General features: G+C 27.5%; 98 protein-coding genes, 4 tRNA genes and 1 pseudogene (2 of these 103 running past the window's edge). 44 read left to right on the top strand and 59 right to left on the bottom strand.

The features are described from left to right. Together BFL38_RS04340 and BFL38_RS04335 are read right to left on the bottom strand one after the other, a co-directional pair. Window positions 1–633, bottom strand: partial view of an FGGY-family carbohydrate kinase gene (locus tag BFL38_RS04340; RefSeq protein ID WP_069725894.1) — the 5' end (the start) only. Its footprint begins 951 nt before the window's first position; only the first 633 of its 1584 coding nucleotides appear in the window; it begins with the start codon at window positions 631–633; its stop codon lies beyond the left edge, outside the window. Window positions 634–642: 9 nt separating this feature from the next. After that, window positions 643–1626, bottom strand: coding sequence for a LacI family DNA-binding transcriptional regulator (locus BFL38_RS04335; RefSeq protein WP_069725893.1), 984 nt, complete (start codon window positions 1624–1626; stop codon window positions 643–645). A 304-nt stretch (window positions 1627–1930) separates the two neighbouring features. On the opposite strand from BFL38_RS04335, the gene BFL38_RS15750 reads away from it, so the two are divergent. Further along, on the top strand, window positions 1931–5734 hold the full coding sequence (locus BFL38_RS15750; protein WP_083249375.1) for a BspA family leucine-rich repeat surface protein: 3804 nt from the start codon (window positions 1931–1933) through the stop codon (window positions 5732–5734). Window positions 5735–5756: 22 nt separating this feature from the next. Next, a complete protein-coding gene (locus BFL38_RS04320) occupies window positions 5757–7442 on the top strand; it encodes a restriction endonuclease (protein WP_069725892.1) in 1686 nt (561 codons plus the stop codon). Window positions 7443–7500: 58 nt separating this feature from the next. On the opposite strand, the gene BFL38_RS04315 is transcribed toward BFL38_RS04320, so the two are convergent. After that, window positions 7501–7833 (bottom strand): cell division protein ZapA, encoded by a 333-nt coding sequence (locus BFL38_RS04315; protein WP_069725891.1) that lies wholly within the window; start codon window positions 7831–7833, stop codon window positions 7501–7503. A 13-nt stretch (window positions 7834–7846) separates the two neighbouring features. Continuing rightward, window positions 7847–8914 (bottom strand): hypothetical protein, encoded by a 1068-nt coding sequence (locus tag BFL38_RS04310; protein ID WP_069725890.1) that lies wholly within the window; start codon window positions 8912–8914, stop codon window positions 7847–7849. Window positions 8915–9030: 116 nt separating this feature from the next. On the opposite strand from BFL38_RS04310, the gene BFL38_RS04305 reads away from it, so the two are divergent. From BFL38_RS04305 to thiL, 10 genes are all read left to right on the top strand, one after another. Next, entirely contained in the window at window positions 9031–10203 is a 1173-nt protein-coding gene (locus BFL38_RS04305) for a hypothetical protein (protein ID WP_069725889.1), read from the top strand. Between the two features lie 456 nt (window positions 10204–10659). Continuing rightward, window positions 10660–11307, top strand: coding sequence for a tRNA (guanosine(46)-N7)-methyltransferase TrmB (trmB, locus tag BFL38_RS04300; protein ID WP_069725888.1), 648 nt, complete (start codon window positions 10660–10662; stop codon window positions 11305–11307). 10 nt (window positions 11308–11317) lie between these two features. Beyond that, window positions 11318–12307: an ABC transporter substrate-binding protein gene (locus BFL38_RS04295; RefSeq protein WP_069726057.1), complete on the top strand. Its 990-nt coding sequence runs from the start codon at window positions 11318–11320 to the stop codon at window positions 12305–12307. Between the two features lie 134 nt (window positions 12308–12441). After that, window positions 12442–12636 carry a 50S ribosomal protein L32 gene (gene rpmF / locus BFL38_RS04290; RefSeq protein WP_008721874.1) on the top strand — a complete coding sequence of 65 codons (195 nt, stop codon included), beginning with the start codon at window positions 12442–12444 and terminating at the stop codon, window positions 12634–12636. Window positions 12637–12657: 21 nt separating this feature from the next. Continuing rightward, window positions 12658–13677, top strand: coding sequence for a phosphate acyltransferase PlsX (plsX, locus tag BFL38_RS04285; RefSeq protein ID WP_069725887.1), 1020 nt, complete (start codon window positions 12658–12660; stop codon window positions 13675–13677). A gap of 12 nt (window positions 13678–13689) precedes the next feature. Then, window positions 13690–14544: a 3-oxoacyl-ACP synthase III family protein gene (locus tag BFL38_RS04280; protein WP_069725886.1), complete on the top strand. Its 855-nt coding sequence runs from the start codon at window positions 13690–13692 to the stop codon at window positions 14542–14544. A gap of 51 nt (window positions 14545–14595) precedes the next feature. Further along, window positions 14596–15903 carry an electron transport complex subunit RsxC gene (gene rsxC, locus BFL38_RS04275; protein ID WP_069725885.1) on the top strand — a complete coding sequence of 436 codons (1308 nt, stop codon included), beginning with the start codon at window positions 14596–14598 and terminating at the stop codon, window positions 15901–15903. 15 nt (window positions 15904–15918) lie between these two features. Beyond that, window positions 15919–17016, top strand: coding sequence for an RnfABCDGE type electron transport complex subunit D (locus BFL38_RS04270; protein WP_069725884.1), 1098 nt, complete (start codon window positions 15919–15921; stop codon window positions 17014–17016). Between the two features lie 2 nt (window positions 17017–17018). Next, window positions 17019–17591 carry an RnfABCDGE type electron transport complex subunit G gene (locus BFL38_RS04265; RefSeq protein WP_069725883.1) on the top strand — a complete coding sequence of 191 codons (573 nt, stop codon included), beginning with the start codon at window positions 17019–17021 and terminating at the stop codon, window positions 17589–17591. Window positions 17592–17851: 260 nt separating this feature from the next. Next, the gene (gene thiL, locus BFL38_RS04260) at window positions 17852–18796 is read left to right on the top strand and encodes a thiamine-phosphate kinase (protein ID WP_069725882.1); all 945 of its coding nucleotides are present in this window, start codon (window positions 17852–17854) and stop codon (window positions 18794–18796) included. Window positions 18797–19020: 224 nt separating this feature from the next. Here thiL and BFL38_RS04255 read toward each other — a convergent pair whose 3' ends face one another. The 4 genes from BFL38_RS04255 to BFL38_RS04240 all read right to left on the bottom strand — a co-directional run bounded on the left by BFL38_RS04255 (window position 19021) and on the right by BFL38_RS04240 (window position 22215). Beyond that, window positions 19021–19419 carry a hypothetical protein gene (locus BFL38_RS04255; RefSeq protein WP_069725881.1) on the bottom strand — a complete coding sequence of 133 codons (399 nt, stop codon included), beginning with the start codon at window positions 19417–19419 and terminating at the stop codon, window positions 19021–19023. A gap of 104 nt (window positions 19420–19523) precedes the next feature. Continuing rightward, a complete protein-coding gene (plsY, locus tag BFL38_RS04250; RefSeq protein WP_069725880.1) occupies window positions 19524–20171 on the bottom strand; it encodes a glycerol-3-phosphate 1-O-acyltransferase PlsY in 648 nt (215 codons plus the stop codon). 4 nt (window positions 20172–20175) lie between these two features. Continuing rightward, window positions 20176–21675 carry a ribosome biogenesis GTPase Der gene (gene der, locus BFL38_RS04245; protein ID WP_069725879.1) on the bottom strand — a complete coding sequence of 500 codons (1500 nt, stop codon included), beginning with the start codon at window positions 21673–21675 and terminating at the stop codon, window positions 20176–20178. A 138-nt stretch (window positions 21676–21813) separates the two neighbouring features. Beyond that, the gene (locus tag BFL38_RS04240; protein WP_069725878.1) at window positions 21814–22215 is read right to left on the bottom strand and encodes a hypothetical protein; all 402 of its coding nucleotides are present in this window, start codon (window positions 22213–22215) and stop codon (window positions 21814–21816) included. 906 nt (window positions 22216–23121) lie between these two features. Between BFL38_RS04240 and murA the strand changes: the two genes are divergently transcribed. From murA to BFL38_RS04215, 5 genes are all read left to right on the top strand, one after another. Further along, window positions 23122–24399 (top strand): UDP-N-acetylglucosamine 1-carboxyvinyltransferase, encoded by a 1278-nt coding sequence (gene murA / locus BFL38_RS04235; protein ID WP_069725877.1) that lies wholly within the window; start codon window positions 23122–23124, stop codon window positions 24397–24399. 21 nt (window positions 24400–24420) lie between these two features. Continuing rightward, window positions 24421–25269 (top strand): flagellar basal-body rod protein FlgF, encoded by an 849-nt coding sequence (gene flgF / locus BFL38_RS04230; RefSeq protein ID WP_069725876.1) that lies wholly within the window; start codon window positions 24421–24423, stop codon window positions 25267–25269. Between the two features lie 100 nt (window positions 25270–25369). Next, entirely contained in the window at window positions 25370–28246 is a 2877-nt protein-coding gene (locus BFL38_RS04225; RefSeq protein WP_069725875.1) for a methyl-accepting chemotaxis protein, read from the top strand. 137 nt (window positions 28247–28383) lie between these two features. After that, the gene (gene alr, locus BFL38_RS04220; RefSeq protein ID WP_069725874.1) at window positions 28384–29487 is read left to right on the top strand and encodes an alanine racemase; all 1104 of its coding nucleotides are present in this window, start codon (window positions 28384–28386) and stop codon (window positions 29485–29487) included. Window positions 29488–29523: 36 nt separating this feature from the next. Then, the gene (locus BFL38_RS04215; protein WP_069725873.1) at window positions 29524–30897 is read left to right on the top strand and encodes an alanine/glycine:cation symporter family protein; all 1374 of its coding nucleotides are present in this window, start codon (window positions 29524–29526) and stop codon (window positions 30895–30897) included. 639 nt (window positions 30898–31536) lie between these two features. Here the strand turns inward: BFL38_RS04215 and BFL38_RS04210 are convergent. Genes BFL38_RS04210 through ruvB form a run of 3 tightly spaced genes read right to left on the bottom strand, consistent with a single transcriptional unit; the run spans window position 31537 to window position 35409 of the window. Further along, complete coding sequence (locus BFL38_RS04210) at window positions 31537–33153, bottom strand: hypothetical protein (protein ID WP_069725872.1); 1617 nt, start codon at window positions 33151–33153, stop codon at window positions 31537–31539. Between the two features lie 35 nt (window positions 33154–33188). Beyond that, window positions 33189–34379, bottom strand: coding sequence for a M23 family metallopeptidase (locus BFL38_RS04205; RefSeq protein ID WP_069725871.1), 1191 nt, complete (start codon window positions 34377–34379; stop codon window positions 33189–33191). Then, window positions 34369–35409, bottom strand: coding sequence for a Holliday junction branch migration DNA helicase RuvB (gene ruvB, locus BFL38_RS04200; RefSeq protein WP_008728307.1), 1041 nt, complete (start codon window positions 35407–35409; stop codon window positions 34369–34371). Before ruvB ends, BFL38_RS04205 begins: the two co-directional genes overlap by 11 nt. A gap of 575 nt (window positions 35410–35984) precedes the next feature. Between ruvB and BFL38_RS04195 the strand changes: the two genes are divergently transcribed. The 4 genes from BFL38_RS04195 to BFL38_RS15390 all read left to right on the top strand — a co-directional run bounded on the left by BFL38_RS04195 (window position 35985) and on the right by BFL38_RS15390 (window position 42011). Beyond that, window positions 35985–37934, top strand: coding sequence for a methyl-accepting chemotaxis protein (locus BFL38_RS04195; protein ID WP_069725870.1), 1950 nt, complete (start codon window positions 35985–35987; stop codon window positions 37932–37934). A 328-nt stretch (window positions 37935–38262) separates the two neighbouring features. Beyond that, entirely contained in the window at window positions 38263–40782 is a 2520-nt protein-coding gene (lon, locus tag BFL38_RS04190) for an endopeptidase La (RefSeq protein ID WP_069725869.1), read from the top strand. Between the two features lie 129 nt (window positions 40783–40911). After that, the gene (locus BFL38_RS15395; protein ID WP_256097196.1) at window positions 40912–41262 is read left to right on the top strand and encodes a TRM11 family methyltransferase; all 351 of its coding nucleotides are present in this window, start codon (window positions 40912–40914) and stop codon (window positions 41260–41262) included. A 110-nt stretch (window positions 41263–41372) separates the two neighbouring features. Beyond that, entirely contained in the window at window positions 41373–42011 is a 639-nt protein-coding gene (locus BFL38_RS15390; protein WP_256097195.1) for a hypothetical protein, read from the top strand. A gap of 577 nt (window positions 42012–42588) precedes the next feature. Here BFL38_RS15390 and BFL38_RS04180 read toward each other — a convergent pair. Beyond that, entirely contained in the window at window positions 42589–43728 is a 1140-nt protein-coding gene (locus BFL38_RS04180) for a VWA domain-containing protein (protein ID WP_069725868.1), read from the bottom strand. Window positions 43729–43936: 208 nt separating this feature from the next. On the opposite strand from BFL38_RS04180, the gene BFL38_RS04175 reads away from it, so the two are divergent. Beyond that, window positions 43937–45151, top strand: a complete 1215-nt coding sequence (locus BFL38_RS04175) for an AAA family ATPase (RefSeq protein WP_069725867.1) — start codon at window positions 43937–43939, stop codon at window positions 45149–45151. Here BFL38_RS04175 and BFL38_RS04170 read toward each other — a convergent pair. The 10 genes from BFL38_RS04170 to BFL38_RS04125 all read right to left on the bottom strand — a co-directional run bounded on the left by BFL38_RS04170 (window position 45148) and on the right by BFL38_RS04125 (window position 51117). Then, the gene (locus tag BFL38_RS04170) at window positions 45148–46323 is read right to left on the bottom strand and encodes a tetratricopeptide repeat protein (protein ID WP_083249374.1); all 1176 of its coding nucleotides are present in this window, start codon (window positions 46321–46323) and stop codon (window positions 45148–45150) included. The two genes, BFL38_RS04175 and BFL38_RS04170, sit on opposite strands and share 4 nt — an antisense overlap. A 68-nt stretch (window positions 46324–46391) precedes the next feature. Further along, window positions 46392–46465: transfer RNA gene (locus BFL38_RS04165), tRNA-Arg, on the bottom strand. An 81-nt stretch (window positions 46466–46546) separates the two neighbouring features. Continuing rightward, window positions 46547–47302, bottom strand: a complete 756-nt coding sequence (locus BFL38_RS04160; RefSeq protein WP_069725866.1) for a hypothetical protein — start codon at window positions 47300–47302, stop codon at window positions 46547–46549. Between the two features lie 21 nt (window positions 47303–47323). After that, window positions 47324–48079 (bottom strand): DUF2715 domain-containing protein, encoded by a 756-nt coding sequence (locus tag BFL38_RS04155; protein WP_069725865.1) that lies wholly within the window; start codon window positions 48077–48079, stop codon window positions 47324–47326. Window positions 48080–48146: 67 nt separating this feature from the next. Beyond that, window positions 48147–48869: a hypothetical protein gene (locus BFL38_RS04150; RefSeq protein WP_069725864.1), complete on the bottom strand. Its 723-nt coding sequence runs from the start codon at window positions 48867–48869 to the stop codon at window positions 48147–48149. A 122-nt stretch (window positions 48870–48991) separates the two neighbouring features. After that, entirely contained in the window at window positions 48992–49726 is a 735-nt protein-coding gene (locus BFL38_RS04145; RefSeq protein WP_069725863.1) for a hypothetical protein, read from the bottom strand. A gap of 140 nt (window positions 49727–49866) precedes the next feature. After that, window positions 49867–50532, bottom strand: coding sequence for a hypothetical protein (locus BFL38_RS04140; RefSeq protein WP_069725862.1), 666 nt, complete (start codon window positions 50530–50532; stop codon window positions 49867–49869). A gap of 279 nt (window positions 50533–50811) precedes the next feature. After that, window positions 50812–50887, bottom strand: a tRNA-His gene (locus tag BFL38_RS04135). An 80-nt stretch (window positions 50888–50967) separates the two neighbouring features. Continuing rightward, window positions 50968–51041, bottom strand: a tRNA-Arg gene (locus BFL38_RS04130). 2 nt (window positions 51042–51043) lie between these two features. Further along, window positions 51044–51117: transfer RNA gene (locus BFL38_RS04125), tRNA-Pro, on the bottom strand. A 146-nt stretch (window positions 51118–51263) separates the two neighbouring features. On the opposite strand from BFL38_RS04125, the gene BFL38_RS04120 reads away from it, so the two are divergent. Then, the gene (locus BFL38_RS04120; RefSeq protein WP_069725861.1) at window positions 51264–53207 is read left to right on the top strand and encodes a fructose-bisphosphatase class III; all 1944 of its coding nucleotides are present in this window, start codon (window positions 51264–51266) and stop codon (window positions 53205–53207) included. 331 nt (window positions 53208–53538) lie between these two features. On the opposite strand, the gene BFL38_RS04115 is transcribed toward BFL38_RS04120, so the two are convergent. Further along, window positions 53539–53994: a DIP1984 family protein gene (locus BFL38_RS04115; protein ID WP_069725860.1), complete on the bottom strand. Its 456-nt coding sequence runs from the start codon at window positions 53992–53994 to the stop codon at window positions 53539–53541. A gap of 68 nt (window positions 53995–54062) precedes the next feature. Between BFL38_RS04115 and BFL38_RS04110 the strand changes: the two genes are divergently transcribed. After that, window positions 54063–54488 (top strand): hypothetical protein, encoded by a 426-nt coding sequence (locus BFL38_RS04110; RefSeq protein ID WP_069725859.1) that lies wholly within the window; start codon window positions 54063–54065, stop codon window positions 54486–54488. A gap of 228 nt (window positions 54489–54716) precedes the next feature. Here the strand turns inward: BFL38_RS04110 and BFL38_RS04105 are convergent, their stop codons facing one another. Together BFL38_RS04105 and BFL38_RS15100 are read right to left on the bottom strand one after the other, a co-directional pair. Next, a complete protein-coding gene (locus BFL38_RS04105) occupies window positions 54717–55400 on the bottom strand; it encodes an HAD family hydrolase (protein ID WP_069725858.1) in 684 nt (227 codons plus the stop codon). Window positions 55401–55590: 190 nt separating this feature from the next. Continuing rightward, the gene (locus BFL38_RS15100) at window positions 55591–55740 is read right to left on the bottom strand and encodes a hypothetical protein (protein ID WP_176720540.1); all 150 of its coding nucleotides are present in this window, start codon (window positions 55738–55740) and stop codon (window positions 55591–55593) included. A 374-nt stretch (window positions 55741–56114) separates the two neighbouring features. On the opposite strand from BFL38_RS15100, the gene BFL38_RS04095 reads away from it, so the two are divergent. The 7 genes from BFL38_RS04095 (at window position 56115) to BFL38_RS04075 (ending at window position 59350) form a co-directional block, all read left to right on the top strand. After that, window positions 56115–56351 carry a hypothetical protein gene (locus BFL38_RS04095; protein WP_069725856.1) on the top strand — a complete coding sequence of 79 codons (237 nt, stop codon included), beginning with the start codon at window positions 56115–56117 and terminating at the stop codon, window positions 56349–56351. Between the two features lie 99 nt (window positions 56352–56450). Next, window positions 56451–56663, top strand: a complete 213-nt coding sequence (locus BFL38_RS04090; protein WP_069725855.1) for a hypothetical protein — start codon at window positions 56451–56453, stop codon at window positions 56661–56663. A 78-nt stretch (window positions 56664–56741) separates the two neighbouring features. Continuing rightward, window positions 56742–57665: a hypothetical protein gene (locus tag BFL38_RS04085; protein ID WP_069725854.1), complete on the top strand. Its 924-nt coding sequence runs from the start codon at window positions 56742–56744 to the stop codon at window positions 57663–57665. Beyond that, window positions 57637–57765, top strand: coding sequence for a hypothetical protein (locus BFL38_RS15385; RefSeq protein ID WP_256097194.1), 129 nt, complete (start codon window positions 57637–57639; stop codon window positions 57763–57765). The genes BFL38_RS04085 and BFL38_RS15385 overlap by 29 nt, the downstream gene beginning before the upstream one ends. Continuing rightward, window positions 57762–57902: a hypothetical protein gene (locus BFL38_RS15095; protein ID WP_176720542.1), complete on the top strand. Its 141-nt coding sequence runs from the start codon at window positions 57762–57764 to the stop codon at window positions 57900–57902. The genes BFL38_RS15385 and BFL38_RS15095 overlap by 4 nt, the downstream gene beginning before the upstream one ends. 41 nt (window positions 57903–57943) lie before the next feature. Further along, complete coding sequence (locus tag BFL38_RS04080) at window positions 57944–58330, top strand: hypothetical protein (protein WP_069725853.1); 387 nt, start codon at window positions 57944–57946, stop codon at window positions 58328–58330. 9 nt (window positions 58331–58339) lie between these two features. After that, window positions 58340–59350, top strand: coding sequence for a patatin-like phospholipase family protein (locus tag BFL38_RS04075; RefSeq protein ID WP_069725852.1), 1011 nt, complete (start codon window positions 58340–58342; stop codon window positions 59348–59350). Between the two features lie 305 nt (window positions 59351–59655). On the opposite strand, the gene aspS is transcribed toward BFL38_RS04075, so the two are convergent. After that, the gene (gene aspS / locus BFL38_RS04070; protein WP_069725851.1) at window positions 59656–61416 is read right to left on the bottom strand and encodes an aspartate--tRNA ligase; all 1761 of its coding nucleotides are present in this window, start codon (window positions 61414–61416) and stop codon (window positions 59656–59658) included. Between the two features lie 366 nt (window positions 61417–61782). On the opposite strand from aspS, the gene BFL38_RS04065 reads away from it, so the two are divergent. Both BFL38_RS04065 and BFL38_RS15915 read left to right on the top strand, forming a co-directional pair. Then, entirely contained in the window at window positions 61783–62064 is a 282-nt protein-coding gene (locus BFL38_RS04065) for a hypothetical protein (RefSeq protein WP_069725850.1), read from the top strand. 179 nt (window positions 62065–62243) lie between these two features. Then, a complete protein-coding gene (locus BFL38_RS15915) occupies window positions 62244–62393 on the top strand; it encodes a hypothetical protein (protein WP_497462931.1) in 150 nt (49 codons plus the stop codon). A 203-nt stretch (window positions 62394–62596) separates the two neighbouring features. On the opposite strand, the gene BFL38_RS04060 is transcribed toward BFL38_RS15915, so the two are convergent. Both BFL38_RS04060 and BFL38_RS04055 read right to left on the bottom strand, forming a co-directional pair. Further along, a complete protein-coding gene (locus tag BFL38_RS04060; RefSeq protein WP_069725849.1) occupies window positions 62597–63139 on the bottom strand; it encodes a phosphoribosyltransferase in 543 nt (180 codons plus the stop codon). Then, window positions 63132–63632: a hypothetical protein gene (locus BFL38_RS04055; protein WP_069725848.1), complete on the bottom strand. Its 501-nt coding sequence runs from the start codon at window positions 63630–63632 to the stop codon at window positions 63132–63134. Before BFL38_RS04055 ends, BFL38_RS04060 begins: the two co-directional genes overlap by 8 nt. 501 nt (window positions 63633–64133) lie before the next feature. Here BFL38_RS04055 and selD point away from each other — a divergent pair. Continuing rightward, window positions 64134–65210, top strand: a complete 1077-nt coding sequence (selD, locus tag BFL38_RS04050) for a selenide, water dikinase SelD (protein ID WP_069725847.1) — start codon at window positions 64134–64136, stop codon at window positions 65208–65210. Between the two features lie 177 nt (window positions 65211–65387). On the opposite strand, the gene ppdK is transcribed toward selD, so the two are convergent. Continuing rightward, complete coding sequence (gene ppdK / locus BFL38_RS04045) at window positions 65388–68369, bottom strand: pyruvate, phosphate dikinase (RefSeq protein WP_069725846.1); 2982 nt, start codon at window positions 68367–68369, stop codon at window positions 65388–65390. Window positions 68370–68630: 261 nt separating this feature from the next. Between ppdK and BFL38_RS04040 the strand changes: the two genes are divergently transcribed. Continuing rightward, window positions 68631–69194, top strand: a complete 564-nt coding sequence (locus BFL38_RS04040; protein WP_069725845.1) for an OmpA family protein — start codon at window positions 68631–68633, stop codon at window positions 69192–69194. A gap of 38 nt (window positions 69195–69232) precedes the next feature. Further along, on the top strand, window positions 69233–70621 hold the full coding sequence (locus tag BFL38_RS04035; protein ID WP_069725844.1) for a sodium-dependent transporter: 1389 nt from the start codon (window positions 69233–69235) through the stop codon (window positions 70619–70621). Window positions 70622–70818: 197 nt separating this feature from the next. Here the strand turns inward: BFL38_RS04035 and BFL38_RS04030 are convergent, their stop codons facing one another. The 5 genes from BFL38_RS04030 to BFL38_RS04010 all read right to left on the bottom strand — a co-directional run bounded on the left by BFL38_RS04030 (window position 70819) and on the right by BFL38_RS04010 (window position 78014). Then, on the bottom strand, window positions 70819–72099 hold the full coding sequence (locus BFL38_RS04030) for a toxic anion resistance protein (protein ID WP_069725843.1): 1281 nt from the start codon (window positions 72097–72099) through the stop codon (window positions 70819–70821). 38 nt (window positions 72100–72137) lie between these two features. Further along, window positions 72138–72692, bottom strand: coding sequence for a 5-bromo-4-chloroindolyl phosphate hydrolysis family protein (locus BFL38_RS04025; protein WP_069725842.1), 555 nt, complete (start codon window positions 72690–72692; stop codon window positions 72138–72140). A 118-nt stretch (window positions 72693–72810) separates the two neighbouring features. Next, complete coding sequence (locus BFL38_RS04020) at window positions 72811–73869, bottom strand: DNA adenine methylase (protein WP_069725841.1); 1059 nt, start codon at window positions 73867–73869, stop codon at window positions 72811–72813. 515 nt (window positions 73870–74384) lie between these two features. Next, the gene (locus BFL38_RS04015) at window positions 74385–77510 is read right to left on the bottom strand and encodes an efflux RND transporter permease subunit (RefSeq protein WP_069725840.1); all 3126 of its coding nucleotides are present in this window, start codon (window positions 77508–77510) and stop codon (window positions 74385–74387) included. A gap of 240 nt (window positions 77511–77750) precedes the next feature. Next, complete coding sequence (locus tag BFL38_RS04010; RefSeq protein ID WP_069725839.1) at window positions 77751–78014, bottom strand: hypothetical protein; 264 nt, start codon at window positions 78012–78014, stop codon at window positions 77751–77753. A 116-nt stretch (window positions 78015–78130) separates the two neighbouring features. Here BFL38_RS04010 and BFL38_RS04005 point away from each other — a divergent pair, with 116 nt between their 5' ends. Further along, a complete protein-coding gene (locus BFL38_RS04005) occupies window positions 78131–78748 on the top strand; it encodes an HD domain-containing protein (RefSeq protein ID WP_069725838.1) in 618 nt (205 codons plus the stop codon). 569 nt (window positions 78749–79317) lie between these two features. On the opposite strand, the gene BFL38_RS04000 is transcribed toward BFL38_RS04005, so the two are convergent. The 3 genes from BFL38_RS04000 to BFL38_RS03990 all read right to left on the bottom strand — a co-directional run bounded on the left by BFL38_RS04000 (window position 79318) and on the right by BFL38_RS03990 (window position 84124). Beyond that, the gene (locus BFL38_RS04000) at window positions 79318–80274 is read right to left on the bottom strand and encodes a hypothetical protein (protein WP_069725837.1); all 957 of its coding nucleotides are present in this window, start codon (window positions 80272–80274) and stop codon (window positions 79318–79320) included. Between the two features lie 143 nt (window positions 80275–80417). Then, on the bottom strand, window positions 80418–81248 hold the full coding sequence (locus BFL38_RS03995) for an RES family NAD+ phosphorylase (protein WP_083249373.1): 831 nt from the start codon (window positions 81246–81248) through the stop codon (window positions 80418–80420). Window positions 81249–81256: 8 nt separating this feature from the next. Then, on the bottom strand, window positions 81257–84124 hold the full coding sequence (locus tag BFL38_RS03990; RefSeq protein ID WP_256097193.1) for an Eco57I restriction-modification methylase domain-containing protein: 2868 nt from the start codon (window positions 84122–84124) through the stop codon (window positions 81257–81259). Window positions 84125–84380: 256 nt separating this feature from the next. Between BFL38_RS03990 and BFL38_RS03985 the strand changes: the two genes are divergently transcribed. Next, window positions 84381–86261, top strand: coding sequence for an ATP-dependent nuclease (locus tag BFL38_RS03985; RefSeq protein ID WP_069725836.1), 1881 nt, complete (start codon window positions 84381–84383; stop codon window positions 86259–86261). After that, window positions 86251–87825, top strand: coding sequence for a UvrD-helicase domain-containing protein (locus BFL38_RS03980; protein ID WP_069725835.1), 1575 nt, complete (start codon window positions 86251–86253; stop codon window positions 87823–87825). Before BFL38_RS03985 ends, BFL38_RS03980 begins: the two co-directional genes overlap by 11 nt. Window positions 87826–87883: 58 nt before the next feature. On the opposite strand, the gene ileS is transcribed toward BFL38_RS03980, so the two are convergent. Beyond that, window positions 87884–90655, bottom strand: coding sequence for an isoleucine--tRNA ligase (ileS, locus tag BFL38_RS03975; RefSeq protein ID WP_069725834.1), 2772 nt, complete (start codon window positions 90653–90655; stop codon window positions 87884–87886). A 1234-nt stretch (window positions 90656–91889) separates the two neighbouring features. On the opposite strand from ileS, the gene BFL38_RS03970 reads away from it, so the two are divergent. Both BFL38_RS03970 and BFL38_RS03965 read left to right on the top strand, forming a co-directional pair. Further along, entirely contained in the window at window positions 91890–92579 is a 690-nt protein-coding gene (locus BFL38_RS03970) for a hypothetical protein (RefSeq protein WP_069725833.1), read from the top strand. Between the two features lie 169 nt (window positions 92580–92748). Then, window positions 92749–93003, top strand: a complete 255-nt coding sequence (locus tag BFL38_RS03965) for a hypothetical protein (RefSeq protein ID WP_008722815.1) — start codon at window positions 92749–92751, stop codon at window positions 93001–93003. A 111-nt stretch (window positions 93004–93114) separates the two neighbouring features. On the opposite strand, the gene BFL38_RS03960 is transcribed toward BFL38_RS03965, so the two are convergent. The 4 genes from BFL38_RS03960 to BFL38_RS03945 all read right to left on the bottom strand — a co-directional run bounded on the left by BFL38_RS03960 (window position 93115) and on the right by BFL38_RS03945 (window position 99794). Then, on the bottom strand, window positions 93115–94545 hold the full coding sequence (locus BFL38_RS03960) for a sodium:solute symporter family protein (RefSeq protein ID WP_069725832.1): 1431 nt from the start codon (window positions 94543–94545) through the stop codon (window positions 93115–93117). Window positions 94546–94693: 148 nt separating this feature from the next. Further along, window positions 94694–96055 (bottom strand): MATE family efflux transporter, encoded by a 1362-nt coding sequence (locus tag BFL38_RS03955; protein WP_008730925.1) that lies wholly within the window; start codon window positions 96053–96055, stop codon window positions 94694–94696. A gap of 387 nt (window positions 96056–96442) precedes the next feature. Beyond that, window positions 96443–97501 carry a tetratricopeptide repeat protein gene (locus BFL38_RS03950; RefSeq protein ID WP_069725831.1) on the bottom strand — a complete coding sequence of 353 codons (1059 nt, stop codon included), beginning with the start codon at window positions 97499–97501 and terminating at the stop codon, window positions 96443–96445. Between the two features lie 37 nt (window positions 97502–97538). Beyond that, a complete protein-coding gene (locus BFL38_RS03945; protein ID WP_069725830.1) occupies window positions 97539–99794 on the bottom strand; it encodes a tetratricopeptide repeat protein in 2256 nt (751 codons plus the stop codon). Window positions 99795–99986: 192 nt separating this feature from the next. Between BFL38_RS03945 and BFL38_RS03940 the strand changes: the two genes are divergently transcribed. After that, on the top strand, window positions 99987–101000 hold the full coding sequence (locus BFL38_RS03940) for an alpha-hydroxy-acid oxidizing protein (RefSeq protein WP_069725829.1): 1014 nt from the start codon (window positions 99987–99989) through the stop codon (window positions 100998–101000). 266 nt (window positions 101001–101266) lie between these two features. Here the strand turns inward: BFL38_RS03940 and BFL38_RS03935 are convergent, their stop codons facing one another. Together BFL38_RS03935 and BFL38_RS03930 are read right to left on the bottom strand one after the other, a co-directional pair. Then, a complete protein-coding gene (locus BFL38_RS03935; RefSeq protein WP_069725828.1) occupies window positions 101267–102271 on the bottom strand; it encodes a leucine-rich repeat domain-containing protein in 1005 nt (334 codons plus the stop codon). Between the two features lie 262 nt (window positions 102272–102533). Then, window positions 102534–102722, bottom strand: coding sequence for a hypothetical protein (locus BFL38_RS03930; RefSeq protein WP_256097192.1), 189 nt, complete (start codon window positions 102720–102722; stop codon window positions 102534–102536). A 50-nt stretch (window positions 102723–102772) separates the two neighbouring features. On the opposite strand from BFL38_RS03930, the pseudogene BFL38_RS15380 reads away from it, so the two are divergent. Then, window positions 102773–103018, top strand: a pseudogene (locus BFL38_RS15380) (hypothetical protein); the annotation flags it as partial. Here BFL38_RS15380 and BFL38_RS03925 read toward each other — a convergent pair. The 14 genes from BFL38_RS03925 to BFL38_RS03860 form a co-directional block, all read right to left on the bottom strand. Continuing rightward, window positions 102983–103255, bottom strand: coding sequence for an ankyrin repeat domain-containing protein (locus BFL38_RS03925; RefSeq protein ID WP_069725827.1), 273 nt, complete (start codon window positions 103253–103255; stop codon window positions 102983–102985). The pseudogene BFL38_RS15380 and the gene BFL38_RS03925 sit on opposite strands and share 36 nt — an antisense overlap. Before the next feature lie 111 nt (window positions 103256–103366). Continuing rightward, window positions 103367–105283: a molecular chaperone DnaK gene (gene dnaK, locus BFL38_RS03920; RefSeq protein WP_069725826.1), complete on the bottom strand. Its 1917-nt coding sequence runs from the start codon at window positions 105281–105283 to the stop codon at window positions 103367–103369. 72 nt (window positions 105284–105355) lie between these two features. Then, window positions 105356–105565: a hypothetical protein gene (locus BFL38_RS03915; RefSeq protein ID WP_008725868.1), complete on the bottom strand. Its 210-nt coding sequence runs from the start codon at window positions 105563–105565 to the stop codon at window positions 105356–105358. A gap of 20 nt (window positions 105566–105585) precedes the next feature. Continuing rightward, window positions 105586–106191, bottom strand: a complete 606-nt coding sequence (locus BFL38_RS03910) for a nucleotide exchange factor GrpE (protein WP_069725825.1) — start codon at window positions 106189–106191, stop codon at window positions 105586–105588. Between the two features lie 504 nt (window positions 106192–106695). Next, window positions 106696–108072 (bottom strand): chromosomal replication initiator protein DnaA, encoded by a 1377-nt coding sequence (gene dnaA, locus BFL38_RS03905; protein WP_069725824.1) that lies wholly within the window; start codon window positions 108070–108072, stop codon window positions 106696–106698. Between the two features lie 89 nt (window positions 108073–108161). Continuing rightward, window positions 108162–108518, bottom strand: a complete 357-nt coding sequence (locus BFL38_RS03900) for a YkvA family protein (RefSeq protein ID WP_069725823.1) — start codon at window positions 108516–108518, stop codon at window positions 108162–108164. A gap of 31 nt (window positions 108519–108549) precedes the next feature. Then, window positions 108550–108867 carry a hypothetical protein gene (locus BFL38_RS03895; protein WP_069725822.1) on the bottom strand — a complete coding sequence of 106 codons (318 nt, stop codon included), beginning with the start codon at window positions 108865–108867 and terminating at the stop codon, window positions 108550–108552. Next, the gene (locus BFL38_RS03890; RefSeq protein ID WP_069725821.1) at window positions 108864–109154 is read right to left on the bottom strand and encodes a hypothetical protein; all 291 of its coding nucleotides are present in this window, start codon (window positions 109152–109154) and stop codon (window positions 108864–108866) included. Before BFL38_RS03890 ends, BFL38_RS03895 begins: the two co-directional genes overlap by 4 nt. A gap of 122 nt (window positions 109155–109276) precedes the next feature. Then, on the bottom strand, window positions 109277–109804 hold the full coding sequence (locus BFL38_RS03885; protein WP_083249372.1) for a hypothetical protein: 528 nt from the start codon (window positions 109802–109804) through the stop codon (window positions 109277–109279). Continuing rightward, a complete protein-coding gene (locus BFL38_RS03880) occupies window positions 109801–111099 on the bottom strand; it encodes an AAA family ATPase (RefSeq protein ID WP_069725820.1) in 1299 nt (432 codons plus the stop codon). The genes BFL38_RS03885 and BFL38_RS03880 overlap by 4 nt, the downstream gene beginning before the upstream one ends. A 64-nt stretch (window positions 111100–111163) precedes the next feature. Then, on the bottom strand, window positions 111164–111718 hold the full coding sequence (locus tag BFL38_RS03875) for a GNAT family N-acetyltransferase (RefSeq protein WP_069725819.1): 555 nt from the start codon (window positions 111716–111718) through the stop codon (window positions 111164–111166). A 28-nt stretch (window positions 111719–111746) separates the two neighbouring features. Further along, window positions 111747–112280, bottom strand: a complete 534-nt coding sequence (locus BFL38_RS03870) for a methylated-DNA--[protein]-cysteine S-methyltransferase (RefSeq protein WP_069725818.1) — start codon at window positions 112278–112280, stop codon at window positions 111747–111749. Beyond that, window positions 112277–112918: an isochorismatase family protein gene (locus BFL38_RS03865; protein WP_069725817.1), complete on the bottom strand. Its 642-nt coding sequence runs from the start codon at window positions 112916–112918 to the stop codon at window positions 112277–112279. Before BFL38_RS03865 ends, BFL38_RS03870 begins: the two co-directional genes overlap by 4 nt. Before the next feature lie 25 nt (window positions 112919–112943). Next, window positions 112944–113516, bottom strand: a complete 573-nt coding sequence (locus BFL38_RS03860; RefSeq protein WP_069725816.1) for an HD domain-containing protein — start codon at window positions 113514–113516, stop codon at window positions 112944–112946. Between the two features lie 171 nt (window positions 113517–113687). On the opposite strand from BFL38_RS03860, the gene BFL38_RS03855 reads away from it, so the two are divergent. Further along, the gene (locus BFL38_RS03855; protein ID WP_069725815.1) at window positions 113688–114968 is read left to right on the top strand and encodes an ankyrin repeat domain-containing protein; all 1281 of its coding nucleotides are present in this window, start codon (window positions 113688–113690) and stop codon (window positions 114966–114968) included. A 2-nt stretch (window positions 114969–114970) separates the two neighbouring features. Here BFL38_RS03855 and BFL38_RS03850 read toward each other — a convergent pair whose 3' ends face one another. Beyond that, window positions 114971–115343, bottom strand: partial view of an ankyrin repeat domain-containing protein gene (locus BFL38_RS03850; RefSeq protein WP_069725814.1) — the 3' end only. 374 nt of this gene lie beyond the right edge of the window; 373 of the gene's 747 nt are visible here — the last part of the coding sequence; its start codon lies beyond the right edge, outside the window; the stop codon is at window positions 114971–114973.

Below are 115343 nucleotides of genomic sequence, written 5' to 3'. Positions count from 1 at the left end.
TTCTATAAGATCATATAAATCTAAGCTTTTAAAAAAAGCTTCATCCCATTTATTTTCATGAGCCAAATATGTCCATTTACATGCGGTAGTACAAGAACTTCTTATATTACTTCCGCAGGCTTTATATTGAAGGAAATCTGCCAAATCAAAAAATTGATTAATTCTTTTATAATTTTCAGGTAAATTTCTTTTAAGCCATAGAATTTTAGGTATTTCCATTTCAAGGCTTATTTTCCCTCCTACATATTTTAACACATCGAAATTTTGTGAATTAATCTCATCAGCTTCTTTTACAGCCCTATGATCCATCCACATTATTATATTCCAATCATCTTCGCAATCTTTATTGACGCTTACAGGTTTATTATCTTTATCCAAAGCTACAAGCGAACAAGTTGCATCAAATCCTATAGCTATAACATCATCAGAATTGATTTTAGATTTAGATATAACTTTTTTTACTGACTGACATACGCTGTTCCATATATCATTAGAAGATTGTTCAACGAAATTTTCATCTATTTTTCTTAATTTTATAGGTGTGCTTTCAAATCCAAAGCTATTTCCATCTAATGAGAAAATGCCTGCTCTTGAACTGCCTGAACCTACATCTATACCTATTATATATTTCATAGTTTACTCCTATTTTTTTTCACTTCCTTTTAGATGGAATTCAGCAGAATAATTAAAGATTTGTTTTTGAATATCAAATGTTTTCTGAGCTAATAACATAGATGTAGCATTACTTCCTATATCAAATGCCGGAAATACTACTTCAGATATATTATTATTTTCATAAGATGAATACAAATTTACAAGTTTATCAAAAGTGATTATAGATACATCATCTGGTATTGATAATTTTAATTCATTTAAAGCTTTTAATATACCTATTGCTAGTATTTGATTAGCAGCCAAAATAGAGTCGAATTCAATTTTTTCTTTCACTAGTTTTTTTATAATATCGTATCCGCTTTCACTATCATTAAAATCTCCGTAATATACTCTATTTATGCCGTTATCCAATTTATGATTTTTTATGCTTTCCAAAAATCCATCTTTTCTTTCTTGAGCATTACTGAGATTTAAACTTCCTGTTATGATTATTGGATTTTTTGCTCCGCCTTCTATTAATAAATCTGTAGATTTTTTTGCAGCGTTAAAATTGTCTGATAAATTCTTTATATATATATTATCAAATGGTAAATTTCTATCTACTAATGATACTAGATTTGTGTTCTTATCATACGGCAATTTATCTCTTTTATTTGATGCAGGAATCCATATTACTCCTATATCCCTATTATTTTTTATTCTAGAAAAAATTTTTTCTTCTTCTGCTATGGATTCATTAGTAATGTATATTCCAAATGGTATATCATTTTTTTGAACTACAGATATTATACCATTAAATAAATCTAAATAAAATGTATTACTTAAATCAGGTATTATTAATATTATTCTTTTTATACATTTTGTATTAAAATATTTATCAATATCATTGTTTTTTAAAACATCATTAATTTTATTTCTAGTAGATTCTTTTACTGAATTTGGATCTTTAAGCATTCTTGAGATAGTTGCCGGCGATATCCCGCTTATTCTTGATAATTCTCTTATTTTCAATTTTATATTTCCTTAAATATTTTTTAATATAAATGTTAAAAATATATTACAATTATGTAAAAAAATCAATATTTTTTTTAATTTTATTAAAATTATAATAAAATTCATAAAGTATATCATTTTATTAATTTTTTATTAAAATCATATAATAAAAATTTATCAAATAAAATTAGCTTATGCTTTAATTTCATTCTCTTCAGAATAAAATGAAAAAATAAAATTATATTTTATATAGAAAATTTACACAATATATATTATACTACGAGTACAGCTAAAAATTATGTAAACTTATTAAGGAGAATATATGAAGAAATATAAACCTGAAACAAAACAAGAATTAGAAAAATTAGTATATACTGACGGAATAAAACTCTATGATGTAGATACAAGTCTTATTACGGATATGAGCGAACTTTTTTATAAAAGCAGCAGAAAAGATTTTGAAGGAATAGAAGATTGGGATGTTTCTAATGTTGAAGATATGTCATATATGTTTGCATATATGAGTTATGATAGTTTTGAAAGCCGTTCTAAAGCTAAGTTTAATCGTAATCTTAATAATTGGAATGTATCCAAAGTTAAGCATATGAGTTTCATGTTTTATTATTGTAATGATTTTAATCAGCCTTTAGACAAATGGGACGTTTCTAATGTTGAGGATATGTTTAGAATGTTTGATAATTGTAAAAAATTCAATCAGCCTTTAAATAGTTGGAATGTATCCAATGTAACAAATATGAGCGGTATGTTTCAGGTGGCGGAAAGTTTTAATCAGCCTTTAGATAAATGGGACGTTTCTAATGTTACAACTATGAGAGCTATGTTTAATTATGCTAAAGCGTTTAATCAAGATATAAGCAATTGGAATGTTAGTAAAGTTGAAGATATGGGTTATATGTTTAGTATATGTGTTAATTTTAATCAGCCTCTTAATGATTGGGACGTATCTAAAGTAAAAACTATGGAGGGTATGTTTAGAAGTGCTTTTAAATTCAATCAGCCTTTAGATAAATGGGATACTTCAAAGGTTGAAAATATGAATGAGATGTTTAGTCAATGTGACAGCTTTAATCAGCCTTTAAATAGCTGGAATGTATCCAATGTAAAAACTATGGAATCTATGTTTCGCAGTACTGAAGCTTTTAATCAGCCTCTTGATAAATGGGATACAAAAAAATTAAAAACGATATTTGGAATATTTGATTTTGCTAAAGGTTATAATTGTTTTGATTCATTAGCAAATTGGGATTTAAATAAAGTATCAGAAATGAGTAATTTATGCTTTGGAAAGTATGAAGAACTGCCTTTAAAAATTAAAGCGTATCTTCAGGCTTTTTATGGTTCTTATAAAGATTATTTAACTATTACAAAAGAGAATGTAAAAGAAGTATATGATTTAATATCAAAAGACACAAATAAAAAAATTTTGTCATTAAAGAAGAGATTAGAAAGCGAGTTTAGCGAAGAGCTTTCATCTGTTACAGATAATTATAATTTCAAAACTATAGAAGAAGCAGAAAAGTATGTGGAAAACAATTATAATAAAAAAGATGATAAAAAGGTGAGCTTTATAAATGATTATAAGGTTTTAATAAAAGATAAATCAAGAGAAGTTGAAAATAAAGTTTTAAAATATATATATTTAGAATATTTGCTTCTTAAAAGAGATGTTAAAAGATTAATGCAGGTTGACAATATCGTTAATTTACTTGATAAAGAATCTTTTGTAAATTTTGCTAAAAATATCTATGATGAAACTAATAAAGAAACAGCTGCTTTTATATATGCTATATACGGAGGAGATGAGGCCATAAAAAATATATATAAAAAAGAACATGACACAAAACTTTCACTTTTAATAATTAAATTAAATATGCAAAGTAAATATGCACTTAGATTATTATATGAAATATATTCAAATACAAAAAAATCTGAAGTTCGTTATGAGGCTTATAATTTAATTGAAGAAGTGATGAAAAAAATGGATATTAGCTATAATGAGTTCCAATTAAGATATTCATCTGATTTCGGATTTAATTCTAAAGGTGAAAAAGAGTTGAATAAAAATTATAAATTAATTTTGAATAGTGATTATTCTTTGAGTATTTTTGATATGAAAAATAATAAAGAATTAAAAAAGATTCCCCAAAACTTTGATGAGGATTTAAAAGAAGAAGTAACAAAATTAAGAAAAGAAATTCCTTCTTTTATGAAAGATACTTCTTATGCTTTAGCTATTTTATTAGCAAGCGGAGAGAAATACAGTTATGATGTATTCAAAGAGATTTTTATTAATAATGCTATGATGAATAGATTTGCTTCATCTTTAATATGGAATTTATATGACAAAGATTCTAATTTTATAACTACTTTCAGATATTCAGGCGACGGGAGTTATTCAAACTTTGAAGATGAAGAATTAAAAATTGATGATAATAGTTTTATAGGTTTGGCAAGCCCTGTAATATTCATCATTATATTAATATCTACAATTATAATAATTAAAAATTTTTTTTCAAAAAAAAAAAACAAGCCACAGAAAAACATACAAAAGATGATGAAAGAATTGCAGAAGAATATAGAAGAAAATGAAAATGATTTGGACTCTATTTATCAATTAGCTACGCTTGAAGAAAAATACGGCGACTTTAATAATGCATTAGATAAATATGAAAAACTTATAAAAGAGAGATATTTTGCAGATAATGATATTAATGAAATTGAAATATACAAAAAATTAGAGCCGGCATATTCTCAATTAGGAGATAAAGAAAAAAGTTTTAAATATTCTCTTTTAATCGAAAAAGCTGAACCTAATAATATTTATTATGCTATGAAATTAGGTACTATGCTCGGAAAAGAAGGTAAATATAAACTTGCCTGCGAATACTTTAATAAAGTGATAGTATCAAAAGAAAATATAGATATAGAAGAGGCAAAAACAGCTGCATTATCGTTTTTTATGATTAAAGATTATAGAAAGTCTATAATATTTTTGGAAGAATTATACAAAAAAATATTCAATGATAAAGAAATAGATGCATCAGAAATTGATAATCTTGAAATATTAATGATATCTATGTACATATCGGCTGATGAGCTTAATAGAGCAATTGCATTCATAGAACAAATATTATCAAATAAAAATATAAGCGAAGAGCATAAACTATATATTAATAAGATGTATATGTACACATTGTATAAATTATCTGATAATGAAAGATTTAGAGAAATGTATAATAATATAATTAGTTTATATAATTTAGAAGAGGCAGATTATAAATATGCGGGGCTTATATTTGATTTTGCATTTTATTCATATTTCTTGAAAGATATAAATGCTTCTATAAGATTCTTCACAAAATTGAATTCTTTTCATAAATTGGAATACAGTGTTTATTATTTAGATCAAATACTGCAGTATCTTAATGAAGTTAATAAAGCATCACTTCAATTGAGCAAATTAAGAAATGCTATGAAACTAAATGATGAAAAATATGTAAATGAAAGATATGATAAATATATTGATAGTGAATTAATAGCAATATGGGAAAAAGTATTGGGATTATGGGAAGTAAATTTCTATAATTTTGATTATATTAATTCATTGGTAGAAATTCAAAATACTATTGATGTTGATAAAATACTAAATGAATATAATATGGAGAAACAATTAAATGATGATAATAGGCAGAAAAGAATTACAAATATAGATACTATATATTCATTAAGTTTGAGTAATTTCAAAAAACTTTGCCAGAATATAATTCAAAATAAATTATCATATTCTATATTGCAGGAATATTCAGATAATATAATAAATTATGAGTATGGAGATGATGTTAATTATTTGGCATACCCTACTAATAAAAATAAAAAGGATTTAACCTTAATTTCAATAAAAAGATGGAAAAACACTGAGGTAGGAGAACTTATCATTAGAGATTTTTTGCTTATGGTCAATGAATCTGGGGCAAAAAGCGGTATACTAATTCTTCCTGTGAAATTGTCAAATAGTGCCAAAAGCTATGCAAAACATAATGAAAAAATTACCGTTTATACAAGAAGCCAATTTAATTCATTTTTAAAAAATAATTTTGTAAAATAATTACTAAATATAGGATAATATTATGCTTGACTCTTACACTTATATAATCATAGTTCCGGTATCTATAATAATAGTATTAGGAATCATTTTCTTCTTAAAAACTATAATAAGAGGAAACAATAAGACATATAAACCAAAAGACATAAAAAAGAAGATAGATGAACTCGAGAAAAAAATACAGATGAATCCTAAAGATTATAATGCAATATATGAATTAGCTGTAATAGAAGAACAGTACAATATGACAGAAAAAGCTATAGAAAAATATGAAAAACTTCTTAATATTAAATATTTTGAAGGAGAAGAATTGAATATATATAAAAAACTTGAAGAGTTATACAGCAAATTAGATAATAGAGAAGAAAGTTTAAAATATACTTTAAAAATAGCTCAGATAGATATTAATAATACATACTATTCTATAAAAGCAGCTACTGAACTTGGAAAAGAAGGTGCTTATAAATTAGCTTCAGAATATTTTAATAGAGTTTTAAATAATAAAAATGATTTTGAAATATATGAGCTTAAAATAGCTGCTATATCCTATTTTATAAATAAAGAGTATAAAAAAGTTATTTCTATGCTTGAAGAACTTCATAAGAGATTAAGCAGAAATATAAGCAATATTGAAGAAGACTATGATGAAATGATATTGATAGAGAAAATACTAATTTCACTATATATTATAAATGATGAAATTAACAGTGCAAGAAGTTTTGCCGAATCTATATTATCATCAAAAACAATTAAGAATGATTATAAATATAGATTCTTTATAAACAGAATATATTTGTATATATTATATAAATCAGATGATAATGAAGCTTTTATCAATTTATATAATCAATACTCTAAACAGTATAAAATAAATGAAATAAAAAAAGATGAAACTATTATTATTTTAGATTTTGGGTTTTATAATTATTTTATCAAAGATATTAATAGTGCTATAAGTTATTTTGAGCATATAAAATTATTCAATGATCCGGAATTCAGCATATATGATTTGGATAGTATATTTAATTATTTATCTGCTATTGCAAAAGCTGAAGTTCAATTAAAGAAATTAAGAGGAGATATGCTCTTAAATAACAATGATAAATATATAAAAGAAAATTATGAAAAATATGTTGATGCTAAGTATATAGAATCTTGGGAAAATGCTGTAAGTTTGTGGGAGGATTCTTTCAATAGTTTAGACAAAATATTAAATTTAATAGAAATAGAAAGAAGTGTAGATATTGAAAAAATATTATTAGAATGCAACATAAATGAAAATAATGCTACTATAGAAAATGTAAGCAGTAAGAAAGTAGATAAAATTTATGATATAAGTTTGTCATCTTTCAAAAGTATATGTCAGGATATAATACAAAAAAAACTTTTATATTCAGCTGTGCAGGAATATAATGAAAAATTAATAGATTATGATTACGGAGATGAAGTTAATTATTTGGCATTTGCCGCAAATAAAAGTAAAAAAGACTTGACTTTAATATCTTTCAAACGATGGAGAAATACTGAAGTTGGAGAACTTGTCATTAGAGATTTTATACTTCTTATTAATGAGGCAGGGGCAAAAAATGGAATATTAATTCTGCCTCTTGAGCTTACAAATAGTGCCAGAAGTTATGCTACTCATAATAATAAAATTAAGGTTTATACAAGAAATCAATTTAATTATATGCTTAGAGATAGTAAAATATAATAATAAAATGTAAGGCGATGTATTATCAGTCCTTTATTTATTAATACTAATTATAAATTTATTGTTTTTCCTTATTAATATCTTTAGTTTCGTCTATGAGTCTTATAAGTTCATTAGACCTGGAAGCTATGCTTTCTTTTAATGCTAATAATGTATCTTTTCCTGCTTTATTATTTGCTATTTCTCTTTTTAAGAGATCTGCTATATTAAGACATGCTAGTATGGCTATAGTATCTCTTGGATAATTAGGACCATAATGCTCTGCTATATCATTCATACTCTCATTAACAAATTCTGCAACTTCTTTTAAATATTCAGCATTACCCTCTTGAGATTTTATGCTTAGCATTCTTCCGTATATATTAACCTCTACAATAGTAATATCATCCATAATTATTTACCTATTATTTTGATTCATTATCAAAGAAAAATTCTTCCTCATCATCATCGCCAAACATATACTGATCATCTTCATTTATATCAAATTCATAATTATCTTCTTTGCCGTTTTTATCATCAATTTCTTCTATATTTTCTGCTGCTGCATCATTAGTTTTATTTTCTGCTGCCTCTTCATTTTTGATATCATTATCCCAACTAGCATCTGAAGCATTACTGAATGGATCTTCATCTTCTGTAACTTTCACATTTGAGACTTCTTTTATTTCTTTTACTTCATTTACTTCTTTTATATCGCTGCTTTTGTTAATCTGATTTTCAGACTTATACTCCTCATATTCATCAGATAATTGAGCATCACTTTTAAAAGGATTTTCTTCATCAGGCTCTTCTAAATTACTTGCAAACTCATTTTCAGCATTTTGCACTTCTTCTTTAATTTCTTTAGCAGTTTCTTTTAATTCTTTATTATTATTTTCTTCATTATTATGAACTGCATTTACATTATTAACCGATGCAGCATTGTTAACTAAATCAGTATGAGTGGTATTTTCTGCATTATGAATAATAGCTGAATGATGAGATTTCTTAGATTCAAAACTAGATTTCCTAACATTGTCTATTCTTTCTATCAGAATGCTTAATTTTTCTTTAAGATCATTGTTTTCTTTGCTTAGAGAATCTATAGCTCTTATTGCTTTTTCTAATTCTTTTTTAAGATTGTCATTTTCTTCTATTAAGGTTATAGAATCTTTTTCTATATTTTCCAAATTAGATTTAAGAGTATCTCTTTCTATTCTAGTAGCTTCTAATTGTTTTATTAAATTATCTTTATCTTCTTTTATAGAATTATAATTATCAGTAGCATTTCTCTTATCAGCTTCTAATATAGTTTTTTCTTCTTTTAAAAGATTGAAACTATCTTTGACATTTTTCAAACTGTTTATTAATTCTTCTTTTTCTGATTTCAGCTGTTCTATAACTTGGTATAATTCTTTATTATCAAATGAAATTAATTGGTATTCATCTAAAATATCTTTCAATTTTTCTTCTAAAATTGTAAATTCTTTCAAATTTTCCCCCCAAAAAAATATATATTAAAAATTATATCACATATAAATTCAATTGTCAATTTTTTATTTATATGATACAATATAATCTATACAACATAATATAAAAATAGGTTTTTATGAAGAATATATTAAAATTTATTGTTCTGCCATTAATATTGATATACACTCCAATAATATACGGACAATCTCCATATACCGAGAAAGAACAAAATCTATTGAAAGGTGCTGTAGATGTTTGGCCTTATATAGGTATAGAATATGAAAGACCTACAGAAAGTTATATGCCTTTTGACTATATACATGAAAGTCATAAAAGAGAAAATAGATTAAAAAATTCATTCCCATCAAGACTATTATATGAACTTTCTACTATAGAAATACACATGAATACTTTAATAGGCGTTAATTTACAAGACGGACATTTCAGTATGCCTGACATGTATTTATCTGTAGGTAAAAGTTTCCACTTTGATTGGATGTTCTCTGCAACTCCGTTTGTAACTATGACTTCTAAATTTGATGTATTTAATAAAGATTATGCCACAGGAAGTATAGGTTTATATGATGCTGGTATAGAAACTGTTACTTTAACTAGAATATTATTATCTTTTAGAATGAAGGCTGTTAATGATATTAATGGTTCTACATTTATGCTTTTGCCTTCTGTTATTGACAGTGAATCGGCAAATTTTGCTCCGCATTGGTATCTTCCTAGAGTTAATAATGAAATGGGTTTTAGGGCTGGATTTATAGGTTCTTATTATGAATTATCTTATTCGCAAGGTTTTTCTAAAGATTCAAATCCATTGGCCGCTGTTTTCAAAATTAACGGCGACTATTTCAGAGCTCAGTTTCTTTATCAATATAATAATAAAAATTCTCTTTCTCCTGACAATTTTAAAAGCAGATATAATACCCACCCAAATAATATTAACGATGAAAAGGAATATTATACTCATCATTTGGTGCAATTATCCGGTATGGGAAGAATTCCATTTCTTAATAAGGATTTATGGCTAAACTTATTGGGTGAATATACTTGGAGGGATAATGATGCCCATTATTTAAGGTTTGAACTTGGACTTGAATGGAAAATGATAAATATTGCTTTGAGACCTCTATTTTATATACCTGTTAACAATAATTATAATCATGGTTACAGATTTGATCCTAAAAAAGATTTATTCTGTTTAGAATATTCTGCTTATATAAAATTTGATCCTATTTCATTTGGATTTCAAGGATCTACTGACGGAAGATACTATATTGCTATGAAAGCTGTATTTTAATTAAAAATATTATTACGGTAAACTAAATTTTATAATTAATTACATTATTAATTTAGTTTAATCTATTATAAAAGAAATAGTAAATCGTGCGTTAAATAGATTTTAAAATTTAAATAAAATTTGGGCGGGCGTTAACATTTCTAAATAAGCAGTAAAATTAATTTAAATTAAAATATAAAAAATACGCTGTAAAGAATAAAGGGCGGGGTATGTAATTAAAGTTTTAAAATTTATTTTCATTTGCCCACCCTTTAGGCTTTTTAATTGATTTTTAATTTCTAATTTTTATTTCTTTTTTTATTTATATCACATTTATTAGCTGCCCACCCAGGATTTATTTAAATTTTCAGCGTAAACACCGCATGTATAAAATTATAATGCTTTAATATATTAAGTATTGACATAAAAATTAAGTAATATATCATTCAAGTAAAATATTAGTAATGAGGAATATAATTGAGAAATTTAAATCTTGATGAATCAATATTAAAAGAATATTTATTAGATGACTTTAATTCAGAAGATAGTTCTGCTATAGCAAAAGAACTGCAAAACAGATTATCAGGTTATGAAATAATAGAATTAGAAATAGGATGCGGCAACGGCAAATTTATAGTAGAGCTTGCTATGAATAATAAAGATAAATACTTTATAGGAATTGAATATTCGTATAAAGCTGCTAAAAAAGCAGTATCAAAAGCATATAAAAGAAATATAAAAAATCTAACTATTATATTCGGCGAGGCTAATAATGTAATAGATAAATATCTAAACGGCAAATATTATTTTGATAAAATATATTTAAACTTTCCCGATCCTTGGCCGAAGAAAAAACATGCTCATAGAAGAATATTTACTGAAGATTTTTTGGGTAAGATGAATATTTTACTTAAAGATGATGGTATATTCTATTCAGTTACAGATGATGATAATTATGCATTAGAAATAATGAATCCTATTTATAAAGAGTCATTAATATTTAAGAATGCTTTATCATCAGATTATACCAATAGATTAGAAGGCTACGGCATTACACTTTATGAGGAGAAAATGAGAGCAATAGGTCATAATATATACTTCTTTGCTCACTCTAAAAAGATATAAAAATAGATCTATGATAACTAATAACTTAAAAATTATATTATTGCTATTAATTCTTTTTTTAGTTTCATGCGGCAATGAAGAAACCTCACAAAAAACCACTATTATAAGTATAATAAAAGAAAAAAATTCCAGAAAATATAATTCTATAGAAAAAGGACTTTTAGATCAAATATCATCTGATAAAATGGATGTTCAAATTAACTTTTACGAATTGGATAATGATGAATTATCAATAATAAGAACTGCTAATAATGTAAGAGATGATAACTCTAGTATAGCAGTAATTATAGGAGAAAATGCTACTTTACTATCTATGAATATAATAGTCCCGCAGTCTATAGTATTTGCTGGTTCTTTTGATAATTTATCATTAAGTAATATAAGCAGAAATGAAATTCAAAATAATAATATTACAGGTGTTTATATAAATTTAGATATTACCAAATATATAAAAATCATTTCTGAAAACAATGTTAAAAGTATTGCCTATTTATACACTAAAAACTCAGTAATGTCAGCTAATATATCTAAACATATTAGCCAATATTGCAGCAATGAGAATATAATATATTATCCTTTGGAGACAGAAAAAGATTTTAATTCTCATGATATAGAAAATATTATCAAATTCAAAGATATAGACTATATGATTTTAGCAGATGAAGAATATATAAATAAAAATATATATTCTATAGCACATTTATGTGATAAATATTCTATCCCCTTGATAAATACTGATATTTCAGAAGCTGTAAATTCAGCAATATTATTCTCATTAGATTTCAATTATTATTACTTAGGCAGACAATTAGCATTGCTTCTTAATGATGTAATAAATAATAATGGTAAAACAGAAGGACTAAATTTTGTACAATTATCTGATTCATACAGGATTCTTATTAATGAAGATATCTCCAAAGAGTACAATCTAGAATTTACGGAAGAAATACTAGATAAAAGTTCTATAGTAATAAGAGATGGAAAAGTTATAAGAAAATAGATTATATATTATGTTAATTTTGCTTGACAAAATTGATTCTTCATAGTATTATAGTCTAAAATTTGTATCGTATAATAGCGATAATTATCTTAATTTTTGAATTTATTTGAACATTTAAATATAAGGAGAAAAAAATGGCGGTACCAAAGCATAGAAAATCGAAAGCAAAAAAAAGATCAAGACAAGCAGCCAACGATAAAAGATTCTTAGGCTCATTATCAATCTGTCCTCAATGCGGAGCAGAAAGAATGCCTCATAGAATCTGTCCGGAATGCGGTTTTTATAAAGATAGAGTAATCAAAGCTCCAAAAACTCAAAATGCCGGATAAAACGAATTTTAGGAAGTTGTTATGAATTTAGCCATAGATGTAGCCAGCGGAGAAAAGCCTCTTGAAGAACTAGTATTAGGTGCTGTTAGTGCCCTACAAGAAAATAAAGATATTAATTTAATTTTAGTAGGCAATGAAAAAAACATATCACAAACCTTATCTAAAACTAAATATGATCATAATCGTATAGATATAAGACATACAGATGAAATAATAGATATGAATGAAAGTCCTGCTAACGGCATAAAACATAAAAAGAATGCCTCCGTTTTATTGGCTGCTCGTTTGGTTAGAGAGAAAGAAGCAGATGGTTTCTTTTCACCGGGAAATACAGGTGCTACTTTAGCCGCAGCTCTTACTGAAATAGGACGCTTAAAAGGCGTTATGCGTCCGCCTCTTATATCTACACTTCCAAAATTAAATGGCGAGTTCTGTATGTTGGATATGGGAGCAAATGTTGACTGCACTACAGATTATATAGTTCAATTTGCCGTTATGGGCAGAGTATTTGCTAAAAGATATTTAAAGATAGATAATCCTAGAGTCGGACTCTTAAATATAGGTGAAGAAGACTCTAAAGGAAACGCTAATGCTAAAAAATCATTTGAGCGTCTTCAAAAAATGAAAAAAATTAATTTCATAGGTAATATAGAGCCTAATGATATGTTAAAATCTGATAGTGTCGATGTTGTTGTAACTGACGGATTCGATGGAAATATAGTATTAAAAACTATAGAAGGAACAGCTTCTTTTGTTGTTAATCTATTAAAAGAAGAAGTTAAGAAGAATCCTATTAGTGTTATGGGCGGGCTTATGATGAAACCTGTATTTAATAATTTGAAATCAAAAATGAGTTCCGATTCTTATGGTTCAGCTATATTATTAGGTTTAAATGGCGGAGCTTTTGTAGGACATGGCAAAACCAGCGGTGTAGGTATGAAAAATGCTGTACTAAATATGTATAGATTTTTAGATGCCAAAATAAATGAAAAAATAGCTAAAGAACTTTATGACTCAGGAGCTAAAAGAAGAATTTTTTAAAGGATTTTTTTAATGGTTTATATTAAATCTTGTAAAGGCACTTATAAAAACAATAAAACCAATATGGCAGCCTCAGATTTAGCCCTACTATCAATAAATGAAGTAATAAAAGACATAGACCCAAATAATATAGATGCTATTCTTTGTGCTACAGTTACTAAAGATTATATTTATCCTTCCACAGCCTGTATATTAGCAGGAAAAATTAAAGCAAAGAATGCTTTCTGTTTTGATATAGAAAGTGATTTTACAGGCTTTTTATCAGCATTAAGACTCGCTTATGCCTTTGTTAAAAGCGGAAGATATAAAAATATTTTAGTAGTTGCTTCAGAATCATTTTATATATGTGATGATGAAAATAGATTCGATGATGCAAGTGCTGCAGCCTTAGTAACAAATGAAAAATCAGATATTCAAATAGATTTTATAGATTCAGTAACAGACGGAAATGCTCTAGAAAATTGTTATATACCTATGGGCGGAACAGCTAAACCTTATACTAAAGAAGGCATTCTTAATAAAGAACATTTTATTTCTATAAAAGACAGCAGTATTTTTGAAGAAGAAGCTAAAAAAGCCGGTCTTTATGTTAAAGATGTATTATCATCTAATAATATAAATCCCGATTTATATATACCATCTTATTCAAGCCCAAATGCATACAATGCCTTTGTTGATGCTCTTTCAGTAAGCAAAGATATAGTATACTCTAAAATGGAAAATGCTCACTCATCTTTAAGTGCTTCATCTGGTGTGGCATTATCTATGGCTTTAGAAGATGGTTCTATAAAGAAAAACAGTAAGGTAGCTATATGCAGTTATGGAAGCGGTTATACCAAATCTGTAGCTGTTATTTCTATAAATTAACTTATAATTAAAAAATAGTATTTATTTTTAATTGAGTGAAGGATTGATAATATGAACTTAGGTAGATTTCGTTTTGGCGGAGTTCATCCGCATGACAGTAAGGATACAGCCGATATTGCTTCATCTGCTCTATCCAAGCCCCCTAAAACCGTCCTAATATCTATGGCACAGCATATTGGTGCTCCGGCTAAAATGTTAAAAAATAAAGGGGATAAAATTGAAAAAGGCGAACTTATAGGAGAAGCTGGAGGTTATGTATCAGGAAATGTTCATTCTTCTGTTACAGGTACTGCTGCATCTGTAGAAATTGCTGCTCCTCCTTTAGGACGCGGAGCTAATGCTTTACTTATCAATGTTGATAGTAATGCTGATAATTTAGCTTACTTTGAGAATTCTGATTATATGTCTATGCCTGTAGAAGAAATGTCTAAAAGAATACAGCAGGCTGGTATAGTTGGTATGGGAGGTGCTACTTTCCCTACTCATGTAAAAGTTGATGGAGCCGCTAAGGGAAATGCTGATACTTTAATTATTAACGGAGTTGAATGCGAACCTTATATCACTAGCGACTACAGACTTATGATTGAATATACTCAGCATCTTTTCAAAGGTATTGAAATTTTAAGAAAAATAATTCCTTCAGTAAAAAGAACGATTATCGGTATAGAAAATAATAAGCCTAAAGCAATAGAAGAAATGGCTAAAATGGGAAAAGAATATAATGTTGAGGTTATGGCTTTAAGACTTAGATATCCTCAAGGTGCTGAAAAAATGCTCATAGAAGCTACTACAGGAAGAATAGTACCTGTTAGTAAACTGCCTATGGATGTAGGTGTTATAGTTGTTAACATCGCTACTCTTTATGCTATATATGAAGCTGTAGCTAAAAATAAACCTCTTATAGAAAGACTTGTTACAGTATCAGGAGATGCCATAAAAGAACATAAAAATATATGGCTTCCTTTAGGTACGCCTATTTCTCATGTCGTTGAAGAATGCGGCGGAATCACTGCTGAAAATGTCCTTATACTTTCAGGCGGTCCTATGATGGGAGCAGCTATACCTAATCTTGAACAATGTGTTAATAAAGGTACTAACTCGCTTCTATTCTTAAATAAGGATAAATTACCGAAAGAAGTTGAATATCCTTGCATTAAATGCGGAAGATGCGGTAATGCTTGCCCGCTTAAATTATCTCCTACTGAAATTGCACATACTGCTAAAGCAAAAGTCAAAGATAAATTGAATGATTTAGATATAGCAACTTGTTTTGAATGCGGCTGCTGTTCTTATATATGTCCTTCAAAAATTCCTTTGGTGCAGTGGATTAGATTTGGAAAAGATTTATTAAGAAGATAATAAGGAGATAAGATAATGAAATTTTATACTGAATCATCTCCTCATATTAAAGATGGAGATACTACTAATAAGATTATGATGAGAGTTATTATAGCTCTCCTACCTGCAGTTATATATAGTATAGTGCTCTTTGGAGCTAGGGTTATTGCCTTATATTTAGCTTCAATTATCACTTGTATACTTGCTACTGTAATTGTCAAAAAAGCAAGAAAAAAACCATTAATTCCTGATTATGCTGTTGTTGTTACTGCTATACTTTTGGTTATGACTCTTCCTCCTAATTCTACAATTACAATGGTTGTTATAGGAGGTGTTATAGCTATAGTATTTGCTAAAGAGGTTTTTGGAGGTTTGGGTTCTAATATATTCAACCCAGCTTTAGTTGGAAGAGCTTTCTTACAGGTAGCTTTCCCTGCTCAGATGAGTATGTATACTCCGCCTAAAAATGTACCTTTCTTAGGTGTTTTTGAAAATATAGTTAAAGATTTAACTCTTACTGTTTCAGGTGCAACTCAGTCTTTAGATGCTGTAAGTGCTTTAACTTCTGCTACTCCTTTAACTTTCTTAAAATATAATGCTATTGATTTCGGAGGTTCTTTAGCTTCTCAAATACAAATAGAATCACACTATTATCTGCAAATGTTATTAGGAAGTACTGCCGGTGCTATAGGTGAAACTTCATTCTTGCTTCTTCTAATAGGCGGAATATTCCTCCTAATTACCAATACTATAGATTGGAGAATACCTTTAGGAATGTTTATTTCTTTAGTTATTATGAGTTTGATTCTTTGTTTGGCTATGCCTGGTAAAGTGGCTTCCCCTATATATCAAGTATTAGCAGGCGGTTTCGGACTTGGTGCTTTCTTTATGGCTACTGATATGGTTACTTGCCCTTCTAGTCATGTAGGAGCTTGGATATATGCCCTTTTAATAGGAGCTGTACTTGCTGTATTAAGAACTTTTGGTTCCTCTCCGGAATATATGATGTATTCTATACTTATAGGAAATATGTTCATGCCTTTAATTGCTATGCTTACTCGTCCTTTACCTGTTGGAAAAAGAGAATTAATTAATATCAATAAAGCTAATGCTCAAAAAGAAGGAGGTAAATAATTATGAAAAAAGAGGTTGGTTATACTGCCGTTATTTCTGTTACAATTACTGCATTATTAGCTGGTTTTTTGCTTTCATTTGTATATTCTTCTTTTGAAAAAGATATTTTAGCTAACAATGAAAAAACTGTACTTAATGGCGTTAAAACTGTTATTGAAGGTGCTGATGAATTAGAAGGTCCTTTAACTGATAATTCTGCTTATCCTTACTACATAGGTAAAAAAGCCGATGGTACTGTAGTTGGTTATGCTATGCTTTCTTCTGCAGGAGGATACAATGGTGAAAATAAAGTGCTTGTTGGTTTTGATGCTAATGTTGATAAAATAACTGCTATAGTAGTTACTGAACAAGCTGAAACTCCAGGACTTGGTGCTAAAATTATTGAAAATAGCTTTAGAGATCAATTCAAAGAGCAAAGTACAATAGTTCCTTTAACTGTTGTAAAAGGAATTAAGCCTGAGGAAGCAGCTGAAGCTCAAATTGCTGCTATAAGCGGTGCTACTATATCTTCTACTTCGGTTGTTAATGCTGTTAATAGTGCTAAAGATGAGGCTGTTAATTTATTTAAAAATTGATAATTAAATATTAAAATAATAAGGCTTATAAAGTGTTAAGCATTTTATAAGCTTTTTTTATTTTAACTATTACTCACTATAAATTTAATAAAAGCTAGGGTGGGAATCTTTTTTCTAATTAAACAAAAAAACAAATAAAAATAAAAAAGTGAAAATAAAATAATAAAAAATAAAGGGCTGGGAGTTAGAATAAAATTTTTAATATTTAAAACTTTTACTATATATGTTATAATCATAGAAAATGTTACGGAAATATAAACATGCATGAATTCAAACTTATAGAAAAAATAAAAGAATTAACAGAATATAATAATACAAATAATTTAAATATAGGTGATGACTGTGCTGTTATAAAAAATATAAGTGCTGATAAAGATATTTTAGTTACAACTGACATATTAGTAGAAAATATACATTTCTCTTTAGATTATTATTCTTTTTATGATATAGGATATAAATCAGCTCAGGCGAATATCAGCGATATAATATGCAAAGGAGCAAATCCTACAAATGCATTCATATCTCTTTCAATACCTAAAAAAATTAATGATGAAAATATATTAGAATGGTATAGAGGTTTTTTAGAAGCATGCAAACCATACAATATAGAAATATCAGGAGGAGATACCACTTCATCAAATGACTTTTTTTTCATTTCAGTAACATTAATTGGTACTATAGATAAAAACAAATCCATATTAAGAAGCAATGCCAAAAATGATGATAATGTTTATGTGCTTGGATTTGTAGGAGAAAGCGATTTAGGACTTAAAAAACTTTTATCTGGAAATTATGACTATAACGATGAAAGCATTAAAACCCATTTAAGACCTACACTTTTTTATGATAAATGGCAGGAGATTATTAATAAATACAAAATAAACTCATCTATAGATATAAGCGACGGACTCTTGCAGGATGCATCTCATATTGCTGAAAACTCGAATAAGACCATAGAGATATATGAATCTTCTAATTGGTATTTAGTAAATAGATTTTTTAATAATAATAAAAAAATATTAAAATCTATACTTACGGGAGGAGAAGATTATGCTGTAATTTTTACAACTTCAGACAATATACCAGAAGAAAATAATTTGATAAAAATAGGAAAAGTAAAGGAATACTCAAATAAATATATAAGATTCATCGATTCTAACAATAAAGAAATTAATTTTGATTCATTAGGATTTGTACATTTTTAAATTAAGTTTAAAATATTTATTACACTCCCCGCCCTTTATACTTATAACATTAATTTAAATATAAGTTTTTCATTTCTTATTTGCTTAATTAGAATTTTCTGCTTCCCACCCAAGTGGGTTTTAAATTTATTGCAAACTCAAGCCGCACGCAGAACAAAGTTTTAAATATATGTTTAATAAAAATTATAATTAAAACAATAAATAAAAATCAGCTTATCGTGCGGTTAATTAATTTTTGAAAGTTTACCGTCAGATGTTGAATTATCAGTATTTACAATCATTAAATTCATGTAAGTATCATAAAAAGCAAAAGAATATTTTTTTCCATCTTTCTCTGCTGTATATGAAGCATCTGAAACTTTAGTTAATTCTTCTTTTGATATGCTTACTCTGCTGTCATATATATTTCCGCCTTCTATAGTAATATCTATAGAACTGTCTTCATTAACAATTAAAGTGCATTTATTGGTTATAAGCTGTCTAGTATTTTGAGTTGTATTCAAGACTCCTTCATATCTGCCTATGTATTTATCTAATTTTACTATTGAATCGTTATTATTTCCGCAGCTCAAAATAAATAAAAATATAAAAGATAGACTTATAATTTTAATACAATGTTTCATAATTTAACCTCTGAATAATTTATTTTATAAAAAACAATATTAATATTTTTTATGAATTTGTAAATAGTACTTTATCAAAATTAAAATATAATTTTTTCTGATTATTATTTTTTAGAAAAACTATTTTCCTCGCCTTTAAGCATTCTTTTATAATTAGGTATATGCTTTATTATAATAAATATTGCAAGAAGTATCGCTATAGGAAGAAGAATAATATAGTTTATATTAAAAAATATTCTGTATAAAAAATTAGCTTTAAAATACAAAAGACTCAAGACTATAGGAAAAGCAATAGCTCCGCAAGTTGAACCTATAGCAACAGTTTTTCTTGAAGCAAATAAACCAATAAAGAAAAATACCATAGTAATAATTAAACTTACAGGTGCAAGCATAAACATAGAACCTGCACTAGTTGCGACACCTTTACCGCCTTTGAAACCTAAAAATATAGAAAATACATGTCCTAATATAGCAGCAACAGCACAAGCCACTAATATATAGCTATGAGTAAAAATAATATTAGAAAGTATAAAAGAAGGTATTAATACAGCTATCATTCCCTTACCTATATCGCAAATATAAGCAGCTATTCCAGCCTTTTTACCGCATACACGAAGTACATTGCTTGCCCCCGGATTGCAGCTTCCCTCTTTTCTTACATCATGTCCATTTATTTTTCCTATAATAAATGAAAATGGTATTGCTCCGATTATATATGAAACGAGTATGCTTACTATAATTTTAACTATCATATTTTTAACCTCCAAATTTTTTACCTCTTTTTCTAAAATTGAGTATAATAGGTGTTCCTCTGAAATCGAACATCTCTCTAAATCTATTTTCCAAATATCTCTTATAATGCGAATTTAATTTATGAGGATGATTGCAAAATACAGCAAAGGCAGGAGGATTTATACCTGTCTGAACAACATAGAAAATTTTAAAAGGATTTCCGCCTGCAGATATAGAGTATTCCCTAGTAGCTCTTACCATAGTTTCTGTGAGAGCATGCGTTTCAAATCTCTGCATTCTCGTCTTTGCAACTCTTACAGCTAAAGATAAAAGTTTTTCTGCATCATTTTTTCTATTGGCACATACTTTGGCATAAAAAGCATAATTAAGAACAGGAAAAGTGTCTTTCATATATGCCTCATAATCATTCCAAGTAGTGCCTTTATCTCTTATGTCCCATTTATTCGCAGCTATTACTATTCCTTTTCTTCTTTCTATAATAAGATTGGCAATAGTTTTATCCTGATCTGTAAGCCCTTCAAAAACATCAAGCATAAGTATGCATACATCCGATGCTTCTATAGCTTTTATCGCTCTGTTTACACTATAGTATTCAATATCACTATTAACATTTTTTTTCTTTCTTATTCCGGCTGTATCTACAAGACAAATATCATCATTTTTGAAATTAAATGTTTCATCTATAGCATCTCTTGTAGTACCGGCAATATTAGAAACTATGCTTCTGTCTTTTCCTATCAATGTATTTAATAAAGTGGATTTTCCTGCATTTGGTTTTCCTACTATGGCTATATTGATTGTTTTCTTTTGTGCTATATATTCATCAAGTTTATATTGTTTTGATTTTTCTTTTTTATCATTATAACTTTCTTCATCTTCTTCGTCTGGATTATCATCATAATATTCAAAATCTTCATCTATATTTTCAATTTCTATTGTATCATCATCTTCATCATTATCAGAATTATTATTTTTAGATATTTCTCTTTCAGCTTCCAAATCAAATCCGTTTCTTTCAAGAACTTCTAGTATTTTTTCTCTTAAATCATCAATACCGTTATTATGTTCAGCACTTATTATAGATACATCTTTTACGCCTAATGAATAAAATTCGCTTACCAAATTATTATGAGAGTCAGCATCCACTTTATTTATTACTAGTATTATAGGTTTTCCTGATTTTCTTATTATATTAATAAAATGTCTGTCATCAGGGTGGCTTTGATGTGCATCTACCAAAAATAAGAGTATATCCGATTCTTCTAAAGCTGTTTTTAATGCTTTTTCTCTTACCTTTTCATTTAAAGTATCATCGCTTACATCAAGAAGTCCGCCTGTATCAAAAACATTAAATGCTATATCATCGATATATGTTTTAGCTATACTTATATCTCTGGTAACTCCTGCTGTAGGGTCAACTATGGATTTTCTTCTTCCTGCAAATCTGTTAAACAATGTGGATTTACCTACATTAGGTCTTCCTAGTATAGCTATATTTATCATTTAATTAAGCCTTTTATATTATGATTAGAGTTAATAATATCATAATTTTTAATATATTGCTATTGAGCTTTATATTTTTATTTTCTAATATATTATGAAGACAAAAATAATATCCCCTATAACTTTTTATTATCTTATTTATTTTGCAATACTATTATAAATTCTATCAAATTCGGCTATAAAAGTAATAATAACTTTTTGTGTGATATTATTTAATTTTGCAAAACAGTAATAAGGATCTTTTCCTTCATATTCTACATCAATTAAGGAAGAAGGCTCTATATCTGTTAATTTAGTTATATTATGCTTAGTTAAAAATTCTGATAAATACAAAAAGCTATGATTATGATTAACTGTAAGTATATCATTGTCAAATGATAAAAATAAACCTATAAATGTATATTCAGCATCATTTTTGAATTGAATACCTTTATTATTGTAATAATAGTTAGTATTAAAATAATGTAAGAATCCCATTTTTAGCATAGTCTCATATACTATTTCATCTTTATATTCTTTGTTCAATTTAATGTATGTCATAATATTATATTCCTGCTCCTGTAAAATTATTTCAACATTATATCATAATTATATTTTTATTAAAACCAAATTTATAAAAAATATTATGTTAATATGTGAAATAGGTTAAAAAATTAATAAACTCTTGGGCGGGCGTTAATATTTCTATATTGGTATTGAAGAAAATATAAATAAAAATTGCAGAATAAAGTATTTAAGGATAAAGGGGGTATGTAAATAGTTTTTTTAATTTAATTACATTTGCCCACCCTCTAGGCTTTTTAATTTATTTTGTTATTTTTGCTTTATAGTTCTTTATTGTTTAACCTAGAAATCACAGCACCCACCCTAGATTTATTTAAATTGATAGCCTGTCCACCGCACGGTAAATGAAGTAAAAAATATAAATCTATTAACAATACAATTTTTGCTATATTTTAAAAATAAATAATGAGTGCGTTAAATAAATTCAAAATCTAATTAAAACTTGGGCGGGCGTTAACAAATTATATAAAAATAAAAAGGAAAATAGATATTATAATTCAGTATTAAATAATAAGCCTAGAGGGTGGGAATTAGAACAAAGACCAAAAATTTAAAAATTTTTTCTCACTCCCCGCCCTTTAGAATTATTACTTTAATTTTAAATTTTAGCTTTATATTATTTTGCTATTTAAATAACATCTGTAAGCACCCACCCAAGTTTTTTTTAAATTTGATGCGAATATACCGCACGAGTTAATGATATTAAAAATGCTATTGATTAATAATTATAATTTAAATTATATATTTAAGCCTATTTACCGTGCGTTTTAGATTATGATATATAATATTTACATAATATGTAGATAAAATTTATCAAGGCATTTTTCATTATACCGAAAATAAAAAAAGCAGAATTTTTATTCTTTAAAAGGCGGAAAATATATGTATAAATATGTGATAGAAGGTTCAAAGAATATAGGAGGCGTATTAAAGGTATCAGGGTCAAAAAATGCATCACTTCCTTTGCTTGTGGCATCTATTCTAACAGATGAGCCTGTAATACTTCATAATGTACCAGATTTGGTAGATGTTCATGTTCTTATAGATATATTAGAGCCTTTAGGAAAGAAAGTTGATTTTAAGAATAATACAACTGTAATAATATCTCATAATGGAAAAAGTGAAGAAGCTCCTTATAAACTAGTAAAAAAAATGAGAGGCTCTATTATAGTATTAGGGCCTCTTCTAGCCAAACGAAAGCATTGCAGAGTATCATATCCGGGCGGCTGTGCTTTCGGACCAAGACCAATAGATTTGCATTTAAAAGGAATGGAAGCATTAGGAGCTAAAATAGATATAACAGCAGGATATATTGATGCTAAAGTAGAAGATAATCTCATTGGTGCTGATATGGATTTGTCTGGTAAGTTCGGCCCTACAGTGTTGGGAACAGATAATGTCATGATGGCGGCATCCTTAGCAAAAGGCACTACTATTATACGAAATGCTGCAAAAGAGCCTGAATGTGTAAATTTAGTTGATTTGCTTAATGCTATGGGAGCAAAAATAACAGGAGGAGGAACTGATACTATTACTATAGAAGGTGTAGATTATCTTCATGGTGCCGAGTTTACGGTTATACCAGACAGAATAGAAACAGGTACTTTTTTAGCGATAGCAGCAGCTGGAAGAGGAAAATTAAAACTAGAAAATGCAGAGCCTAAACATTTGAGCTTTGTACTTGATTTGCTTTCAGATATAGGCTGCGATATAAAAACTACAGATACAACCATAGAGATTGATGCATCTAATAGAGAATTAAAACCTTTTAAAGTAGAAACTTTGCCATATCCGGGTTTTCCAACAGATTTGCAGGCAATATATACTACATTAGCCTGCACAATTAAAGGTAAAAGCGAACTTATAGAGGGTATTTATCCAGACAGATTTAGCCATGTTCCAGAGCTTATTCGTATGGGAGCAGATATAGAACTCAATACTTCTGATATAGTGGTTAATGGCGGAAAGAAACTTTCAGGAGCTGATGTACAGGCAAGCGATTTGCGTGCGGGGGCTGCTTTGGTTGCTGCCGGAGCTATAGCTGAAGGTGTTACTAATGTTCATAGAATTTATCATATAGAAAGAGGCTATGAAAATTTAGAAGAAAAATTAAAATCTATTAATATAGATACAAAAAGAGAAAAAGACGATATATTATAATAAATTAGGGGGATTATTAAGATGGTAAGAGGTGTTTATACAGGTGCAAGCGGCATGATGGCCGAACAAGCAAGACTTGATGTTGTAGCTAATAACTTGGCTAATGTTGATAAACCTGGATTTAAAAGAGATACAGTAAGTTTCAAATCTTTTCCGGAGATGATGGCAGCAAGAACAGAAGATGACGGAGTAGTAATATTTCCGCTTGGTTCAACAGATGTCAGACCTTATGTAGGAAGAATGGGAACAGGTGTTGAAGTAAATGAAGTTTTCACAGAATGGGAACAAGGTTCATTGAGAGAAACAGGCAATCAGCTTGATATAGCTTTGGGAGATAAAGGATTTTTCGCTGTAGAAACCCCTCATGGTGAGAGATACACAAGAAACGGAAGTTTTTTGATAGATAAAGATCATTATCTTGTAACTAAACATGGCTATAAAGTTATGGGTGAAAACGGATATATACAGATAAAAACTAATAACTTTAATATAGATGAAGAAGGAAGAGTAAGCATCAATAGAAGATATCAGGACGGCAATACATTTGTACAGTTTAATGATAATGAATGGGAAGATGAAGAGATACTTGATACTTTAAAAATAGTTCGTTTTGATAATGAAAGATATCTAAAAAAAGAAGGCGAATCTTTCTGGGTAGATACAGATATAAGCGGTCCTGCATATATAGCACAAAAAGGCGTTGACAGACCTAAAGTATTATCAAGATTCTTAGAGATGAGCAATGTAAACCCTATAAATGAGATGGTTAGAATGATAGAGGTTCAAAGAGCTTATGAATTAAATTCCAAAACTATATCTACTCATGACACATTAGTAGGCAGAGTAATTAATGAGGTAGGCAGAGTATAATTTCTTAATATGTGCTTCATTTTTTATGGATAAATTTTGATAAAAAATAAACGATAATGTATAATATTATATTAATTGCATTTATTTGATAGAGGATATTATGGCTTCAGAAAAGATAAAACTACATGTTATTAGAAAGCTAAAAATTTTAAGTATTCCATTATATTTATTAGTGGATATTGTTATTTGGAATATAGCGTTATTTTTTATATATAAAGAAATGCCGACTATTTATGGGCTTAAGATAGTCTTTTCTGTGATATCTTTTATATTCCTATTTAAGTATTTAAAAATTTGGAAAATAAATTCTGATATAAGATTGGCAAGCAGGGTTATATTAATATTTTTTATTATTTCTCTAATAGGAAGCGTCATAGAAATTGTTACATACTCTCTTATAAATAAGATATTCATACATACTATGACATTGGCTCTATTCAATGCCACTATAAATGCAGTTTTATTATCATGCGTATTCATGTTTTTATTTAAAATAATGTCCAAAGATTTTGAATTAGATGAAAACATATCCACTTTTTATATACCTCTTATAGCTAAATTAGGGCTTATAGTATATTTATTTTTCTCTACTATAATACTAGCTTTTCTTATGAATTATGTTTCTGTACAGGAAGATGTTTATTTGAAAAATTACAGTAATTCAATATTAAATGAAATTCTTGCTGTCTCTGATAATATAAAAAGAATTAATGATAATATAAAATCAGATATGATGACTTATTCTGAATCAGTGCTTAATATTTATTCTAATAAAAGTGTAATCTCAAAAGACGATATACAAAACTCTATTGTTGATAGAATAGGATATATAAACAATACTTTAAAAAATAAATATAATACAATCTCTGTTAATATAAATCAGGAATATATAGATACGGATCTTCCTTATTCTGTAACAATATCAAAAGATCCTACTACAGACAGATACAGCAGCAGAGCATCAGATGCCTTAGCTATTCATAATTTCTTAGAAAATGAAATAAAAGATAATTTTGTAACTTTAGATATAAATGTTTATGATAGAAATAATATATATATATCTGCTTATACTCCATTAAAATTATTCGGAAAAGATATTGGATATCTGATATCTGAAACAGGAATGGAAGGTATAAATAATGTAATAAGAAATAACTATAATCTTTCTAAATGGAATTATATTTATTATACAACAGTAAAAAGAGATGTGATACTTAGTTATGACAGCCGATATATAGCTGAAAACTCATCTTCAATATTGTCATCATCACCGGAACTTGTTAGAAATATAGAAAATTTTGATAAATCATTCGGAGCCAATAATACATTTGAAATATTTTACCCTATTAACATAGGAGGAAAAAAATCTATTGCTATAATTTCATATATAAAAGAATTAAAAGTGATTGGTCTATATTATAAAGATATAAATACTGTAATAAAAGATTCTAATATGAATTTAACAATATTTAATTATATATTTATATCTATATTTATTTTATTCTTTGGTGTTTATTTAATTATTTTGAAAATACTTCTATCTTCAATAAACAAAGCAAATAAATCTACAAAAATGCTTCTAGGCGGAAACGGAGATTTAAGAAAAAGAATATCTTCAAAAAATAATGATGAAATAGGTCTTTTGATTTACAACTTTAATTTATTCTTATCTAGCTTAGACAATCTTATAGGAGACTTAAAAGTAGAAAGTTATAGGGTATTTGAAGAGATAAAAGTAATAGAAAAAATTATTGATGAAAACACAAATAGAATAAATGATCAAAGCTCAAGCATCACTGAAAGCGTAGCAAGTGTTAATAATATTATTACTTCTATACAAAATGTTACTAGTTCTACAGATCAGCAAAAGCATGCTTTTTCATCAGCTTCTATTGCTGTAGAAGAGCTTTTGCAGACAATCTATAAGATTAATGATAATATGGAGCGTCAGTCATCAGCAGTAGAACAGACTTCTGCTTCTATTGAGGAAATGATATCTAATATTACATCTGTGGCAAGAAGTGTTAATAAAGCAGATAGTTTCTCTAAAAAACTTCTTGTAGATGCACATGACGGCGGTGATACTGTAGATGAAGTTATTGAGGCTGTTAGAGGTATTGAAGAAAGTTCAGATCAAATTAAAGAGATAGTTAACGTTATTCAGGGTATCGCAGAACAGACTAACCTTCTCGCTATGAACGCAGCTATTGAGGCAGCACATGCCGGAGAACAAGGAAGAGGTTTCTCTGTAGTTGCCGATGAAATAAGATCTTTGGCAGAACATACTGCAGACAATACAAAATCTATTACAAACATCATTAAAGCTATTACTAAGAGAATAGAAGAAACAGTAGAACTTGCAAGCAACAGCGGTAAGTCTCTTGATAATATACTTGATATGTCAGAAAATACTGCAAGAGTTGTTTCTGAAATTAATACCGCAAACAGTGAATTAGAGGTCGGAGGAAGAGATATACTTGAAACTATAAGACACTTGAATAATATTACTACAGGAGTTAAAGACAGCGTAAAAGAACAGATGAACAGCGGTGATGTGGTTGATAGTCAAATTACTTTACTTGACCAGATTACTAGAGAAGTTTCTGATATAATTGAAGCTAATAGCTCAGGTGCTAAAGAAGTTATGCATGCTATGAGTTTCTTGAATGAACTTTCTGTAAAAACTGTTGAAGGTAATAAAGAATTCTATACTGCTACAAATAAATTAAATGAAATATTTGTCAAATTTAATGAGCTTATGAGTAAATTTATTACAAATGCTGATGATATAAAAGAAGATAAAAATGAAAATGTTAATAAGAATCCGGAAAATTATACTGTAGATGAAAGAATGGATATGGAACTTAGAAGTCTTGAGGAAGAGTTCAAGAATGAAAATGATGAATTTAAAAAAGATGATGATGTATTAGAGATGCTTAAAGAAGACTTTAAAAATCCGGAAATGTTTAATATGTAAATGAATATTGCGGCTTTTAATAATGAGATATTATATCTATAATATAATATCTCATTTTTTATATTTTTGACTTTATTAACAATTATAAGTTTGATAATAATAAAGTTTTAATTATTAAAAATAAGTAGGTTAAGATTATGTCAAATTATACTATTGCTGAAATTGATTTATCCATTTTTAAGAAGAATATGCAGATTATAAGATCCATCATAAATAATGTTAAACTTCTTAATATTGTTAAAGCAAATGCTTATGGGCATGGTTTAATAGAAATATCTAAGGCATCTGAGCAATTTGGAGCTGATGCTTTAGGGGTTGCCAATGTTGAAGAGGGAATAAAAATAAGAGAAGCTGGTGTTAAACTTCCTATATTAGTTCTGTTTCAGCATTTTAAAGATGAGTCTGATTTGGTATGCAAATATAATTTAAGTCCTATTATAAGTAATGATGAATGTTTAGAATATTATGATAGATTTTTAAAAAAGAATGGCGGAAGCTTAAATTTATATATAAAAGTTGATACAGGATTAAACAGAATGGGAGCCAAACCTGAAGAAGTTGTACCTTTAGCAAAAAAAGTATTATCTTATGACACTCTGAATATAGAAGGTATTAATACTCATTATGCCGCTTCTGATATGAATGATGATTACTCTGTTAATTTTACTAATAAACAGATAAAAATTTTTCATGAGGTATTAAATAATCTTAAAGAAAATGGTATAGAAATAAAAAATGCTCATACTTCTAATTCAGCAGCTATAATTTCATATAAGAATACATATTTTGACATGGTTAGGGCTGGAATAATATTGTATGGATATAATGATAATATTTTAGGTATTAAGCCTATATTAAATTTAAAATCGTATGTTGTTTTGGTTAGAAATATAAAAAAAGGAGAAAGCATTTCTTATGGAATGACCTGGACTGCTAGTAAGGATACAAGAGTTGCTGTAATACCAATAGGATACGCTGACGGAATACCAAGAAAATTATCAAATAATTGGGAAGTAAAAATTAATGGTAAATATTATCCTTTACGAGGAAGAGTATGCATGGATTCTATTATTGCTGAAATAGGAAATGACAATATAAAAACAGGTGATGAGGTCTTGATATTTGGAAATGATAAAAAACTTAATGCTGATGCTTTGGCATCAAGAATAGATACTATAAGTCATGAAATACTTGTAAATATAGGTGAAAGAGTAAAAAGAGTTTATATAAATAATAATTAGTTTATAAAAAGCACATAACATTGAGGAGTACATTATATGATAGAAATGATAGCTAAAATAAATAATGTTGTTAATAGCTTTGTATGGGGACCAATAATGCTTACATTATTAGTAGGCACAGGAATATATTTAAGCATAATAACAGGTTTTATACAAATAACAAAAATACCTTTATGGATTAAGCATACATTCGGAGCATTAGCAAAAAAAAATGATTTAGATGATAATATTACTCCTTTTCAAGCGGTAAGCACAGCATTAGCCAGCACTGTAGGTACAGGAAATATTGCTGGTGTTACTACTGCAATAGTGGCAGGAGGACCTGGGGCTTTATTTTGGATGTGGTTTGCTGCTTTTTTTGGTATGGTTACTAAATATTCAGAGGTTATTTTAGCTGTTCACTATAGAATAAAAGATGATTTAGGTCATCATCATGGCGGTCCTATGTATTATATATCCAAAGGAGCTAATATGCCTTGGCTTGGAAGTATATTTGCTGCTTTTGCTGCTTTAGCATGTTTTGGGGCTGGAAATATGACTCAGACTAATGCTATGGCGGGGGTTATTTATCAGAATTTTGGAATTCCGCATATAGTTACAGGAATAGTTGTTGTAATTTTAACCGCTGTTATTATTATAGGCGGAATAAGAAGAATAGCTACTGTTACTGAAAAATTAGTCCCTTTTATGTGCGTTATATATATCATTTCAGGTATCATTATATTAATTATGAATGCAGATAAAATACCTCATGCATTTCAGAGAGTATTTCAAGAGGCTTTTTCATTAAAACAGGTAGGAGCCGGATTTATGGGATATACTATAATGATGGGTATGAAATTTGGATTTGCAAGGGGAGTATTTTCTAATGAGGCTGGTTTAGGTACTGCTCCAATGGCTCATGGGGCTAGCAATTCAAAAAATCCTATAGAGCAGGGTTTATGGGGAATATTTGAAGTGCTTATAGATACTTTCTTTGTATGTACTTTAACAGGGCTTATAGCTATAATATTCTTAGAAGCCAATCAGGGAACTAAATTAAATGGTGCTGAACTTATCTCTTTTTCATTCGGAGATAATTTAGGATATGCTGGCTCTGTAATACTTACAATATCTTTAGTATTATTTGCTTTTTCTACATTTGTGGGTTGGTCTCATTATGGTGTTGTTGCTTTAGGATATCTTACAAAAAGAAATAAAATAGCTTCATATTCATACAGAGTAATATTCTTAATTATAGGTATAATTGGTGCTGTAAGTCAATTAGACTTGATATGGGCTATAGCCGATACTTTAAATGGTCTTATGGCTATACCTAATCTTATCGGGCTTCTTATACTATCACCCAAAATAGCTAAACTTACTCGTGATTATCTTAAAGATCCTAATTCTACTATAATGAAAGATTGATATTTCACATTAAAAAAGACTTCTGAAATAAAAACATAAAATATCTGAAGTTTTTTATTATTTAGTATTGATTTTTTATAAAAACATATTATAATTAATAATTATTATTAATAAGTACGAGAATATAACTAGACTTCCTTATTGATAATAATAGTTTTTATATAATAAAATTAATTTTGAAAAAATCTCATAATAATAAATCAAACTAATTTTTACCCCAATTTTACGGCAGTGTATAGAAATATACACTGTCATATATATTTAATTTCATATACAAAAATTATTTTCTATAAAACTATAAATTTAAATAAAGCTTGGGTGGGATGCTGTAAATTCTAATAAAATAATAAAAAAATTAAAAATTATATTTCATAGTAAAACTATAAGCATAGAGGGTGGGGAGTGTAAATAAATTAAAAAACTTAAATTACATACCCCGCCCTTTTTATTTTATTGTTATATTTATAAATGATTAGATTTATTTATATTTAAAGATTAAAACACAAAAAGCATTCCCGCCCTAATTTTTGATTAGTTTGTAATCTATTCACCGCATGGTTAGCTTACTTTGAAATATTATAAAAATAGAATATGAATTAATTTATATTTTCTGTTTAATTTAACATGCGTTATTAAAAATTAGGAAATAAAATCATTCGTCTTTTTTGATATATTGTTTTTTAGTATATTTCTTTTAATCTTTATTTCTTTTAATATATCAGAAGCTAATTTAACATCTTTAAGAGATTTTCTTATCTGCCAAAATCCGCTGTCCCATAAGGATATTTTAAATTTTTCTTTATTAACTTTTTCTATGTTGGAATAAAAATATTTATAAAGTTTTTCAGCAGTATTTACCAAATCAAATGCTTCATCAGATATATATTTATTATTATTTTCTAAATATTCAAAACAAAATCTTTTTTCATTATTATATTCAAAGAAACCGCATCCGCTGTAAACTTTTTTATAATCAAATGGATAAAAATGATTTATAATAGTATAATATTTTTCTTTATAGAATATATTATCCATAGCAGATGTTTGATTGGAAGTAGAAAATAAAGTCCATACTACACAATCTAATATAAATTTTCTATCTAATTCATTTTTAGGTATACAAAATTGATCGCTTCCATTAAGCCAATCTACTTTAGCAGTTCTTCTAACGGCATGTATTATCATAGCCTTTTCAAAATTTTCTTTTGTAATAGAAAGCGAACCTGCCGAAGCCTGAGGAGCAGAAAATATAGCCGTAAGATTCTGTTTTTGCAAATCACTTCCGCAGCTCATAAGAGAACCTATAAAGCCTTCACATACTTTATCTCTTATATCATGTCCTGAGGTTTTCACTTTTATCGCTGATGAAAGCGGTACAAATGTTGATGAAGTTTTTATTCTCTTTATCCATTTATTAAGAAGACTATCACTGTCTATCACATTATAGCTTTTTTTATTTATTATATTGCAGTTATTATCAAGAACATCTAAAATAATATTTTCTGTTTTTATATTATGCTTATTATTTATTTCCCAAATTATGAAACTTACAGGAAAAGGAGTAGTTTTTGAAGTATTGTCAAAATTCGATGAAGAGAAAATAAATCCATTTAAAAATTTATAATTACATACCTTATTTCTAAATTTCTCATTGTTATTGTATTTTATATAGTTGGTTTTAGAAAATATAGCAAGATAAACTTTATTTTTATCTTTAAACTCTTTATGTATTCTAAACATAAACTGAGCATATAATTCCCTTGAAGCATCGCCCAATTTTTCTTTATGCATCATATCTCTAATCTTGCTTATGCTGACATTTTTTTTGCTTTTGGAGTTTGTACCTGCAACCTGACTTGTGGCATAAGGCGGATTGATTAAGATAATCCATTTTAATTCTTTATTATTTAAATCATCTTGAAGTTTTTTAGGAAGTTTATGATATTGAAAATCATCATTATTTATATCATCATTTAAATAATCATATTGAAACTTAAAGGCATTTTTAAATTTTATTTTAGAATATTCTATATCATTTTCATCTATTGTAGACATATAAATATATTTATGATATTTTTCATCAAGATAATATTCTAAATTTCCTGTTCCCGATGCCATATCCCATATTCTATATTTTCCATTTTCCAATTCTTTTTTATCGATTATGTTAAATATATAGGATAAAGATTTTTCAGCAAAATTTAAAGGAGTATAGAATTCTCCTAAATATCTTTTTTTAGAATCATGTACATTCATATAGCATTAGAAGAATAGTAATATATAATAATAAACTAGAATCTGGCACTCAAATAAGGCATAGGATTCTTATGATCTCCTCCTATCCTAACCTCGAAATGACAATGTATCCCTGTGGTTCTTCCAGTGTTTCCTATTAAAGCTATACGATCTCCTCTCTTTACCTTCTGTCCATAATCAACAAGAAGTTTAGAATTATGACCATAAGCAGTCTGATACCCATTAGCATGCGTGATTAAAACAAACCAGCCGTATCCGTTTCGCCAGCCTGCAAATGAAACAGTACCATCAGCAACAGCAAGTATAGGAGTACCATAAGGTCCTGCTATATCAACACCATAGTGATAACTTTTTTCCTGATTGAAAGGAGATAATCTAGCTCCGAATCCGCTTGATATTCTTCCGCCTCCTGCAACAGGCCAGCCTAAAGGAATTTCTTTATGTATTTTTGGAGATACTTCCATAAATGAAAGAACATTCTTTTGATAGGAGTTTAATTCACTAAGCATTTTTTCAATATTTAAAGATTCATTATTATTTAAATTATTGTTATTATTGAAAGTACCAACATCATTATAATCTATTGTATAGGATATAGATTTCATGATATTATTATAATCTGTTAAAGCTTTAGAAAATCTATTTAAAGATTTTTTATAATCTTCTATTAAGGTATAAGTTTTAGCTTCTCTTGCAGAAAGAGTGTTGTAAAATTCTCTAGCTGTTTTTTGTCTGTTATATGCATCATAACCTGTATAAATCAAAGCAGAGAATACTAAAAAAAGAAATAAAATCATAAAATTATTAATAGGAAGTCTTATTCCATGTTCTTCATCATCATAAAATATGAGTATGCTTCTTTCATGATTCCCTTTTCTTTCAATGGCCCCTATAACCGAATTAAATGTATGTCTTATTCCGTAAGTAGCATTATATAAATTATTTAGAAGTTTTTTGGTTCTATTGAATTTTATTTTTGTTTTCGGAGCTTTATATCTTGAAGATGGTGTTAGTTTTACATTTTTTTTATAGTTTATATCAAAGCGGGAATTAGAATTATCAGCAGATTTATTAGCATCTTTGAAATTGCCCACGAATTTTTTCGCTAAATTTTTAACATCTTTTGAAGTTTCTTCCAAATAATATTTATCCAACTGCGCATTGGATTTTTTCTCTTTTGTTGAAGTATCGTCTGTAATTAAAATGGGTAACTCCTTAAAAATCAAATAATCCTCTTTCTTCATTATTATAATTATCGTCATACTTTGAAGAAAGATTTAAATAAGCATAAGCCTTATTTGTAGCTACTCTGCCTTTTGGTGTTCTTTTAATAAATCCGCATTGTATAAGATAAGGCTCTATTACATCTTCTATGGTTTCTATCTGCTCGGATAAAGACACCGATAAAGTATCAACTCCTACAGGACCTCCATTATAATGTTTAATGATAGTATTTAAATAAAGTTTGTCAAGTGCTTCAAATCCATTTTTATCTATACCCAACTTTTCAAGAGAATCACAAGCAAACTTCTCATCTATTTTTAAAACATCATGTACTGTAGCAAAGTCAAAAACTCTTCTTAAAAGACGATTAACTATTCTAGGAGTTCCTCTTGACCTTGAAGCTATAGATAGTGCAGCTTCATCTGTAATATTGATATTAAGAAATTCAGAACTTCTCTTTACTATATTAGCCAAATCTTCATTAGTATAAAACTCAAGCCTTTCTACTATTCCAAATCTGTCATATAAAGGAGTGCTTAGCAAACCGCTTCTTGTTGTAGCTCCTATAAGAGTGAAATGAGGTAATTTAACTCTGAAACTTTTAGCAGATGTTCCCTCTCCTACCTTTATATCTACAAAAAAATCTTCCATAGCTGAATAAAGAACTTCTTCAACTACAGTTCTAAGCCTATGTATCTCATCTATAAATAATATATCTTTTTCTCCCAAAGTAGTAAGTATAGATGCCAAGTCGCCTGGACGCTCTATTATAGGTGCTGATGTAGCTTTTATATTGCTTCCCATTTCATTTGCTATTATTTGGGCTAATGTAGTTTTTCCAAGTCCTGGAGGACCATAAAATAATATATGATCTAAAGAAACCTCTCTTTTTTTAGCACTATTTATAAAGACTTTCAATTTTGATTTTATATTTTTCTGTCCTAAAAAGTCATCAAAGCCTTGAGGTCTTATATTGTTATTAGGCTTATCATAAGAGTTTTCTTCAGCATTTGTTATGCTTTCTTTATCCATAATTCTTTCTATTATATATTAAAATGCATTAAATAACAAATTTTATTAGCACGCGGTAATATTACATTATATTTAAAAAAAGTTGTTATTATAGTATTATTCTTATATATAATAAAATACTAAACGCGTGATGAATTGACTTTAAAGCTAATAAAAACTTGGGCGGGTATTATATTTTCTAATTGAACTTTAAACAATAACTAAATTTCAAATTGAAAATTAAGTCATAAAATATAAAGGGCGGGAAGTGAAAAAAATTTTAAAAATTTAATTACACTTTCCCACCCTCTAGGCTTTTTAAATTCTCTGTTGCTTTGATATTGTTTTTCTTTTTAATCTTATCTGTTATTTCTGCTGCCCACCCAGGTGATTTTTAAATTTGTTGTGCAGATACCGCACGCAGAAATAAATTAAAACTATGTAATAAATTCTAAATCAAAATTTAGTTATGAATTGAAATTTTGTTAACCGTGCGTTAATTATTAATTTTGACATTAATAAAATTATTGAGTATAAATGCATACTATTATATAATGTCATGTAATTTTTTAATATATTTGGATGGAGATATTTTAATGATTAATTTTAACAGTCTGCAGTTTAAAATAAGTATGTTTATACTAGTCCCTTTTTTTATTATGCTTGTTATATCAAGTATATTTAATATATTATCAGTTAATAATGTTACAAAAAAACTTTCATATAAAGTATTAGAAGAAAGTGCTAAAGGAGAAGCTTCTAAAGTAGAATCTATTATTCAGGAAGCATTTGACAGTTTGAGTACATTTGAATATACAGTAAATAATTTATATAAATCAGGTGAAAGAAACAGAGAAGTATATAAAAATACAACTAAAAACTTTTTTAGCACTTTGCAGGAAAATACAGGAGCATTGTTTCTTATATTTAAAAATAATGTAATGGGAAATGATGCTGATTATATAAATGATCCTAATTATTCAGAAGCAGGCGGTATGTTTTCTGATTATGTTTATAGAAATAACAATTCTGCCGCTGACAGAGGTATGACTATCGAAGAATTAAAAAGCGATTATTATTCAGTACCAGTAACAACAGGAAATATTAATATTACATCTATATATGATTTTGAAGTAGGCGGCAAAATGGTAAAAATGAATACTTGGTCTATACCTTTAAAAAATAACGGAAAAATTATAGGTGTTGCCGGAGTAGACATATTTATTGATTCATTAGCTCCTATAATGGATAATATTAAGCCTTTTGAAAATACTCTCACTTCTCTATTCGATCATAATGGTACTTTGCTTTATAATAAAGAAAATGAAACTCATGTAGGTGAGAATATTTATGATGCTTATCCTTATTATCAGAACTACAATTTATTAGATAAAATAAAATCAGGACAGACTGTCATCTTTGAAGAGTTCAGTTCTACATTAAATACTAAATCAACATATATATTCGTACCTATAAAACTAGAAACAGGTCAGAATTGGGGTATGAAAATACTAGTACCTAATTATGTTATACTTGAAGACAGTAATAATATAAGAAATATGATGATTATAATTTTAGCTGTAATATTAGTAATAGTATTTATTATTACACCTTTAATAATTAATAAAAAAGTTGTATTTATTATTAAATTACTAGCTCAGGATTTAACTAAATTATCTAAAGGAGATATATCTTGGAATACCCCTCCTGGATTCACAGAACTCAAAGATGAATGGGGTGAAATAGCAAGGGCAATTAAAAATATATTGGATAATTTGAATAATGTTGTAAATACTGTTAAGGACTCGTCAGAACAAGTTCAAAGTGCAGCTAATGAGGTTCTTTCCGGAAATAATGATTTATCAAACAGAACAGAAACGCAGGCTTCCAGCTTAGAAGAGACTGCATCAACTATGAATGAAATGTCTTCTAATGTTAAATATACTGTTTCTGATGTATCTGAAAGTACAAATATGGTCATTGAAGCAAAAGATTATGTGAATAAAGCAGGAAAAATAATAGAAGAAAGTGTTAATAAAATGGATGCAGTTTATGAAGCTAGTTCTAAAATAATGGATATAACTAAATTAATAGAATCTATTGCCTTCCAAACTAATATACTTGCCCTTAATGCCTCTGTTGAAGCAGCACGTGCTGGTGAACAGGGAAGGGGATTTGCTGTTGTAGCCAGTGAAGTCAGAAACTTAGCACAAAATACGCAGGAATCTGTTAAAAATATTACTTCTTTGATAGTTGATAGCAATGATAAAATTAATTTGGCTGCTGCAAGTGTTAATGAGTCTAAAGATATATTTAATGATATAGCAAGCAGAATGGATAAAGTTTCTAATTTGATGCAGAAAGTTAATGCTGCATCTCATGAACAGGAAAACGGAATAGAACAGATTAATATTGCCATAAAAGAAATGGATTCTTCTGTTCAGCAAAATGCTGCTTTAGTAGAGGAAGCTAGTTCTTCGTCTCAGCTGCTTTTAAATGAAGCTCAAAATTTAAATAAATTAATTGATTTCTTTAAATTGAGATAACTTTTTAATTATTATATGCTAGTATAAATTAAATACAATGTATTATTTGAAGTGTTTTATTATTAAACAAGTATAATAAAACACTTTTCATTTTTTATAAAATAAATATTTTATTTAATATCATTTATATATTCTAGCTTATATTCACTATAATTTCTTATATAAAAATTATAATATATGTATAAAAAAATATTTTCATTTATATTTAATACATAAAAAATAATAAAAATATTTATTATTGGTATATTTATTGCATGTAATACTTAATATGATTTTATTTGACTTATAAGTATATTTTATATTATACTATAGAGTATTGGAGTTTTTTATGACTAGAGATAAAGATAAATTAAAAGATATAGATAAAAATAGCGATAATAATAAAAATAAAAAAGAGGATAATAAGGTTTCAATAGTGGAAGATAAATTACCTTCAAGATTAATAATTATACCTGTAATGGGAAAACCTTTATTCCCCGGTCTTTATGCTCCGTTTCCAATACCAGCACATCATGCTGATGCTGTAAATAAAGCTATAGCTGAAAATGACGGATTTTTAGGACTTAATTTATATATTTCAGATACCCCATCTGAAAAGAAAACGCCTTCTGTTGATGAAATCTATAAAGTTGGTGTTGTAGTAAAAGTATTTAAAAAACTAAATTTGCCCGACGGAGGACTCAATCTTCTTATAAATTCTATACGAAGATATAAGATTATAAAATTTGTAACTACAGATCCTGTTATAAGAGCAGAACCTCTTTATATACCCGATATAGATCCTTTCAGAAATGAGAAAGAAGCTAAAGAAATTAAAGCATATACCAGAGCTTTGCTTTCAGACATAAAAGCTATAAGTGAGAATAACCCTCTTTTTACTGAAGAAATGCGTCTTACTATGGTCAATGTTGATGATCCTGGAAGATTAGCTGATTTTGCTACATCAATGCTTAATGTAGAGAGAGCAAGCCAGCAGGAAATACTTGAAACTTTTGATATTCAGGAAAGGCTTGAAAAAGTGCATATTCTTCTTCAGAAAGAAAGAGAGATATCTGAGATACAGCAGAAAATACAAGGCAGTATTAATTCAAAAGTGCAAAAACAGCAGAGGGAATATTTCTTAAAAGAACAATTAAAAGAAATAAAAAAAGAATTAGGATATGATACTGATCCTAAACAAAGAGATATAGAAAAATACAAAAAAACTCTTGAAGAACTCAATGTGATAGATGAAGTTAAAGAGAGAATGGAGCAGGAAATAGAAAAGATTTCTACAATAGATACTCATTCTCCTGAATATACTGTATCTAAAAATTATTTGGATACTTTATTTGCTTTGCCTTGGAATAAGGAAAATAAAGAAAGAGAAGATATATCAAAAAGCAAAAAGATATTAGATAGAGATCATTACGGACTTGAAGATGTTAAAGAGAGAATATATGAATTTCTAGCCGTTAGAAAATTAAATCCGGAGAAAAAATCTTCTATACTATGTTTTGTAGGTCCTCCGGGTGTAGGTAAAACTTCTATAGGAAAGAGCATTGCTGAGGCATTAAACAGACCTTTCTTTAGGTTTTCTTTAGGCGGTATGAGAGATGAAGCCGAAATAAAAGGACATAGAAGAACTTATATAGGTGCTATGCCGGGTAAAATAATAGAGGCTTTAAAAATAGTAAAAGTTAAAAATCCTGTTCTTATGCTTGATGAAATCGATAAATTAGGAACTAGTTTTCAAGGAGATCCTTCAAGTGCATTACTAGAAGTTTTAGATCCGGAGCAGAATGCTTCTTTTAGAGATCATTATTTGGATTTGCCTTTTGATTTATCAAATGTTCTATTCATAACAACAGCAAACACTCTCGATACAATTCCTAGACCTTTGCTTGACAGAATGGAGGTTATAAGACTATCAGGATATATATTGGAAGAGAAATTAAAAATAGCTTCCAAATACATTATACCTAGACAGGTTAAAGCTCATGGGCTTGATATCAAATATATTAAATTCACAAATAAAGCTATTAGTAAAATAATAGACGGATATGCTAGAGAAGCCGGAGTGAGAAATTTTGAAAGAAGAATAGAGAGAATATGCAGAAAAATTGCTGCTGATATTGTAGAGCATAATAAAACAAGCTATAATTATACAATAGATGAAAATGATTTAGAGAAGTATCTTAAAAAGCCTATATTCACAGAAGATTTTACAGAGAAAGATTTAAAACCAGGAAACTCTATAGGCTTAGCTTGGACATCTTTAGGCGGTGCAACTCTTACAATAGAATCAATAAAGGTATCAGAGAAAAAAGATTCCGGAAACATACAGGTAACAGGACAGCTTGGCGATGTTATGAGTGAGAGTGTAGAGATAGCATATAGTTATGTAAAAAGCGTTGCTAAAGATTACGGTGTTCCTGAAAACTATTTTAATGATGCTATGATTCACTTGCATATTCCTGAAGGGGCTACTCCTAAAGACGGACCTTCTGCGGGTATTACTATGGCTACTGCTTTGCTTTCACTTTCTATGAACAAAGTTATAAGAAATGATACTGCCATGACAGGAGAGCTTTCTTTAAATGGAAAAGTTCTTCCTATTGGAGGACTTAAAGAAAAGACTATAGCGGCAAAAAGACTCGGATTTATTAAGCATATAATAATACCTTATGAAAATATTAGGGATTTAGATGAGATTCCTGAAAATGTTAAAAAGGGACTCACTTTCCATCCTGTAAAAGATGTCAGAGAGGTATTTGACTTTATGTTTAAATTAAACAAGTTAAATAATAAATCAAATAAATCAGAAAACAAAAAACAAATAAAAAAAACAGACAAAAAAAGCAAATAAAAAATATTATAATTAAAATCATAAAAAGTGCAGGATTAATTATTCTGCATCTTTTTTATATTATTGATTTTATTTATTATTAATAATACAATGCAGACAATATATTAAGCAGTCTATTATAATAAAACTATGAATAAAAAATCAGTAATCAATCATATAGAAACAGATAAGAAATTAATATCTATACTTAAAAGATTGCCTAATAATTATTGGGATTTTAAATATGATAATACAAAAGAATATACCCATGGTATACATAGTTATCCGGCTGTAATGGTTTCTCCTATAAGCAGAAATATTATTAATATAGTTAGGCAAGTTATGGAAGTAGATTCTTTATTTGATCCATTTTCTGGTTCTGGTACAGTTCTTGTAGAAGGCATGCTTTCTAATATTAAAACAATATATGGAAATGATATTAATCCTCTTGCTATCTTTATTTCAAAAGTAAAAACTAATAAACTTAACAGCTTCAAATGATTAAAAATCATATATTAAAAATTTAAGATGAAAATATACGATATTTTGTATTTGCGGCATTTAGCGAATCAGTTAGACTTGTATCTAATCGTAGAAACGGAGAGTTTAAAATGTTTAGAATGCCTCCTATAAAAGTAAAAAGTTTTAAGCCGAATGTATTAAAAGAATTCACTGATGTTTTAGATAAAAATATTGAAAAAATGAATGGCTTTGCTGAAGTTTGTAATAAAAATGGTATTAGTTCAAAAGTTAAGATATTTAATAATAATGCTGCTGACTTGTTTGATATTGCTGATTCATCTATTGATTTGGTAATTACATCTCCTCCTTATGGGGATAGCAGAACAACGGTTGCTTATGTAGAATACAGCAGATTATCTCTTCAATGGATAGGGATAGATTTGTTCGGGCTTTCTGATAAAGAAATAATGATGATTGATAAGACATTAATGGGAGGAACTAAATTCAGAAATGGATTTGAATTTTCAATTCCAAGTAAAACTTTAAAAAAATCATTGAACTCTATTAAAAATAATAATTTAGAGCGTGCAGGCGATGTATATAGTTTTTATTTAGATTTAGAAAAAGCGATATCAGTTATTTCTAAAAAAACTAAAACAGGAGGATATCAATTTTGGGTTATTGGTAATAGAACCGTTAAAGGAGAACTTTTAAAAACAGATAAAATAATAAAAGAAATTGCAAGTCAATATAATAGGATTATGTTTATACAATTGATAGAAATATAATTAATAAAGTTATGCCTTCATTAAACTCCCCTACAAATACAGTTGGTAAAAAATTAGAAACGATGTGTAATGAACATATTGTTATACTAAGAAAAAAATAGTATAAACACTATTATCATATTTATTACATACTGATTTTTATACGCACGTTAAATAAATTTTCAAATACAAAAATATTTTATATTGCAAATTAAATGATTAGTATAAAATTATTAACCGTGCGTTTAATTGATTTTAAATTTAAATAACACTTGGGCGGGCATGCTTTTATGTTTTAAGCTTTAAATATAGATAAATCTATTATGTGTAAAAGAAGTCATAAAATCTAAAGGGCGGGGTATGTAAATAAAGTTAAAAAATTATTTTCACTCCCCACCCACTAGGCTTTTTAATTTAATATGCATATAAACTTTTTATTTTCTTATTATCAAATTAGAATTTTTCAGCTGCCCATCCAAGTATTTTTTAATTTAGAATTCATATACCGCACGCAGAATAAAATTTCAAATATATATCTATTAATAATTATAATTTAAATGATAAATAAAAATCTATTTACCGTGCGTTAAATAAATTTTTATGATATAACAGTGCTTATCCATTTAGAAAGCTCATCAGGTGTTATAGCTGCAACTTTAGCTCCTATTTTGGCAAACTGTTTAGCAGCCTCCTTATCATAACTTGCATCTGCATTATAGTCCAAAGCAGGAAGCACAAAAAGTTTAGACCTTGATTCTATTATATCCCTAGCACTTTTATACATATACTTATAATCATTGCTGTCATACAAATCACTTATAAGAAGAACCATAGTTTTATCAGGAACAGTTGTAATCTTTTTAGCATATTCCAAAGCCATAACAATATCAGTACCACCTCCTAACTGCACTTTAAATAATACATCTATTGGATCTTTTACACTGCCGCTTAGATCAACTATTGAAATGTCAAATATTATCAGTTTTATTGATAAATATGGAAGATTAGAAAATATAGATGCCATTATTGAAGAATATATAACAGAGTCAAGCATAGAACCGCTTTCATCTATTAATATTATTATATTCCAAGGATTATATTTTTTTATGTTCTGATTGAAATATAATTTATCTACAAAAATAGTTTTATCTTCTATGTTATAGTTTTTTAAATTATTTCTTATTGTTTTTTTTATATCAAGATTTTTGAATATTTTATTTTGTGTTGTAGAATTAGGAAGTTTTTTCCCATAGAAAACTTTTTTTATATCGCTTTCCATTTTCTTTTTTATATCATCAACAACCTTTCTTACTATATCATAAGCAAGTTTTTTGACACTGCCGTTCATCATATCTTTGAATGTGAGAATATTTTTTAAAAGCTCCATATTAGGCTCCATCTCTTTTAAAATATCCTCATCAGTAATCATCTCTGTAAGGTTATATTTCTCTAAGGCATGGGTCTGCATAATTTCAACAGTTTTTTTAGGAAATAGTTTTTTTACCTTTGCAACCCAAGAAGGAACAGTTAAAGCACTTTTTTCTTTACCGCCCCTATTCTCTTTACTTTCAAAATCTGCATACCCTGCTTCTCTGCTGTATTCTCTGTCATACAAAAAACCTAATGCACTATCAATTTCAGAATATCCGCTTTCAAGCTCTATATTATCTTCAGCAAAACTTCCAAGTATTAAACGCCATCTTGAAGCATTTTTATAATCTATATTACCATTATCCATATAGTAATAATATAAATAAATAAACAAAAAATCAAATTTTTTTATAATTTAAAACTTTATTACATACCCCGCCCTCTATCTTTTCTGCTCTATTTTGTAATTTTAGTATTTAATTTTTTTATAATATTAATAAGAAATCAAAGCACCCGCCCAAGTTTTTTTAAGATTTAAAATCTTTACTTATTTAATATTATTTTGTTTTTATAGTATGATTAAAAAAATTATAATTTCAAATTACATATCATTTTATGATGAAACTGTTTTAGATTTAAGTGTAGATGTTAATGCAGCGAAAACAAATGAATGCCGATTTATAAAGAAAATAAATAACGATGAATATATATCAAAATTATGTCTCTTATACGGCTATAATGGTTCAGGTAAAAGTAATTTAATTAATGCTTTAAAATATATTCTTTATTCTAATAATGGATATATAACTTCAAGCGATGACAGTATCAAAAAACTTTTAGATCCGAATATGATTTATGGAAAAAATGATAAAAGCCGATTCTGTTTGGAGTTTTATTCAAATGATGAATGCATACTATATTTATATGAATTAATATTGGATAATCAAAATAAAAAAATATATTCAGAAAAATTGCTTAAAAATAATAATATTATAGTATTTGAAAGAGAATTAAACTCTATAAAAGAAGGTATATTTCATTATAATAAATATATTCCGGATACAAATACATTTTTAAGTTTTATAAATGAAGAAAAAATAGATGAGTATAGAGAAGAAGTAAATTATTATCTTTCATTATTTAAAAATTTATGTTTTTTATTCCCATTTACCAATGAAGCAGATTTTTCATCTTATGCCATAGTTGAGGCTTTTGAGTATTTTAATAAATATAATATATGGGATATATATAAAAAACTTCTTTCCTTAATTGATATAGATGATTTGAGTATAGAAAATGCTGTATCCCGAAATGAATTTTCTTTTATCATAGATAATAAAAGGCTTGTAACTAAACATGATAACTATACAAATGATTTTGATGAAGTAGAATCTGAAGGAAGTAAAGTTTATGCTATTAATCTGATTTATATATTAGTTTCTTTAATCAACGGCACATTATCAATAGTTGATGAATTTAACGGCATTCAATCAGAATTATTGGAATTTATTATAAATTTATTCGGTAATAATTTTTTTAATGGTATTAAAGATATAGAAGCAGATACCTCTCAGCTTATACTTTCCACACATGATTCATCACTTATGAGCATAAATGGTACTATGCTTTATAATTATTTTATAATAAATAAAGAAAATAATATCAGCAGTATTTACAGGATAGATTATTTAAGCAAAAAAAATAATAATTTAAACATCAATAATTTGGAAAAAGAATATAGAAAAAATAGATTTGGGCTTCCAAAGAAAGAAATAAATATATTTAATTAATATTTATATATATATAAAGATCCCCTATTATCATATGGAGCTTCAGTTGAATTGATTTTAAAAGCCGTATTGCAGTCTTCTATAGACTTATCGAAATATTTTTTATCGCCTGAATTTTTATATTTAGTAAAATATAAAGCACTTCTATTATTAAGAGCATATATATTATTATAATCTATTTGTATAAGTTCATTAAAATCATTTATAGACCTTTTAAATATATTTTCATCACCGCCTATTTTATACTTTACTGAATACAGTGTTGCTCTGTTATTAAGAAGTTCTACATCCAAATGATTAGCTGATAAAGCATCGTTAAGAATAATTAAAGCAGTATCATAATCTTCTTCTGATTTTTTACATTCATATCTTATAGAATATAATATAGCTTTATTATTTGAAATAATCTCGCTTTTAGAATACAAAGATAAAGCATATTGGAAATATTCACTAGCTTTTTTAAAATACTCATCTTTATTTTCTCTTCCAAACATCTTGGTATACAAAATACCCGCCCCATTCAAAGCTAAATAATTCCTATCATCTAATTGAAACATTTCCTCTATTATTTCTAAAGCTTTATCATCTCTTGAATTTTTAATTTCTTTTACTAAATTTTTATACATTTCTTCTATTTCAATCTTTAAAGCATCGCTGGAAGATGAGTCAATCAAATTTGATATAGGATTAGAAGATTGATTTTGATTATCCTTAACATTTTCGTTTGTATTATTATTGACATACGAAACATTATTATTGATACTGTTATTTGTAAAATTAATTACCAAAGTGAATATAAACATAATCACCGATATAAATAATAAAGCATAAGTAGTTGTTTTTACATTATTCTTAATTGTATAATCTATTGAAAATTTCAGAGAATTGAAATGCGGAGTTATTCCCAATCTTACTTGTTCTTTAACTAAATTTGTAAATTCATTTGCTATGGCATAATTATTTAATTCTTCTTTGAAGTATAAAGTCATCATGTCCATATATTTACTTTCCATTCTTAGAGAAAGAGAATTAGTAAAATTCTCAAGCTCTCTTCTTATCCTACTTTCTGCTCCTATACTGTATATGTTATATGTAATAGAAAATACTAAGAGTAATATTGGAAATAGTATTAATATAACTAAATTGAGTTTTCTTATAGTTTTTTCTTTCATTTCTTGTAAAAAACCTTTTTACCATTACATATATTTTAACATATTTATTCAAATAATCAATTTATATTCGCGTCTGAGAGGAATCGAACCCCCAACCGGCGGAACCGAAATCCGCTGCTCTATCCAATTGAGCCACAGACGCTATTAATATTATTTACTATAATACTTATCGGCAATTATGAACTATAGTTTACAATTTGTATTTACACAAATACATATAGTTTTAACGAAGCATAGGTGCAAACCGTGTTCCTACTTGAAATCCTATTTCCAATGCATCTTCTCTAAAGTTAGAATTTTTAACTTGGAAACCGAAATCATAATTCAAATAAACTCCTACATTAAAAGCTATATTATCTACAAAGAAAATTGAATAATCTGCAGTAAGTTTAATATATGGTATTACAGGTATTTTATACATATCTTTAATATTATTAAAATTTAGCTTTTCTATATCCTGATTTTTATGATATTGCTGCACATATGCATCTATGGATACAATTTCACTTGCTATAATTGCATATAATGGTATTTTCACTCCGAAACCTAAGCCAAGAGAAAAATTTCCTTTGTTAAATTTAGGCAGCAAACCTAATTTAAGGCTGTGAATTCTAATGTTTTTAGTTAAAGTATCCTGTATCTTGAAAGAACCTATATCTTTTATTTTAACTATAGAAGTATAAGAGTTATACTGATATCCAATTTCAGCTAAAGCACTTATTCCAATATCATCATATATATCAAATAAATATCCAAGTTTAACAGATGCCCCAGCACTTGCATTTAATTTTCCGCTAAGTTCTTCTATATTAGCAGAAGAATCATAGCTTACTCTAAGATTAGGTTTTCCTATAGGTAAAGTAATGGAAGCACCTACAGGCATATCTATTATAGCTTCAAATCCGCTTTCTGCCAAAAGTAATGTATTTGTAAATATTAAAGAAAAAATTATAATTAAAAAAATTCTTATTTTTTTCATAATAAAATCCTATTAAAAACTTTAAAATCCGTAACGAGGTTTTTCATCTTTCTTATTCATATTTCCGTTTCCAAATCTAACTCCTACCTGAGCGGTTATATCCAAACTATCTAATCTAACATCCTGAGAAGCTTCTTTTAAAGGAAGTCCGAAATCGTATCCTAAATAAACCCCTAATGAAAGAGCAAATTTTTCTGTAAAAAAGAAATTATAATCAAAATTAAGTTTTACATACGGTATTGGACTTTTACTATAATCATTTTCTATGTCTTTTCTGCTTAGTTTCTCTTTAATATCTTCTTTTTTTTCTCCGTCATATTGTATTATAAGTCTGCTGTATTCATATTCTGCTGCCAATGGAATTTTTACTCCGAAACCAATACCTATAGCAAAATTCTCTATATTAATTTCAGGCATAACTCCAATTTGAATGCTATGAGTTTTTAAGTATAAATTTAATGAATTTTTTAATATACTGTCTTGAATTTTAGCCTCGCTAAAAGCAGAAGCTCCATAAGTATCATAACTATATCCTAATTCCAGCAAAGGAGTAATTCCTATTTTACCTAAATCAAATATATATCCTAATTTAGTATTAACTCCTGTATTAATCCCTAATTTATTAAGAGGTTCTCCCAAAACTAAACCATCAGCTATACATACTGATAACCCCACAGGAACTTGAAGTTTAGCTACAAAACCGCTTTCTGCAAATATTTTTATACTGAATGATAATATTAAAATAATGATTAAAAATATATTTTTCATTTTGTTCATTATAATCATCTCCTATATGCCGATTATATTATGTTAATATGAGAAAAATATCAAGTTATATAAAAAATTACAATATAGGAGCAAATCTAAGAGCAAGCTGAATTCCTGTATCAAAACTATCAATTCTATTATCTGTATCTTTTGTAGAAATACCTATATCATATCCAATATATGCACCCAAATTGAAAGCTAACTTACTTGTAAAAAAGAAAGAATAATCAAATGTCATTTTCACATAACCTATAATAGACGATGAATAATCAGAAGATTTATAATCTTTTTTCAAATAATCTTCTGTTTTTGAAGTGCTGCCAAATATATTTATAGTTTTTATAGTTTTACTTTCGCTTGTTCCTGAGATTGGTATTTTTACTCCGCCGCCTATACCTAAAGAAAAAGCCCCGAAATTAAGTTTTGGAATAATACCTATTTGAAAACTATGCAGATACAAACTATTTTCTATATTATATTCCTCGCTTCCTCCAAATGCTGAAACACTATGATATAATGAATATTTAAAACTATCATAACTATATCCTAAATCAGCTAAAATACTTAATCCGAATTTTCCAAAAGCAAACATATAACCAAGCTGAGCATTCACTCCTGCATCAAATCCTGCTTTAGTATTGATTTTAGGGGCATTTCCTATCGATTCAATTTCTCCATTGAATATTCCAAAAGATGCACCTAAAGGTATATTAAGTAAAGCTTCAAAACCGCTTTCTGCAAATAATTTTATGTTAAATGATAGTATAAAAATTAATAATATATTTATTATCTTTTTCATTATAGTTTGGAATCCTCTTTCATTAAAATATTTTAATAAATATATTATTTAATATCAAGCATAATTTTAATAAAAACCTGCATATTGATTATATGCAGGTTTTGATTGTATATATATTTTTATTAATTTCCAACTCTAGGTCCGAATTTTAATCCTAACTCAATTCCTAAATCTAAACTGCTTACAGAGGCATCTTTAAAAGATGTGTACTCCTCTTTAATAACAGGTCCTATATCAAAACCAATATATGCCCCCAATATAAATGCCAAATGATCATTAAAAAAGAAAGAATGATCAAATGTCATTTTTACATAACCTATAATAGGCAATTCAAAGTAAGAAAATTTATAATCTGATTTTGATGTAGTATTTCCTCTTATATTATCTTCAATATGATTTTCAATAGTTCCAGCCATAGGAATTTTTATACCGCCTCCTATACCCCAAGCAAAGTTTCCAAAATTGAATTTAGGAAGAATACCTATTTGAAAATTATGCATATACATACTTTGAATTCTTTCATACTTAACTGTAATTGTTCCTGATAAATCTAAATAATCTGAAAATCTATAGCTGTCATAGCTGTATCCTAAATCTCCTAAAAGACTTAATCCAAAATTGCCGAAATCAAACATATAGCCTATTTGAAATTGAACACCTGCATCAAATCCTGGTCTTCCGCCAAGTGCACTTTTTGTTCCTAAAACATTAAGAGATGGTTCAAAGTTTGAAGGTATTCCAAAAGATACTCCTAAAGGCACATTCAGGACAAATTCAAAACCGCTTGCGGCAAATACTTTGATATTAGCTGATAATATCAAAACAATAACTAATGATAAATGTTTTATTCTATTCATTTTTTATAATCTCCATTAACTATTTTTAATTAATTAATTATAATCTACATTAATTTTTATTAAAAATCAACAATATAAAAAGAATTTTATACTTAATTAAGTAGTATTTTAATATTCAAATTGCATAAATATTAAAATATTTAATCAGCAATTTTTGGGGCAAATCTTAAGCCCAACTGAATACCTACATCAAAACTATCTATTCTATTATCTGGATTAACTTTTGGAGAAAGACCTATATCATACCCTATATAAGACCCCAAAACAAAAGAAAATTTATCGCTGAAGAAAAAATACTGATCAAATGTAATTTTAACATAGCCTATAATATTTGATGTAAAAAATGAAGAGTTGTAATTTACTTTATTCAATGCATTATATACATATTCTCTTTCAATTGTACCTGAAAAAGGTATTTTTATTCCTCCGCCTATTCCTATTGCAAAGCTGCCGAAATTAAATTTAGGAAGAATACCTATCTGAAAATTATGCAGATACAAATTAAAATTTGCATTATTATTTAAAGCATTAATTGAATATCTATAACTGTCAAAACCATATCCTAAATCTCCCAAAATACTTAAGCCAAATCTGCCGAAATCAAACATATATCCTATTTGAGCCTTAACTCCTGCATCAAATCCCATTTTTGTATTAACTGAAGAAGTCGTTTCTCCACAAATAATACCAAATGATGCTCCTAAAGGAACATTTAGAGACGCCTCAAAACCGCTTTCTGCAAATACTTTGATATTAGCTGATAATATTAAAACAATAACTAATGATATCTGTTTTACTTTTTTCATTTTTTATAATCTCCAATAAAAATTTTTAATAATTTATATTACATAAAATTAAAAATCAACAATCTAAATAAAGAATTTTCTACTTATTATTAATATTAGGCTCGTTTCAAAACTACCATATGTACAATTTATACAAAACATGAATTATATAAAAGTCTTAATTTTTTTACATATTTGGAAATAAATAAACTGTCTTTGCTATAACAAAATATATTCATATAGGAAACTAAATCTGCTATGAGAAATAGACTGATATTAATTATAATTAAAAAAAGAAATGGGCGAAAGACGGGACTTGAACCCGCGACATCCAGATCCACAATCTGGCGCTCTAACCAACTGAGCTACATTCGCCATTTAAACATTAAAAAGAGTTATTATTTTTTATCATATAAAAATTATAAACGATGACAAAGCAACAATGTCGTTTATATACGCGCCAGACAGGAATCGAACCTGTAACCTACTGCTTAGAAGGCAGTTGCTCTATCCAATTGAGCTACTAGCGCATTCGGGATGGTGAGACTCGAACTCACAACCCCCTGCTCCCAAAGCAGGTACGCTAACCAATTGCGCTACATCCCGTTAAATTATGTTTAATCATTATATAATAATTATTTTTTTTGTCAACTATATATTTTGTATTTTAAAATTATCATTTTTATGTATTCTATAGATTTAATCTTATTTTTGTATATAATATTTAATATATGATAATCGGAGTTTTTATTATGAGAGATAAAGATTATTTAGAATTATTATCCAGAAAATACCCTACAATAGATGATGCTTCTGTAGAAATTATCAATTTAAAAGCTATATCTCAATTGCCTAAGGGTACTGAATATTTTTTAAGTGATATACATGGAGAATCTGATGGATTTGAATATCTAATAGGTACTTCCTCTGGGGTAATAAAAGAAAAAATTGAATTACTTTTTAAAAATACTTTGCCTGAACATGACAGAGTGGAATTACAGATATTAATAGTAGATACTAAAAATTTACTAAATAAAAAATCTAATGATCCGGATTTTGCTGATTGGTCTAGAATAACCATATACAGACTTATAAGAGTATGCAAACTAGTAACTAGTAAATATACAAGATCCAAAATAAGAAAAAAAATGCCTTCTAATTTTGCTTATATATTAGATGAACTTCTGCAAACTGATTCTGAAGAAAATAAAGAAAATTATTATTTTTCTATTATAGATTCTATTATAGAAGTATCTGCTGCTGATAAATTTATACTAGCATTATGTCAGCTTATTCGCCAATGCAGTGTAGACAGACTTCATATAGTAGGAGATATTTACGATAGGGGACCTCACCCAGATAAGGTGATGGAAAGTATAATGACTTTTAATGAAGTTGATATCGCTTGGGGAAATCATGATATACATTGGATGGGAGCAGCAAAAGGAAGTTTAATATGCGTTGCAAATGCTGTTCGTTTGGCTATAAGATATAATAATTTTGATTTGCTTGAATATAGTTATGGTATTAATTTAAGGTCTTTATCTTCTTTTGCAAATGATATTTATAAAGATGATCCATGCGAGGTTTTTAAACCTAATACTTTAGATAAAAACATTTATGATGAAGTAGACAAAGATCTTGCCGCTAAAATGCATAAAGCTATATCAATAATACAATTCAAATTAGAATGCCAGCTTATAAAAAGACATCCGAATTATGGAATGAATGATAGAATACTGCTTGATAAAATAGATTATGATAATGGTACTATAACAATAAATAATAAAACTTATGAGCTTAAAGATAAAAATTTCCCTACAATAGATAAAAATAATCCTTTCGAGCTTACAGAATCTGAAAGCACTCTTATACAAACTTTAGCATTCTCATTTATGAATAGCCCGGCTTTGCAAAGACATGCCAATTATATGTATTCAAAAGGAGGTATATACAAAATATTCAATGGAAATCTTCTTTATCATGGATGCATACCTACAAAAGAAGACGGTTCTTTTGATGATGTTTATATAGATAATCAATATTTGTCTGGAAGAAAATATTTAAATCAGGTAGAAGATAAAGTGAGAAAGGCTTTTTACTCAGAAGCAGGAAGCGAAGAGCAATTAAATGCTCTTGATTACTGCTGGTATTTATGGTGCGGTCCTAAATCTCCGCTTTTCGGAAAAAATAAAATGACTACTTTTGAAAGATATTTTATAAATGATAAAGAAATTCATCAGGAACATTATAATGCATATTATTTTTATGTAGACAGCAAAGAATACTGTCAAACCATTCTAAAAGAGTTTGAACTAGATCCTAAAAGATCCCATATAATAAACGGACATGTACCTGTAAAAACTCATAAAGGTGAAAGTCCTATAAAAGGCGGAGGAATACTTCTTGTTATAGATGGAGGTTTATCTAAAGCATACCATAAAAACACAGGAATAGGAGGATACACTTTAATTTCTAACTCTAATATGATGGTAATAGCAGAGCATAGACCTTTTGCCGAAGTAGTTGAATCCGGATTTAAATTAAGTCCTAAATCCATAATAGTAGAAAGATTTGTTAAAAGAATTACTGTTGGAGAAACCGATATTGGAAAAGATTTAGAAAAAAGAATTGATGATTTGCTAGAACTTTTGAATGCATATAGAAATGGTATAGTAAAAGAAAAAGTAAATTAGAGCTATTATTATAGTGAATTATTGATAACTTTAATTTATTATGCTATATATAATAATAAAAATTGTAATTTAAACAACGCACGCAGAGTAGTAAAAAATAAAATAAAAATATAAATTAAAATCTTAGTTATAGATAAAGCATCACTAATCGTGCGTTAAACAGTAATATTTCTTTATAAAAATTTAAGAAAATAAAAATAATAATTTCAAAATAAAATACTCAATAAAAATGTATGGCATTAAAGAAATCAGAAATATTATAAAAATAATTATGCTATTAAAATAGTAAATTCTGGTACGAATATTATTGTCTATAGCCGATACTTATTATTCATTGTAAATCAGTATTCCAATTAGCTGACTGTATCATAATATCAATATCATTAAATGCTTTTGATAATTTATCAAATTCTTTTTGCATTTCTTTGACATTAACTAATACTGTCATTTTTACTTCATTTTTTGCTGTTCTAAAATCTTTGCTGTTTACTTCTTTCAAAACGCTTTTATAAATATCCATTTCTCTGCTTAATTTATCCCTTATATCAATAGCTTCTGATATTGATACTCCTATTTCTAGTTTTGTTGTATGTTCTTTATTGCTGATTTTAACAATTAAATCTGATAATTCATTATTTGTTTCTATATATTCTTTAATTAAATCATTAGGGTCTTCATTATTTTCATTATCTTCTTTTACAACAACATTATTTTTTACCCTTTTTTTTAGATTATCAATTTTTTTTATATATTCATCTTTTTTTAATAATGCTTCTCCTAGTTTCATAAATATTCTCCTTTTAATTTCTTTGACATAAATTTATTTTGTAGTATTATATATCTAAAGGTAAAAATATGAACAGATTATCAAAAATAATAATAATATTTTCTGCTTTTTTTATATCCAGCTGTCTTAATTTTAATACAGGTTCATTATCTTTTGACAGTAATAATGGAATAGATGATAAATATTATGGAACTTATGAAGGCTCAATTACAGTAAGAGAAAATAATAATTTAAGTTCTCAGGCATTTGTTAGCGTAACATTAGGAAGCGGAAGTGCTTTATCTATAAGAATGAACGGAAGTCTTATAAACTTCTATAATACTGCCTATAAAGAAAATATAATAAAAGTTTCTGACAATGTATATAAAGTTTCTATTACTTCATCGGGATATAAATATGATTTTACACTATCTTTCAATAATAGTTACATGAATTTTTATTTTTATGCCAATAATAATACCTTAGGCGAAGGCAATTTAACAAAGATAAGATAATTATATATTTTTTATAAAAACGCACGCAAAGTAGAATTTAAAATATAAGTTAAGTAAGAATTATAATTTAAACAATTAATAAAAATGCATTTACCGTGCGTTATATGTATTTTAAATTTAAAAAATCTTGGGTGGGTGCTTTAATTTCTGATTAGGCTTTAAATATAATTAGAATTGCAATTTCTAATATAGTATCAAATTTTAAAGGGCGGGAAATTATAATAAAACTTAATTATATTGAAAATTATTATCTATATAATTTTTTACTTCTATTAAATCATTAAATTTCTTATATGATAATTCTTTTTCATCTTCTTCAGATAGTAAAAGCAAATCAGGAACATAAAATCTTTTTTCTATATCAGCATTTTTAGCAGATAATAAACCATTTTTAGAATCTTCTAATATTATTACATTATTTTTATCAGCATTGAAATAACTGCATGCATTATTATATAAATCAGGATAAGGTTTTGGAAATTTTACATCATCTCCGCAAATTATATAATCAAATTCTTTTTTGATATTAGTTTTATCTAAATACAAATCAACTTTTCTTTTTATGCTTGAACTTGCTATAGCTTTTTTTATTTTTTTATCTTTTAAAAAATTAATAAGCTTAATAGCACCCTTTTTTATATTTATACCATCTTCTCTTACTATATTAAAAGCCTCTTCAATTTGATTATTTATAATATCTTCAAATGTTTTCTCATCAATTTTTGATATTTCTATAATAGTATTTTTTATAGAAGCTTCATTTGAGCCTAATATTTTACTGAAGAATAATTTTTCTACATTAATATTGATTTTATAATTTTTAAAAGTTTTTTTCCAAGCTTTTAAACTTATAGTTTCAGTATCAAGTAAAAGCCCATCCATATCAAATATTACTAAATCTAATTTATTCATAGTATTTATAAACCTTAAATTTACTGATTAATGATAATAATATAATACTGATTTTTTTCAATATTGAATTATAATTTTTATTTATGCTAATCCCACCCCATTTCATCGCATATTCTTTTGGTAGCTTCATAACCTTGTTTAGATAAATTAATAATTTTTTGTCTGTACTCATCTTTTAATCTATTATCAGCTAAATCATAACCTTTAGACTGTAATTTTCTAATATTTTATCGAATATTCTATCAGCATTTTTAGCATGTATAAAATATATTAATGCAAATAAAAATATTGATATTAAAAATAAATTTATAATTGTAAATTTAATTTCTATGTCTTTCATAAATAAACCTCAGATGATTTATTATATTAAACATCATTATCAAAATTATTAGACAATATATAAATACTAAGAATTAAAAATTACCGCACGGTAAGCATATTTTTAAATATAATAAAAGTTGAATTATTAATCTATTTATATTTTTAATTTAGCTAACCGTGCGTTGTTGGATTTTTAAAATTTAAAAAATGCTTGGGTGGGGCTGTAAATTCTAATTAAGCAATAAAGAAATAAAAAACAGAAATAAAAGATAAGATCAAAAAACATAAAGGGCGGGTATATGTAATAAAAATTAAGCAAGTATAAATGACAATTTTTGACACATGCATATACTATAATAACAATATTGAATAAATATTTAAGGAGTATATTTTATGGATATTTTTGAAATTATAATGAATGCAGTTGATGATTTTGATGAGAGATTTGAAAATGTTTTAGAGGCATTGAGTAACAAAATAGAAGGTAAAAAAATAGATAATGAAGATTCGGCAGAAGGGATAGAAAATAGAGAAGAAACAAATATTATAGATATATCAGCAGAATACATTTCAGAAGAAAATATTGATAATTCAAATAAAATACATATAGGAAAAATAGATAATAATTAAGAATTACTTGCTGTATAAAATTTATATATAAAATAAAACTTGAATTTCAATTATTTTTTACATATAATTATTATAGAACATATTTAATCGGAGTTTAGTATGGACTTTAATTTTACCATGCCTTATGACAATGATTTAACAGAAGAAGAAAAAACTGCAATAGATGAGTATGTGGATAAAGTTTATGAAGAGTTCAAAGATAATGGAAAACAATTAACAAGATTAGCAGCACAGGCAAGCTCAGCAATATCAGAAGGAAAAGCAAAAGCAGAAAAATTAGCTAATCAGGTATTTTTGAAAAATTTATGGTGAGATATTACAGGTAAAAATAGAAAATTAAGAGGCGAGATAGACAGAGATTTTGCAGTATCTCAGCAGGCAAGCATAAAGATGATACACAAACTAGCACAGCAGGGTAAATTAACTTTTGATGCTATAATGGGAGTAAACTGCAAACTTAACTGCCTAGTTACTCAAATAGATAAAGAATTTAATGAACTGTATTCTCAAATGCAGAAAATGATGACTATGTCAATGTCGGCTTTGATTAGAGAGTCTACAAGAATAGATAAACTAGAAAGAAGTATGAATGTTGTACATCTTGAGTCAACAATAGAATATTTAGAGTTTGACGGAGTATTGTATAAAGACTTAGAAAATAATAATGAAAAAATGCTATGTATTATTTCTGATTTCTTTTTGGCTACTAAAGGCAGCTACTCGCTTAATGACTTGATGATGTTAAAACCAATGATGGATAAAATAGGAATAAATCCAAGCGATAAAATAAGTATGATTAGCCTTTATAATACGCTTTTATCTAATAGTAAAATAGCTGATAAATTCTTTGAGGCATTGGACAAAGCAAAATTAAATGAGCTTGAAGATATAGAAGTGCCTTTGCTTGGCAATATAAAAAAGATAGAAAAACTAGAAACAGATGAAAAATATATTGTAGACAGCATAGTTGATATGTCAGGTAAAGATGAAAAAGAAGTACAGTTTAATTTGCTAAAAAATTATGCAGCTAGTAATTTAAATATGGATTTGGAGAAAGAGAATTCATATTTTGATTTGTCAGTAGCTATGATAAACGAATTGACAGATATAGACTTAGTGGAAATAGAAGAAAAAAAAGAAACTCCTAAAATATCAGCCTCAGCAAATTTAATTTTTGATTTAGCAATAGAATTGTTAGAAAAAGAAGGAGATTTTGAAGGAAGTTTATATTTATTAGAAAAGGCTAAAACTCAGGGATTAGATACAGCAGAATTATATCAAAAAAATGGGAGAAGCTTTATTAAATTTAAGTAAATATGAAGAAGCAAACAAATATGAAGAAGCTGCTATAAACTTTGATTTATCCGTTAAAAAAGGATTAGATAATTATTATAATAACTATAATAAACTATGAGTTATGTATATGCTAGAGATTCTCAAAAGGCAAAAGAACCTATGATAAAAGCAGTTAAATTAGATCCAAATAGTTATGATGCAAATATTAATTTAGGTGTAATATACAGAGTATTTAAAGAAACTCAAAAGCTGTAGAATATTATGATAAAGCTATAAAAATAAATAATGAAATACCTTTGGCATTTATGAATAAAGCTGAAGCGTTACTAACAAGTGGAGGCAACAGATTTTTAATAGAAGAAGCATTAAATAGAGCTATGGCATTAGACCAAAGTTTAGCAAACGAATTAAAAACAAAATCTGGAAATTTTTATAAAGATTTATCATCAAAACTTAAATATTCTTTTTATAAAACAATAGATCAAAATGAAGAATATGATGAAGATAATGACAATGAAGGTGAAAATTATGTACTAGAAATGAATAACAACAGAATAATTGGAGATATTGATTTTATAGCTTTTACTTTGGAAGATAAAGGATATAATTATGATGTTATATTATCTATTTTAGAAAAATTAAAGAAAGCAAAATCAAAAAAGTTGAAATTAGAAATAAAGTGAGAAAACATTATGGATAAATTGGGGCTTGTTTTGGACGGCGGAGGCGGTAAGGGCGCTTATCAAATCGGCGTTTGGAAGTATTTAAAAGAGGTTGGGCTTGACAGAAATATAAAGGCTGTTTCGGGGGCTTCTGTAGGGGCTTTGAATGCATGTCTTTTTGCTTTGGACAATCACAATCTAGCCGAGAAAATTTGGACTAGAGAAATCAAAGACAAAATATTAAGCATTGACATAGAAAGCACTATTAAAGGTTTCGGCAAATATGGTGCTATGCTTATGACCAATCCCGCTGTTGCTGCTTTTGTGGGTATTCTTGCTTCTACAGGTGTTCTCTCTAGGGACGGACTTGTGAGCATCATAAACAAGCATATTGATTTAAACTATATTTCAAATATGGATTTTCCTATTTACTGTGCCTGCACTCATATACCTTCATTCAATGCCCATTATTTCAAATTAAATGGAAGAAGTGAAAAGGATATGATTGATATACTTCTTGCATCATCTGCCATACCTATTTTATTTCCTGTAGAGAAAGTTGACAGCGAGGTATATTTGGACGGAGGTATAAAAGATAATTCTCCTCTTACTCCGCTTTATGATGAAGGCTGTACTGATATAATGGTTATACATTTGAAGGCTGATGAGATTATAAAAGACAGAAGAGATTCATCGGCTACTATATACGAGATATGTCCTCAGGAAGATTTAGGCAATCTTATAAATGGTACTTTGGATTTTTCTCCAGAAGGTGCATACAGGAGAATTGAACAGGGTTATAATGATGCCAAAGAAGTTTTAGAAGCTGCTGTTGAAATTGCTAAGGCTCAGGCTGGGATAATAAGAGATTTAGATATTATGAAAAGTCATGAAAAAGCATTCAAGCAAAATAGGAAACAAGCACTAGAAGAAAGACAGAAATTAAAAGCTAATTTAAACAGCACAATGGAATCATTTATAAACATAGAAGAGGCTAAAAAAAATTATCTAAAAGAACAGAAAAGAAAAAATATTGAATAACAGATTTAAAATTCTATTTAACGCACGGTGAGCAAAATTTTAAAGCATAATAAAATTTGAATTATAATATAAATTTATATTTTTAATTTAGCTAACCGTGCGTTGTGGGATTTTTAAAATTTAAAAAACGCTTGGATGGGTGCTGTAAATTCTAATTAAGCAATAAAGAAATAAAAAACTGAAATAAAAGATAATATTAAAAAAGCATAGAGGGTGGGAATGAGAATGGATTTAAAAAATAAAAGCCCCACTATGTAAATATAATGGGACTTTTTTATTAATTAAATTTGATTTTATTCAAAAAATTATTCTTCTATACTTAAATGAAGCTCTTCTAACTGATCAGCATCAACTGTAGAAGGACATCCGCTCATTAAACATTGACCTTTCTGAGTTTTAGGGAATGCTATAACTTCTCTAATACTGTCTTGTTTTTGAAGAAGCATAACAACTCTGTCTATACCATAAGCCATACCGCACATAGGAGGAGCACCGTATTTTAATGCATCAAGTAAGAATCCAAATCTTATTTTAGCTTTCTCATCATCTATACCTAAAAGACTAAATATTTTAGCCTGCACTTTACTGTCATAAATACGCTGACCGCCGCCGCCTATTTCATTGCCGTTTAATACCAAGTCATAAGTATCGCTTCTTACTTTTAGTACATCAGTATCTAATAAGGCAACATCTTCAGGTACAGGAGCTGTAAATGGGTGGTGAGTAGCGGATATTCTTTTTTCTTTATGATCATACTCAAATAATGGGAACTCAACTACCCATAAGAAATTTAACTTATCTTTATCTATTAAATTTAATTTCTCAGCGACTCTTAATCTTAAATTACCCAAAGCATCGAATGTAACTTTAGGAGTGTCCGCAACAAAGAATAATAAATCACCTTTCTCTGCTCTAGTAACTTCTAATATTTTTTTCTGATTGTCTTCAGAGAAGAATTTTACTATGTTTGATTCAAGTCCTTTATCAGTTACTCTCATCCAAGCAAGTCCTTTAGCTCCGAAAATGCCTACATATTTTGTGAAGTCATCAATATCTTTTCTGCTTAATTTTTCGCCGCCTTTTGCATTCAAACATCTTATTATAAATTTATTATCTAAAGCATTTTTAAATACTGCAAAATCACAGCCTCTAACAGCATCTTCAACATTGATAAGTTTTAATTCAAATCTAGTATCAGGCTTATCGCTTCCATACATCTCCATAGCATCATAATAATTTAATCTAGGAAACGGAGTAGGCAAATCAATGCCGTAAACATCTTTAACTATATTAGCAGTAACATTTTCCATAATAGAAAGGAATTCATCAGTATTAAGGAAAGAAGTTTCAATATCAACCTGAGTAAACTCCGGCTGTCTGTCTGCTCTTAAATCTTCATCGCGGAAACATTTAGCTATTTGATAATATCTATCAAAACCTCCTATCATAAGTATTTGCTTAAATATTTGAGGCGACTGAGGAAGAGCATAAAAATCTCCAGCATTTAATCTTGAAGGAACGAGGAAATCTCTTGCACCTTCAGGAGTGCTTTTATTTAATATAGGAGTTTCTACATCTATAAATCCATTATCAGATAAATGTTTTCTAAAAGCATTAGTAATTTGGAATCTTTTATATAAGTTGTTGAATACAGTAGGTCTTCTTAAATCTAAGTATCTGTATTTTAACCTTATATCTTCACCTGTATCAATATCATCTTCAAGAAGGAAAGGAGGAGTTTCAGAAGTATTAAGAAGCTCCATTTTTTCAACCATAACTTCTATTTCACCTGTAGGAATTTTAGGATTAATCATTTCAGGGCTTCTAGCTCTGATTTTACCTTCTACACTAATAACATATTCACTTCTTAAATCCTGAGCTTCATTATGTGCTTCTTTGCTTATTTCAGGATTGAAAACTATTTGAACAAATCCTGTTCTGTCTCTTAAATCTACAAATATTACACCGCCATGATCTCTTCTTCTCAATACCCAACCGGCTAACTTAACTTCTTTACCGATATCATCTTTTGTTAATATTCCATTATAGACACTTTTAAAACGCATATTGATCCCTCTTTTTTAATTGATTATTTGTTTTATTGTTTAAAATTTATTAAAAAGTAAGATACATTTCTTTTTTGAATAAACATAATAATTATATTATAAATAGGTATAAAAATCAACAAGCTAATAAAATATGTATCAATTTTTATATTAATTTGTTGACAATATATATTTTTTTGATATATTATTAGATTCTAACATATTATTCAAATAAATAACTAGGATTTTACAAAAATAAAAAAAATACTACCTTTAATTTTAGTCATATCCGCATTTATAATAACATCATGTGCAGACAATAATCCCAATAATCCTAAAGAAATAACCCTAGCAGAAAGAGCAGGTACATACACATACACATCTACTATGAATAATACGCTAGAAATAGTATTAAATAATCAGGCACAAGTAACATCAATAAAATGTAATGGCAGTGAAAGTTTAAGTTTAGATCAGCCTATTACAATAAAAGAAGGTGCTGATTATACTGGAACAACTATCGCCACATTTGTATGTTATGAAAGTATAATGAGGCCTGATGGTATTATTATGATTTTTCCTGTAATTTATAAAATATATTTTAAAAGTGCAACTGATGCTTCTCAAGGTGCTATACTTAAATCACAGCTTGGAAGAATTTATCCATAACAATTTGATGAAATTATGGCTAAAACTCTTGACCTAACTTATACTGCTAATTAATATTAAATATATATGAAGAACATATTCTTTAGTGTAATCTTTACAGTAATATTATGCCCTTGTAATAGTCCTTTTAATTCATCAAAAAAGTATTATTACATAAACAAAATAAATCCTAATATAAAATAAAGATTATCCTGATTGCAATAGTTAATCTTGATAATTATTTAATAGCAATAGATAGATACAGTAAATATATATTCGCTTATGCTAAAATTACAAAGTATGTTAATCTATTAGGACAGCTTCTTCCCACCGAGTTTGAAGATATATAGCATCATCATCTAGGTTATAAATTTTATGAGTACGATTCTATAGACTTTATTGATAAAAACAAAAATATAATACTATATCAATATCAGTTTCATGCTTTCCTAATAAGTATGCATAAGGATAAAAAAGATATACAGTCTTATTTATATAGAATATTATATTACGATTGTTTTCCATATAAAGATAAAATTATAAAAAATATTTTTTAATAAAAAATATGATTCCTATAACAAAAAATTAATATCTCTAAATTATAATTAAAATCAAAGCTTTTAAATATTTTTATAATTTCTTTTATCGTTTCTCCAGAAGCATAAACATCATCTATTAAGAGTATATTTTTATTTTTGAGTTTATAATAATTTACTATTTCAAAAGCATTTTTAATGTTTTCACTTCTCTCTTTTAGAGCTTCCAAAAATTTTTGTTCTTTTATATCTTTTTTTATTTTTATAAGTTTATATTTTTCTATATTGAACTCTTTAGAAATATAATCAGCAAAAAAATCCATTACACCGTTATTTTTATTTGAAGGCACATAAAGTATAATGTCAAATTTTTTATTATTTGTTTTTATATAATCATAATAATAATTTTTTATTTGCTCTATTATTTTTATAGGAAAATCAATATCCTTTTTTTTAAATGCCCTTAATTCATCGCCAAGCTCTTTATACAAATCGCCTAATGCTGTTATTGGTATATTATCTACGCTGAATTTTTTATAAGCAGTAAAAATATTACTCATTAGTTTTATCTTTCAATATTAAGTACATTATACTCGCAAAAATCCAATTTACTATTATTCCTTTATATCCCGAAATAACTCCGTTGAACCAAGTATTAATATTGAGATCAAAAATAAATGTGAGAATTACAGATGATAATCTTCCAACTATCAAAGCAAATAATGAAGTTAATATAAAAGATATATTTTTATTTTTCATTACACTTATTAAACTTGCAAATACAACTCCTTCAAATATTAAAAAATATAATGCAGGAGGCATAGGCATATTGGTAAGAAAATAATTCAAAATAGGTGATATAAAGCTAAGCATTATTAAAAATATAGGATTTAATATATAAGCTCCCAAAGACAATGCAAAAAATATAGGCAGAAATTCTGTACCTTTAAATCCGAAGTAATGTGTTATAATAGGTGAAGCCAAACTTATAATGCTTAATAAAAATAATATAAAAATATTGACATTAATTTTTCTAAAAGATAAAGTTTTCATAAAAAATCCTAATTAAATTATTTTGTTTTGCTATGCATTATACTCAATATATGCATATTTGTCAAAATTTACTTATGCAGTAAAGATAAGAAATTAAATTAAGTTGCCCACCCAAATATTTTTTTAATTAAAAATTCATACACCGCACGCAGAATAAAACCTAAAATAAAAATAGATTAATAATTATAATTATTAATCTATTTTTATTTTAGTATGTAAATTATCTTTAAATTATAAGTATAGCCTAAACACAAATTTTATCAATATAATTTACATATAATTTACAAAAAATTTACTTAAAATATATATTTTAACAAATATTATAATACAAATACAACATATATACTTTTTATACCCTAAATAAAGTAAATAAAATTTACTTTTATAGATAATTAAATATAATATAAGCTTTTAAAAAACATTATTTAAATAAAATATTTGAATTTTTCATTGTATAGTATATATTCTATTATCATAAAAATTAATTTATAGGTGCTTATTATGTCAAATATTACAAATAATACGGAAGAAAAAAAAGAACAAATCGAATTATTATCATGTGCTTTGGAGGGAGGCTGTTCTGCCAAAATTCCTCCTGATTTACTCGAAAAAACGCTTGCTCCTTTAATGCAGATAAAAACAGATTCAAATTTGCTTTCAGATGTAGATATAGGAGATGATGCAGGAGTTTATAAAATTTCAGATGATAATGCTTTAATATTTACCGTGGATTATTTTCCTCCTGTAATAGCAGACCCTTACGGATTCGGACAAATAGCTGCATGCAACTCTATAAGCGATATTTATGCTATGGGAGGAGAGCCTAAATTAGCTTTAAATATTACTATGTTTCCAAAAGATGATTCTTTAAATATATTAGCTAATATGCTTAAAGGCGGACAGGATAAAGCAACAGAAGCCGGAGTATTAGTTGTAGGCGGTCATACAATAACAGATACAACAGTAAAATATGGAATGGCTGTTATTGGCTTTGCTAATCCAAATAAAATAACTACAAATTCAGCAGCTAAAGACGGAGATATTATAATATTTACTAAACCTCTTGGAACAGGGGCTTGCTTGGCTGCTATGAGGCAAGGTCTTATCAAGGAATCTCATATAGAAGATGTATTTGATTCTATGAAGACATTAAATAAAAAAGCCTGCTCTGTTATGAATAAATATAATGTTAAATGTGCTACCGATATTACGGGATTCGGACTCATAGGGCATGCATACAAAATGGCTAAAGCAAGCAATGTAACTATAGAGCTTCAATCATCTGCTTTGCCTATGTTTAATAAGAGCTATGAAGTGCTTGATATGGGCTGTATACCGGGAGCTGCTTTTACTAATATGCGTTATGTAGGGGATAATATAAAAGTAGATGATAATGTTGATTATAATTTAAAAATGCTTTCTTTTGATCCTCAAACCTCAGGCGGATTATTTATATGTGCTGATAAAGATAATGCTGAAAATGTATTAGCTGATCTATGGCGTGAGGGCATTGACTGTGCATGCATAATCGGAAAAGTAAAAAATAAAGAAAACGAATATATACATTTAATAAAATAATTCACATAAGTTTTATAGCATATAAATTAATAATTTTATTATAATTGAAAATAAAGCTAAAAATAACTTTGTTTTCATTATTATAGCAAGATATACAGCAATAATAAAAAATAGGGCTTAACTTCATATACAAAGTCAAGCCCTTTTCAAAATTCATTTATATAAATATTTTATCTATTATTTTTTTCTTCCTGAAGTTTTCTTAGCAGGTGTTTTCTTAGCAGGTGCTTTTTTAGAAGCTGTTACTTTAGAAGCTGTTTTTTTAGCAGATGCAGTTTTACTATCTGCTTTTTTGGCAGTTGGTTTCTTAGCAGCAGCTGGTTTTTTAGCTGTTTTAGAACTTATTATTCCCTGAGCAGCAGCAAGTCTTGCTATAGGCACTCTGTAAGGCGAACAGCTAACATAGTTAAGCCCTATACTGTAACAGAACATAACTGTAGCAGGATCTCCTCCATGCTCACCGCAGATACCAACAACAAGTTTTTTATTAGCAGCTCTTCCTTTAGTAACACCGATTCTCAAAAGCTCTCCTATACCTTCCTGATCCAATGATTGGAAAGGATCTTTTTCGTATATTTCTTTATTAACATAGTCTTTTAAGAATTTACCGGCATCATCTCTTGAGAAACCGCCTCCCATTTGAGTTAAGTCATTAGTACCGAATGAGAAGAATTCAGCTTCTGTAGCTATTTTATCAGCAACTAAGGCAGCTCTAGGAACTTCTATCATAGTACCAACTTTATAATCAACTTTAGAACCTTCTTTCTCAAATACTTCATCTGCTATTTTAATAATTCTATCTTTAATGATTTTCAATTCTTTTAAAGTACCTACAAGAGGAATCATTATTTCAGGGTGAACATCTACGCCATTTTTCTTAACTTTAACAGCAGCCTCTAATATAGCTCTAGCCTGCATATCATAGATTTCAGGGTAAGTAATACCAAGACGGCAGCCTCTATGTCCAAGCATAGGATTAAATTCATGTAAAGAATCTCTTATAGCTTTAAGTTTATCAAAAGGAACATTCATTTCACTAGAAAGCTCCTGCAATTGAGAATCTTCATGAGGAATAAATTCATGCAAAGGCGGATCAAGAAGTCTTATTGTTACAGGATATCCATTCATAGCGGTAAATATTCCGATAAAGTCTTCTCTTTGCATAGGAAGAATATTATCTAAAGCTTCATCATAAAGTTTTCTAGGCTCTCTGTATAAAGGCTCAAGTTCTTCTATAGTTTTCTTATCGCCGATTTTTTCAGCAGCTTCTAATTTTTCTTTTAACTGCTTAACTTCTTCAGCAACAAGTATAAGCTGTCTTACACTCTTAATTCTGTCAGCATTGAAGAACATGTGCTCAGTTCTGCAAAGTCCTATACCTTCAGCACCGAATTTTCTAGCAATTTGTGCATCATTAGGAGTATCAGCATTAGTATGAACTTCAAATTTATTTTTTATTCTTATTTCATCAGCCCATTGCATAAGTTTTTTGAAGTCCTCTGACATTTCTGAATCTTTAGTAGCAACCTGTCCTAACATAACTTCGCCTGTAGAACCATCTATAGAAATATAATCGCCTTCATTAATTACATCATCACCTACTTTCATACATTTATTGGAGTAGTCTATTTCCAAAGCACTGCAGCCTGCAACACAGCATTTACCCATACCGCGTGCTACAACAGCAGCATGCGAAGTAGAACCGCCTCTAGCAGTTAATATACCTTCAGCAGCATTCATTCCCTTAATGTCCTCAGGGCTAGTTTCTATACGAACAAGTACAACCTGTTCGCCTGCTTCTTTCATAGCTTCAGCTCTGTCAGCTGCAAATACTACTTTACCAACAGCAGCACCAGGAGAAGCATTTAATCCTTTAGCAAGAACTTTGGCACCTTTTTTAGCTGCAGGATCGAACATTGGGTGAAGCAATTGATCCAAATCAGAAGGATTTACTCTCATTATAGCTTCTTCTTTAGATATTATTTTAGCCTCAGCAAGTTCAACCGCTATTCTTACAGCAGCAGCAGCAGTTCTTTTACCATTACGAGTTTGGAGCATATAAAGCTTGCCTTCCTGTATAGTAAATTCCATATCCTGCATATCACTGTAATATTTTTCTAATTGATTTTTATAGCTTACTAATTGTTTGTATACATTAGGCATAACTTCTTCAAGAGAAGGATACTTAGATTTTCTTTCTTCTTCACTTATTGAGTTATTTTTAGCCCATTCTAAACTGCCTTCCAATGTAATTTCCTGAGGAGTTCTAATACCTGCAACAACATCTTCACCTTGAGCATTGATTAAGAACTCACCATAGAATTTATTTTCACCTGTAGAAGGGTTACGAGAGAAACATACTCCTGTAGCAGAAGTATTTCCCATATTACCAAATACCATAGCCTGTACATTTACAGCAGTACCTAAAAGCCCTCTTATATCATTTAATTTTCTGTATGCTTCAGCTCTAGGGTTATTCCAGCTTCTAAATACTGCATTAATAGCATGCCATAATTGTACTTTAGGATCTTCTGGGAATTCTTCTCCTTTATCCTCTTTATACATAGCTTTATATTTTTCTACTACTATTTTTAAATCTTCAACATCTAAATCTGTATCTTTAACATCTTTTTCAGCTTTTCCAACTTTAGGTGCTATATCTCTTTTTCTCTCGTCTAATATCTCCTCAAACTTATCATGATCAACACCCATAGCAACATCACCGAACATCTGTATAAATCTTCTATAAGCATCCCAAGCAAATCTAGGGTTATTAGTTTTTTCTACAAGACCCTCTACTACTTTTTCATTAATACCTAGATTAAGTATAGTATCCATCATACCAGGCATAGATATAGCAGCTCCTGAACGAACTGAAACCAAAAGCGGCTGTTTTGGATTTCCGAACTGCATACCCATTGCCTTTTCTAGTTTCTTAATATTTTCATCAACTAGTTTTTCTAAGCCTTTAGGATATGACTTATTTTTTGAATAGTAATCACAAACTTCTGTAGTAATTGTAAAACCAGCAGGTACAGGAACTTTACTTTCTGTCATCTGTGCAAGTCCTAAACCTTTTCCTCCTAAAAGAGCCTTCGTTTCTTTAGCGCCTTCAGATTTACCATTACCAAAGAAGTAAACCATCTTTTTTGATGCCATAATAAACTCTCCTCTAAAATAAAATATTCATATAAATTTTAAGTCATTACTTATTTATATAGTATAATGTTATTTTTCTTATTGTCAATTTTATTGTAAAAAATTCAGCGATTTTTTTATATTTAATTAATTTTTAAAATATAACTAGATATTATATTATATATAATTTTTTATTTCTGCATTTTTATCTGATAACAAAAAAATATTTAAATTTTTTTTATATATTGTATAATAATTTCATGTAAAAAGGAAAGTTAAAATATGTTAAAGAAAATAAATATACTCTTTGCCGCATTATTAATAGCTATAAATGCTTACGGAGCAATAGTAATATCAACCTACAGAAAACCCAAAAAAATTACTTATAAATATAAATTGACTGAAAGAGGTAAGGTTTTAGTAGTTCCAAATAATATACTCTTTGATTTTAATAGCAATGAAGTTAATATAGAAAAATATTTAAAAACTTTAAATTATGTTGGTGATGTAACTGCTCTTACAAATATAATGAATATTATTATAGAAGGTCATGCCAGCAAAGATGAAGATAAAAAACCTACAAATGGGTATGATAGAAAGGATATTTTGTTTCTATACAATAGAAAAAACATAGATGATTTATCATATAAGAGGTCTTATAATGTTTATTTAGATATTACAAATGGTCAATCTTCTAAATTAACTAATAATGGTCTTCAGGATTTATTAAATGAATACAGAGACATAAAAAAAAATAGAAGAGTAGAGTTCATTGTAATAGAAAACAGTAATGATATGTATGTATATACTAATTATATTTATAATTTAATAATATCTAATAATTAATTTTTTCATATCATAAAATATATTCAGGTGTTAAAGATATGTATGACAATAATAGAGAAAAACTTTCAAGCAGATTAGGATTTTTATTAGTTTCAGCAGGATGTGCTATAGGGCTTGGCAATGTATGGAGATTTCCTTATATTACGGGAAAATATGGCGGAGCTTTATTTGTTCTTCTTTATTTAATCTCTCTTGTAATATTGGGGCTTCCTATACTTGTAATGGAATTCTCGGTAGGAAGGGCTGGCAAAAGAGATTTAGCCGGTTCTTACAAAGCTTTACAAAAGAAAGGATATAAATGGCATATAGTAGGATATATACAAATATTCGGATGTGTGCTTCTTATGATGTTTTATACCACTGTAGCAGGCTGGTGTCTATCATACTGTTATTTTATGGCGATGGGAAAACTTCAGGGACTTAATCCGCAGCAAGTAAGCGACTTCTTTAACTCCATTCTTGCATCACCTTCTACTTTGATATTTTGGATGACTGTAACTGTAATAATAGCAACTTTTGTATGTATGAAAGGACTTGAAAATGGTGTTGAAAAGGTTACAAAAGTAATGATGACTCTTCTTCTTCTTGTTCTTTTTGTGCTTATAATAAGAGCTATTACTCTGCCAAATGCTAAAGAAGGATTGAAATTTTATTTACTTCCTGATACAAATAAAATGTTCAGCGGAGGTATAAAAGGATTCTTCTCTGTAGCTTATGCTGCTATAGGACAGTCATTCTTTACTTTGAGTTTAGGAATAGGTGCTATGACTATATTCGGAAGCTATATTGATAAAGACTATTCTTTAACAGGTGAATCCGTTATGGTTATGGGACTTGATACTTTAATAGCATTTCTTTCAGGTCTTGTTATATTTCCTACAACTTTCTCTTTTGGAATCAATCCCGGAGAAGGTGCAGGACTAGTATTTTTAACTTTACCTAATATATTTAATTCTATGGTTTTGGGAAGATTATGGGGGGCATTATTCTTCTTGTTTCTATCTATGGCAGCTTTGACAACTATTATAGCGGTATTTGAAAACCTAATTGCATTTACTATGTCTGAAACTAAAATGCCTCGTAAAAAAACTACTATAATAGTATCAATTACTATATTTATATTGAGTTTGCCTACTGCTTTAGGATTTAATGTACTTTCATTTATTAAGCCTCTAGGAGATGGAAGCACTATAGCTGATGGACTTGATTTTTTGGTGAGCAATAATTTTCTTCCTTTAGGCGGTATAATAATACTTATATTCTGTACTAGAAATTTCGGCTGGGGTTGGGATAACTTTATAAAAGAAGCTGATACAGGCAAAGGAATCAAATTTCCTAAATGGGCTAGATTCTATGTTTCATATATTCTGCCTTTTATAGTGCTTGCTATATTTGTGATAGATTATGTAAATAGATTTTTTATTTGATTAAAACATTTATAATTTGCACAGTTTATGTTTTAAATATAAATGAAATTGCTATTATAAACTTAAAATGGCGGGAATTAGAATAAAACATATTTTGTTTAACTTTTAAAATTTCGATATTTATTTTTAAAATTTATTAAAAAATAGGTAAAAAAGCTCATCTATATTTTTTATATACAGATGAGCATTTTTTTATATTAATTTTTTGATATATTTAATATTTTTGTTTTAAGTTCATTTTCTATATTTCTTAATTCTGCTTCAGCTGCTTTTCTTTTCTCTCTGCCCTCTGTCTGTATTTTCATAACTTCATCTAAAGTTGATATTAACTGCTGATTTGTATGTTTTAAAGTTTCAATATCAACTATTCCTCTCTCTGCTTCCTTAGCAGTTTCTATTGTTGAAGTTTTAAGCATTTCAGCATTCTTTCTCAATAATTCATTTGTAGTATCAGTAACTGCTCTTTGTGCTTTTGCAGCCTCATTAGAATGATGAAGCCCTATAGCCAAAACCATTTGATTCTTCCAAAGAGGTATTGTATTTGTTATTGTAGATTGAATTTTTTCTGTCATTATAACATTATTATTCTGTACCAAACGAATTTGCGGTATTGTTTGTATAGAAATTGTTTTTGTAAGCTCTAAATCATGTATTCTTTTTTCAAATCTATTAGCTAAATCTTTTACATCTCTAGCCATTTGTGCATCTTCAGTAGAATTACTTGCCATAGCCTTTGCTTCTAAAGCGGGTATTTCATTAGTTGTTAATTGATTGAGTTTTTGTTTTCCTGCTTCTATATATATTTCTAATTCTTTTAAGTATTCCAAATTATAATTATACATTTGATCTAAAATACTTATATCCTTTAATAAATTTCTTTGATGTGCTTCCAATGTTTTTACTATGTTGTCTATATTCGTTTCAACATTAGTATATTTAGTTTTTAATTTAGTAAGATTATTTGTAGCTTTCTTAAAAAATCCGAATATACCTTTTCCTTTAGTTTCATTTTCTATATCAAAACTTTTAAGCTCTGTTATAACATCAGTAATGGCATCTCCTACCTCTCCTAAATCTTTATTCATAACATTGCTTAAAGTATTTTCAGAAAATTGTACCATCTTATTTTGTGCTGCTGAACCATAAGACATTATAGAAACAGAATCCTTCAAATTAATATTATTTGACACTTCATTTATTTTTGCTAACTCTTCAGGAGTAAATTGCTTGCTTGAAACACTGTTCATATCATTAAGAACTTGCTGTGCTGCATTCTGAGTATTATAATTTTGAGTATTAATAGTGTTTTGCATATTAGCAGGCACTGAATTTTGTACTACAGGCTGAACATTTATGTTAGCAGACATTGCATCTTGGGTCAAATTCTGTCCTTGCTCAATAGGCTGATTATTTACTGTATTTTGTACTTGAATATTACTAAACTGTGAATTATTTAATTGATTTTCATTATTTTCCATAAAAATTTTCCTTATTTTTTATATATTTTTTCTTTTTATTATAAACCATCTTTTTCAAGCATGTTTTTTAATACATCTATATCGCTGTTTATATCGATTAATTTATTCTGATTCATCTCTACAAGCATTTTTTTCAATGCTTCATTTAATTTTATTATGACATCTTCTATTTCCTGTGCCGTTTTTTGAATATTTTCATTTTTTACAGGAAAATTGCAGAAATCTATATAGGAATTAAGCATTTTTATAGCTGTTGGGAGATGATATTCATTTATTTTTTCTAATTTTTTTTCACCTTCTTTATTTACCTTAGAATAATTAGCCATTTCTTTTAATATACCTATCATTTCCTTCAATGCGGGTGTAAGTTCCGGATCATCTATTTTTTGAGAGAAATCTGTAATTTTATCTATATTTCTTTGAGTTTCTAAAATTATTAAACTGTCTTCATTTGAATAACTATCTTTATTACTATAATTATTTTGATTATAATTATTTGTATTATAAGTATTTACATCATCTTCTCTTGGGAAATTTCTTTGTATATTTTGCCTTAATCTCTGAAAAATAAAATCATCTTCATCTCTCGCCATATATGTCCTCTCAAATAAACTAAATTAATAAAACTGTAAAATATGATATAAAGTGAAATATATTTACCGTTTCTTAGTATATATTATAATGAATAAACATAATATTGCAAGATATTTATTATTTCACTATGACATAATGAAGATATTCAATCGTTTTTGAAACTGAACTGTATCTTTTATTATCTGCTTTAAACCTACTGTATTCTTTTTTAAATAATCCATATTCACCTTTATAAGACATTATTTTCTTTATATCTTCCAATGATAATAAACCTTCATTATTATAGCTTAAAAATATGTATTTAGTATTGGCTTTATTTACTAGCTCTTCAAATGCATTATAAACATCATTTCTACTGCAGTATAATGATTTTATTCTGTCATCTCTAAGTCCTGTTTTTCCTTTTATTTTAGGATTATCATATTTGGCTATTGTTTCGAGTATATGATAATTATCAGAATATTGTCTTCTATTATATGGAGGATCTAAATACAAAATATCTGTTTTAATATTTTCTATTAATTTATTGGCATCTTCATTATACACTTTATGATCTATATTGCTCATAACAAATTCAGCAGGATAATAATTAAAAGTTTTTCCAGCTGTTTTTTTTATTTCTTTTAAAAAAGCTCCGTAAACTGAAGCCGTATTGGCATATTTATCTATATTTTCCAGCAAACTAGCAATAAGAAAATAATATTCATTTTCTTTGATTTTTTTATTACTAAACCACTCTTCTATTTTCATTCTCACAGCATCACATTTCATAGCATTTTCATCTGAAAAGTATATCCTTTCAAACTCCTTGCCTTTCGTACCTCCCAAAGAATAATTATTATAAATGAAGCCTTCTTTATAACCTAAATTATTTAAATACTCACATACAATTACATATTTTTTATTAATATCATATTCTTTTAATTTTTCTATTTCTTCGCTTAAACCATCAAAATTTAAATATTTACTGTTTTCTATATAATGTTTATTTAAAGCATAACTGTAATACTGTATATCATTGGCTATTACAGAAAAATTTTTTGATTTAAAATACCTTCCCACAATACCCGTACCTGCAAACAAATCGCAGAATATATTAGAATTGCTGTCTATTACTGACATTATAGATTCATATAAAAAATCCAACAGTGATAATTTGCTTCCTATATAGTTCATCAGTTATACCCTTAGTTCATTAACAATATACAAAACTTTAACATAAAAACTGTAATTTATAAATATAAAAAACTTGGGCGGGCATGCTTTTACAGTTTAAAGTTTTAAATATAAAGAAAATTATTTACTTCAAATATAGCTGTAAAGTTTAAAGGGCGGGGAATGAGAAGAAATTTATAATTATAATAAATTTTATTTTTGCAGATTTGTAAGCAATCAAAAAAGTTGATAATATTGATTAGATAAAATTTATTTTACACGCGTTAAACTTGCAGTAAAAAAAGGCTAGTCAATAATTATAATTCATACTATAAATTTAAATTTCTTTTACCGCGTGCTATAAAAGTTCTCAAATTTAAAAAGAACTTGGGCGGGCATGCTTTGACAGTTTAAGTTTTTAAATATAAAGAAAATTATTTACTTCAAATATAGCTGTAAAGTTTAAAGGGCGGGGAATGAGAAGAAATTCATAAATATAATAAATTAAACTCGTTTAAAACACTATAAGTATATTATTAATCGTTTCTTATCTTTATATTGAATCTATTTCTAAAACTAGAGTAAACAGAAGGTATTATTATAAGAGTAAACATAGTAGAAAAGATAAGTCCTCCGCAAACTGCTATAGCCAAAGGTCTGTACATTTCACTTCCGCTGCCTATTTCAAAAATCATAGGTAATAATCCTAATATTGTAGTTAATGAAGTCATAAGTACAGGTCTTAATCTTCTTCTGCATGATTCCAATGCGGCATTATTCCAACTTATATTTCTCTCTATAACAACCCTATTCATATAGTCTATTAAAACTATTCCATTATTAACAACTATTCCTACAAGCATTATAATACCTATACCGCTGTAAACATTTAAAGTATTCCCAGAAAAGTACAAAAATATTAAAGCCCCAAATAATGCAAATGGAACCGCTAAAGATATAACAAAGGGAGTAAGATAAGATTCAAACTGACCTGCTATTATAGCATATACAAAAACCAAAGCCATTATCATAGAAATTATCAGTTGAATAAAAGCTTCCTGCATATCCTCATAATCTCCTGAAAAATTTATTGAAAATCCGCTTGGTATATATATTTTATTAAGCTCTTTTCTAATATCTACGATAATTTCATTTATAGGTCTTCCATAAGAACTAGCATTTATCTCTATTATTCTTTTATCATTTTTTCTGTTAATCTCTATAGGACCTGTAGATTTATGTATCTCTACAAGAGATGATATTGGTACTATACCATTTGAAGTAGGAATCATCATTTTTTGAATACTTGAAATATCATCTCTATTTCTATCTTCCAAACGAACTATTATATCTGTATCAACATATATAGAATTATCTAAAGTCATCTTGCTTGCCGTTGTACCGCTGAATGAAGTTCTTATAATATTTGCAATCGTATTGATATTAATACCCATTTTAGATACTAAATCTCTGTCTATATCGAAAATAAGTTCATGATTAGAATCATCTTCTTTTATCAAAACACTTCTAATGCCATCAACATTATTGACAGCAGCTATAACATTACTTGCTACATCATATCCCCTGTCAAGATCATCTCCTACAAGCTCTATAATAATAGCACTGTAATTTTTAGGTTTTCCCATAGCAGTATTTTCAGAATTAAGTTCTATTCGTCCGGGATATCCATTAACTTTATTTCTTATACTCTCTATATAATGAGTAATATCAAATTTTCTTCCATCTTCTCTATCTATCAACTTTACTCTAACTTCTCCATGATGCTCATTTCTTCCTGTTCTCACTCTAGTTTCATAGTATGCCATATTATTACTAACGGCACTTTCTATATCTTTTTCCATTCTTTCAATAAACATATCTGTAAACTCTACCCTAGCACCTACAGGAAGTCTTAATCTTGATATAATAGTACCTTCATCTGATACGGGATATCCTTCTTTTCCTATATTCATTAATAATAAAAATAATGATAAACTTAATAAAATAGATATTAAAGCGAAGGATTTCTTTTTATTCCTTATCACTATTAAAAGAGTACTTACATAGAACTTCTCTATATTATTGTGGATATTTTTATTAAAGAAATTTTCTAATTTTATTAATAATAAATTCAACTTACTATCAGGATTTAATTTATTTAATCTTGATGCTAAAAGAGGTACTATAGTTAAAGCCACAAAAAGAGAAGTTAATAACGATATAGAAACAGTAATACATAAATCGCTAAACATCTGCCCCATCTGCCCTTTGACAAATAAAAATGGAAGAAATACACATACGCTTGTTAAAGTAGAAGCTGTTATTGCTATAGATACCTCACTAGTTCCTAGTATAGATGATTTTATATTATTTATTTTTATCATTCTTTTATCATTTTTATTAATATTGTATTTAGAAAAATAATTACTGTAATAAAAAATATTTTCAAGAACTACTATAGAATTATCAACCATCATTCCAACACCAAGCACCAAACCAGAAAGAGATATTACATTAATGGTTATATTGAAAAAATACATCAATATAAAAGTAGTTATTACAGATACAGGTATTGATATACTTATTATAAATACACTTCTTATGTCCCATAAATATATCATAAGAACTAATACGGCAAATAAAGCTCCCTGCCATACAGTATTTAAAACATTATGAATAGAATTCTTTATTGTATCTGAACTATTAAAAAGTATCTGATAATAAACTCCTGAAGGAAGCATAATCTCATTAAGCCTTTTTTCTACATCTCTTGCTATTTGTATGATGTTTCCGCCTGACTCTTTGGTTACTGCAATAGTTAAAGCTTTTTGTCCGTTAATACGAACAATCTCAGAGTCATCTTCATAATCCTCATGAACATAAGCTATATCCCTTACCCTTACAGGATAGGTACCATTCTTTACTACAATGACAACATCTTCAATATCTCCTACTTCTTTAAACTCTCCTGTAGTTCTTATATTATATTTATAAACGCCCTCATAAGTTTCACCGCCTGCAACATTCTGATTTTCTAAAGAAAGAGTTTTTACTATATCATTAATATTTATGGAATAAGCATTAATTCTATTTACATCTATATCTACAGAAATAATCTTTTTTAATCCGCCTCTTATTTCTGTTTGTGCTACTCCTTCAACTTGCTCCAATCTAGTGAGTATTTGACTATCAACTAAATCATAGAGAGATGCCAAATTATCCGTACCAAAAAAAGCTATATTCATTATAGGTTCGGCATCTGTTGAAAATTTAGATATATTTGGATTATCCGCATCATCAGGTAAAGAGGCTCTAATCATATCAACAGCTTCCCTTATATCATCGGCTGCCGTCTGCAAATCTGTTCCCCAATTAAATTCTATTTCAACATTAGATTCTGATTCTTTAGATTTTGATTTAATAGTCTTTACATTATTAACAGATGATACCGCATTCTCAACTAATCTTGTAACAGACTTTTCTACTTCTTCCGCTCCGGCATTATCATAAGTTGTTTTTATACTGATAATTGGAACTTCCATATTAGGAAGATAATTTATACTTAGTCTTGATATACTAATAAATCCAATTATGGACATGGATACTAATGTAACAAATACTGTTGTAGGTCTATTTACTATGAAAGTAATAAATCTTTTCATTTTTTTATAAATTATATCATAAAAATACTACGGAAATATGATATTAAATTCTAAAAAATATTCAATAGCTTTTATATAAATTTTATAACTTTTAAACTAATAATATTTTAATTTGATATCATTAATATAATTGCATAACAAAACAAATATTTTCAATATATAAGTATTAGTATAATAAAATAATACTATATATACTTTTACAAAAATAAACCGCTATAAATATAAAGAAAAAATAACAAACTATTCTTTTTTATTATTTTTATCTTTATTGTACAAAATCTTTACTAAAAATACTAATGCAACAATTATCAATATTTTTATTATTATACTAAGGATTCCGTTAATACCAAAAGGTCCTCCAAACATCATAGGAAAATCAAAATAATGTCTAGCATGCGGAGGCGGAGGAGCCATACGAAACATTCTGTCGAATGCAGGGGAGCATGAACTTAATAAAAAAAGTGATATTATAGAAGAAAATGCAAAAATAATTTTTTTTAACATAGTGATACCCTAGTTTTTATTTGTTTTATTAGACGAAAAAATATAATAAAAGTTCCCTATAATGATGTTTATTTTTAAAAAAATTATATTATTATTAATATGAAAAGGAGATAATTATGGAAATATTAGATTTAGAAAGAGCTGAATACGAATTAAACAAAGCATATAAATCAAACCCAACTCCTTGGGCTGAACATTCAAGATACACTGCCAAAGCTGCAAAAATAATAGCATCACACTACAATAAAAACTCTAAAAACAAAAAACTAGATGAAGATAATGCCTACATATTCGGGCTTCTTCATGATATAGGAAGATATACTGGTATAAGCTCTGAGAGGCATTTAATAGACGGCTACAAATACTGCATTAAATACGGCTGGGATAAATTGGCTCAAATATGTATAAGTCATGCATTTATGATACAAGATATAAACACAGCAATAGGAAAATTTGATATGTCTGAAGATGACTATAACTTTATGAAAGAGTTTATAAGTAATGCAGTATATGATGATTATGATCTTCTTATTCAATTATGCGACAGTCTTGCTTTGCCTACAGGTTTTTGTATTTTAGAAAAAAGGTTCATAGATGTAGCTTTAAGATATGGTACATTTCCCCAAAGTGCTTTAAGGTGGAAGAAAGTATTTGAAATAAAAGCATATTTTGAAAGCACAATAGGAACTTCTATTTACAATTTACTTCCGCATATAAGAGATAGCATCATCTAATTGCTATACATCACCAGCACATTCTCCATGAGCAACCTATTATGTACAGTCAATACGACCAAACGAAGTGAGGAAGTCAGACTGCGATGAGGGTATGCGGCTGACTACTCGCCTAGCTAACGCACTCCCTACGGTCGGGGGCATTCCCGCATACGAGCTGTAGCACCTACCCGCACGGCAACGCTAACCCTTACCAAACGCCCCCTGTACGTGCGGCTGATTACCCAACACAAACAAAATAAACTAAATAAAAACCCAACCCAAACTCAAAGACTAACCCAGAAATAATTTTTTAAAAATTTACCATATAACCCACCCAAACCCGCCCTTATTATTAAACAAACATTTTTAACAAAACAAGCCTGCAAACAGTAACTTTTTTAGAAAAAAACGAAAAAAATCGGACTTTCCTAACCCATACAAGCTAGCCATTTGAAACACTCGCCTAGCTACGCACTCCCTACGGTCGGGGGCTTCCCGCAGTATTCGCCATACGGGCATTCCGCACGGTACTGCAACCCCTTACAGAAGTACAATGTACGTGCGGCTGATTACCCAACATCAAACAATTAATTTTGTTCATTTAGTTTTTCTATTATTTCATTAATTGCTAATATTAAAATCTGTATAAAAATTTTGGATACTTCTATACTTGGATGATAATTATTTTCTAGTTCCTTATATGGATGTACATAGTTTCTAAATTCTCTTAAATTATGAGATAATTTTTTTACATCAATTTTTAAAAAACCTATATCATGAGCAACATCAATAAAATTATTTAAAGTCCAATCATCAAATTCTTTTGTGCTGTTACTTTTATTTTTAGGAGATGATTGAGATTGTTTAAAATTTACTTCAAATTTATTAGCAATATATAATAATATTCCCTCTAAAGTACTTCCTGATAATATAATGGCTGTAAGTGGCATTTTATATTTAATACTCTTTTCTATTTCTTCTAATCTATATTTTATTACTTTTAAAAATTCAGGGTCTTCTTTTACTATATATCCTATATTCTCTTTTGATTTTTCAAGTTCTGTAATAATATTTATCATTTCAGGTCTATTTTCTATATGATCATCTAAATTATTATAATTATTAATATCACTCATATTTTTAACAATATTTTTTGAAGAAACATTAATACTATTATTTTCTTTAATATGTTTTCTTTCTTTCATTTTTAAAGTAATATTTTTTATATTTTCTATATCTTCATCATATAATAATTTAAATAATTCTATTAACACATCTTTTGCTTTATAATTATATACACAATATTTATCATCACTATACCTATTAGTAAAATCTTTATTAGATTTTTTATTATTATAAAATAATTTATAACAATAAATTGAAATATTAAAGTTATCCAAAGCAATACCTGATTTAACTTTTATAATATCAAATTTTATATTACAATCATTTTCAATAAAATATAACATTTGCTTTGTATCGTTGCTATTATATTCAACAACTAAATCAATAATTTCTGTTTTTGTTAAATATATATTTTCCATTATTCCTCCAATAATATACACATTTGTAATTTAATAATTATTATACAGAATAAATCGACAGAATTAAATAAAAATTTAGCTTTAAATCAAAATTATCGGTATTTTTGTCAATATAATTTAATAAAAAAAGAATATTAATAAAACTATTTTTTATTAATATCATTATACAAATCTAAAAATTTATAAAATGAATCATCAGATAAAGATTCTACAATTTTCATAACATCACTAGAATATTTTACATCAATATCAGATATAAAATATAATTTAGATTTTATAAATTTACAATTTTTTTCATGATTAAATAAAGTAATATTTATACCACCTTTATTTAAAGAACTGCCAAATCTAATACCATCAAATCCAAGATTTTTTAATAATTCTGCAATATATTGAGTTGGTATGTAATCTATATCATTTCCATAATTTACATTGGAAAAACATTCATTTAAAGAAACAAGTTCTGTTTTAATATTTTCAATATTTTCAAATGTAAATTTGGTAATATCAAATAATGTTAAATCGCACAAAATTTTTATTTCAGCTACACTTACAAAACTATCTATCATTGGTCTAACTTCTTTTATACTTGTTTTTATATCCTCAGAAGTATATAAATAACTAATTTTTTCAGGATTAGCCCTACCTGCCTTTGCTATTTCTGGACTTGGTGCCATAGAATTTTTTTCATCATAACCAATTATTTGTTTATCTTCATTAACTTCCTGTTTAATAACATCATCTTTAAAAATTCTACTACGATACAATTCACTATCTTTTTCTAATATAAATTTATAATTTAAAGCTTCTTTTTTTACAACATCTATTATATTATGTTTTGGAAAAAATCTGTTATTATAAATTATTTCTTTTTTAAAATCTTCAACATCAATCATTATTTTATATTTAAAATATAACAAAACAATTGCTACAGCCCATACTGGATTAATATCTTTTTTATTATCTTCTTCCATTTTTTTATTTAATCTCCTTCTATAATCATTCTTTCTTCATCATTTAAATTATAAATAGAAAATATCAAATTATCAAGTTGTTTTTCACAAGCGTAAATTTGCCTATTTATCATATTTAAAGAATTAGGATTTTTTTCAGATAATATTTTTTTATTTAGAATTATCATAGAGTCAACTAATTCTATAATTTTATTATATTTTTCTTTTTCTTCTTTTTTATCTAAATCTATTTTATATATAGGTAATTCATTAATATGATATGCTTGTATCTCTGGGAATATATCTTCTTTTTTAGTAGTAAAATATTTTTTAAAGAAAAAGTTTAACAATTTAGAATTAAGTAAACCCAATATATACTTTAAATTATAATCTTTTGAAATCAAAGAATATAAATTTTTTATAAAATAATAATTTTCATTATCATAAGTAGCTATTAACTGATTTGCAACTCTCCTAATTAAAATCTTTTCTACTTCTGAAAATAATTTTAATCTTGATACTTCTTTGTGATTTTCTAAACAATATGTATTCTCATATGCTATCTGATATTTTGAAACTTCTTCACCTAGTAAAGTTAGTATACCTGATTTATTTTCTCTAATATCTTTTTTACCAATTTCCATGCCTCTTTTTAAACTGCATATTTCTGAAACTTTTACACTTATTGATAACATTTTATTAATAATATTTATTTCTTCTTCTGAAACTATTGTATTAAAAATTATATTTGGAAAATTATAAAACATATTTTTATCCATAGTTTTTATAAATGTAACATCTTTATTTGGATAATAGTCATATATTTTTATATCTTCTTTTTTATCATCTTTTGAAACTAGAAAAACTATACACTCGGTACTAACATTTTTAAAAGCCTTTCCAACTTCTACTAATTGTTTAATATTATATTTTAAAAATAATTTCCTTACTTCTTCACTATCTATATTAAATTTTAAAAATCGGGGAACGATGAAACTAACTAAACCATTTGATTTTGATAAATAAGATATAGATTTTTCTATAAAAAGACTGTATAAGTCAATTTGACCTTTACATACAGAATATCTATCTTTAAAATAATCTAGCTGTATTTTATCTAATAAATGTATTCTTACATACGGCGGATTGCCTATCACCACATCGAAACCGCCCGCTTTAAAAACGCTTTTAAACTCATCTTCCCAATCAAAACAATTTATTTTATACTGCGTCTCCTCGTCAAAATCAAGCACCGACTGGCTCTCGTAAAAATCATTACCTATTAAACTATTACCGCACTTGATATTATCCTCCAATGACGGTAAAGCCCGCTCATTAAATAAATCCTGATTGTTCTGTATTGACGCTGGACTCTCTCCCTCCAAACATTTCATAAGAAGCGATAATTTCGTTACCTCAACCGCATTGCTGTCTATGTCCACCCCAAATATATTGTTGCGTAATATCTGCTTCTTTATCCAAATTGTCAAATCCCCATTCTCTTTTATTACATCTTCTTTCGACCCCTTAAACTTCGCCCTGTCCTTTATCTTATTATAATATTCAATATGATAATTAAGTAAATATTTATACGCCCCAAGCAAAAAACTTCCGCTGCCGCAAGCAGGATCCAATATTTTTATATTCGCAATCTCTTCTGGCTTCTTACCCCTTATAGCCTCCCCAACCGTGTTCTCCACTATATAATCAACTATATACTCAGGCGTATAATACACCCCTCCAGCCTTACGCACCTCTGGTTTTAATTCTATCTTCGCACTATGATTCCTCCCTATAGTGATAGTCTTACCCAAAAACTGCTCATAAGCATTCCCCATTATCTCAACCGATATCACAGAAAACTCATAAGGACTCAAAGGATAATAAAGCTCATTAATAATATCCTTTATCACCTTATTGTCAATCTCTATATTACCGCTTATACTGTCTTTAGCAAAATCAAAAAGCCCCGAATTATATTTACCGTCAGCCCTTTTAAAAATCCCCAAAAGATTACTATAAAAATTCTCATTCTTATTATCGCATGTCCTTTTTAAATCCCCATACTCTTCAATGCCTCTGTCCTCAGCCGCCCTCAAAAATATAATCCTGTCAATAATCTGCTGAACCGCATAATTCAAATCCCTTACAGACAAATCTTTGTTTAATTTAGATATATTAGAAGCAAGTTTAGTACGCAAATTGTCAAGCGTGCTTAAAAAATCAATATCAACGCTTTCAGTACCTTTTTTGTTTGAACTCCACGCAATATATTTTTCAAGCGAACCCTGCTCAATACTCTCTTTATTAAGTATCTCATAAAGAAAATCAAACCTATCAAGATAATCTTCAAAATGAATATACTCAATCCTAGCAGTAGAAGCCTTATCATTTATGCTAGGCTTTCTAGTGCAGTCATAAATAGCAAGCTCCTCAAAATCAGTGAGAAAACTGATTCCGAGTTTAGCACTCCAACCATACCTCCTAAGCTGAAAAGCAGGCAAACTGTCCTCTTTAAGATTAACCCCGGGCTTTTTCGCCTCCACAAAGAAAACCCTACTCCCCCCAATACGAAAAGCATAATCAGGAGCCTTTGTCTCTTTACCCACTTTGAGCTTATCCTCATGAATAACATCTCTATAAGTCTGAGACTTACCCGCCCTGTTAGCCACATCCCAACCGAACGCCTCAAAAAACGGATCCAAAAAATCCCTTCTAGTCTCCGTTTCATTATAATTTTTGTTAGTGTATTGAGAATAATTAGATTTAAATTTTTTAATTAGAAAAAGTATTTTTTCGTATGACTGATTTTTAAAATCAGAGTTGACATAATTACTAGAATAGTTTAAAGTGCTGTGCTGTGCTGTGCTGTGCTGTGCTGTGCTGTGCTTATCCATAAAATAAAATCCCCCAAAATTATATTTTTACCTACAATACACCCAAACTGCACATTTTGCAACTACTTGTCTAGCTACGCACTCCCTACGGTCGGGGGCATTCCGCAGTATTCGCCATACGGGCACTACGAGCTGTAGACCTTCCCACACGGCACTGCAACACATTACCAAACGCCCCATGTAAGTGCGGCTGATTACCCAACATCAAACAAAATAAATTAGTTGATTAATATAAAATATAAATTATACTATAAATATGTATATAAGAGAATTAATTATAACAAATTATAAAAATATAAAAAATGTAAAAATTGATTTAAAACATGAATATTCTATGATTTACCTAACAGGTGAAAATGGAATAGGAAAATCCAATATCATAGACATAATATTTAAATTATTTACATACAAAAAAAATTTATTTGAAAAAGAAGACTTCTATAAAAATGAAGAAAAAATTGAAATAGAAATAAAACTTGAATTAGATACTGATGAAATATTTAAAGATTACATTTATAAAGATAATGATAAGTATTTTATGAAAGTAGTATATAAACAATATAGTAGTAATGATGAATATGAATGGTTTTATAAAAATCTTACAGAAGAATATAAGTTACATAATAATATATTAACCAATTTTATCTGCTATAAATATAGTCCGAGAGAATTTGATAATAATTTCATGTTTAACAAATCAAATAGAATAGGAAAATTTATATCAAAAATAATAGAAAATCAAATAAAAAAATATCAAAATGATGATAACAAATTACAAAAATTATTAAAAGAAAATTATGAAAATTGTAAAAATGAACTAAATGAAATATTTAAACCTATATTTAATAAACCAAATCAAGAATTAAAATTAAATATTGAAATTGATGATGAAATAAAGTTTTTATTAAAATTATTTGAATTAGTACATTATCATAATGATGATAATAAATTATATTTAAATCAATTAGGAAGAGGAAGAGGATATTATCTATATCCATTTATAGATTTTTTGGCATTTTTATACGATAAAATAAATAATACAAAATCTCAAGGTTTTAATACTAATATTATTATTTTATTTGATGAACCAGAAGTATTTTTATCTCCATTTTTACAGCGTCAATTTATGGATCATTGGTTATCAATATTTAATGATAATCAAGACTGTAAAATTATCAATAATATTCTTAATATAATAACTGATGATAATGATGAAATAGACTATAAAATTACTCCTATATTTTTTGTGTCCACACATTCAGCACATATAATACCTCATTTAGAATTAAATGAAAAAAATAATAGATTATCTATACAAAGACTTTATTATGATAAAGAAAATACTGTTAAAGTTGCATCTCTTGATGAAGAGGAAGCAAACTTAAAACAGTTTATGATTTTTGATAGAAATATATTAGAGGGACTTTTTGCTAAAAAAATTATACTGGTAGAGGGTGATACAGAAGTTGGATTTTTACCTTCTTGTTTAAATGCTAATGGTATTAATATCCATCAAGAACATATATATATTATTAAAGCATCACCAAATAATTTTCCAAGTCTAGCAAAAATATTCTCAAAATTGCAAATAAAAACATATATACTTACAGATAGAGATTGTAAAAATAAATATGAAGAAATAAGAAATAACAAAATATATATAACATACACAAATAAAGAATATGGATATGTTGATAAGAGAGTTTATGATTTATACGAAACTATAAAAAATTGTGATTGTAATAATGTAAAAATTTTTGTTTCAGATTATTGGGATTTTGAGGAAAGCATTTTAGTATGCATAAAAAACCACTTTCAAAAAACATATATTAGCATTAATGAAATTAATAGTAAGAATAAAGATAAACTTATTCAAAAAATACAAGATGAAAATTTAAAATATGAAGAATTTACTAAAAAATTAGTATATATGAGAGAAAATAATAAAAATATAGATGATAATTATAAATTAATCAAAAAAATAATAGAAGAAAATTTAAAACTAGAACAAGATGAATATGAAAAAACATATCCTGCTGATATTATACCTCAAACTAACAACAAAGCAGCTGAAGAAAATTATAAACTTCCTAAATATATAATTGATTTAATAAAAGAATTAAAAAATGATGAATAGTGATAAAGTTAATAAAATATTAGAAAAACACAAAAATGATAAAGAACAGTTAGACTTTATAACATCTACAGAACAATCTCTTACAATTGCTCCTGCGGGATATGGTAAAACAGAAATGTTAATCTCAAAACTTAACTATATCATAGAAAGTAAACAAATTAAATATCCAAAAAGAATTCTAGTTTTAACATTATCTAATGTGGCAAAACACACTATTGAAAGCAGATTAAATAATAATCAAATTGTAGATATATATAATTTTCATAATTTTGCTAGCAGAATTTTAAGGCTTCAAGGTAAACAATATTTAAATATTGACTATAAATATGAATATGAACATAATAATCTTGAAGATGAAATTAAAGATAAATATAAGAAAATGATTGATAAAATAAACATAGAATTTCCTAATATTCAATTAAATCATAAAAATATAAAAAAATGCATAAATAATATCAATGCCAATAAAAAGATATATTATGATAATGTAATATATTTTGCAATAGTTCTATTAAATAATTTTAATATAAATGAAATATATAAAAATTTATACAGTTATATTTTTGTAGATGAATGTCAAGATATAAATTTATTGCACTTTATCTTATTAAGAAGTATTGCTGATAATAAATATAATAAAATATTTTTTTTAGGAGATATATTTCAATCTATAATGAAATTTGCTGATGCTTTAGGGGAACAAATTGAATATTTATTAAAGAAATATTTTAATATAACTAAAATTATAGAATTACAAAAAAATTATAGATTAGAAGAAAGAGGAAATATATCCAATTTCCAAAAAAATATTAGAAATTACGATAGAAAATTACAAATAGAACTTGATGAAGATTTTCAAATAAAAAGTTTTAATTACTTTGAAGAAGAGATATCATTTATTAATAATCAAATTAATAAAATTATTTCTGAAAATAAAAAAGCTAAAATAGCAATACTTTTTTCTAATCAATTTTATTTTAATGATGATAAAATCTTAAATTTGTTATTTGAAAATTTAATAAAGGAAAATATAGAATACATAAATATATTAAAAACCGAAAAAGAATTAAATACAATAATGGAAAATATATACCATATAGCAACAAATATAAAAATATTAAATTATAATAATCTTATTAAGAAGATAAAAAATTATCATGATAATGATATATCAAAATTAATAGAAGGTTATAAAAACTATTGTTTAAAGTTTGGAATAGATTTTAATACAATAATAGAAGTTCTAAAAGAAAAAGATTTAATAAAGTATGCTCCTTATTGCTCTGTAAATGTACATATATTAAATATACATAAAGCAAAAGGGGCAGAATGGGATTATGTTTTTATTCCATTTTTAAATAAAAAACAATTCATATATAAAAAAAATTGTAATAAATGTAATAATATATGTTACAATCATATAATTGATATAAATGAAGGATTTTATCAAGCTTTTTATGTAGCAATTACTAGAACAAAATATGGTTTATATATAACAGCAATAAAAAATAAAGCTTCTTGTTTATTTTATCACTCATTAAAATTAATTAACAATATTGATTAAACAAAAAGGCAGCCATTATTCATAGCTGCCCTTTTAATATTTCAATAATTATATTTTTTTATTTAACTGCTTCAGAACATCTAGAACATAACTCTTTATGCTCGCTGTCTTCACCTACACTCTCATAATGTCCCCAGCAGCGAACGCATTTTTCATGGCTTGCTTTCTCTGTCTTAACAAATGAAACACCGCCTTCTATAAATGTATCGTCCTTGCTGTCTGAAATTGTTACTTTACTTACAATGAATACTTCGTTTAAATATTTTTGATATTTTGTAAGCAAGTCTTTTGATGATGACTCTTTAGTGCATATTGTTATATAAGCCTCTAAAGATTTACCTATAGTGTTGTTGTCTCTAGCTCTTTCAAGCGATAATAATACATCATCGCGTACTTTGAGAAGTGAAGCCCATTCTTGCTCCAACTCTAAATCAATCAAACTATCATCAGCTTTAGGATATAATTCCAAATGTACAGAAGAAGCATTTTCTCCTTTGTAGTATCCCCAAACCTCATCAGTTGTGAAAGGAAGTACTGGAGCTATAAGTTTTACTAATACATCCAATATTTCAGTAAGTACAGTCTGAGCACTTCTTCTTGAAATAGAATCTTTTCTATCGCAGTATAATCTGTCTTTTATAATGTCAAAGTAAGTAGCAGAAAGTTCAACTACACAGTAATTTATAAGTCTTTGATAGAATAAATGAAATTCATAACCCTCACAGGCTTTATCAGCAACTTTTATAAAGCTATGAAGTCTTGATAATGCATATCTGTCTACAGGAAGCAAATCTTTAACTTCGATCTTTTCTTTGCTGTAATCAAAATCAGAAATATTTCCAAGCAAATATCTGAAAGTGTTTCTTATTTTTCTGTAGTTATCGGCAATAGCTTTCATCATATTATCGCCAACACGTGCATTGTGGGTAAAGTCTTCACTTATACACCAAAGTCTTAATATATCAGCACCGTATTTGTCAATAACTTCTAAAGGTGAAACAACATTACCAGCACTTTTATGCATAGCTCTGCCTTGTTCGTCCAAAGTCCAACCATGTGTAACAAGCTCTTTGTATGGAGGAATTCCTCTTATAGCCATAGAAGGCCAAATTGCAGCTTGGAACCAGCCTCTGTATTGATCGCCTCCCTCCAAATATATATCAACAGGGAAAACTCCGTCCAAATCTTTATTGGTTTTCTGTGCTGCAAAAGATGATACACCAGAATCAAACCATACATCCAAAATATCCTCTTCTTTACCAAAGTCAGAAGAACCGCATTCACATTTAGTGCCTTCAGGAAGTAAATCTTTAGGCTCTAATTCAAACCATACATCCATTCCTTTAGTTTTTACTATTTCTGCAAAGTGCTTAGTAGACTCAGCAGTAAGCAAAGTTTTACCGCAGTTTTTACAGTAGAATGCAGGTATAGGAACACCCCAAGAACGCTGTCTTGATAAACACCAGTCCGGACGATTTTCAAGCATCTTTCTCATTCTGTCATGTCCCCAAGTAGGATACCATTTAATATTATCTAAAGATTTAACAGTTCTTTCATCTATATTGTCATGTTTCATATCCATAAACCACTGAGAAGTAGCTCTGAATATCAAAGGATTTTTACATCTCCAGCAAATAGGATAACTATGTGTAACTTTCTCTTTATAGAATAATGAGCCGTTATTTTCAAGTATTTCAATAACTTTAGGATTAGCGTCTCTTACTTTCATGCCCTGCATTTCTGGAAACTCGCTTGTATATCTTCCAGCCTTATCTACTGGACAGTATATATCAAGTCCGTAATTAACGCCTGTCTGATAGTCTTCCATACCATGACCTGGAGCAGTGTGAACAACACCTGTACCAGCAGTAGCTTCAACATAGTCAGCAAATACAACAGCAGATTTTCTGTCCTTTATAAATGGGTGAGCTATTTCAAGTTTTTCAATTTCTTCTATAGAAACTGTAATCATATCTCTGACTTCTGCTTTCATATCTTTTTTGCCAAGAACAGTATCAACTAGGCTTTTAGTCATTATTGCGTATCTTCCGTCTATTTCAACAGCCACATAATCTAAATCTCTATTAAAAGCACAAGCCATATTTGAAGGAAGTGTCCAAGGAGTAGTAGTCCATATCATAACATCAACATTGCCGTTTAGTTTATCATTGATTTTATTTAATACTGGAAATCTCACATAAACACTTGTAGAAGTATGATTATCATCATATTCTATTTCAGCAGCAGCCAATGCAGTTTCACAGTCCATACACCAGTGAATAGTTCTAAGCCCTTTATATATATATCCTTTCTCTACAAGTTTAGCAAATACTTCAACTATTTCAGATTCATATTCAGGCGACATAGTGAGGTAAGGATTTTCCCAATCACCCATAACACCAAGTCTTTTAAACTCTTTTCTTTGAATATCAATATATTTCTGAGCATAAGCACGGCATTTTTTTCTCATTATAAATTTAGAAGTTTCTTTATATTTATCTCCCAAACTTTCCTGCACCTTTAATTCTATAGGCATACCATGACAGTCCCAGCCAGGAACATAAGGCGAATCAAAACCTTTAGCAGATTTATACCTTACAATAATATCTTTAATAATTTTATTCAATGATGTTCCAATATGAATGTCTCCATTCGCATAAGGCGGTCCATCATGTAAAATACATTTAGGAGCACCTTTTCTTAATTCTCTAAGCTGTTGGTAAAGTTTTTCTTCGTCCCATTTTTTTATTATTTTGGGCTCTTTTTCCTTCAAACCTGCTTTCATAGGAAAAGCGGTTTTAGGCAGATTAATAGTAGAACTATAGTCCATCTTAATTTTTGCTCCATTAATTAGATTTTCTTATATAAAATTTTTACTATTTTATAAAGATATATAATTTTATACTAGAAGAGAGAATTTTACAAGTTTTATTTTATTGAATGCGTATAATAATTGATTATTACAGATCTCTTCTATTGTATATGTATTTAATATACCTATTAGTATTATTTTAGACTTGCACTTTTTGCAGCGGGAAAAAGTTGAATAAAAAAATTACTGAGAAAGAATTTTCAGTATATACCTAAACAATTACAATTTGTCAAAAATTAATTTTTTTTAATTTTAAATATTTGCATGGCTTTGCCCACCACTCTGTGTGCTACGCAGCACCCCACTTCTTTTGCGACTGTAGGAAGTGCCTGTGGTATTGCCGCAAAGAAGCAGGCACAGCCCGCAGTCGCGAAAGGCTACATTTGGGCTTTAATTTACTAAAGCTCTCTTACATGTAACACAAATTTAATACGATTTAGTACTAATTTTACACTTGCACTTTCGCGAAGCGTATCCGAGTTTATCGAGGATATAAGGTTCTTTTGGCGAAGCCCGCCACTCTGTGGAAGGCGGGAAAAAGTTGAATAAAAAAATTACTAACAAAGAATTTTGAGTATATATTGAAAACTCAAAACGCTTCAAATCCTTGTTATTAAAGAGATAATATTTAAGTATATAAATGTTTGACAAAGTTTTTATTTAATGAATATTTTATCAACTTTTTTGCCGTACACGCTCTGTGGGCTTCGTCAAATTCAGTCTTTCGCGACTGCGTCTCGCCTGCCTACGGCACACAGAGTGAGGTGTACTTCGTATGGGTCACCACAGACCTACGGCACGCAGAGCGGGCACGACTGTGTGTTTCGCAGGGCTAGTCCACGCAATTTAAATAAAAATAGTTTTGAAACAAGTCTATTATATTTAGAGTTTTATTTATAGATTTTCAAACGCTTCAAAGCCTTATTTTTGAGGGGAAATATATTTATAAAAATTAGTACGAAATAGTATTAAAATTATAATCTCTTTTACAGTCGTAATGTAACATGAAATTATAAAAATCAAATATTATACTTGTATTTTATTTAAAATAATTTATAATATAATAAATTTAAATATAAATTTAATTTAGTATTATAAATTTAATAATACATTTAAAAATTTTTAAATTAAAATAGAAATAAATATCTTTAATGATATTTATAATAAAAAACTAATTAAAAGGAGTTTTACTATGAGTAAAAAAATTTCAACAATCTTTCTAACCCTATTTTTAGTAGGAGTGTTATCAGTAAGCTGTTCTAATAAGGACAAAACAGCACCAGATACAAGTACACCAAAAACTATAGATCCAAAATATTCTGGTATATGGTCATCATCAAATAACCCTGATGCTGTAGAAATAGATATAAACGGTAATATATATGAATACAATAGCACTCGTGGAAATAAAGGTGAAGTATTAGAGGCTAATGATCCTAATTATAAAGTAAAAATTTATAGTAGAGAGTTTACAATAACATTTTCAGATGTAAATAATGCAACTGTAAATATTGATGGACAAGAGGTTAAATATACTAAAACATCAAAAGGTATAGAACAGTATAACGGTAATACTTATGTATCTACAAAAACTTTTAATTATCAAGGTAGCCAATTATATTTTTGGGTATCAGTAGCATCTAGTCTAGCTGCTATGACTGCCGATCTAAATAATACTACTGCACCTACATTTCCTCAAGGTAATTATTTTACTGTAACAGGTTATGGTACAGATTATAGTTTTTCTTTAAATAGCGATTCAGTAGTAGGTACTTTCAAGTTTACTCCTGATGGTTCTTCTGTAACAGTTAGATTTACAAAAAACCCAGATGCACCTGCAGAAATGTTAAATACAGATATAGTTTGCAATAAAAAACAATAATCAATCATATTTTTAGTTAAAAGGCTTTGCCTGTATTTTCAGGTGAAGCCTTTTATTTTTGTATGGCTTTTTATATTTATACAAAAAATAAAATTCTTAAAAATTATGACAGTTTTTGTCGCAAACATGCTGTATAATTAAAACATAACAAAATTAAAGGAGGCTTTTTATGGCTCAAAACTTTTACTGCGAATACTGCGGTGCTAAATACTCATCTATAGCTTCACTTACTAGCGGTTATTGTCTAAAACACCCTAATGGCCCTAACAAGGGTAAGCATAAACTTTATGAAGGCGGTGAAAAGTCTGAATATTTTTGTAAGTATTGCGGAGCTAAAAACAAATCTTTACAGTCATTAGTAAATGGTTATTGTCTCAAACATCCTAATGGCCCCAACAAAGGAAAGCATGCACCTGCTTTATAATTTAATTAATACAAAACTCAAAATATATCATAAAAATATCTCACACAAAATAAAGGCAGATAAAAGATTTATATATCTTCTATCTGCTTTTATTATATTTTAATCAAGTTTTTATTTTGTATTTGAAGCATCAGGCTTAGGCTGTATTATAGCAGAGAGAACTAAAAATACTATTAAGCTTGCAGCTATGCCAGGTATTATAGGGTCAACTCCGAATAAATTGATATTTTTATTGTATTGGAAGAATATTGTAACAACACTTCCGGCTATCAATGATCCCATACTAGCAGCCGCAGAAAGTTTTTTATTTGTATAGTTTCCAAATAAATATGGAATGAATACTCCTGCTGCTCTCAAACTAAATGAGAACATAAGTATTGTTATTAAGTTTGAAGCTTTAAAAGCTATAAACATAGATATAAGCCCAACTGCAATCATACATGCTCTTCCTAAAAAAAGTAATTGTTTATCAGTGGCATTTTTATTAATGTATTTTTTATATATATCATTTGTGGCAATTACTGACACTGCAAGCATATCAGAGTCAGCAGATGACATAGTAGCAGATATTAAGGCAGAAAACAATAATCCAACTATAACAGGAGGCATAGTGTGAATGGCTAAAACAGGCAAAATATATCTTGTACCTTCAGAAGTAAGAAGTTCAGAAGTAATAAGTCCGTCTTTAACTACACTTGAAGCTATCAAACCTAAAAATGCTGGAAATAATGAATACAATATACATACTAATCCTCCTGCTAAAGAACCTATCATTAAAGATTTAGAGTCCCTAGCAGAAAAGAATCTCTGACTTATTTCAGGACCAACTGAATATGATGCAATATACATTATAGTTAAAGATATTATAGTAGGCCAGCCCATACCTGCTGTAAAAGATTTTTGAGCGGATGTTAAATTTGCTGCCACATGTTCAAAACCGCCTGCATAATGTAAAGCAAAAGGTATAGCAACTAAACTTCCTATAAATACTAATGAGCCTTGAATTAAATCGGTAAAAGCAACGCCCCAAAGTCCTCCCATAGATGAATACGCAGTAACTACTATTGTAACTATTACTACTGACAATTTATAATTCCAGCCTGTCATAACAGTCAAAATACTTGCTGAAGCTATTATCTGAGCGGCTGTTATACCTATCATAGGAAGTCCCATTATTATAGAAGTTACCAAAGCATTAGCCTTTCCGTATCTTTTATAAAAATATTCTGATACAGTAGTAACCATTGCATTTCTAAATCTCTGAGCCAAAAAAGCAAGAACTAAATATGCAATAGAAGCTGTTATTACATACCAAACAGCAGAAAGCCCCCATTTACCATAAGCCTGTTCTGCCAAACCTAAGGAAGTACCGCCTCCTATATTTGTAGCAGCTAAAGTTCCAGCCAAAAGTACAGGTCCTAAATTTCTTCCGGCTAATGCAAAATCATTACTATTACTGATTTTCTTACTAGAGTACACGCCTATAAGAAGCATGGCTATTAAATATATAACCACTATAATTATTACTATAGTTCCTCCCATAATTAAAACTCCTTAAATATTTTTTGTTTTTTATAAAAAATACGAATAACTCATTATAATATTTTTTTAATTAAAAAAAGCCATCTTTTTGTAAAAAATACAAAAATTTTTAGATTATTTTCAAAAATAACAATATTTTTTTAATTTACTAGTTTGTAATATTTGCATTTTTCTGCCATTTGTTAGATTTTAAATAATACATACTAAAGAAAGTATTAATTATATAACATATACCCATAGAAAGCCATATACCCACAAGTTCAAAATGCGGAGATAATGCATAGGCTAAAATTGTTCTTAAAATTAATGTTGTTGAAGTGGTGAAAGCCATTATTACTATAGTTTTTCCTGCTCCGTTTATAACACCATTACATACAAACATCACAGAATAAAAAATAAATATAGGCATTATAGTATAAATATAACTTCTTGCATATTCAAAAACTTGAGTATCTTTTGTAAACATTCTTATAAGTAAGTATGGATTAGTTATTGAAAATATACTCATAATAGAAGAAATTATAATCCCTATAATAATTCCGCTTTTTAGAATTTCTTTTACTCTCTCTAATTTTTTAGCTCCGATATTCTGTGCCGACATTGTCATAACAGCATTTCCCAAAGCTCCCATAGGCATTATAAAGAGAGATTCTACCCTATTTACTATGGCAACTGTTGCACTTGCAGCTTCCCCAAAACTGCTTATAAGCCTAGTTATAACAAGCCAGCCGAATGCTACTATAAACTGATTGAATGAAATAGGTATTCCTAATTTCAGTATTTTTTTAGTCATATTCAAATCGAATGTAAATATAAAAGGATTAATTTTTATAAAGCTGTTTTTTATTCTAAGGTATGTTGTACTTATAAATACAGAAGTAAATTGGGAAATTACCGTAGCAATAGCAGCACCTTGCAGTCCCATTGCCGGTATTATCCAAAAACCTTTTATCAGTATAGGATCTAATATTATGTTAATTATAGATGATACAATCAAAAATATTAATGGTCTTACAGTATCTCCTACGGCTCTTAATATAGAAGAAATAAAAAAATAAGTATAAGCAAAAGGCATACCCAAGATAGATATTCTTAAATATATTAATGCCATATCCATAGCATTTTCAGGAGTTTTCATCATTACCAATATATTTCTTGAAAATATCAGCATTAAAGCTCCGACAGTAACAAGTATTATAACTCCCAAAGTGGTAGATACTTTTATAACATGGCTTACAGTATCATAATCTTTAGCTCCATAATATTGCGATACTATAACTCCGTTTGCCATATTTACACCAAATGCAAAAGATCCCATGATAAGCATTATTGGAAAACTTACCGCAACAGCAGAAAGTCCAAGCGGTCCTATAATATTGCCTATCCAAATACTATCTACTATATTATATACAACATTGAGCATATTTGACAGCAATATTGGTATGAGCAATTTTAATAATGTTGGAACAACTTTTGCTTCTGTGAGATCTGTTCCTATATGATTAGCCATTTATATTTTTAACACCTATTATTTAATTAAACTTACAGCAATATTATAAACCAAATAATAATTAATTGAATAGTAAAAAGAAAAATTATTTTTACTATTCTATACTATTTTTTTAATTAAACGCACGGTTAATAAAATTTTATATATATTAAAATTAGAATTACAAATCAATCTATATTTAATGATTTCGCTTAACGTGCGTTATGTATATTATAAATTTAAATAAATCTAGGGTGGGGTTTATTAATAACAGTGTAAATTATAAAGAAGTATAATATAAAAATTGCAAATGGTATTATAAAGCCTAGAGGGTGGGCAATTAGAATAAATTTATTAAATATAAGTCTATTAATTTTTATAATTTTTCAAAAAATAATATATTACAGTTCATTTCAAGCCATATTCTTTTTTAAGATATTTGATATTTTCTTTAGCATATTCATTACTAGGATCTAATTTTAAAGCCTTTTTATAATCTTTTAAAGCCTCTTCATAAAGACCTAGATTTTCTTTAGAATAGCCTCTATTATTATAAGCATCTGCATAATCGGGTTTTAATTCTATAGCCTTATCAAAATCTTTTATAGCCTCTTCATAAAGACCTAAATTATCTTTGGCATTTCCCCTATTATTATATGCAAAAGCATAATTAGGATTTAATTTTATAGCTTTATCATAATCTTTAATAGATTCTTCATAAAGCTCTAAATTATATTTTGAATTACCTCTGTTGTTATAAATAACCGCATCATCATCTGATATTTTTATAGCTTTATTAAAATCTTTTATTGCTTCTTTAAAAAGTCCTAACTCATTTTCTAATACTCCTTTATTATTATAAGCATCAAACAAATTAGGATCTATTGATAAAGCTTTATCAAAATCTTTTATTGCTTCTTCTAAAAGTCCTAAATCGCTTTTAAGAAGTCCTCTGTTATAATAAGCATCTGCATAATCATCCCTTAACTCTATAGCCTTATCATATTCTTCTATAGCTTCTTTTAAAAGTCCAAGTTTAGTTTTGGCAATAGCTTTATTATAATAAGCATCTGTCATATTAGGATTTAACTTTATGGCTTCATCATAATATTTTATAGCTTCTAAATATTGTCCATTAGCACTTTTATGAATACCTTTAGAATTATAATCATTATAATCAGTAAGATTGTTTAAACCATCAATATCAACTTTTTTCTGATTGTCAACTATATTTGTGAAACTGCCTATAAGATATGTTTTATCTGAAATTATTTTATTTAATTCTTCATTAAAAGTTTTTGCTCTGTCGTTAAAATCATCAAAATCAGAATAGTTTTCTGCATCAATATTATTCAAAAAATTATTAAACTCATCTACACATTTATTTAATTCTGTTTTGAAATTTTCTAATTTGTTTTTAGATTCTTTTACATGCTGCATAAATAAAAAATTAGTTATTGCTGCCATTTTTAACTCCTATAACTACAATTCATAATAATCAAATTTATAAAGAAATATTTTTATCTTTACAAAATTCAGCTGCTAAATCTATATCTGTAAATTCCTCTTTTATAATATCTTTGAATACCATAAGATTAAATTCATCTTCTAAAGCTAACTTATAAGATTTCTCCAAATCATCTAATGCTGATTTTTCTAAATCACTATAACATTTTTGTGATTGATTAATTTTTGATATGATTTTACCAAAAAATGATTTCTTCTCATCTGTTTTATTTTCTAAATTATTCTCTTTTGATAAAAGAAATTTTACTTTAGACCTTAAAATATATACAAACCAATCATTATTATTTAACTCAATAGCTTTATTATAATTTTCGATACTTTCTCTATATTGATGTAAATAATCATAACAAGAAGCTTTTTCACTGTAATAGTCTGGATTATTTGGATTATATTCTATAGCTTTGTCTAAATCTGAAATAGCTTCAGCATAATTTTTTAAATACTTTTTAGAACAGCCTCTGCAATAATAAGCATTAAAATGATTAGGATTTTTATTTATCAGTATATCAAAATCTTTTATAGCTTCTTCATACTTTAATGCTCTATATTTAGTATATCCTCTTTCATAATAAACATCAAAATTATCAGGATACTCTTTTATTATTTTATCGTATATTTGCAAAGCCTCTTCATATCTGTTCATATTAGATAAACAAAAAGCAATATTATAATAGGTGCTAAGTTTATTAGGATCTATTTCTAATACTTTATTATAATACTCTACAGCTTTATCATATATAGCCTCTCTTGAATATATAAGCCCAATATTAGTATAAATATCTGCTTCATCATAGCCCAATTCCAAAGCATGATTAAAATCTTCCAAAGCCTTATCATAATCTTCTAAACTCATTTCAGCAAGAGCAATATTATAATAAGATAAGCTATAATGAGGATTTATTTCTAATGCTCTTTTATAATAGTTAATTGCTTCTTGATAATTTCCAAGATTATGCTCAATAAGCCCCAAATTAATATAAGCAGCTGAATATTGAGGATTTATCTCCAATGCCTTATTATAGTATTCAATAGCTTTTTCATAATCATGCATTTCATAATATGATAAACCAATATTATAATATGCCATGTCCATATAAGTATTTAACTCTAAAGCCTTATTGAAATTTTTAATAGCTTCTTCATAATTTCTTTTATAATGATAAACCAAACCAATAGTATTATATATTTCAGCATTATTATTATCTATATACAAAGCCTTATCCAAATAATATAAAGCTTCATCATATAATTCTAATTCTATTTTTATCAAAGCAATTTCATTATAAATAGCAACATCAGTATTATCTATTTCAAGTATTTTTTCTAAACAAGATAAAGCTCCGTCATAATCTCTTAAAGCTCTTTTAATTAAAAATATTTTAAAATAAGTATCTGCATTATTAGGAGAAATTTGAAGTGATTTTTCTAAATAAGATAAAGCCTCATCATTTAAATTTAATTTATGCAAAGCAAAAGCAATATCATAATATGCATCAATAAAGTTAGGATTTATTTCTAATGCTTTTTTTAAATATTCTAAAGATTCCTCCATATATCCTGCATCAATTTTTATATTTCCTATTCTGTCATAAATATAAAGGTCATCAGGATACATTTCTATAATTTTATTTAAATATTCATTAGCTTCCTGCTCTAAACCTAAATCTAATTTTATAGAATAAATTTTTAAATATGTTTCAATATTATTAGGATCTATTTCTAAAGCCTTATTTAAATAAGACAAAGCCTCATCATCTAAATCCATAGAATGTTTTAACAAAGCAATGTTATGATAGGCGATAATGAGATTAGGATTTGTTTCTATAGCTTTATCATAATATTTTAAAGCTTCATCAAATTCATTTAGATTGTATTTACATAAACCAATAGTGTTATATGCAAAACTTGATGTATCATTTTTATCTAATTCTATAACTTTATTAAAATCTTCTATTGCCTCTTTATAAAAAGCCATATAAAATTTAGCCAATCCTCTTTCATAATAGGAATTATAATCTCCAAGCTCAATAGCTCTATCAAAATCTTTTATAGCTTCTTCATATAAACGCAAATTTAATTTTGCTAATCCTCTATTATGATAAAGATCATAAGAATCACCATTATAAAATATAACTTTATCAATATATTCAATAGCTTTTTCATAATCCTTATTTTCAAATGATTCCTTAGCTTTATTTAATAATTCTTCAATACTATTATTACTATTATTCATGATACACCCCATATTATTTTTTAAGACTTTTCATATTTCCAATTTCATATTTATTAATCTAATAATATTATATTATAAAAATAATTTAATACTATAAAAAATTGTTATTAATAAATTTGCTTGTTTTATTTTTTATATTTAGTATTATTGATGTGGAATTATTATCAGTTTAATTACATCGGAGGAAATGTTATGACTTATAAAGAGATTATAGAAACAGCAAAAGACTGTATGGGTTTCTGTAAAGCTTGCATTACATGTAATGGTAAGGTTTGTAAAAATAGTATGCCAGGACCTGGTGCCAAAGGAATAGGAGATGTTGCCATTAGAAATTATGACAAATGGAGAGAGATAAGACTCAATATGGATACAATATGCTCTAATGAAGATGTTGATACTTCTTTTGAACTGTTCGGCAAAAAATTCAAATACCCTATATTTGCAGGTCCTGTAGGGGCAGTTCAGCTTCACTATGGAAATAAATATACGGAAGAAGAATATAATGATATATTAGTAAAATCCTGTCATGAGGCAGGTATTGCTGCTTTTACTGGAGACGGAACTAATCCTAATGTAATGATTGCCGCTACTACTATGATAAAAAAACAAAACGGCATAGGAATACCTACTGTTAAGCCTTGGAATATGGATGTTATAAAAGAAAAAATGAAATTAGTTGCTGATTCAAATGCTTTTGCTGTTGCTATGGATGTTGATGCTGCAGGACTTCCTTTTTTAAAAAATCTTACTCCAAAGGCTGGAAGCAAAACTGTTGATGAATTAAAACAAATAAAAGAGATTGCTCAAAGACCATTTATAATAAAAGGAATAATGACTGCAAAAGGAGCTAAAAAGGCTGTTGAAGCTGGGGCTGATGCAATAATAGTATCAAATCATGGAGGACGCGTACTTGATCAATGTGCATCTACTGCTGAAGTGCTGCCTGAAATTGTTGATGCAGTTAAAGGAAAAATAAAAATATTGGTAGACGGCGGAATAAGAAGCGGTGCCGATATATTAAAAGCTCTTGCTATTGGAGCTGACGGAGTTGTTATTGCAAGAACTTTTGTAATAGCTGCTTACGGCGGAGGAGAAGAAGGAGTTCAATCTTATGCTGCACAATTAGGTGCTGAACTTGAAGATGCTATGACTATGTGCGGAGTTCACAGCTTAAAAGAAATAACTAGAGAAATTGTAAGATTTTAATTCGTTTAATTTTTATTAATTTGATTTTTTAAACTCAATATAGAGAGCTTTCAAAAAACTCTGTATATTGAGTTTATTTTTTAATAAATAGTTTAAAAAGTCATCGAGAAGATTAAGTATAAAATTATAAACGCAATGTTTCACATATTATATAACTTATTATTTTGTATATAAATATGCAGTATTTCGTTTATCTACAGAATACAGAGTTAGTACGCACAATCATAAATAAAATTGTTTTTGAAATAAGTATATTATTTATTATATCACTGCTTTCTTATATCGGTAAAAGTTCCGCCTAAGAAAGTTTTCCAAGCATTATCTGTTATATCTGATGCATTAGGCAGTATTAATGTCTTAAGTTTATCACAATAGTAAAATATATATCCCGAATCTTTTATATCATTAGGATTTGTTCCCAAATAAGTAAGTGTGGTTAATTCCTGAGAAAATGCAAATGCCTGCATTCCTATAGACTTTAATGAAGCTGGTATTGTCAGTTCTGTAATATAAATAGTGTCAAAAGCAGCGTCTCCTATTGATTCCAATGAAGAAGACAATTTTAATGTTTCTATCGGTGCTCCGCTAAATGCTCCCATTCCTATTGATGTTACAGAATTTGGTATTACTACTTCTTTCAATGAATTATTATATAAAAATGACATATCTCCTATAGTTTTAAGTCCATTACCTAATGTTAATTTCTCTATATTTTGGCAATTATTAAATGCATCATTTTCTATTGAAGTTACAGAATCTGGTAATATTATTTCTCTTATGTTATATAAATTATCAAAAGACATACTTTCTATTGTTTTTATTTTATTATTTGGAAATATAAAATTAAGATTTATAGTATCATCAATAGTTTCACCAGAAAACATACATGTTTTTATGGTATTATCCTGAAAATCAATATTTCGTATATCAATATCTATATTTTTAGCAGTACCTACATTAACAGCTGATTTTACTGTTAAAATAGAAAGTGATTCTGCTGTGCTTTGAGTATAATCTTTAGGAACACCTGTAAATATCAATCTATATGAACCCATCTCTTCATAATAGGCTTTTAAATTTTCTTCTATCTTTTGGCTTATTACAGCATCGTCTAAACCTATATCTATGCCGTATTTTGCTATTAATTCTTCTTCTGTAGGACCTGAAGGCACAGTATTATCTGCATTATCATTATTAATATTAGGTGATACAATTTCTGATGAACAAGATACAAGCACTAATGTCAATATCAATAAAATATTTTTTATCATTATTTATCCTCTAAATTAAAGTTACTTATATAATAACAAAAATTATAAAAAAAATACTTTATTTAAAAAAATATAAATTATGATATTATAGATAGTCTTATATAATTTATTTTTTGTATTATAAAAAACTACATAAAACCTTATTGTATATATTTTTTGAATAAACTTTATCTTTTATTTTAAATTACAGAATAATAAAAAAACTTATACTGATTAATTTTATTAAACAGTATAAGTTCAATTATATTTGTTAGTACGGTAATTATAATATATCTTTTATTTCTACAACTTTAGCTTCATCTATAAAGAGATTTATCACTGCTAATTTAATACTTTTTGTTTTAGTTTCTAAACTTTCAGCTTCAGCAATATAATAATAATTACAGCCATGATATATTTGATGACCCAAATAAAGTTCAGCTTCATAGTCAAGACCTAAAACATTATGCATACCTTTGTCAAATAATTTAAGAAAATGATGAGCCTCTGTAGAATCATTTAATAGAAAAACTAAAAAATGAAAATGCTTTAGATTTACAATCTATTGATGAACTTATGGCAAGACGACAGTCCGCCTACGGCGAAAGACAAGTATATTTTGCTATGAGTATCACGCAAGGTGTGCCTTTGGCAGAAGAGAGAGAAAATAACACGCAAGGTGTACCTTCGGTAAAAGAAGATATATCAAAATTAGATAATGATATAGATACTTTAATGAAGAATATAGAAAATAGAAATAAGGAAATCAGAATTAGAATTATCGCCGGCAAAGAAAAAAGGAGTCCAGCCATTATTATCAGCAGCATTAACATCGGCTCCTTTATCTAGCAAATATTTTACTACTTCTAAATGCCCATTATCTGAAGCCAACATCAAAGCTGTCCAATTATCATTATCTTTAGCATTTACATCGGCTCCTTTTTCTATTAAGGATTTTAATGTTTCTAAATCATTATTTTTAGAGGCTTCTAATAATTCAATCATTTTATATCCTCAATAAAAATACAGGCGATTGAAAATCAACACTTTCAAAAAATTAACTTCCAATCGCCCATTAGACTTTATATATTCAACTTTTACTTTTTATCTATTTTATTATTTATTATCATCAACAACTTCATAATCAGCATCAACTACACCGTCGTCTTTTCTGCCTGAATCTTGTCTGTTATCAGGCTGTGCTTGCTGTCCTGCATCTGCCTGACCTTGCTGTGCTCCTGCTTGTTTATAAAGTGCCTCTGAAGCTTTGCTCCATGCTGCTTGTAAATCGTCTGTAGCTCTTTTAATACTGTCTGTATTATTAGATTCTACTGCTGATTTCAATGCACTCATTTTTGACTCAATTTCTGATTTGTCAGAAGCCTGCAATTTATCGCCGTTTTCTTTTAATAATTTTTCTGTCTGATAAATCATATGGTCAGCATTGTTTTTAGCTTCAACTTCTTCTTTTTTCTTTTTATCTTCTTCAGCATGTTTTTCAGCGTCCTGAACCATTTTGTTTATTTCATCTTCGCTAAGTCCGCTTGAAGAAGCTATTGTTATTTTCTGCTCTTTACCTGTACCCAAATCTTTAGCTGTAACATGTACTATACCGTTAGCATCAATATCGAATGAAACTTCTATTTGAGGTACTCCTCTTGGTGCAGGAGGTATTCCTACCAAGTCAAATCTTCCAAGCTCTCTGTTGTCATTAGCCATTTTTCTTTCACCTTGTAATACTCTGATAGTTACAGATGACTGATTGTCTGCTGCTGTAGAGAATACTTGTTTTTTGTTTGTAGGTATAGTAGTGTTTCTGTTGATTAAAACAGTCATTACTGAACCTTCTGTTTCAATACCAAGTGAAAGCGGAGTAACATCAAGAAGAAGTACATCTTTAACATCACCTTTTATGATACCGCCTTGTACTGCTGCTCCCATTGCTACTGCTTCATCTGGGTTTACACTTTTATTTGGTTCTTTTCCAAATATGTTTTTAACTGTTTCCTGTACTAAAGGTACTCTTGTAGAACCTCCAACAAGTATAACTTCATCTATATCACTGGTAGAAAGTCCTGCATCTTTCAATGCTTTTTCACATGGGATGCGAGTTTTTTCTACTAAATCTCTTACTAAATCCTCAAATTTTGCTCTTGATAAAGATACATTCAAATGTTTAGGACCTGATGCATCTGCTGTCAAGTACGGCAAATTAATATCAGTTTGTAATGAACTTGAAACTTCTTTTTTAGCTTTTTCAGCAGCTTCTTTTAATCTCTGTAAAGCCATTTTATCATTATTCAAGTCAACGCCTGTATCTTTTTTGAACTCATCTATAAGCCAATTAATTATCGCTTGGTCAAAGTCATCACCTCCCAAGTGAGTATCACCATTTGTACTTTTTACCTCAAATACTCCGTCAGCTAATTCAAGTATAGATATATCAAAAGTACCGCCACCCAAGTCATAAACTGCTATTTTTTCATCTTTCTTCTTTTCTATACCATAAGCTAAAGCAGCTGCAGTAGGCTCATTTATTATTCTTAATACATTAAGTCCGGCAATACGGCCTGCATCTTTAGTAGATTGTCTTTGACTGTCATTAAAGTATGCTGGTACTGTAATAATAGCATCAGTTACTGTTTCACCCAAATATTCTTCTGCTGTTTGTTTCATTTTTTGAAGTATTCTAGCACTTATCTCCTGAGGAGTGAAATTTCCTTCTAAAGTTTTAATTTTTACTTTTCCGCCGTCTTCTATAACTGTATAAGGCATTCTTGAACGCTCTTCTGTTACTTCTGCATAAGTGTTACCCATAAATCTTTTAATAGAGAATATTGTATTTTCTGGGTTGGTTACCATTTGGTTTTTAGCAGGCTGACCTACTAATACTTCACCTTTATTTGTAAATGCTACTACAGAAGGAGTTGTTCTGTTTCCTTCAGCATTTGTTATTACTACAGGTTTACCGCCTTCCATTACTGATACACATGAATTTGTTGTTCCTAAATCTATTCCAATTATTTTACTCATAATAAATTTCTCCTTTTCAAATATTACTAAATCTTTTAATACTAAAATTAATATATCTTAAATTATCTGCTGTCAGTCTTTCGTCAGAACACTAACAACATACTCAGTATGACCATTACCCAAATGAGAAGTAGTAAGGTCAACATTAATTACTTCTTTATCTCTGATATGATTATTAATCGCATCAGTCAAATCCTGAAGAACTCTGTTTATATGCTGTATGCTCTCCTTTTTGTCCGCTTTCGGCTCGTAATAAGCTCTAAAAAGTTGAATATGTGCCATAAAATCTCCTAATTAATTATTTATTCTTTAGCAGCAGCCGGCTTTCCAACCACTACTTTAGCTGTTCTCAAAAGTTCATCATTCAATTTATAACCTTTAGCATAAACTTCAACAACCTTTTCTTTATCAAGATCTGGAACTTCTATCATAGTTAATGCCTCATGTACATTAGGGTCAAACTCTTCTCCTAAAGACTCTATTTCAGAAACTCCGTTATCATGCATAAAGTCTATAAATTGTTTATGTATTAGTGCTATTCCTTTATAATACTCAGAATTCTGAATATTTTCTTCTTTCTCTCCTGCTTTTAATGCCCTCTCAAAATTATCCATGAAATTTAACAAAGACAATAAAAGTTCTTTATTCGCTCTTTTTATACCATCAATTTTCTCTTTAGCCGTCCTCTTTCTAATATTTTCTGCCTCTGCCATAGCATACATATATTTATTTTTCATATCAGCAGATTCATTTTCTAACTCTTCTATTCTTTTTTTCAATGCAGTTATTTCATCTTCAGTATTATTTTCTGTATTTTCTTCTGATTGCTCATTGTTTTCAGCCGCTTCTGCTTCTACATTTTCTTCCTCTTTTTTATCTTCACTATTTTCTTTTATTTCCTCTTCCATTTATTCTCCTTTTTATTAAAAGTATTATTTTATAACTTTTTAATATTCTCAGCTTTATACCACTATTATATGCAATAAATGTGCCAATAAATAAAATTTAAACAATATATTTCATAAAAAATAGCTTAAGAAAATATATCTAAAACATATAAATCTAAAAAACTAATAAATAATATGCTCAATATAATACAAAAACATATTAAAATATATAAATAATTTTTAATTATAGCTGAATACAAAGAGATATAATATTATATGTACAATTTTTATACATCTAAAATATTCAATCATGTATTATTTTTATACATATAAATATAATAAAAATAGCATTATGATAATATTAGACAATAAAAGTTTGAATTTTCGTTAAAAAAGTATCACCCTGTATAAGACATCAGGGTGATAAGGAGGTTTATGAAAAATTGTATTAATTTAACAATACTCCTAAATTATATATAAAATCATATAAAAGTCAATCATTTTTTATATTTTATTTTAATAATTTTATGATATTCCTGATATTATATCATTAATTTCTGAATATAAATGCGAACCTGTTTTTAATTCATCTTTAACTTTATCTCTGGCATGTATTACAGAGGCATGATCTCTATTAAAATCAAGTCCTATTTCCGTAACAGACTTTTTAGAATATTCGCAAGCTAAATATATAGCAACATGCCTTGCTTTAGATATAAATTTTGTTCTGTCTTTACTTTCAAAAGATGATATCTCTATACCATAATAATCAGCAACTATTTTTTTTATCTCTTTTATTGTAGCATTCTTCAATTTGGGCTTATTGGTGAAATAATCTTTAAATATATCTAATTTATCGCATTGTTCTATATTAGGAGTTATTTTCATTAAATCTCTTACTGATAAATATGCCCTTATTGCACCTTCAATCTTCCTAACATCTGTTGTAATATTTTCTGCCATATATTTCATAACTTCTTCATCTATACTTGTATGCAAATCGAATAGTTTTCTTTCTATTATGGCAAGTCTAGTTTCATATTGCGGTGGCTCTATTGAAAGAATAAGACTCTTTTCAAATCTATTTTTCAATCTTGCTTCTATATTTCTTAACTCTTTAGGGGGCTTATCACTTACAAATACCATCTGTTTTGATGAATTATCTAAAGCCTGAAATATTTCAAACAGCTCTTTAGATGTTTCCTGAGCACTTTCAAGAAGCTGTAAATCATCTAATAAAAGCATGTCCAATGATTTATATCTTTTCTTAAAAATTTCAGGTTTTTTATTCTGAAGTCCTGATACATATTCATCTCTGAACCCGCTTCCGTCTATATAGAGAACTTTAGCATTAGGATTATTCTGCATATAACTATTACCTATAGCCTGAAGTAAATGCGTCTTTCCTATACCAACACTTCCATATATATAGAGAGGATTATATTCTTTGCCAGGATTAGATGATACATATTTAGCGGCTTCAAATACATATCGGTTATTATTTCCCTGTATAAAATTATCAAACCTAAAATAATCGTTTAAATTGCTTTTACTATAAGAATTTTCTTTTTTTGAGGATTCTAATATATTTTTATTAGAATTATTTTCTTTATTTTCAAGATATTCTTCAGTTTCATGCATATACTTATTAACAAGTTCTGCATCTACTTTGACATCTATATCTATATTATGCCCAAGCCTATCTTCAAAAAAATCTTTTATTCTTGATAAAAAATCTTTTTTTATATGCGATGCTGTAAAATCTCCAGAACACACTATATCAGCTTTATTTTCATTATCAGATACAATTATACTGCCTTTAAGCAGAGCAACACCAGCAAACTCATCATCTTCACTTATAATATCTAAAAATTCATTCCAATACTTTTTTATCTCTTCCATCTTTCTATCTTTAAAATATATTCTAGCTATATAATAATCGGAATTTATATTTTTAAATTAAATATAGAAAATTACAGTATATATTATTACTAATTGGCTGAAACTTTAAAAACTAATACTATAAGAAGAACCAATATCAGTATAAACATAATAGTAAATATAAATGAAGCCCATTTTATATATTTAACTATCTTATATATAGATGTATTTTTATCTAGTACAGTATTTTGAATACCATGCAAAGCCGATGCAATTAAAAACAAAGCATCTTCTCCCCAACCAGCAACAGGTATAACATCTGGAATAAAATCAATGGGCGAAATCGTATATATTAAAGCTAATATAAATGGAATCCAAGAAATTATAAAATTAAAAGAATTCTTTTTATCATTAAAGTCATCATTAACTATTTCAACTTCTCTCTCATTATTATCATAATTATTCATAAATACCCCATAATTATTAGTATTATAATTATCAAAGAGCAGGAGAATGATATCCCTTATAATTACCATTTGGATGACTCATACACTTGGCAGAAGTTAATTGTTTTATAGTTTTATATTTATTACCGCAGTATTTACAAGTATATTCATCTTTTTCACTGCCCTCATAAAGTTTATGCTTGCCTTTATAATTACCATCTGGGTACCGCATACAATTTTGAGAAGTTAATAATTTAACTGAACTAAATTTATTGCCGCAATACTCACAGTAAAAATTCTCCTGACTTTTAGGTATTAAACTTGCAGAAAAACAAAAGATTATAAAAGTTATTATATATAATGTTCTCATTTTTTATTATCCGAAATTAAATCTTTATATTTAGAGTCTTTAAATTCTATATATGGTTTAGAACTAAGCATATGAATTGCTGTTATAAGCGAATAACTAATCCAAGCCTTTTTTTCTGTAGGTTTAGATGATGAAGATTCATTTTTTTTAAGAAGCTCATTCAAAGATTCTGATATATCATCAATGTGCTCTTCAAAAAAATCTTCGCACTCATCACAAGTATCCATGGTAGCCTGCCCTTGTATTTCTTCTACATTTTTTCCGCACCAAACACATTTTACAGACATTTATATACCTCTTATTATTTTTATTTACATGCATTATACAGATAATATTTAATTTGTAAAGATTTTGAGTATATAATTTTATATGTTTTTATGCAAATTTATAGAAATTAATAAACATAATTCTAGAGTTTTAAAGGATTTTTTGAACTGCAAATTAAATTGTTTTCATCTGATGATTCTCTTTTATCATTATTTGATACTGTTTTAACATATTTAACTAAATCCAAATAATTATTTATTTTTGACTTTTCTTTCGACTTTTTATATAAAATATTTGCCAATTTTCTCTCTTTACTATTGCTTCCTTTAGGTATTCTATTATTTTCTTTACTAATAATATATGCATATAAAATTTTGACATCATTAATTAAAAAAGATAAATCTTCACTACTAGATATATAATAAACTGATGATATTATCTGATTATAAGCTTCATCAATTTTCTTGCCTTTAAGTTCTATAAAACATGTTTTATCATATTTTCTATATGCTAAATAGTCACATTTTTTTATGTTATCTGAAATTATACCTTTATCAACTGTAATAATATAAATATCATCTAAAGCATATATAAAAACTTTAGTCTGAGAATCGGATAAAGTTATAGTTTCATCTTTTTTTAATTGTTTTATAAAATTATCATTAATCATAAATCTTCTTCTATATCAAGTAATTTAGTGTAAGTTTCATTTATATAATCAGAAATTTCATCTATCAATTCTGTCATAATTTCGCCGCTATTTTCATTTATTAAACTTGAATATGATGTTTTATTATCTTTAAAATAAAGTTTAAATGCATTTATTTTATCCGTATCAATAACTCCATACTTACCAAATAACTTATCAATCTTTTCATTAACCTCATCACTATTTTTTTCTTTTTTTATTTTTCCTGCATATAATAAATTATTAGTGCTTGTTAATATATAAGGGCTATGAGTTGTTATGAAAACTGTACTTCCTGTGATATTCATAAAATTCACTATAAAATCTACTATTTCTTTTTGCATCTTAGGATATAAATGTGCTTCAGGTTCTTCTATAATCACGAAAGCCTTTTCATTTCTTATAATAAGATAATATAAAATGTTCAAAAGCCATAGTATTTCCTGATGTCCAGAAGATATATAGTTAACAGGTATTCTCTCTTTTTTTTCAGAATCTAATAAAATATATTCTGTACCATTTTCAGAAAAATATTCTCCTTTCATAAGATTAATAATTTTCTTAGACAATTGTATTATATTATGCCTTATTTTCTTATTTCTTATTTTATTATTAAGACCCTTTATTCCATTATTAAATATATGCTGTATATTTTCTATAAATTGTATAAATTTCAAATTAACTAAATCAATAGATTCATAATTTAATTTAGTTTTCTGATTATTAATAAAGGATAATGAACTTCTAGCAGCAGGAATATAATAAGTATTATACTCCTCATCAAATATACCTTTATTTAAAAGAATAGGTAAAATTCTCTTAAATAAATCTAGTTTTTCAACTCTATTGTATTTAATATTTTTTATTTCATTATAAAAATTATATACCATATTTAGTAAAGCATCACTATAAGATATAATCAATTTTTTATCTTTATCAAATTTTATTTCTATATTAAGAGATGCTTTATAATTATAGGAAATAAATAAATCTGTATATTCTAAATCTCCAAATATTTTTATAAATAAATCTTTAGCCTTAATATCTAATTGTGATATTAACTGTTCTTTTGATAAAACATTATTATTTTTATCATTATTTAATAATAGTTCAACTATAAAAGAATTAACATCATCTTTTAATAATCTAAAAAAATATATACATTTACAAATTGTACTTTTTCCTACGGCCTGCTCTCCAATAATCAAATTAAAATCTTTTATATCCATTTCAAAATATGTTATAGGACCTAAATTCTTAATTATCAAATTTGACATATTATCTCCAAAATAATTTAAACAGTTTATTATTATATAATAAAAATGGTAAAATATCTATAAATCACAATTCATTATTTATTATAGTCATATGAACATGATCTTCCCACTTACCATTAATCTTTAAATATTTCTTAGCAAGCCCCTCATATTCAAATCCCAATCTTTTAGCCAACTCTAATGAAGGTTTATTGTGCGGCATTATATTAGCCTCTACTCTATGAAGTTTAAGTTCTTTAAATACTATTATTATTGCTGCTTTAAGAGCTTCAGTCATATAGCCTTTACCTTGTTCAAATTCATCTAATTTATAGCCCACTGTAGTTGATAAAAAAACCCCTTTATAAATATTGCTGAAATTAATCATACCTATAATCTTTCTTTTATCTTCTATTTTATATATCCAAAATTTCAGCATTCTTTCCAATCTGATTTCTTCAAGCTCTTTTTTTATAATATCTTTATGAGTATTAACCTTATAAAATACTTCAGGTCTTTGAGGATCAAACTCTTTAAAAAACTCTCTATTTCTTCTGTAAAAATCAACTATCTCTGAAGCCATATTTATATTAGGCTGTAATAGAAAAAGCCTATTTGTTTTATAAGTCTTTTTAAGCATATAAAATCAACCTATTATAATCTTATTTTCATATTATAATCTTAGAATTAACTATATTAAAGCCTTCATGTTTGAGTAAATATTCTTTTTTATCCAAGCCTCCCGCATAGCCTGTTAATTTTTTATTTACTCCTACAACTCTATGACAAGGTATAATAATAGCTATTTTATTTTTTCCTTCAGCTGTTCCAACTGCTCTCGATATGCTGCCTCTTTTATCGGAAATACTTGCTGCTATTTCAGAATATGATACAACATTACCAAAAGGTATATTTAAAGTTTCCAACCAAACATTATATTGAAAATCTGTACCATATAAAGCCAAAGGAATAGAAAAATTTTTTAAATTATTTGAAAAGTAATTATCTAATTCTTTTTTTGCCTTCTTTATTATAGGCGGTTCATCATGTTTTAATGATATATTAATATTATTTAAGTTAAACTCTAATGAAGTGATATATTGAGAAGTTTCATCTGTCATTAATATTATATCGCCAATAGGGCTTTTATAAATATAGGCTTTATTAAAATTTGTTTTTTTATCAAGCCTAATAATTTTCACAATTTAACCTTTTTAAGATTAATTAGAGGACAAGAAGCATATAAGCCCTCTATAACTTCAGGATTAACTGCCGCAGAAGCATATCCAAGTACATTTACACTTACTAAATACTCAGCATCTATAGAAGCCACATACTCAGCCGTATCTCTCGCTGTAAAAAATATGCAGTAGTCAAGAGCAACGCCGACAAAATCAAGCACCAAAGTTTCTTTATTTTCTCTGGCAGCATCTATGAATTCTTTATGCATATAAGAAAAACCGGAGTTACCCTCATCGTCCGGATCAACTCCCTTTTGAACATAAATATAATCTCTTTTCTTCCTTAAGCCATCAACTATAGCAGAACCATAAGTTCTGGCAACGCAATGACGAGGCCATAAAGTAATAATTTCTTCATCCCCCGTATCCTGATCTATAACTTTTATTTTAGAAAAAGGCTCTTTTTCATGAGTTGAAGCAAAAGATATATGATTAGAAGGATGCCAATCCTGAGTTGCAATTATGGCATCATACTCGCCATTCTTTATAAGATCATTTATAATAGGCACTAATTTAGAAGCACCTTTAACAGCCATAGGACCGCCTTCCATATAATCATTTTGCATATCTACTATTGTAAGTATCTTTATTTTACTCATAACCCAAGTCCGTAAACATTAATATTTAGGAAATTTTATTAAGCCCTATACTCTCCTGCACAGGAATAAGAGCTTCTATAGTTTCTTTTATAAGTTCATCTATGTTAATTCCCAACATTTCAGCACCTTTATTTATAACCGTTCTATCAACTTTAGCTGCAAATGCCTTATCTTTCAATTTCTTCTTAACAGATTTTACTTCCATATCATCTAAACTCTTTGAAGGTCTCACTAAAGCACATGCGGTAATAAAACCTGCAAGCTCATCAACAGCATATAAAGTTTTTTCCATATTGCTTAAAGGCTCTATGTCGGTACAAATTCCATAACCATGACTTTGAATGGCTCTTATAAAACTATCAGGACCCCCCTCTGCCTCAAGTATTTCCCTAACTTTAATACAATGCTCATCAGGATATTTTTCATAATCCATATCATGCAAAAATCCTACCATACCCCATTCATCTTCATCTTCTGCGTTTTTTCTAGCAAAATATCTCATAACTGCTTCTACTGATAATGCATGCTTAAATAATGAATGCTCATTGTTATATTTTTTAAATAGTTCAATAGCTTTATCTCTTTCTATGCTAGCCATTTAAAAACCTCCAAATATTATCATAAGTATATATTATATTTGTCTATTTTTCAATATTTTATTCTATTTATATAATATTTTAATAATAAAAAAGTTATAATAAAAATAAATATAAAAACGATGATTATAATATTAGTATACATAATATTAACTTAATAAAATGGAAATAATATGAAAAAATTTATAGCAATAACATTATTTATAAATATTGTCACTCTATACGCATTAACAGAAAATGAAAATAAAATGATTAATGCTGTCAAAATAGGAGATATCAGAACTATACAAACTCTATTATCACAAAATGTAAGTCCGAATATTAAAGATGAAAGAGGATATTCACTCATACATATAGCAGCAGAAAATAATCAGACAGCTTCAATAAATATACTTAAAACTTCTCCGTATACAGATTTAAATATCCTTTTGGAAAGTAATACTAAAATAACAAATAATAATCAATATATAGACGGTTCATACTATTCAGCTATGGACATTGCTGCTGTAAATAGAAATTTTGAAAGCGTAAAATTACTAATAGATTCAGGAGCAAATATTAATTTTAAAATGAAAGAAAAACCTAGAAGTGAATTTCTTGCATCAGAATATTCCAATCCTCAAATATTAGAGCTTTATCTTAATAAAAATATATACCTTCTTATGAATAGCGAAGATGTTGTATCATTAATTAAATCAGCAAGCATTGGAAATAATGCAGAAAATATAAACTATTTAGTAAAAAACTTAGGAATAGATGTTGATACTAAAGATACAAATACTATGCTTCATTATGCTGTAGGAAATGGTTCTATAGAGGCTGCAAGCGAACTTATAAAATTGGGAGCTAATATTGATAATACAAATGCCAATTTCAAAACATCTTTGCATTATGTAATAGAAAACAATTCTAATAAATTGCTTGAAAGTGTTAATTTGCTTTTATCTAAAAATGCCAATCCTAATATAAAAGATAAAAATGGAAATACCGCTTTGCATTTAGCTGTAATGAATGCCCATAAATCAAAAAGTAAATATATAGAAGTCATAAATGCTTTAATAAAATATAATACCGATATAAATATATTAAATGATCAAAATCAATTAGCATTAAATATAGCAGTTATTAATAATGATACTGAAATATCTAATATTTTAATAAATGCCGAATCTGAATTAAACAATATCTATAATGGATATGCTCCTATACATATAGCAGTAAAAAATAATAATATATCTATAGTTGATAATTTATTATTAAACGGTGCTGATGCTGAGATAAAAGACAGCAGAGGATACACTCCATTAGCTATAGCAGTAGAAAATAATAATTTAGAAATGTGCAGAAAACTTATAAGAAACAATGCAGCTGCTGACAGTAAAGCGATAGATTTAGCAAAGAAAATAAATAATAAAGAAATAAAAAAATTATTAGGATTAGAAGAAGTAAATTAATATTATCTTACAGCACCGTATTTAATTAAAATTTCAGCCATTTTATAATTTTTATTTTCTTCTGACATAGTTAAAGCTGTTTTATTATAATTATTTCTTTTATTTACATCTGCCCCATTTTCTATTAATATTTCAACTAAATTTCTATAATCCAATATAGCAGCATACATTAAAGCAGTGTAGCCATGAATATCCTGAATATTGATATCAGCCCCTAAAGAAATAAAAGTTTTCACTATATCAGCATCAGCCTTATTTAAAATATTATATATCAAAGCAGTCTTTCCATCTAAATTCTGAGCATTAATATCAGCACCTGAATCGGCAAGTAATTTTATTATATTTGCATCTCTGCTGGAAGCATACATCAAAGCT

Origin of the sequence: Brachyspira hampsonii, from assembly GCF_001746205.1 — a bacterium.
Classification (GTDB): domain Bacteria; phylum Spirochaetota; class Brachyspiria; order Brachyspirales; family Brachyspiraceae; genus Brachyspira; species Brachyspira hampsonii_B.
This window is presented reverse-complemented; position numbering and strand designations above follow the sequence as displayed.

Bases quoted from the DNA above. Each gene is read 5' to 3' on its own strand.
- BFL38_RS15750 (WP_083249375.1), top strand. From the start codon at position 1,931: ATGAAGAAATATAAACCTGAAACAAAACAAGAATTAGAAAAATTAGTA.
- BFL38_RS04320 (WP_069725892.1), top strand. From the start codon at position 5,757: ATGCTTGACTCTTACACTTATATAATCATAGTTCCGGTATCTATAATA.
- BFL38_RS04315 (WP_069725891.1), bottom strand. From the start codon at position 7,833: ATGGATGATATTACTATTGTAGAGGTTAATATATACGGAAGAATGCTA.
- BFL38_RS04305 (WP_069725889.1), top strand. From the start codon at position 9,031: ATGAAGAATATATTAAAATTTATTGTTCTGCCATTAATATTGATATAC.
- BFL38_RS04295 (WP_069726057.1), top strand. From the start codon at position 11,318: ATGATAACTAATAACTTAAAAATTATATTATTGCTATTAATTCTTTTT.
- rpmF (WP_008721874.1), top strand. From the start codon at position 12,442: ATGGCGGTACCAAAGCATAGAAAATCGAAAGCAAAAAAAAGATCAAGA.
- plsX (WP_069725887.1), top strand. From the start codon at position 12,658: ATGAATTTAGCCATAGATGTAGCCAGCGGAGAAAAGCCTCTTGAAGAA.
- BFL38_RS04280 (WP_069725886.1), top strand. From the start codon at position 13,690: ATGGTTTATATTAAATCTTGTAAAGGCACTTATAAAAACAATAAAACC.
- rsxC (WP_069725885.1), top strand. From the start codon at position 14,596: ATGAACTTAGGTAGATTTCGTTTTGGCGGAGTTCATCCGCATGACAGT.
- BFL38_RS04270 (WP_069725884.1), top strand. From the start codon at position 15,919: ATGAAATTTTATACTGAATCATCTCCTCATATTAAAGATGGAGATACT.
- BFL38_RS04265 (WP_069725883.1), top strand. From the start codon at position 17,019: ATGAAAAAAGAGGTTGGTTATACTGCCGTTATTTCTGTTACAATTACT.
- thiL (WP_069725882.1), top strand. From the start codon at position 17,852: ATGCATGAATTCAAACTTATAGAAAAAATAAAAGAATTAACAGAATAT.
- BFL38_RS04255 (WP_069725881.1), bottom strand. From the start codon at position 19,419: ATGAAACATTGTATTAAAATTATAAGTCTATCTTTTATATTTTTATTT.
- plsY (WP_069725880.1), bottom strand. From the start codon at position 20,171: ATGATAGTTAAAATTATAGTAAGCATACTCGTTTCATATATAATCGGA.
- der (WP_069725879.1), bottom strand. From the start codon at position 21,675: ATGATAAATATAGCTATACTAGGAAGACCTAATGTAGGTAAATCCACA.
- BFL38_RS04240 (WP_069725878.1), bottom strand. From the start codon at position 22,215: ATGACATACATTAAATTGAACAAAGAATATAAAGATGAAATAGTATAT.
- murA (WP_069725877.1), top strand. From the start codon at position 23,122: ATGTATAAATATGTGATAGAAGGTTCAAAGAATATAGGAGGCGTATTA.
- flgF (WP_069725876.1), top strand. From the start codon at position 24,421: ATGGTAAGAGGTGTTTATACAGGTGCAAGCGGCATGATGGCCGAACAA.
- BFL38_RS04225 (WP_069725875.1), top strand. From the start codon at position 25,370: ATGGCTTCAGAAAAGATAAAACTACATGTTATTAGAAAGCTAAAAATT.
- alr (WP_069725874.1), top strand. From the start codon at position 28,384: ATGTCAAATTATACTATTGCTGAAATTGATTTATCCATTTTTAAGAAG.
- BFL38_RS04215 (WP_069725873.1), top strand. From the start codon at position 29,524: ATGATAGAAATGATAGCTAAAATAAATAATGTTGTTAATAGCTTTGTA.
- BFL38_RS04210 (WP_069725872.1), bottom strand. From the start codon at position 33,153: ATGAATGTACATGATTCTAAAAAAAGATATTTAGGAGAATTCTATACT.
- ruvB (WP_008728307.1), bottom strand. From the start codon at position 35,409: ATGGATAAAGAAAGCATAACAAATGCTGAAGAAAACTCTTATGATAAG.
- BFL38_RS04195 (WP_069725870.1), top strand. From the start codon at position 35,985: ATGATTAATTTTAACAGTCTGCAGTTTAAAATAAGTATGTTTATACTA.
- lon (WP_069725869.1), top strand. From the start codon at position 38,263: ATGACTAGAGATAAAGATAAATTAAAAGATATAGATAAAAATAGCGAT.
- BFL38_RS15395 (WP_256097196.1), top strand. From the start codon at position 40,912: ATGAATAAAAAATCAGTAATCAATCATATAGAAACAGATAAGAAATTA.
- BFL38_RS15390 (WP_256097195.1), top strand. From the start codon at position 41,373: ATGTTTAGAATGCCTCCTATAAAAGTAAAAAGTTTTAAGCCGAATGTA.
- BFL38_RS04180 (WP_069725868.1), bottom strand. From the start codon at position 43,728: ATGGATAATGGTAATATAGATTATAAAAATGCTTCAAGATGGCGTTTA.
- BFL38_RS04175 (WP_069725867.1), top strand. From the start codon at position 43,937: ATGATTAAAAAAATTATAATTTCAAATTACATATCATTTTATGATGAA.
- BFL38_RS04170 (WP_083249374.1), bottom strand. From the start codon at position 46,323: ATGAAAGAAAAAACTATAAGAAAACTCAATTTAGTTATATTAATACTA.
- BFL38_RS04160 (WP_069725866.1), bottom strand. From the start codon at position 47,302: ATGAAAAAAATAAGAATTTTTTTAATTATAATTTTTTCTTTAATATTT.
- BFL38_RS04155 (WP_069725865.1), bottom strand. From the start codon at position 48,079: ATGAACAAAATGAAAAATATATTTTTAATCATTATTTTAATATTATCA.
- BFL38_RS04150 (WP_069725864.1), bottom strand. From the start codon at position 48,869: ATGAAAAAGATAATAAATATATTATTAATTTTTATACTATCATTTAAC.
- BFL38_RS04145 (WP_069725863.1), bottom strand. From the start codon at position 49,726: ATGAATAGAATAAAACATTTATCATTAGTTATTGTTTTGATATTATCA.
- BFL38_RS04140 (WP_069725862.1), bottom strand. From the start codon at position 50,532: ATGAAAAAAGTAAAACAGATATCATTAGTTATTGTTTTAATATTATCA.
- BFL38_RS04120 (WP_069725861.1), top strand. From the start codon at position 51,264: ATGAGAGATAAAGATTATTTAGAATTATTATCCAGAAAATACCCTACA.
- BFL38_RS04115 (WP_069725860.1), bottom strand. From the start codon at position 53,994: ATGAAACTAGGAGAAGCATTATTAAAAAAAGATGAATATATAAAAAAA.
- BFL38_RS04110 (WP_069725859.1), top strand. From the start codon at position 54,063: ATGAACAGATTATCAAAAATAATAATAATATTTTCTGCTTTTTTTATA.
- BFL38_RS04105 (WP_069725858.1), bottom strand. From the start codon at position 55,400: ATGAATAAATTAGATTTAGTAATATTTGATATGGATGGGCTTTTACTT.
- BFL38_RS15100 (WP_176720540.1), bottom strand. From the start codon at position 55,740: ATGAAAGACATAGAAATTAAATTTACAATTATAAATTTATTTTTAATA.
- BFL38_RS04095 (WP_069725856.1), top strand. From the start codon at position 56,115: ATGGATATTTTTGAAATTATAATGAATGCAGTTGATGATTTTGATGAG.
- BFL38_RS04090 (WP_069725855.1), top strand. From the start codon at position 56,451: ATGGACTTTAATTTTACCATGCCTTATGACAATGATTTAACAGAAGAA.
- BFL38_RS04085 (WP_069725854.1), top strand. From the start codon at position 56,742: ATGATACACAAACTAGCACAGCAGGGTAAATTAACTTTTGATGCTATA.
- BFL38_RS15385 (WP_256097194.1), top strand. From the start codon at position 57,637: ATGGGAGAAGCTTTATTAAATTTAAGTAAATATGAAGAAGCAAACAAA.
- BFL38_RS15095 (WP_176720542.1), top strand. From the start codon at position 57,762: ATGAGTTATGTATATGCTAGAGATTCTCAAAAGGCAAAAGAACCTATG.
- BFL38_RS04075 (WP_069725852.1), top strand. From the start codon at position 58,340: ATGGATAAATTGGGGCTTGTTTTGGACGGCGGAGGCGGTAAGGGCGCT.
- aspS (WP_069725851.1), bottom strand. From the start codon at position 61,416: ATGCGTTTTAAAAGTGTCTATAATGGAATATTAACAAAAGATGATATC.
- BFL38_RS04065 (WP_069725850.1), top strand. From the start codon at position 61,783: ATGAATAATACGCTAGAAATAGTATTAAATAATCAGGCACAAGTAACA.
- BFL38_RS04060 (WP_069725849.1), bottom strand. From the start codon at position 63,139: ATGAGTAATATTTTTACTGCTTATAAAAAATTCAGCGTAGATAATATA.
- BFL38_RS04055 (WP_069725848.1), bottom strand. From the start codon at position 63,632: ATGAAAACTTTATCTTTTAGAAAAATTAATGTCAATATTTTTATATTA.
- selD (WP_069725847.1), top strand. From the start codon at position 64,134: ATGTCAAATATTACAAATAATACGGAAGAAAAAAAAGAACAAATCGAA.
- ppdK (WP_069725846.1), bottom strand. From the start codon at position 68,369: ATGGCATCAAAAAAGATGGTTTACTTCTTTGGTAATGGTAAATCTGAA.
- BFL38_RS04040 (WP_069725845.1), top strand. From the start codon at position 68,631: ATGTTAAAGAAAATAAATATACTCTTTGCCGCATTATTAATAGCTATA.
- BFL38_RS04035 (WP_069725844.1), top strand. From the start codon at position 69,233: ATGTATGACAATAATAGAGAAAAACTTTCAAGCAGATTAGGATTTTTA.
- BFL38_RS04030 (WP_069725843.1), bottom strand. From the start codon at position 72,099: ATGGAAAATAATGAAAATCAATTAAATAATTCACAGTTTAGTAATATT.
- BFL38_RS04025 (WP_069725842.1), bottom strand. From the start codon at position 72,692: ATGGCGAGAGATGAAGATGATTTTATTTTTCAGAGATTAAGGCAAAAT.
- BFL38_RS04020 (WP_069725841.1), bottom strand. From the start codon at position 73,869: ATGAACTATATAGGAAGCAAATTATCACTGTTGGATTTTTTATATGAA.
- BFL38_RS04015 (WP_069725840.1), bottom strand. From the start codon at position 77,510: ATGAAAAGATTTATTACTTTCATAGTAAATAGACCTACAACAGTATTT.
- BFL38_RS04010 (WP_069725839.1), bottom strand. From the start codon at position 78,014: ATGTTAAAAAAAATTATTTTTGCATTTTCTTCTATAATATCACTTTTT.
- BFL38_RS04005 (WP_069725838.1), top strand. From the start codon at position 78,131: ATGGAAATATTAGATTTAGAAAGAGCTGAATACGAATTAAACAAAGCA.
- BFL38_RS04000 (WP_069725837.1), bottom strand. From the start codon at position 80,274: ATGGAAAATATATATTTAACAAAAACAGAAATTATTGATTTAGTTGTT.
- BFL38_RS03995 (WP_083249373.1), bottom strand. From the start codon at position 81,248: ATGGAAGAAGATAATAAAAAAGATATTAATCCAGTATGGGCTGTAGCA.
- BFL38_RS03990 (WP_256097193.1), bottom strand. From the start codon at position 84,124: ATGGATAAGCACAGCACAGCACAGCACAGCACAGCACAGCACAGCACT.
- BFL38_RS03985 (WP_069725836.1), top strand. From the start codon at position 84,381: ATGTATATAAGAGAATTAATTATAACAAATTATAAAAATATAAAAAAT.
- BFL38_RS03980 (WP_069725835.1), top strand. From the start codon at position 86,251: ATGATGAATAGTGATAAAGTTAATAAAATATTAGAAAAACACAAAAAT.
- ileS (WP_069725834.1), bottom strand. From the start codon at position 90,655: ATGGACTATAGTTCTACTATTAATCTGCCTAAAACCGCTTTTCCTATG.
- BFL38_RS03970 (WP_069725833.1), top strand. From the start codon at position 91,890: ATGAGTAAAAAAATTTCAACAATCTTTCTAACCCTATTTTTAGTAGGA.
- BFL38_RS03965 (WP_008722815.1), top strand. From the start codon at position 92,749: ATGGCTCAAAACTTTTACTGCGAATACTGCGGTGCTAAATACTCATCT.
- BFL38_RS03960 (WP_069725832.1), bottom strand. From the start codon at position 94,545: ATGGGAGGAACTATAGTAATAATTATAGTGGTTATATATTTAATAGCC.
- BFL38_RS03955 (WP_008730925.1), bottom strand. From the start codon at position 96,055: ATGGCTAATCATATAGGAACAGATCTCACAGAAGCAAAAGTTGTTCCA.
- BFL38_RS03950 (WP_069725831.1), bottom strand. From the start codon at position 97,501: ATGGCAGCAATAACTAATTTTTTATTTATGCAGCATGTAAAAGAATCT.
- BFL38_RS03945 (WP_069725830.1), bottom strand. From the start codon at position 99,794: ATGAATAATAGTAATAATAGTATTGAAGAATTATTAAATAAAGCTAAG.
- BFL38_RS03940 (WP_069725829.1), top strand. From the start codon at position 99,987: ATGACTTATAAAGAGATTATAGAAACAGCAAAAGACTGTATGGGTTTC.
- BFL38_RS03935 (WP_069725828.1), bottom strand. From the start codon at position 102,271: ATGATAAAAAATATTTTATTGATATTGACATTAGTGCTTGTATCTTGT.
- BFL38_RS03930 (WP_256097192.1), bottom strand. From the start codon at position 102,722: ATGCATAATGTTTTAGGTCTTGACTATGAAGCTGAACTTTATTTGGGT.
- BFL38_RS03925 (WP_069725827.1), bottom strand. From the start codon at position 103,255: ATGATTGAATTATTAGAAGCCTCTAAAAATAATGATTTAGAAACATTA.
- dnaK (WP_069725826.1), bottom strand. From the start codon at position 105,283: ATGAGTAAAATAATTGGAATAGATTTAGGAACAACAAATTCATGTGTA.
- BFL38_RS03915 (WP_008725868.1), bottom strand. From the start codon at position 105,565: ATGGCACATATTCAACTTTTTAGAGCTTATTACGAGCCGAAAGCGGAC.
- BFL38_RS03910 (WP_069725825.1), bottom strand. From the start codon at position 106,191: ATGGAAGAGGAAATAAAAGAAAATAGTGAAGATAAAAAAGAGGAAGAA.
- dnaA (WP_069725824.1), bottom strand. From the start codon at position 108,072: ATGGAAGAGATAAAAAAGTATTGGAATGAATTTTTAGATATTATAAGT.
- BFL38_RS03900 (WP_069725823.1), bottom strand. From the start codon at position 108,518: ATGAATAATTATGATAATAATGAGAGAGAAGTTGAAATAGTTAATGAT.
- BFL38_RS03895 (WP_069725822.1), bottom strand. From the start codon at position 108,867: ATGAGAACATTATATATAATAACTTTTATAATCTTTTGTTTTTCTGCA.
- BFL38_RS03890 (WP_069725821.1), bottom strand. From the start codon at position 109,154: ATGTCTGTAAAATGTGTTTGGTGCGGAAAAAATGTAGAAGAAATACAA.
- BFL38_RS03885 (WP_083249372.1), bottom strand. From the start codon at position 109,804: ATGATTAATGATAATTTTATAAAACAATTAAAAAAAGATGAAACTATA.
- BFL38_RS03880 (WP_069725820.1), bottom strand. From the start codon at position 111,099: ATGTCAAATTTGATAATTAAGAATTTAGGTCCTATAACATATTTTGAA.
- BFL38_RS03875 (WP_069725819.1), bottom strand. From the start codon at position 111,718: ATGCTTAAAAAGACTTATAAAACAAATAGGCTTTTTCTATTACAGCCT.
- BFL38_RS03865 (WP_069725817.1), bottom strand. From the start codon at position 112,918: ATGAGTAAAATAAAGATACTTACAATAGTAGATATGCAAAATGATTAT.
- BFL38_RS03860 (WP_069725816.1), bottom strand. From the start codon at position 113,516: ATGGCTAGCATAGAAAGAGATAAAGCTATTGAACTATTTAAAAAATAT.
- BFL38_RS03855 (WP_069725815.1), top strand. From the start codon at position 113,688: ATGAAAAAATTTATAGCAATAACATTATTTATAAATATTGTCACTCTA.